The 113,556-nt window shown below is 64.7% G+C and carries 107 protein-coding genes and 1 pseudogene (2 of these 108 cut by a window edge); 55 read left to right on the top strand and 53 right to left on the bottom strand.

Annotated elements, in window-relative coordinates; genetic code table 11:
• The 4 genes from LDH74_RS16975 to LDH74_RS16960 form a co-directional block, all read left to right on the top strand.
• Nucleotides 1–773: the 3' end of an iron ABC transporter permease gene (locus LDH74_RS16975; RefSeq protein WP_226039876.1), read on the top strand. 1,141 nt of this gene lie to the left of the window's left edge; the window shows 773 of its 1,914 coding nt (coding positions 1,142–1,914); its start codon lies beyond the left edge, outside the window; it ends in the stop codon at nt 771–773.
• Nucleotides 770–1,816 (top strand): ABC transporter ATP-binding protein, encoded by a 1,047-nt coding sequence (locus LDH74_RS16970; RefSeq protein ID WP_226039875.1) that lies wholly within the window; start codon nt 770–772, stop codon nt 1,814–1,816. Before LDH74_RS16975 ends, LDH74_RS16970 begins: the two co-directional genes overlap by 4 nt.
• 77 nt (nt 1,817–1,893) lie before the next feature.
• Nucleotides 1,894–2,205, top strand: coding sequence for a carboxypeptidase regulatory-like domain-containing protein (locus LDH74_RS16965; protein ID WP_226039874.1), 312 nt, complete (start codon nt 1,894–1,896; stop codon nt 2,203–2,205).
• 81 nt (nt 2,206–2,286) lie between these two features.
• Nucleotides 2,287–2,478, top strand: coding sequence for a hypothetical protein (locus tag LDH74_RS16960; RefSeq protein WP_226039873.1), 192 nt, complete (start codon nt 2,287–2,289; stop codon nt 2,476–2,478).
• A gap of 6 nt (nt 2,479–2,484) precedes the next feature.
• On the opposite strand, the gene LDH74_RS16955 is transcribed toward LDH74_RS16960, so the two are convergent.
• Together LDH74_RS16955 and LDH74_RS16950 are read right to left on the bottom strand one after the other, a co-directional pair.
• A complete protein-coding gene (locus tag LDH74_RS16955) occupies nt 2,485–4,356 on the bottom strand; it encodes an SLC13 family permease (RefSeq protein ID WP_226042550.1) in 1,872 nt (623 codons plus the stop codon).
• Nucleotides 4,357–4,534: 178 nt separating this feature from the next.
• Nucleotides 4,535–6,910 (bottom strand): ATP-dependent DNA helicase, encoded by a 2,376-nt coding sequence (locus LDH74_RS16950; protein WP_226042549.1) that lies wholly within the window; start codon nt 6,908–6,910, stop codon nt 4,535–4,537.
• A 139-nt stretch (nt 6,911–7,049) separates the two neighbouring features.
• On the opposite strand from LDH74_RS16950, the gene LDH74_RS16945 reads away from it, so the two are divergent.
• A complete protein-coding gene (locus tag LDH74_RS16945) occupies nt 7,050–7,631 on the top strand; it encodes a DUF1684 domain-containing protein (RefSeq protein WP_226039872.1) in 582 nt (193 codons plus the stop codon).
• 386 nt (nt 7,632–8,017) lie between these two features.
• On the opposite strand, the gene LDH74_RS16940 is transcribed toward LDH74_RS16945, so the two are convergent.
• Nucleotides 8,018–8,698 (bottom strand): class I SAM-dependent methyltransferase, encoded by a 681-nt coding sequence (locus LDH74_RS16940; RefSeq protein ID WP_226039871.1) that lies wholly within the window; start codon nt 8,696–8,698, stop codon nt 8,018–8,020.
• 429 nt (nt 8,699–9,127) lie between these two features.
• On the opposite strand from LDH74_RS16940, the gene LDH74_RS16935 reads away from it, so the two are divergent.
• Nucleotides 9,128–9,706, top strand: coding sequence for a hypothetical protein (locus tag LDH74_RS16935; RefSeq protein ID WP_226039870.1), 579 nt, complete (start codon nt 9,128–9,130; stop codon nt 9,704–9,706).
• A gap of 115 nt (nt 9,707–9,821) precedes the next feature.
• On the opposite strand, the gene LDH74_RS16930 is transcribed toward LDH74_RS16935, so the two are convergent.
• The 5 genes from LDH74_RS16930 to LDH74_RS16910 form a co-directional block, all read right to left on the bottom strand.
• On the bottom strand, nt 9,822–10,604 hold the full coding sequence (locus LDH74_RS16930; RefSeq protein ID WP_226039869.1) for a hypothetical protein: 783 nt from the start codon (nt 10,602–10,604) through the stop codon (nt 9,822–9,824).
• On the bottom strand, nt 10,604–10,861 hold the full coding sequence (locus tag LDH74_RS16925) for a hypothetical protein (protein ID WP_226039868.1): 258 nt from the start codon (nt 10,859–10,861) through the stop codon (nt 10,604–10,606). The genes LDH74_RS16930 and LDH74_RS16925 overlap by 1 nt, the downstream gene beginning before the upstream one ends.
• 258 nt (nt 10,862–11,119) lie before the next feature.
• Nucleotides 11,120–12,154 (bottom strand): Zn-ribbon containing protein, encoded by a 1,035-nt coding sequence (locus LDH74_RS16920; protein WP_226039867.1) that lies wholly within the window; start codon nt 12,152–12,154, stop codon nt 11,120–11,122.
• A complete protein-coding gene (locus tag LDH74_RS16915; RefSeq protein ID WP_226039866.1) occupies nt 12,154–12,555 on the bottom strand; it encodes a DUF2073 domain-containing protein in 402 nt (133 codons plus the stop codon). The genes LDH74_RS16920 and LDH74_RS16915 overlap by 1 nt, the downstream gene beginning before the upstream one ends.
• A gap of 5 nt (nt 12,556–12,560) precedes the next feature.
• A complete protein-coding gene (locus LDH74_RS16910) occupies nt 12,561–13,199 on the bottom strand; it encodes an Era-like GTP-binding protein (RefSeq protein WP_226039865.1) in 639 nt (212 codons plus the stop codon).
• A gap of 1,268 nt (nt 13,200–14,467) precedes the next feature.
• Between LDH74_RS16910 and LDH74_RS16905 the strand changes: the two genes are divergently transcribed.
• Nucleotides 14,468–16,300 carry an AAA family ATPase gene (locus tag LDH74_RS16905; protein WP_226039864.1) on the top strand — a complete coding sequence of 611 codons (1,833 nt, stop codon included), beginning with the start codon at nt 14,468–14,470 and terminating at the stop codon, nt 16,298–16,300.
• Nucleotides 16,301–16,625: 325 nt separating this feature from the next.
• Here LDH74_RS16905 and LDH74_RS16900 read toward each other — a convergent pair whose 3' ends face one another.
• Both LDH74_RS16900 and LDH74_RS16895 read right to left on the bottom strand, forming a co-directional pair.
• Nucleotides 16,626–17,588: a S26 family signal peptidase gene (locus LDH74_RS16900; RefSeq protein ID WP_226039863.1), complete on the bottom strand. Its 963-nt coding sequence runs from the start codon at nt 17,586–17,588 to the stop codon at nt 16,626–16,628.
• Between the two features lie 212 nt (nt 17,589–17,800).
• Complete coding sequence (locus LDH74_RS16895) at nt 17,801–18,682, bottom strand: S26 family signal peptidase (RefSeq protein ID WP_226039862.1); 882 nt, start codon at nt 18,680–18,682, stop codon at nt 17,801–17,803.
• A 248-nt stretch (nt 18,683–18,930) separates the two neighbouring features.
• Here LDH74_RS16895 and LDH74_RS16890 point away from each other — a divergent pair, with 248 nt between their 5' ends.
• On the top strand, nt 18,931–20,568 hold the full coding sequence (locus tag LDH74_RS16890; RefSeq protein WP_226039861.1) for a DNA-directed DNA polymerase II small subunit: 1,638 nt from the start codon (nt 18,931–18,933) through the stop codon (nt 20,566–20,568).
• Between the two features lie 597 nt (nt 20,569–21,165).
• Here the strand turns inward: LDH74_RS16890 and LDH74_RS16885 are convergent.
• The gene (locus LDH74_RS16885) at nt 21,166–21,603 is read right to left on the bottom strand and encodes a hypothetical protein (RefSeq protein WP_226039860.1); all 438 of its coding nucleotides are present in this window, start codon (nt 21,601–21,603) and stop codon (nt 21,166–21,168) included.
• Nucleotides 21,604–21,823: 220 nt separating this feature from the next.
• Between LDH74_RS16885 and LDH74_RS16880 the strand changes: the two genes are divergently transcribed.
• The 3 genes from LDH74_RS16880 to LDH74_RS16870 all read left to right on the top strand — a co-directional run bounded on the left by LDH74_RS16880 (nt 21,824) and on the right by LDH74_RS16870 (nt 25,310).
• Nucleotides 21,824–23,002, top strand: coding sequence for an aspartate kinase (locus LDH74_RS16880; RefSeq protein ID WP_226039859.1), 1,179 nt, complete (start codon nt 21,824–21,826; stop codon nt 23,000–23,002).
• A gap of 170 nt (nt 23,003–23,172) precedes the next feature.
• On the top strand, nt 23,173–23,757 hold the full coding sequence (locus tag LDH74_RS16875) for a hypothetical protein (RefSeq protein ID WP_226039858.1): 585 nt from the start codon (nt 23,173–23,175) through the stop codon (nt 23,755–23,757).
• A gap of 173 nt (nt 23,758–23,930) precedes the next feature.
• Nucleotides 23,931–25,310, top strand: coding sequence for a tryptophanase (locus tag LDH74_RS16870; RefSeq protein ID WP_226039857.1), 1,380 nt, complete (start codon nt 23,931–23,933; stop codon nt 25,308–25,310).
• A 30-nt stretch (nt 25,311–25,340) separates the two neighbouring features.
• Here LDH74_RS16870 and LDH74_RS16865 read toward each other — a convergent pair whose 3' ends face one another.
• From LDH74_RS16865 to LDH74_RS16855, 3 genes are all read right to left on the bottom strand, one after another.
• Nucleotides 25,341–25,709 (bottom strand): hypothetical protein, encoded by a 369-nt coding sequence (locus tag LDH74_RS16865; protein WP_226039856.1) that lies wholly within the window; start codon nt 25,707–25,709, stop codon nt 25,341–25,343.
• Between the two features lie 92 nt (nt 25,710–25,801).
• Complete coding sequence (locus LDH74_RS16860) at nt 25,802–26,251, bottom strand: GNAT family N-acetyltransferase (protein ID WP_226039855.1); 450 nt, start codon at nt 26,249–26,251, stop codon at nt 25,802–25,804.
• Between the two features lie 3 nt (nt 26,252–26,254).
• Nucleotides 26,255–26,794 carry a redoxin domain-containing protein gene (locus tag LDH74_RS16855; protein ID WP_226039854.1) on the bottom strand — a complete coding sequence of 180 codons (540 nt, stop codon included), beginning with the start codon at nt 26,792–26,794 and terminating at the stop codon, nt 26,255–26,257.
• A gap of 335 nt (nt 26,795–27,129) precedes the next feature.
• On the opposite strand from LDH74_RS16855, the gene LDH74_RS16850 reads away from it, so the two are divergent.
• Entirely contained in the window at nt 27,130–27,774 is a 645-nt protein-coding gene (locus tag LDH74_RS16850; protein WP_226039853.1) for a helix-turn-helix domain-containing protein, read from the top strand.
• A gap of 46 nt (nt 27,775–27,820) precedes the next feature.
• On the opposite strand, the gene LDH74_RS16845 is transcribed toward LDH74_RS16850, so the two are convergent.
• Both LDH74_RS16845 and LDH74_RS16840 read right to left on the bottom strand, forming a co-directional pair.
• On the bottom strand, nt 27,821–28,177 hold the full coding sequence (locus LDH74_RS16845; RefSeq protein ID WP_226039852.1) for a hypothetical protein: 357 nt from the start codon (nt 28,175–28,177) through the stop codon (nt 27,821–27,823).
• A gap of 26 nt (nt 28,178–28,203) precedes the next feature.
• A complete protein-coding gene (locus LDH74_RS16840; protein ID WP_226039851.1) occupies nt 28,204–29,343 on the bottom strand; it encodes an SRPBCC family protein in 1,140 nt (379 codons plus the stop codon).
• A 256-nt stretch (nt 29,344–29,599) separates the two neighbouring features.
• On the opposite strand from LDH74_RS16840, the gene solA reads away from it, so the two are divergent.
• The 4 genes from solA (at nt 29,600) to LDH74_RS16820 (ending at nt 36,578) form a co-directional block, all read left to right on the top strand.
• On the top strand, nt 29,600–30,745 hold the full coding sequence (gene solA, locus LDH74_RS16835) for an N-methyl-L-tryptophan oxidase (RefSeq protein WP_226039850.1): 1,146 nt from the start codon (nt 29,600–29,602) through the stop codon (nt 30,743–30,745).
• 206 nt (nt 30,746–30,951) lie between these two features.
• Nucleotides 30,952–33,468, top strand: coding sequence for an FAD-dependent oxidoreductase (locus LDH74_RS16830; protein ID WP_226039849.1), 2,517 nt, complete (start codon nt 30,952–30,954; stop codon nt 33,466–33,468).
• 5 nt (nt 33,469–33,473) lie between these two features.
• Nucleotides 33,474–34,709, top strand: coding sequence for a threonine ammonia-lyase (gene ilvA / locus LDH74_RS16825; RefSeq protein ID WP_226039848.1), 1,236 nt, complete (start codon nt 33,474–33,476; stop codon nt 34,707–34,709).
• Between the two features lie 243 nt (nt 34,710–34,952).
• Entirely contained in the window at nt 34,953–36,578 is a 1,626-nt protein-coding gene (locus LDH74_RS16820; protein ID WP_226039847.1) for a BCCT family transporter, read from the top strand.
• 440 nt (nt 36,579–37,018) lie between these two features.
• Here LDH74_RS16820 and glyA read toward each other — a convergent pair whose 3' ends face one another.
• The 3 genes from glyA to LDH74_RS16805 form a co-directional block, all read right to left on the bottom strand.
• A complete protein-coding gene (gene glyA / locus LDH74_RS16815) occupies nt 37,019–38,263 on the bottom strand; it encodes a serine hydroxymethyltransferase (protein ID WP_226039846.1) in 1,245 nt (414 codons plus the stop codon).
• A gap of 125 nt (nt 38,264–38,388) precedes the next feature.
• Nucleotides 38,389–38,640, bottom strand: coding sequence for a ubiquitin-like small modifier protein 2 (locus LDH74_RS16810; protein ID WP_226039845.1), 252 nt, complete (start codon nt 38,638–38,640; stop codon nt 38,389–38,391).
• 63 nt (nt 38,641–38,703) lie between these two features.
• Nucleotides 38,704–39,798 (bottom strand): polymer-forming cytoskeletal protein, encoded by a 1,095-nt coding sequence (locus LDH74_RS16805; RefSeq protein WP_226039844.1) that lies wholly within the window; start codon nt 39,796–39,798, stop codon nt 38,704–38,706.
• 228 nt (nt 39,799–40,026) lie between these two features.
• On the opposite strand from LDH74_RS16805, the gene LDH74_RS16800 reads away from it, so the two are divergent.
• Nucleotides 40,027–41,019 (top strand): replication factor C small subunit, encoded by a 993-nt coding sequence (locus tag LDH74_RS16800; protein WP_226042548.1) that lies wholly within the window; start codon nt 40,027–40,029, stop codon nt 41,017–41,019.
• 562 nt (nt 41,020–41,581) lie between these two features.
• Here the strand turns inward: LDH74_RS16800 and LDH74_RS16795 are convergent.
• The 3 genes from LDH74_RS16795 to LDH74_RS16785 form a co-directional block, all read right to left on the bottom strand.
• Nucleotides 41,582–43,729 carry a GAF domain-containing protein gene (locus tag LDH74_RS16795; protein ID WP_226039843.1) on the bottom strand — a complete coding sequence of 716 codons (2,148 nt, stop codon included), beginning with the start codon at nt 43,727–43,729 and terminating at the stop codon, nt 41,582–41,584.
• Nucleotides 43,730–43,875: 146 nt separating this feature from the next.
• The gene (locus LDH74_RS16790; RefSeq protein WP_226039842.1) at nt 43,876–44,568 is read right to left on the bottom strand and encodes a hypothetical protein; all 693 of its coding nucleotides are present in this window, start codon (nt 44,566–44,568) and stop codon (nt 43,876–43,878) included.
• Nucleotides 44,565–45,221: a hypothetical protein gene (locus LDH74_RS16785; RefSeq protein ID WP_226039841.1), complete on the bottom strand. Its 657-nt coding sequence runs from the start codon at nt 45,219–45,221 to the stop codon at nt 44,565–44,567. Before LDH74_RS16785 ends, LDH74_RS16790 begins: the two co-directional genes overlap by 4 nt.
• Nucleotides 45,222–45,574: 353 nt before the next feature.
• Between LDH74_RS16785 and alaS the strand changes: the two genes are divergently transcribed.
• The 5 genes from alaS to LDH74_RS16755 all read left to right on the top strand — a co-directional run bounded on the left by alaS (nt 45,575) and on the right by LDH74_RS16755 (nt 52,319).
• A complete protein-coding gene (gene alaS, locus LDH74_RS16780; protein WP_226039840.1) occupies nt 45,575–48,352 on the top strand; it encodes an alanine--tRNA ligase in 2,778 nt (925 codons plus the stop codon).
• 575 nt (nt 48,353–48,927) lie between these two features.
• Nucleotides 48,928–49,713 (top strand): alpha/beta hydrolase, encoded by a 786-nt coding sequence (locus LDH74_RS16770; protein ID WP_226039838.1) that lies wholly within the window; start codon nt 48,928–48,930, stop codon nt 49,711–49,713.
• A 124-nt stretch (nt 49,714–49,837) separates the two neighbouring features.
• Nucleotides 49,838–51,091 (top strand): class I adenylate-forming enzyme family protein, encoded by a 1,254-nt coding sequence (locus tag LDH74_RS16765; RefSeq protein ID WP_226039837.1) that lies wholly within the window; start codon nt 49,838–49,840, stop codon nt 51,089–51,091.
• 137 nt (nt 51,092–51,228) lie between these two features.
• On the top strand, nt 51,229–51,975 hold the full coding sequence (locus LDH74_RS16760) for a type 1 glutamine amidotransferase (protein WP_226039836.1): 747 nt from the start codon (nt 51,229–51,231) through the stop codon (nt 51,973–51,975).
• A 65-nt stretch (nt 51,976–52,040) separates the two neighbouring features.
• Nucleotides 52,041–52,319: a hypothetical protein gene (locus tag LDH74_RS16755; protein WP_226039835.1), complete on the top strand. Its 279-nt coding sequence runs from the start codon at nt 52,041–52,043 to the stop codon at nt 52,317–52,319.
• Between the two features lie 96 nt (nt 52,320–52,415).
• Here LDH74_RS16755 and LDH74_RS16750 read toward each other — a convergent pair whose 3' ends face one another.
• A complete protein-coding gene (locus LDH74_RS16750; RefSeq protein ID WP_226039834.1) occupies nt 52,416–54,593 on the bottom strand; it encodes a (Fe-S)-binding protein in 2,178 nt (725 codons plus the stop codon).
• 181 nt (nt 54,594–54,774) lie between these two features.
• Between LDH74_RS16750 and LDH74_RS16745 the strand changes: the two genes are divergently transcribed.
• Both LDH74_RS16745 and LDH74_RS16740 read left to right on the top strand, forming a co-directional pair.
• A complete protein-coding gene (locus LDH74_RS16745; protein ID WP_226039833.1) occupies nt 54,775–55,365 on the top strand; it encodes a conditioned medium-induced protein 4 in 591 nt (196 codons plus the stop codon).
• A 112-nt stretch (nt 55,366–55,477) separates the two neighbouring features.
• The gene (locus tag LDH74_RS16740; protein ID WP_226039832.1) at nt 55,478–56,164 is read left to right on the top strand and encodes a hypothetical protein; all 687 of its coding nucleotides are present in this window, start codon (nt 55,478–55,480) and stop codon (nt 56,162–56,164) included.
• 377 nt (nt 56,165–56,541) lie between these two features.
• On the opposite strand, the gene LDH74_RS16735 is transcribed toward LDH74_RS16740, so the two are convergent.
• The 3 genes from LDH74_RS16735 to LDH74_RS16725 form a co-directional block, all read right to left on the bottom strand.
• Entirely contained in the window at nt 56,542–57,126 is a 585-nt protein-coding gene (locus tag LDH74_RS16735) for an L-threonylcarbamoyladenylate synthase (RefSeq protein ID WP_226039831.1), read from the bottom strand.
• A 61-nt stretch (nt 57,127–57,187) separates the two neighbouring features.
• Nucleotides 57,188–57,703 carry a redoxin domain-containing protein gene (locus LDH74_RS16730; RefSeq protein ID WP_226039830.1) on the bottom strand — a complete coding sequence of 172 codons (516 nt, stop codon included), beginning with the start codon at nt 57,701–57,703 and terminating at the stop codon, nt 57,188–57,190.
• Nucleotides 57,703–58,008 (bottom strand): glutathione S-transferase N-terminal domain-containing protein, encoded by a 306-nt coding sequence (locus tag LDH74_RS16725; protein ID WP_226039829.1) that lies wholly within the window; start codon nt 58,006–58,008, stop codon nt 57,703–57,705. Before LDH74_RS16725 ends, LDH74_RS16730 begins: the two co-directional genes overlap by 1 nt.
• A 112-nt stretch (nt 58,009–58,120) precedes the next feature.
• Between LDH74_RS16725 and LDH74_RS16720 the strand changes: the two genes are divergently transcribed.
• Nucleotides 58,121–59,530: a hemolysin family protein gene (locus tag LDH74_RS16720; protein WP_226039828.1), complete on the top strand. Its 1,410-nt coding sequence runs from the start codon at nt 58,121–58,123 to the stop codon at nt 59,528–59,530.
• A 10-nt stretch (nt 59,531–59,540) separates the two neighbouring features.
• Here the strand turns inward: LDH74_RS16720 and LDH74_RS16715 are convergent, their stop codons facing one another.
• The 3 genes from LDH74_RS16715 to LDH74_RS16705 form a co-directional block, all read right to left on the bottom strand.
• A complete protein-coding gene (locus tag LDH74_RS16715; RefSeq protein WP_226039827.1) occupies nt 59,541–60,269 on the bottom strand; it encodes a hypothetical protein in 729 nt (242 codons plus the stop codon).
• An 88-nt stretch (nt 60,270–60,357) separates the two neighbouring features.
• The gene (locus LDH74_RS16710) at nt 60,358–61,551 is read right to left on the bottom strand and encodes an inorganic phosphate transporter (protein ID WP_226039826.1); all 1,194 of its coding nucleotides are present in this window, start codon (nt 61,549–61,551) and stop codon (nt 60,358–60,360) included.
• 90 nt (nt 61,552–61,641) lie between these two features.
• Nucleotides 61,642–62,364, bottom strand: coding sequence for a DUF5828 family protein (locus LDH74_RS16705; RefSeq protein ID WP_226039825.1), 723 nt, complete (start codon nt 62,362–62,364; stop codon nt 61,642–61,644).
• A 201-nt stretch (nt 62,365–62,565) separates the two neighbouring features.
• On the opposite strand from LDH74_RS16705, the gene upp reads away from it, so the two are divergent.
• Both upp and LDH74_RS16695 read left to right on the top strand, forming a co-directional pair.
• Complete coding sequence (gene upp / locus LDH74_RS16700; protein WP_226039824.1) at nt 62,566–63,243, top strand: uracil phosphoribosyltransferase; 678 nt, start codon at nt 62,566–62,568, stop codon at nt 63,241–63,243.
• An 84-nt stretch (nt 63,244–63,327) separates the two neighbouring features.
• Nucleotides 63,328–63,705 carry a cupin domain-containing protein gene (locus LDH74_RS16695; RefSeq protein ID WP_226039823.1) on the top strand — a complete coding sequence of 126 codons (378 nt, stop codon included), beginning with the start codon at nt 63,328–63,330 and terminating at the stop codon, nt 63,703–63,705.
• Between the two features lie 52 nt (nt 63,706–63,757).
• Here LDH74_RS16695 and LDH74_RS16690 read toward each other — a convergent pair whose 3' ends face one another.
• Entirely contained in the window at nt 63,758–63,958 is a 201-nt protein-coding gene (locus LDH74_RS16690; protein ID WP_226039822.1) for a DUF2892 domain-containing protein, read from the bottom strand.
• 192 nt (nt 63,959–64,150) lie between these two features.
• On the opposite strand from LDH74_RS16690, the gene LDH74_RS16685 reads away from it, so the two are divergent.
• The gene (locus LDH74_RS16685; protein WP_226039821.1) at nt 64,151–64,999 is read left to right on the top strand and encodes a hypothetical protein; all 849 of its coding nucleotides are present in this window, start codon (nt 64,151–64,153) and stop codon (nt 64,997–64,999) included.
• A 65-nt stretch (nt 65,000–65,064) separates the two neighbouring features.
• Here the strand turns inward: LDH74_RS16685 and LDH74_RS16680 are convergent, their stop codons facing one another.
• Nucleotides 65,065–65,682, bottom strand: coding sequence for a YigZ family protein (locus LDH74_RS16680; RefSeq protein WP_226039820.1), 618 nt, complete (start codon nt 65,680–65,682; stop codon nt 65,065–65,067).
• 163 nt (nt 65,683–65,845) lie between these two features.
• Here LDH74_RS16680 and LDH74_RS16675 point away from each other — a divergent pair, with 163 nt between their 5' ends.
• Nucleotides 65,846–66,265: a hypothetical protein gene (locus LDH74_RS16675; RefSeq protein WP_226039819.1), complete on the top strand. Its 420-nt coding sequence runs from the start codon at nt 65,846–65,848 to the stop codon at nt 66,263–66,265.
• 10 nt (nt 66,266–66,275) lie between these two features.
• Here the strand turns inward: LDH74_RS16675 and LDH74_RS16670 are convergent, their stop codons facing one another.
• Entirely contained in the window at nt 66,276–66,779 is a 504-nt protein-coding gene (locus tag LDH74_RS16670) for an amino acid-binding protein (protein WP_226039818.1), read from the bottom strand.
• Between the two features lie 150 nt (nt 66,780–66,929).
• On the opposite strand from LDH74_RS16670, the gene LDH74_RS16665 reads away from it, so the two are divergent.
• A complete protein-coding gene (locus tag LDH74_RS16665) occupies nt 66,930–67,637 on the top strand; it encodes a hypothetical protein (protein WP_226039817.1) in 708 nt (235 codons plus the stop codon).
• A gap of 89 nt (nt 67,638–67,726) precedes the next feature.
• Here the strand turns inward: LDH74_RS16665 and hisB are convergent, their stop codons facing one another.
• Nucleotides 67,727–68,314 carry an imidazoleglycerol-phosphate dehydratase HisB gene (gene hisB, locus LDH74_RS16660; protein ID WP_226039816.1) on the bottom strand — a complete coding sequence of 196 codons (588 nt, stop codon included), beginning with the start codon at nt 68,312–68,314 and terminating at the stop codon, nt 67,727–67,729.
• A gap of 273 nt (nt 68,315–68,587) precedes the next feature.
• Here hisB and LDH74_RS16655 point away from each other — a divergent pair, with 273 nt between their 5' ends.
• Both LDH74_RS16655 and LDH74_RS16650 read left to right on the top strand, forming a co-directional pair.
• Entirely contained in the window at nt 68,588–68,854 is a 267-nt protein-coding gene (locus tag LDH74_RS16655; protein ID WP_226039815.1) for a hypothetical protein, read from the top strand.
• 194 nt (nt 68,855–69,048) lie between these two features.
• Nucleotides 69,049–69,324: pseudogene (locus LDH74_RS16650) on the top strand (potassium transporter TrkG); the annotation flags it as partial.
• 235 nt (nt 69,325–69,559) lie between these two features.
• On the opposite strand, the gene hisA reads toward LDH74_RS16650, so the two are convergent.
• On the bottom strand, nt 69,560–70,306 hold the full coding sequence (gene hisA / locus LDH74_RS16645) for a 1-(5-phosphoribosyl)-5-[(5-phosphoribosylamino)methylideneamino]imidazole-4-carboxamide isomerase (RefSeq protein WP_226039814.1): 747 nt from the start codon (nt 70,304–70,306) through the stop codon (nt 69,560–69,562).
• Between the two features lie 118 nt (nt 70,307–70,424).
• On the opposite strand from hisA, the gene LDH74_RS16640 reads away from it, so the two are divergent.
• From LDH74_RS16640 to LDH74_RS16630, 3 genes are all read left to right on the top strand, one after another.
• Nucleotides 70,425–72,284, top strand: a complete 1,860-nt coding sequence (locus LDH74_RS16640; protein WP_226039813.1) for an SLC13 family permease — start codon at nt 70,425–70,427, stop codon at nt 72,282–72,284.
• A 162-nt stretch (nt 72,285–72,446) separates the two neighbouring features.
• Nucleotides 72,447–73,613, top strand: a complete 1,167-nt coding sequence (locus LDH74_RS16635) for an inorganic phosphate transporter (protein ID WP_226039812.1) — start codon at nt 72,447–72,449, stop codon at nt 73,611–73,613.
• 12 nt (nt 73,614–73,625) lie between these two features.
• The gene (locus LDH74_RS16630) at nt 73,626–74,060 is read left to right on the top strand and encodes a universal stress protein (protein WP_255680991.1); all 435 of its coding nucleotides are present in this window, start codon (nt 73,626–73,628) and stop codon (nt 74,058–74,060) included.
• 20 nt (nt 74,061–74,080) lie between these two features.
• Here the strand turns inward: LDH74_RS16630 and LDH74_RS16625 are convergent, their stop codons facing one another.
• Nucleotides 74,081–74,722 (bottom strand): hypothetical protein, encoded by a 642-nt coding sequence (locus tag LDH74_RS16625; protein ID WP_226039811.1) that lies wholly within the window; start codon nt 74,720–74,722, stop codon nt 74,081–74,083.
• 327 nt (nt 74,723–75,049) lie between these two features.
• On the opposite strand from LDH74_RS16625, the gene LDH74_RS16620 reads away from it, so the two are divergent.
• Complete coding sequence (locus LDH74_RS16620; protein ID WP_226039810.1) at nt 75,050–76,231, top strand: inorganic phosphate transporter; 1,182 nt, start codon at nt 75,050–75,052, stop codon at nt 76,229–76,231.
• A 450-nt stretch (nt 76,232–76,681) separates the two neighbouring features.
• A complete protein-coding gene (fer, locus tag LDH74_RS16615; protein ID WP_226039809.1) occupies nt 76,682–77,071 on the top strand; it encodes a ferredoxin Fer in 390 nt (129 codons plus the stop codon).
• 245 nt (nt 77,072–77,316) lie between these two features.
• Here the strand turns inward: fer and LDH74_RS16610 are convergent, their stop codons facing one another.
• Entirely contained in the window at nt 77,317–77,565 is a 249-nt protein-coding gene (locus LDH74_RS16610; protein ID WP_226039808.1) for a hypothetical protein, read from the bottom strand.
• A 66-nt stretch (nt 77,566–77,631) separates the two neighbouring features.
• Nucleotides 77,632–78,141 (bottom strand): HPP family protein, encoded by a 510-nt coding sequence (locus LDH74_RS16605; RefSeq protein ID WP_226039807.1) that lies wholly within the window; start codon nt 78,139–78,141, stop codon nt 77,632–77,634.
• A gap of 203 nt (nt 78,142–78,344) precedes the next feature.
• Between LDH74_RS16605 and LDH74_RS16600 the strand changes: the two genes are divergently transcribed.
• The 5 genes from LDH74_RS16600 to LDH74_RS16580 all read left to right on the top strand — a co-directional run bounded on the left by LDH74_RS16600 (nt 78,345) and on the right by LDH74_RS16580 (nt 84,002).
• Nucleotides 78,345–79,679, top strand: coding sequence for an ABC transporter substrate-binding protein (locus tag LDH74_RS16600; protein ID WP_226039806.1), 1,335 nt, complete (start codon nt 78,345–78,347; stop codon nt 79,677–79,679).
• Nucleotides 79,680–79,710: 31 nt separating this feature from the next.
• Complete coding sequence (locus LDH74_RS16595) at nt 79,711–80,826, top strand: sugar ABC transporter permease (RefSeq protein ID WP_226039805.1); 1,116 nt, start codon at nt 79,711–79,713, stop codon at nt 80,824–80,826.
• A complete protein-coding gene (locus tag LDH74_RS16590) occupies nt 80,823–81,734 on the top strand; it encodes a carbohydrate ABC transporter permease (RefSeq protein ID WP_226039804.1) in 912 nt (303 codons plus the stop codon). Before LDH74_RS16595 ends, LDH74_RS16590 begins: the two co-directional genes overlap by 4 nt.
• Before the next feature lie 19 nt (nt 81,735–81,753).
• Nucleotides 81,754–82,899, top strand: coding sequence for a sn-glycerol-3-phosphate ABC transporter ATP-binding protein UgpC (gene ugpC, locus LDH74_RS16585; protein ID WP_226039803.1), 1,146 nt, complete (start codon nt 81,754–81,756; stop codon nt 82,897–82,899).
• A gap of 74 nt (nt 82,900–82,973) precedes the next feature.
• Nucleotides 82,974–84,002 carry an A24 family peptidase gene (locus LDH74_RS16580; protein ID WP_226039802.1) on the top strand — a complete coding sequence of 343 codons (1,029 nt, stop codon included), beginning with the start codon at nt 82,974–82,976 and terminating at the stop codon, nt 84,000–84,002.
• Between the two features lie 454 nt (nt 84,003–84,456).
• On the opposite strand, the gene LDH74_RS16575 is transcribed toward LDH74_RS16580, so the two are convergent.
• Together LDH74_RS16575 and LDH74_RS16570 are read right to left on the bottom strand one after the other, a co-directional pair.
• Nucleotides 84,457–84,684: a hypothetical protein gene (locus LDH74_RS16575; protein ID WP_098725081.1), complete on the bottom strand. Its 228-nt coding sequence runs from the start codon at nt 84,682–84,684 to the stop codon at nt 84,457–84,459.
• A gap of 152 nt (nt 84,685–84,836) precedes the next feature.
• Entirely contained in the window at nt 84,837–85,256 is a 420-nt protein-coding gene (locus LDH74_RS16570; RefSeq protein WP_226039801.1) for an HIT family protein, read from the bottom strand.
• Between the two features lie 319 nt (nt 85,257–85,575).
• Here LDH74_RS16570 and LDH74_RS16565 point away from each other — a divergent pair, with 319 nt between their 5' ends.
• The 3 genes from LDH74_RS16565 (at nt 85,576) to LDH74_RS16555 (ending at nt 88,121) form a co-directional block, all read left to right on the top strand.
• The gene (locus tag LDH74_RS16565) at nt 85,576–86,562 is read left to right on the top strand and encodes a CDP-glycerol glycerophosphotransferase family protein (RefSeq protein WP_226039800.1); all 987 of its coding nucleotides are present in this window, start codon (nt 85,576–85,578) and stop codon (nt 86,560–86,562) included.
• Nucleotides 86,550–87,230 (top strand): NTP transferase domain-containing protein, encoded by a 681-nt coding sequence (locus LDH74_RS16560; protein WP_226039799.1) that lies wholly within the window; start codon nt 86,550–86,552, stop codon nt 87,228–87,230. Before LDH74_RS16565 ends, LDH74_RS16560 begins: the two co-directional genes overlap by 13 nt.
• A gap of 189 nt (nt 87,231–87,419) precedes the next feature.
• Nucleotides 87,420–88,121 carry a glycerophosphodiester phosphodiesterase gene (locus LDH74_RS16555; RefSeq protein WP_226039798.1) on the top strand — a complete coding sequence of 234 codons (702 nt, stop codon included), beginning with the start codon at nt 87,420–87,422 and terminating at the stop codon, nt 88,119–88,121.
• A 286-nt stretch (nt 88,122–88,407) separates the two neighbouring features.
• Here the strand turns inward: LDH74_RS16555 and LDH74_RS16550 are convergent, their stop codons facing one another.
• Together LDH74_RS16550 and LDH74_RS16545 are read right to left on the bottom strand one after the other, a co-directional pair.
• The gene (locus LDH74_RS16550; protein ID WP_226039797.1) at nt 88,408–88,686 is read right to left on the bottom strand and encodes a hypothetical protein; all 279 of its coding nucleotides are present in this window, start codon (nt 88,684–88,686) and stop codon (nt 88,408–88,410) included.
• 632 nt (nt 88,687–89,318) lie between these two features.
• A complete protein-coding gene (locus tag LDH74_RS16545) occupies nt 89,319–89,999 on the bottom strand; it encodes a uracil-DNA glycosylase (RefSeq protein WP_226042546.1) in 681 nt (226 codons plus the stop codon).
• 119 nt (nt 90,000–90,118) lie between these two features.
• On the opposite strand from LDH74_RS16545, the gene LDH74_RS16540 reads away from it, so the two are divergent.
• The 4 genes from LDH74_RS16540 (at nt 90,119) to LDH74_RS16525 (ending at nt 96,948) form a co-directional block, all read left to right on the top strand.
• Nucleotides 90,119–90,349: a hypothetical protein gene (locus LDH74_RS16540; RefSeq protein WP_226039796.1), complete on the top strand. Its 231-nt coding sequence runs from the start codon at nt 90,119–90,121 to the stop codon at nt 90,347–90,349.
• A gap of 96 nt (nt 90,350–90,445) precedes the next feature.
• Entirely contained in the window at nt 90,446–93,652 is a 3,207-nt protein-coding gene (gene ileS / locus LDH74_RS16535; protein ID WP_226039795.1) for an isoleucine--tRNA ligase, read from the top strand.
• 111 nt (nt 93,653–93,763) lie between these two features.
• A complete protein-coding gene (locus LDH74_RS16530; protein WP_226039794.1) occupies nt 93,764–95,860 on the top strand; it encodes a CARDB domain-containing protein in 2,097 nt (698 codons plus the stop codon).
• Nucleotides 95,861–95,928: 68 nt separating this feature from the next.
• Complete coding sequence (locus LDH74_RS16525) at nt 95,929–96,948, top strand: HAMP domain-containing sensor histidine kinase (protein ID WP_226039793.1); 1,020 nt, start codon at nt 95,929–95,931, stop codon at nt 96,946–96,948.
• A 200-nt stretch (nt 96,949–97,148) separates the two neighbouring features.
• Here the strand turns inward: LDH74_RS16525 and LDH74_RS16520 are convergent, their stop codons facing one another.
• The 4 genes from LDH74_RS16520 to LDH74_RS16505 all read right to left on the bottom strand — a co-directional run bounded on the left by LDH74_RS16520 (nt 97,149) and on the right by LDH74_RS16505 (nt 100,279).
• Nucleotides 97,149–97,691, bottom strand: coding sequence for a heme NO-binding domain-containing protein (locus LDH74_RS16520; RefSeq protein ID WP_226039792.1), 543 nt, complete (start codon nt 97,689–97,691; stop codon nt 97,149–97,151).
• Nucleotides 97,692–97,795: 104 nt separating this feature from the next.
• On the bottom strand, nt 97,796–98,653 hold the full coding sequence (locus LDH74_RS16515) for a ribose-phosphate diphosphokinase (RefSeq protein ID WP_226039791.1): 858 nt from the start codon (nt 98,651–98,653) through the stop codon (nt 97,796–97,798).
• Nucleotides 98,654–98,755: 102 nt separating this feature from the next.
• Complete coding sequence (locus LDH74_RS16510) at nt 98,756–99,283, bottom strand: hypothetical protein (RefSeq protein WP_226039790.1); 528 nt, start codon at nt 99,281–99,283, stop codon at nt 98,756–98,758.
• A gap of 102 nt (nt 99,284–99,385) precedes the next feature.
• Entirely contained in the window at nt 99,386–100,279 is an 894-nt protein-coding gene (locus LDH74_RS16505) for a hypothetical protein (protein WP_226039789.1), read from the bottom strand.
• A 125-nt stretch (nt 100,280–100,404) separates the two neighbouring features.
• Between LDH74_RS16505 and glmM the strand changes: the two genes are divergently transcribed.
• Complete coding sequence (glmM, locus tag LDH74_RS16500; protein WP_226039788.1) at nt 100,405–101,781, top strand: phosphoglucosamine mutase; 1,377 nt, start codon at nt 100,405–100,407, stop codon at nt 101,779–101,781.
• Between the two features lie 207 nt (nt 101,782–101,988).
• The gene (locus tag LDH74_RS16495; RefSeq protein WP_226039787.1) at nt 101,989–102,855 is read left to right on the top strand and encodes a halocin C8-like domain-containing protein; all 867 of its coding nucleotides are present in this window, start codon (nt 101,989–101,991) and stop codon (nt 102,853–102,855) included.
• A gap of 28 nt (nt 102,856–102,883) precedes the next feature.
• Here LDH74_RS16495 and LDH74_RS16490 read toward each other — a convergent pair whose 3' ends face one another.
• Nucleotides 102,884–103,225: a hypothetical protein gene (locus LDH74_RS16490; protein WP_226039786.1), complete on the bottom strand. Its 342-nt coding sequence runs from the start codon at nt 103,223–103,225 to the stop codon at nt 102,884–102,886.
• Nucleotides 103,226–103,783: 558 nt separating this feature from the next.
• On the opposite strand from LDH74_RS16490, the gene LDH74_RS16480 reads away from it, so the two are divergent.
• Complete coding sequence (locus LDH74_RS16480) at nt 103,784–105,229, top strand: PH domain-containing protein (protein WP_226039784.1); 1,446 nt, start codon at nt 103,784–103,786, stop codon at nt 105,227–105,229.
• An 84-nt stretch (nt 105,230–105,313) separates the two neighbouring features.
• On the opposite strand, the gene LDH74_RS16475 is transcribed toward LDH74_RS16480, so the two are convergent.
• From LDH74_RS16475 to LDH74_RS16465, 3 genes are all read right to left on the bottom strand, one after another.
• The gene (locus LDH74_RS16475) at nt 105,314–106,492 is read right to left on the bottom strand and encodes a hypothetical protein (RefSeq protein ID WP_226039783.1); all 1,179 of its coding nucleotides are present in this window, start codon (nt 106,490–106,492) and stop codon (nt 105,314–105,316) included.
• 1 nt (nt 106,493) lies between these two features.
• The gene (hisI, locus tag LDH74_RS16470) at nt 106,494–106,862 is read right to left on the bottom strand and encodes a phosphoribosyl-AMP cyclohydrolase (protein ID WP_226039782.1); all 369 of its coding nucleotides are present in this window, start codon (nt 106,860–106,862) and stop codon (nt 106,494–106,496) included.
• An 83-nt stretch (nt 106,863–106,945) separates the two neighbouring features.
• Nucleotides 106,946–107,203: a hypothetical protein gene (locus LDH74_RS16465; protein ID WP_226039781.1), complete on the bottom strand. Its 258-nt coding sequence runs from the start codon at nt 107,201–107,203 to the stop codon at nt 106,946–106,948.
• A gap of 75 nt (nt 107,204–107,278) precedes the next feature.
• On the opposite strand from LDH74_RS16465, the gene LDH74_RS26480 reads away from it, so the two are divergent.
• Entirely contained in the window at nt 107,279–107,410 is a 132-nt protein-coding gene (locus LDH74_RS26480) for a hypothetical protein (protein WP_255680792.1), read from the top strand.
• Nucleotides 107,411–107,499: 89 nt separating this feature from the next.
• Here the strand turns inward: LDH74_RS26480 and serA are convergent, their stop codons facing one another.
• A complete protein-coding gene (gene serA, locus LDH74_RS16460; RefSeq protein WP_226039780.1) occupies nt 107,500–109,086 on the bottom strand; it encodes a phosphoglycerate dehydrogenase in 1,587 nt (528 codons plus the stop codon).
• A 185-nt stretch (nt 109,087–109,271) separates the two neighbouring features.
• Nucleotides 109,272–109,970, bottom strand: a complete 699-nt coding sequence (locus LDH74_RS16455) for a hypothetical protein (protein WP_226039779.1) — start codon at nt 109,968–109,970, stop codon at nt 109,272–109,274.
• Nucleotides 109,971–110,091: 121 nt separating this feature from the next.
• Between LDH74_RS16455 and serB the strand changes: the two genes are divergently transcribed.
• Both serB and LDH74_RS16445 read left to right on the top strand, forming a co-directional pair.
• Nucleotides 110,092–110,736 carry a phosphoserine phosphatase SerB gene (gene serB / locus LDH74_RS16450; RefSeq protein ID WP_226039778.1) on the top strand — a complete coding sequence of 215 codons (645 nt, stop codon included), beginning with the start codon at nt 110,092–110,094 and terminating at the stop codon, nt 110,734–110,736.
• 198 nt (nt 110,737–110,934) lie between these two features.
• Entirely contained in the window at nt 110,935–111,312 is a 378-nt protein-coding gene (locus tag LDH74_RS16445) for a hypothetical protein (RefSeq protein ID WP_226039777.1), read from the top strand.
• Between the two features lie 206 nt (nt 111,313–111,518).
• Here the strand turns inward: LDH74_RS16445 and LDH74_RS16440 are convergent, their stop codons facing one another.
• Together LDH74_RS16440 and metX are read right to left on the bottom strand one after the other, a co-directional pair.
• Nucleotides 111,519–112,310 (bottom strand): hypothetical protein, encoded by a 792-nt coding sequence (locus LDH74_RS16440; RefSeq protein WP_226039776.1) that lies wholly within the window; start codon nt 112,308–112,310, stop codon nt 111,519–111,521.
• Nucleotides 112,311–112,443: 133 nt separating this feature from the next.
• Nucleotides 112,444–113,556, bottom strand: partial view of a homoserine O-acetyltransferase gene (gene metX / locus LDH74_RS16435; protein WP_226039775.1) — the 3' portion only. The gene runs 93 nt beyond the window's last position; the window shows 1,113 of its 1,206 coding nt (coding positions 94–1,206); its start codon lies off the right edge, out of view — the gene reads right to left on this strand; the stop codon is at nt 112,444–112,446.

Genomic DNA, 113,556 nt, shown 5'->3' with positions numbered 1-113,556 from the left:
ACGGGCTCATCGCCGTCGTCGTCTTCGTCGGTCCGATGGCGAGCCTCGTCGCGGGGAGCGTTACCGACGGAAGCGGGTTCACGCTGCGTCACTACGCGTTCCTGCTCGAGCGCCAGCTCGAGGGGGCCGACTACCAGACGCTGCCGTGGATCGCGATCCGAAACTCGCTCCTGTTCGGGGTCGCGACGCTGGTCGTCGCCGTGCCGATGGGCGTGGTCGTCTCGGTGGTGACGGTCCGCGCGGGCCGGGGCGGGGCCATCGTCGACACGCTCGCGATGCTTCCCCTGGCGGTCAGCGGCGTCGTTTTCGGAATCGGCCTGCTGCAGGGACTCGTCTTCGGCATCCCGCTGCCCGGCGGCTGGCGATTTCAGGTGACGGGCGCGGTCGCGATCGTCGCCGCCCACGCCGTCGCGGCCTACCCCTTCGTCACGCGCAACGTTTCGCCGCTCCTGTCGAATCTCGATCCGGCGATGATCGAATCCGCTCGAGCGCTCGGAGCCTCCCGATATCGTGCGCTCCGGGACATCGAACTCCCGCTGGTGGCCAGTGGCATCGTCGCCGGTGCCGCCTTCGCCTTCGCCATCTCGATCGGCGAGTTCTCTTCGACGGTGATTTTGGCCAGCGGTAGTCAGACGTACACCATGCCCGTCGCCGTCGAGCGCTATCTCGGCCGTCGCTCCGGTCCCGCAATCGCCATGGGAACGGTGCTGTTGGGCGTCACGGCCGCGAGCTTCGTCGTCGTCGACCGCGTCGGCGGGAGGTTCGAGCGATGACCCGGCTCAGCCTCGAGGACCTATCGAAAGTCTACGGTGCGGACGACACCGGAACGGTCGCGCTCGAGGGCGTGGATCTGACGATCCGCGACGGGGAGTTCTTCACCCTCGTCGGTCCCTCCGGGTGCGGAAAGACGACCACGCTGCGAACGATTGCCGGATTCGAAAAGCCGACCGAGGGAGCCGTCCGCTTCGACGGGCGCGAGATGGCCGGCGTCCCACCCGAGCGTCGGGGCGTCGGGGTCGTCTTCCAGAGCTACGCGCTGTTTCCGCACATGAGCGTCGCCGAGAATATCGGCTACGGCCTCCAGTTTCGTGAGCCGCCGGACGGGCTGTCGGTCGACGAACGCGTCGCCGACCTGCTCGAGTCGGTCGACCTCGAGGGGATGGGCGACCGAAGCCCCGACCAGCTGTCCGGCGGCCAGCAACAGCGGGTGGCGCTGGCTCGAGCGCTCGCGCCGGCTCCGGACCTGCTCGTGCTCGACGAGCCGATGAGCGCGCTCGACGCGCAGCTTCGAGAATCGCTGCGCAGGCAGATCAAACGGATTCAGTCCGCCCTCGAGATCACGACCGTCTACGTCACCCACGATCAGGCGGAGGCGCTGGCGATTTCGGATCGGCTCGCGGTCATGAACGGCGGCCGCGTCGAGCAGGTCGGCCGTCCGCAGGAGATCTATCGCGAGCCCGCGACGCGGTTCGTCGCGGAGTTCGTCGGCGACAACAACGTCTTCGACGGCGAGGTTCGGAGCCGCGAGGGCGAGTACGCGCGGGTCGAAGTCGATGGCGAACGGTTCACGCTGCCCGCGTCCGACGGAACCGATCGGCTCGCCTTCTGCGTGCGGCCGGGTGCGCTCTCACAGTCCGTGGAACGCAATCAGCTGACGGTGAGCGTCGAGACCAGCGAATTTCTCGGCGAAACCGTCCGCGTCAACGGTCGATGGAACGGTGCGCGGATCGTCCTCCGGCTCCCCGCGGTTCCCGAACGGGACGAACTAACGGTCGGATTCGACCCCGACGACGCACACGTCGTCGTTTCGGACTGAAAGTCGTCGTCGGTCGTCTCGACCGCCCCGGAATGCGCAAGTTGCTGTCTTTCACGATAGCCGTGGTACCATCACGCATGAGAGTCACTCGACAGCTCCGGATCGACCTCGAGCGGAGAGAGATAGCGGTCGGGACCGAGATTACGGTCCGCGTGCGCGATAATCGACGACACGCCGTCGAGGGAGCCGTCGTTTCGACCGACACGAAATCGGTGCGGACCGACGAGCGGGGCCTGTGTCGACTGCAGCTCGACTCGCCCGGGTTCTGGAAGCTCACCGCGGCGAAATCGCCGAGCGAGCGCGTGGCGTACAAGCCAGCCTCGTCGCTCGTTCGAGTGGTGCCGAACGCGGCCGCACTCCGTCCGTATCGCCCCACGAGCTATCGGTGACGGCTCCGTGAGCGGTCTCGTCTGCAGAGGGACGGTATCGACTGCCACAGTGTTATCCCGCCTGCGGCCGTACCCGATCCGATGGCAGACTCTAAAGACAGTCGAGACAAGCAGGCCGACGACGAGGAGGAACGCCAGCGCGAGCGGGAACTCGATGAGGCGCTCGAGCGAAACGACGAGGACGAACCGACGGACGAGGACGAAGCCGAAGTGGACGATTCCGAACTAGACGACGAAGAGCCGACCGAGGAAAGCGGCGAAACGGACGAGTAGGGCCCCCTACGTAAGGCCCCAGAAGAACGCAATTCCGAAGACGGTCACGACGGAGAGTAACAACTGAAGCGGTGCGCCGACCCGGACGAAGTCCATGAACTTGTAGCCGCCCGGCCCGTAGACGAAGAGGTTCGTCTGGTACCCGACGGGCGTGAGGAACGCGGTCGAGGCCGCAAACGTCACCGCGAGCACGAACGCGAACGGGTTCGCGCCGATCTGGGTCGCGGTCTCGACGGCCACCGGGAGCATCAACACGACGCTCGCGTTGTTGGAGATAACGCCCGTGATGAGCCCCGTCGCGAGATAGAACACCCACAACACGCCGATGGCCGGGAGGTAGGCACCGGTCGAGGCGACGAGGGTGCCCAGAAGATCCGCCCCGCCGGTCTGCTCCAGAGCGATCCCGAGCGGGATGATCCCGGCCAGCAGGAAGATCACGTCCCACTCGACGGCGTCGTAGATCTCGGTCGGTTTGAGGACTCCCGTCGCGACCATCGCGACGACCCCCGCGAGCGCGGTTACGAGGATCGGCAAGGAAAAGGCGGCGAGCCCCTCGAACGCGCCGACACCGGTCGCGCCAGCGAGGGAAGTACCGACTGACTCCCACGGCATGGCGACGAAGCCGACGACGCCCGCCATAATCGCCGCCGCGTGGGGAATCTTCTCGGTCCGGTAATCGGGTTCCTCGGGTTCGTGTGCGACGATGAAGTCGTCGTTCTGTGACAGTCGATCGATGCTGTCCGGGGCCGCCTGAACCAATAGCGTGTCGCCCACGCGGATCCGGCGCTCGTCCATGTCGCTCCGCACCGTCTCGCCCCGGCTGCGGAAGGCCAACACGGTCGCGTCGTAGCGTTGGCGAAACGTCGAGCTCTCGAGCGATTCGCCGACGAGGAACGAGCCCCGCGGAACGACGATCTCGACGAGGGTCCGGTCGGGGACCGTCTCGGGCTCTAAGTCGTCGGCGGTCTCGGGGCTGCCGGCGAGCGTCAGCGTCCCCCGATCGACGAGTTGCTGAACGGTCGGTCGGTCGGCCCGTAGCCGGAGTAGATCGCCCGGACGGAGCGTCTTCTGACCGATCGGTTCGATAAACTCCTCGTCGTCGCGGACGACCTGCAGGATGTCCGCGTCGAACTCGACGTGGTCGATGGCGTCGGCGACGGTCGTGCCGATCAGGGGCGACTCCTCGTCGACGACGACTTCGGTCAGGTATTCCTCGATGGCGTATTCCTGGACGTAGTCCTCCTCGACGGGGACGCGCTCGGGCAACAGTCGGTGGCCGACGGTGAGGAGATAGATGCTACCGACGAGCAGGACGATAATCCCGAGTTTGGTGAACTCGAACATCGAGAACGGCTGTCCGAGCAGCCGTTCGGAAACGTCGCTCGCGAGGATGTTCGTCGAGGTACCGATGAGCGTGAGCATCCCGCCGAACATCGATGCGTACGACAGCGGAATCAGGAGCTTCGAGGGCGACGTCTTTCCCTTGTGAGCGATGTCGGAGATGACGGGAACGAGGATGGCGACGACCGGCGTGTTGTTAATGAAGCCGGAGATCGGGCCGCTGACGCCGATCGTCGCGAGCAGTTGTTTATTGAGGTCGTCGCCCGCGAACGCGGACATCTTCCGCCCGAGTATCTGGACGACCCCCGTCTGACTGATCCCCGAACTGAGAATGAGCATCGCCAGAACGGTGATCGTCGCCGAGTTCGAAAAGCCCGACGTCCCCTCTTCCGTCGATATTTCGGTGAAGTTCACGACGCCGTCGGCTCCCAGCACCATCAGCAACACCATAATCAGGATGGCGGTCACGTCGACCGGGAGCAGTTCAGTGACGAACAACACGAGCGCGAGACCGATGATCCCGAAGACGACCACCATCTCGGGCGTCACTGTAAGCGAACTCGAGTCGGCAGCCAGCGGGGCGATGCCAGTCTCGAGCGGAAGCAGTCCGGTCACAGTTGACGGTCGCACTTCTCTGACGCTGGCGCTTGAAGGCCCCGATTCGCTGCGAATTTCCTCGAGGCCCCTACTGACGGCCGATCGACTCGATCGCTCGCTACTGCGATGCGAGCCGCGACCGAAATCGCTCGAGGCCGACATCGAGCATGTCGGGGCTGACGGGCTGGAATTCGTCGGTATCGGGCAAATAGGGCCGAACCGAGTCCCAGCTATCGCGGGCGTAGCGCTCGTCGAGCAGGACGCGAACGCCGACGTCATCGGGACTGCGGATGACGCGGCCGATGGCCTGTCTGGCCTTTCGAACTGCGGGAATCGTCAGCGCGTAGGTGAAGCCGTCGCCGAACTCATCGTCGTAGGCCCGGCGGACGGCCTTCGTTCGCGGGCTCGAGGTGTTGACGATCGGAACGCCGCAGACGACCGCCGCGGCGAGGCGGTCACCGCTGTAGTCGACGCCCTCGGTCAGCGTCCCCCGCAGGCTCGTGACGAGCACCTTCCCGTCGCCCGCGAAGAACTCGTCTTTGAGCGACTGCGTGGTCTCGTCGTCGCTCGCGGCGTCGAGCAGGATCGGCTTTTCGACCCGATCCTCAAGGGTGCCGGCGGCCCACTCGGCCTCGGCGTAACTGGGCATCCCGACGAGGACGTTGCCGGAGAGCTGCGCGACCTTCGCGATCGCGTCGGCGTAGGATCGCCGCGTCGGATTGTTTTCTCCCGGACTGCCGCGGTTATCGTATGTGTATTTCGGTGCGGCGACCGCGAAGCTCTCGCGGTTCTCGGCGGGGAAGTGGAGTCCGTACCGCCGCTCGACGACCGGTCGATCTTCCTCGCGCGCGAGGTACTGGAGTCCCGTTACCTCGGTGAAGGCGTCCATCGGTTCGAGGGTCGCGCTCATTAGAATTCCGCCACCGAACATGGCGAGACGGTCGCCGATGGCGTCGCTGGGGACGCAGTTGTGCAGGGCCAGTCGGGCGTTGTAGGCTCGCCGCCACGAGTCCGCAGGCTCGGTATCGTCCCAGGTTCGCTCGAGTTCGATCTCCCGGAAGTAATCGGTGTGGCCCCGTCGATACCACTCGCCGAGGACCCGACCGACGGCGGGTGCGGCACGGGTTCGGTCCTCGTCCTCGGCCTCGTTGAGGATCCGCGCGACGACCGCACCGACGGACTCGGCGCGGACCCAGTCGGCGTCGCCGTACCCCGCGTCCGCCGCCCACTCGCTGAGTTCGTCATCGGCCGGCACGGCCGGATCGCGGAGGGGAATCTCCTCGTCGGGAAGATCGTTCAGATCCGACTGCCAGCCCCGGTGGTTCCGATCGAGATGGGCGGTAACCCGGCGGTCGAGTTCCTCGCGGAGATCCCGGACGAACTCGAGTGTCCGATTGAGTTCCTCGTAAGAGACGTCGCTGTCGTTGAGTTCCGCGCGAACGAGGTCCGCGTCGGCGGTCTTGGAGCCGCCCTCGGCCTGCCTCCCTTCGCGCTCGAACTTGATCGGTTGGATGACTCGCGAGAGTTCGGTTTCGGCGTCCCGGAGCGTGCTGTCGGCGACGCCCTCGCTGACCAGATCGCGGACGCGCGGTTCCAGCATGTGGGCCTCGTCGCAGACGACGTACGTCGACTCGTCGAGTAACGCGCCCGTAAATGAGCCGACGGTTCGGGGGTCGAACGCGTGGTAGTAGTTGCCGATCACGACCTCGACCTCGCCGAGGGCGGCCCCCATCACGGAGTGGGGACAGGTGCCGTGTGTCACCGAGCGGGCGACCAGCTCCTCCGGGGTGACCATCCCGGCGTCGGTGAAGTCGTACGGAACCGCCTCCGCGGCCGATCCGTTCTCCTCGTCGTCCGGCAGATCCTCGAGGTACTGCGCGTAGAACGGGCAGTACTCGGTTTCGGCCCCGACGGGCCCGCCATCGCCGTACTCGGGGAGCGCCGGCGGGTACGACGTCGGCTCGCCCGCGGTCTCGAGGAACGTGTTTTTCGACTGGGTCCCGCTGTCGGCGAGACCGATCTGTTGGCTTCGGGCGCGGGCCGCCAAGTTCCCTGCGGTCGTCTCGCCGCCCTCGCCGGTGAGGTCGCGGGTGCGGTCCCGCAAGGTCTCACACCGGTCGTAGACGTTGCCGTCGTCGAACCCCGCCGCTCTCTCGCGGTTGTACGGACAGACATCGGCCTTCCCGACCAGCGTGAGCCCTGAAATCGGGTCCCAGTCGGCCGGCAGGTTCTCGTTGATCGTCTCGAGGTCGTCCTCGAACTGCCGCAGTTGCTGTTTGACGCTCGTAAGCACGAGCACCCGTTCGTAGTCGGTGTCCGGGTCGCGAACGAGGTCGATCCCCGCCGTGAGCGCGATCATCGTCTTCCCGGTCCCACAGGCCCCTTCGATGACGGAATAGCCGCCATCCCGCCCGGTCTCGATGGCCGTCTCGATACCGTCGACCTGGGGCTCGTAGGGTTGGGGGTGGCCGAACACCGTCCGCCAGTTCGTCATTCTTGCCGTACTCATCGTCGGTCGTCCATAGCGTTGACGGAGTGGATTGGCCGCGCGATGGTATATGAATGTCAGGTGAATAAAAGCGGACGGCCGAGCGGAACGTAACGCCTTCCAGTCCCGACCACCTAGATCGGACATGAGCGACACCGATTCCATCGACGTCGACCGCTGGCGCGACGAACTCGAGTCGAAACGCGCCGAGAAAGACGAGTTCTTCGCCGACCACCCCCAGTCGCCGATTCCGCCGGAGGAACGGGACGAGTTCGACGGGCTCGACTACTTCGATCCGGACCCGATCTACCGCGTGAGCGCGACCGCGACGGTCCACGACGACCCCGAGGTCGTGTTGATGGACACCACCGCGGGCCGCGAGATGCGCTACCACCGAACCGTGACCCTGGAGTTCGAACTCGACCGCGAGGACGACGACCTGGAAGACGGCACGTTCGAACTCGCGGCATACCAGCAGGAGAGTCCGAACGAGGAGCCCCTGTTCGTCCCGTTCCGGGACAAGACGACCGGCCAGCAGACCTACGACGGCGGTCGGTACATGGAACTCGAGTCGGAACGGGACCTGACGACCGGCGACGAGATCGTCGTGGACTTCAACCTCGCGTACTCGCCGTTTTGCGCCTACAGCGAAACGTTCGACTGCCCGCTTCCGCCCGAGGAGAACTGGCTCGAAGTCGCGATTCCGGCGGGCGAGCGGGACGAGTAGCTCGCGCGTCGTCGCGGTCTCTCCCACCCGATCTCTCGGCCCGGTAGTCACGGACAGGGTCGAATTCGGTAGCTCTCGAGGAGTCGATATAGCAGTCAATACGACTTTCAACCCCACTACGGGTACGTTTCGACTCGAGCCACCGGGCGTATTGGGGGCTGTCGCGGAAGAATGGGAATCTCGAGTGGAAATCAGGGGGTTCAGCCGCCGATGCGGGACGGATCCGACGAACGGATGGGGAAGAAGAGAAGGGAGAGGATCCGCGTCGGACAGTTACCCCGCGTCGGATATTCCTATAGTAGCCACTGAAAGTCAATGCACATCTGATCACACGACAGCGTCGTGATCAGTGCGTAATTCGTTTCAGTGGCTACTATATCCGGCGTTCAGGGAGCGACGCCGACGGTCAGCAGCGTCCCGAACTCGCGGTAGCGCTCGACCATGTCCTCACGAGTGTCCCAGTCCTCGAGCGGAAACTCGCTCTCGTCGGGGATCGTGATCTCGCGGTCGGGAATCGTGTCCTGTTCGGCGATGTACAGTCCCGCATCGCGAAACGCCTCGCGGTACTGCTCGCGATCCCAGCGCGTCATCTCGATGGCGATGAACTCCTGCCACTCGTGGGAGTGGACGTTCTCCTCGTAGTAGTTGACGGCACAGTAGACGGTGCCACCGGGTCGGAGGACGCGCGCGATTTCCTCGAGGGTGTGGTGCGGGTCCGCCGCGTAGTAGAACGCCTCCATACTCCAGACGTGGTCGATCGAGTCGTCGGCGAAGGGGAGCGCGTCGAAGTCCCCGACGACGTAGCCGACGTCCTCGTCGTCCGTATAACCGGCCGCGTTGCGGGCCATCTCCGGTGCGCCGTCGAGGCCGTAGACCCGACCGGCGTCTTTGGTGTCTCGGAGCGCTCGGCCGGCGTACCCGCTTCCACAGCCGAGATCGAGAATCGTCTCGCCTGACTCCACGGGCATTCGTGCGAGGGCGTGCTTCGCGGTGTGCCAGTGGCGATCCTCCATCCCCCTGTCTCGACCGCTCGTTGCCCACTCGTCGAACTCCTCGCGGACGCTCATATGCGGCCGATGGGAGACGCACGAATAAACTCGTTCGCATGGCCACTGGTCGTTTACATTGTCGTTCGCATGGCCACCGGTAGTCTCCGGTTGCAGTTCTGACTGCTATAACTCACTTCGTAGTCACTTCGTAGTGCCCGTTTGTTTCGTAGGTAACGCTCGGTTCGCAGTGACTCCCGACAACGCCGGCATCGTTCTCACCGGCACGAGAATCACCGACAGGTTTTTTTAGGTAGACCTAAACTATAGGGTCGAAGGGTCGTCAGTGACCGAAATCCGTGGGCATCCGGATTTCGAGTTCGACGCTCGGTGAGTCGCTCTGTCCCACCTCGCCAGTTTGCGAGACCCTTCCGCCGTTTTCGGACGTATCCCCGCCGTGGAAGATACATCCGCAATCTTAAGGGAGTGCCGAAAGTTGTTCACGTCAATATGGATTATGCGCTCGAAATAGACGGGACACCGGAGACGATCCCGGGCGGGACCGGGGTACTCCTCTTGCATCCGAGTACCGGCGAAACGGATCGCATCGACACCGATTTCCTCAAAACCGACACCGACAACTTCCTCGTCGTCTCCACGCGAACCACCGCCCGCGAGGTCAGACAGAAACTCGAGTACTACGACGTCGACGAGGAATGCGCCGAGATCCTCGACACGCTCAGCATCGAACGCGGCTACTCGCGGCGCTCGAGCGACACCGTCCACTACGTCGCCGCCCCCGACGACGTCGACGGCATCGTCGAACACATCGACGGCTTCCTCGACGATCACGACGGCAAACTCCGCATCAGTTTCGACTCCGTCACCGAACTCGCCTACTACGCCGGCGACGATCAGGCTCTCGAGGCGGTCGAGCGGATCCTCGAACTGCTCGCGGAGCACGACGCGGTCGGCCTCTTCCACCTCTCGGAGGATCCCCACGACGAGGCGCTCGTCGATCAGTTCCGCGGGCTGTTCGACGGCATCATCGACCTCGATGAGGACGGCAGCGTCGACGCCGAGTTCTAAAGGGCGATCGACAACACGCTCCGACGTTTTTTCCGGAGTCGTCCGTTTTCACCGCTGCCGTCCGTTTTCACCGACTCCTCCCCGGGAGTATCCTCGAAACGACGGACGAAAGCGATCAGTCCTCGAGCGAGTCGAACGTCTTCTCGGCCCACTGGATCGCGTACGCCGGCCCGTGATCCAGATAAGCGTCAGTGTCCAGCGCGGCGAAGGGAGCCGGCAGTTCGATCGCGTGCTTGATCGCCGCACACGCGAGTTCGGTCGCGTCCGCGAAGTCGGTATCACCACGGGCGACCGCACGCGACAGCCCCGAAACGCGGTCCTCGAGTCGCGTTCCCGCGTCCTGCCAGGCGTCGGCGAGTTCGGAATGTTCGTCGGGCCAGTCCGCGAAGACCTCGCGAGTCTGCAGACCGACCCAGCCGTCGGACAGCGCCGCGGCGACCTGATAGGTGTCGTTCGGGTCGAGTGGTACGGCTTGATCGAGATCGCGATACGACTCCTCGAAGAAGCCGATGAAGTGCTCGGGGACCTCGAGATCGACCTGGACGAGCGCCTCTGCGATCAGAAAGTCGACAAACGCGTCGGGTGAGCCCTCGACCCGCGGTTTGACGATGACGATCGGCGGCTCGGTCTGACGGGTCCAGGCGACGCTACCGTCGCCCGGCATCCCGATGGTGAGATCCGAACTCGCGTATCGAGCGAGCAGCGTCGGCGCATCGTCAGGAAGCCAGTCAGCCGGATATCTCGCGGGCTCGAGGGCGTCGACGAGCAGGCCGAGGTCCTCTGCGACGGCCGGATTCAGCGTTTCGAAGTCCCGCTCACAGTCGAGGACCCGAACGTCAGGCGCGCACTCCTCGCGGACGGCCTCGACCCGATCCGAGAGTGAACGCGCCTCGAACATCAGGCGAATGCGGTCTGGAAAACGAGCAGGATCGACAGCAGTGCCGATGCGGCGACCGTCGTGAGAACGACCTTGGTTGCGGTGCTCATACTCGAGGCGTCGGTTCCGTCTCGCTTAAATCCATCTGTCTCGGCTCGCTCCCCCTCGCTTCGGACGCTCTCTTTACCGACGGTCGCTTCGAACCCGAATTGGCTCGAGGGAGTCCAGCGACCGATCACCACCGTGCCGACACCTCCTGCTTTTCGTGGAACACCCATCGTTTCTCGTCGAGCCGACGGCTCGACAGAAAATGCTGCGAATTCGCGGGGTGTCCGGAGAATTAGCTATCAGCTGGAAGTCATCGTATCGTTTGAGACCAACAGTTCGAGTGGACACAGATCTGTCGAGAGAATAGCTTTTATCGGAGAATATAATGGTTCTGCAGTAGAAACGATCCGGTGTTATTTCGAGGGGGGTCCGTTGCCGAACGCACGATTTTCGACGACATCGATCAGCGATGTTGGCGTTCGATTCACTCAATCATCGCTGTCGTCGCCCTCGCGCCACGAATCCGGGACGTCGATGACGTACCGACCGTCCTCCTGCAGGGAGATGATGTACTCGTCTCGATTGTAGAGTTCCATCAGGTTGAGTTCGTACTGGCCCGGGCGAACGATCTTGATGCTCTCGAACTGTTCGTTGAGTTCTTCTCGGAGATCTTCGATCGACGGACGATCCCCGCTGGGTTCGCTGACGACGCGGCCGTGTTCCGGCGGAACGTCGTCACGTTCGGTCGGCGGGGCATCAACTGCACCGCCTGTAACAGTGTCTCGCTCGGTCTCGGCCGGATCAAAGCCGTCGGAGTGAGCGGGAAGATCGTCCGAGCGAACGACCTCGCTACGGGCGTCTGCCTGCGCCGAGTTCTCGTCGTCCGCGATCGTCGTGGTTGGACCGACCGGTCGCTCACTCGAGTCCTCGACGTCGACGGACTCCTCGTCCGGCGGCTCGCTCGATGCGCCGGATCGATCCTCGGGTCGCCGCGCCGTCTCCGGCCAGTCGGCGAACTCTCCTTCCGCCGAGGCGTCCGGTTCGGTGGTGTCGGGTCGCCCGCTCGAGGGCCAGGATTTGTCCGACTTCGAGGATGTATCCGAATCACCGGATGGAGACTCCGATGGACTGTCGGGTAGAGATTCCGATGGAGTATCGGGTGAAGAGCGGACGCCCGGAACGGCGTCCGCTCCCGGCGACGACTCCGCGGAGTCCAACGAGTCCGAGGAGCCACCGGGCATCCAATCGCGAACCGTCTCCGCGGCGCGCGTCGTGACGCTGTCGGATTCGGTGGACGAGTCCGCCGTGCCGGGACCGTCGGCCGAATCGGCGACACCGGCGGATTCGACACCGGTGACGGACTCGGCCGATCCAGCGGTGGCGTCCCCGTCGAACGATTCAGCTGCGGCCGCGGTAGTCGGTGCGAACTGAAACTTGTTCCCACCGCAATCGGGACAGCCCGACAGCATCTCCTTGGAGCCGTCATCGAACGTCCGGCCGCAGTTCGTACACTGGTGTGGCATTAGTTACGGGACACGAGCGCGCTGATGAGCGTTTCGTCTTTGTGGAGCGTCTCGATCTGGTTCGCCGGTCCGATCACCGTCAGCTTCGCCTCCGTCTCGTCGCTGCCCATGATCCGGCCGAGCAACGACGAGTCGCGGGTCTCGGACTTGGGATAGGTCTCGATCTCGATCCCGTTGAACTCGTCGGGACTGATCTCGGCCATCGTCACCTCGATGAGTCGGCTCTCCTCGTCGGGCGTCAACCCTTCCTCGAGGATGACGATGTTGCCGTCGTGGACGCCGTCCAAGATCATTCTGATCTTCTCCATCGTCGCCATGCCGTCCATGCGCTCGCCGCTCATCAGGTCGATCTGTACGCCGTCGGCCGGCTCCGAATCGTCTGCGTTGGTTGCTTTCGGCATCGATATCACCCGAAGTACTCCGCGATCTTCCCGTACACTTCGTCCATGTTCTCTCCTTCCTTCGCAGAGAGGGGAACGGTCGTGTGCTGCGGAAAGGCGTCCTCGATCCGCTTGACGCTCGATTCCTCGAGGTCGGTCTTGTTCGCGAAGATGAGCACCGGGAGATCACGGGATTCGACGATGCCGATCAGCATCGTATTGACCTGCGTGATCGGATCCTCCGCACTATCCAGGACGTAGATAACGCCGTCGACGTCCTCGCGGAGCCAGTGCATCGCCTCGGCGACACCCTCCGTCGCTTCGCGGGAGCGACGAATGGCGTCTTCCTCGTTCATCTCGTCGGTGAACTCCTCGTAATCGACCTTCGTCGTCACGCCGGGCGTGTCGACGATATCGATGGTCACCGTCTTCCCGTCCCGTTCGATCTCGACGTTTTCCTTCCGGCGTGCACGACGCGTCTCGTGAGGGACGTGACTCTCCGTACCGACTGCGTCACCGGTCCAGTCACGCGCGATACGGTTTGCGAGCGTCGTTTTGCCGGCGTTGGGCGGACCGTAGATACCGATTCGTTTGGGCTCCTGTTCCGAAAACAGGCGATCCGCAGCCCGAGAGATACTATCTTTGAGTTCTGTGAATAGTCCCATCTGTGGGGGCCTCCAGCACCGCGGGGTGCATCTGCGCGTACTACTGAGCGAACTCACTTAAGACTACGTCAGACGTGTTGACAATTCGATCGAAGGGAGTGTCGGAATCCGAGATGAAACGGAAACTCGAGCCGTGAATAGAGTTGAATCGTTCGAGTTACCGAAGGGACGACGCGATCGCTTCTGAACCGAGAGGAGTAGTGATCCGAAATCTGCGATTCCGATTCGGGATGACGGACCAAACTGGTGAATCTATTGCGGTGAGATACCACACCACAACAAACGATTCGAGCCCCCCACCCCTTCGTTTCGAGTGGAGACGAACGAGGCTACGGCTCGATGATGGTTGGAGTATCCGGTCTAATAACCCCCTTTTTCGACTCGAGATGGATCGTTGAGGGTAGAGACGGTCGAATCGACTAATCAAGAGGGTTCTAGTAACGAAGACCGTAGTCTAGTAGTCTGTACAGCTCTAAGGGAAAAGTCTAGTTAGCCCTAGTAATATAAACAGATAACCTAGTAATATGATACTGTCTGCTAGTACTACGGATACCTTTTCTGTGCTATCCACATAAAGCTTCGCTTGGATACAACTCCGTTTCACCCCCTCCCCTCCTTCTGGCTGTTCCACCCGAAACAAAGGGGTGGGGGGGTCAGCCGGGTCAGTGCGGTGTATGGTATCTACCCACATATCACAGCAATCCCCATCTTCTCGGTATCACACTATTCCAATCATATTTCACACATATCCCCTCTCAGAGTCACCACTTTCTTTCTCACCCTCTCCCAATACGTTACTCTCCACTCTTGCTCGGAAAATCTCGAAGGGAACCGATTGCACCCCCGAACCCCCCTCTTTTCGAGTAGACAATTTTCACCGATTACTCGTCTCCAAAATCACTCGATCTGACGGATATTACTTCTCCAATAGGCGGAAATCTCACGCATACGCAAACAAAATAAAAACTTAGCGATTCGGACTCTCGACGAGCCGTTCGCTCTATCTACTGGACCCACGGAGCCGGTACGTCAGTGATCTCCCCGGACGATTCGCGGCTCGATCGTCTGCGACCGCCGGCGATGTCCCGGCACGGGGCGAGGGGAAAGGAAGAATTTATTAGCGTGGTTTTCCTCTGTTTCGTTTGCATCAACTGGACCCGAACCGTGAAACTGAAACAGTGAATCCTCCCACGGAGGCCATAATACGATGATATTCCTGCTTCCCGGTTCGATACTCCACACGAAATAAGGGGGTTAGTATACGACGAATGTCAGACGACAACTCAGAGATCGACGGGTCAGACGAGGTCGAGATCGACGGAACGAGCGGTTTCTCGACGAATCTCGAGAAGGCGGACCTCGATGACGAGGAGTCGAATCAGGGGCTGTTCGACGATCTTCTCAGCGGCGAACCGATTTTCGAGAACAAGGAAGTCCTCCGTCCGTCCTATACCCCACACGAACTGCCCCACCGGAGCGACCAGATCAACAAGATGGCGACGATCCTCGTCGCCGCACTCAGGGGCGAAACGCCGTCGAACATACTCATCTACGGGAAGACCGGGACCGGCAAAACCGCCAGCGCGAAATTCGTCAGCAAGGAACTCGAGAGCACCTCGCAGAAGTACAGCGTCCCGTGTGACGTCGAGTACATCAACTGCGAGGTCACCGATACGCAGTATCGCGTCCTCGCACAGCTTGCGAACAAGTTCATCGAAAAGAACGAAGAGCGGATCGACGAGCGCGTCGCAGAACTCGAATCGCTGCTCGAGGCCCTCGACGAGTACGACGCCGATCTAGAGGCCCGCGAACGTGAGGCGGCCGAGTCGGCCGAGTCGACCGATCTGGCAGCCGATCAGACGGCGTCCGATCCGTTCGATTTCGTCGCTGACGACCCGCCGGAATCGATTGCTGGCGATTCAGCTGGAGACGATAGTCGATCCGAGTCGGGCGATTCTCCACCCGAAGGGAAGGGGTCTTCGGATCCCGCCGATCGCTCGAGTCCCACCGACGGCACTGGTCTGACGGACGGCGACAGCACCGATCGGGGAGCCGGCGACGATACCGATCGGACAGACGGCAACAGCACCGGCGACGCGTCGGCTGGCGATTCGTCGACGTACCCATCGGACCATCCCCTCGAGTCGACGTCGTTCGAGGACCGCGAGGCGATCGAGGCCGAAATCGACGAACTCGAGGCGGACAAGGAGTCTTTCGAGGAGGTTCCGATGACCGGGTGGCCGACCGACCGGGTCTACAGCGTCTTCTTCGACGCGGTCGACTACGACGAGCGGGTCGTCGTCATCATGCTCGACGAGATCGACAAACTGGTCGAGAAAAGCGGCGACGACACGCTCTACAACCTCTCGCGGATGAACTCCGAACTCGAGAACTCGCGGGTGTCGATCATCGGCATCTCGAACGACCTGAAGTTCACCGATTTCCTCGACCCGCGGGTCAAATCATCGCTGGGCGAGGAGGAAATCGTCTTCCCGCCGTACGACGCGAATCAGCTACGGGATATCCTGGAACACCGTTCCGACGTCGCGTTCCAGGGGGGTGCGCTTTCCGACGACGTCATCCCGCTGTGTGCGGCCTTCGCCGCACAGGAACACGGCGACGCGCGCCGCGCGCTCGACTTGCTTCGAACGGCCGGCGAGCTGGCCGAGCGATCGCAGGCCGAGACGATCGTGGAGGATCACGTCCGGCAGGCCCAGGACAAGATCGAACTCGATCGCGTCGTCGAGGTCGTCCGCACGCTCCCCACACAGAGCAAGCTCGTGCTCTTCTCGATCATCCTGCTCGAGAAAAACGGCGTTCACAGCATCAACACGGGCGAGGTGTTCAACATCTATAAGCGCCTCTGCGAGGAGATCGACGCGGACGTCCTGACCCAGCGTCGGGTGACGGACCTCATCAGCGAACTCGACATGCTCGGCATCGTCAACGCCGTCGTCGTCTCGAAAGGTCGGTACGGCCGGACGAAGGAAATCAGTCTCTCCGTTCCACTCGAAGAGACGGAGGCCGTGTTGCTTTCCGACTCCCGTTTGAGCGATATCGACGACATTCAGCCGTTCGTTCAGGCCCGATTCGAGAACTGAGGGAACTGACGGACGGCTCCGTTCGACACTGTGGCGCTCCCATCCATAGTGAAAGCGATACCGCCGGACGCCGAGTCGATCAGGGCGACACCGTCCGTTTTCAGTGGTGGGCTGATCGTCGACTCGTTCTCGAGCGGGTCCGCCCGCCATCAGGCTCCGTTCGAGCGTCCCGCTCGTCACGCTCTGCTCGCGATGGAGGAAATGGGTCGACAGTGTTTCGCCCCCTCATTTCGACTCGAGAGATCGTTGAAAGCTCAGTGGAGGGAGTTCGAGAAAGAGCGCTTGCGTTCGAGAACGACCGCTCGAAACGGCTTGCGATTGGGGCTCAGGACCGATAGCGGCCCGCAGCCAGTGCGACACCGGCACCGGCGATGCCGGCGACGCCGGCGAGTTCACCTCCTGATCCGAAGCCGGCTGCGTCGGGGCCGCCGGTCGGTATCGTTGGTGACGGCTGTCCGTGCAGCGACGGGCTCGAGGGCGACGCGGGGACGAGCATGCCACCGAGGAGGTTGTCGAACGTGAGTCGGACCCATCCGAGCCACGGGATCCGGTACTGCGCCTTGCCGGTGATCCACTCGGGTTTGACGATGCCGGAATTCGCACCGCCGCCGATCTGGTCGTAGCCGTCGTTGTGATCGCCCTTGGTGACGAAGCCGGCGTGCGGTGCGGGACAGTTGGGGACTTCCTCGCAGGTCGCGTCGCCGACGATTTCCTCGCTAGCTTTCGATTCGACCCAGTGTTCGTCGTCGTCGACCCAGAAGTGTGCCCGATGTATCACCGGCGTCTGGGACGGATCGCCGTTGGGCCGAAAGACGATAACGTCTCCGGGGTTACCGAACTTGTCGTAGCCGGTTCCCTGGGCGCTCCGGCGGGTAACGACGCCGGTTCCCTCGACGGCAGCGTCGCCGCTGAACCGCCCTTCCTCGACGACAAAGATGAGGTCTCCCGTGTGCATGTTCGGCTGCATACTACCGCTCTCGACGGCGACGAGCGGCGGCCAGATACCGCTGACTCCGAACAGGAGGAGGGCGACGACCCCGACGACGGCGACGCTGCTCAGGATATCTCGCGCGATCACGACGTTCTCGTCGTTCGTTTTGAGGAACCAGCGGACGTAGCCGTCGTCCTCGATGGTAACGGCGTCGGAATCGGCAGCAGGCTGTGAATCGGCAGTAGGCTGTGACGGTTCCCGTGATGGCGTCTGGGAACTGTCGGCGCTCGAGGCCGACCGATCACGGTCGTCGTCGCCGGAATCGCCAGGTGGCTTTCCGGAGCTAGGGCCGCTCATCGTCACCCGTTTCACCGGGGCCGGAAATTAACTTTCTGTTCGCGTTACTCGTCGACTGCTATCGACGTTACCTCATCGACTGCCACCGATGTCGCCTCGTCGATTCAGTGACACCGTATTTCATATCGACCACTGTATTCCACATCGCTTGGTCGGCCCCTGATCGACGCAGCGGCCCCATCCGATCTACAGGCGGAGCGGGCCGAGGCGGTTCACGGATTACGCTCTCTAGCGATCGCCCCGTACCAGACGAGTGCGAGCGCGGTTCCAACGCCGGCGACGACCATCGGGCCGCTGCCGACGATCGAGCGTATCGAATCGATCGTCAGTCGAATTCCTCCGACCCACGGAACCCGAACCATCGCTTTGCCGGTGACCCACTCGGCGCTGACGACGGTCGTCTCCGCACCCGATCGTGGCAACTGGTCGTAGGCCGCGTTGGCGTCGCCTTTCGTGACGAACCCGTCGTGTGGAGCCGGACACGACGCGATATCGTTGCAGGTCGCGCCGTTCATGTATGCGGGATCGGCTTTCGTCTCGACCCAGCGCTCACCTCGTTCGACCCGAAACTGGGCGCGATGGATCGTCGGCGTCTGCGTCGAATCGCCGTTCGGAACGAAGATGATAACGTCGCCCGGATTTCCAAATCGTTCGTATCCGGTCTCTCGAGCGCTCTGAGCGGTGACGATTCCCGTTCCCGCAACGGCTCCATCGCCGGCGAATCGCTCCTCGTCGGCGATGAAGACGAGGTCCCCGCGTTCGAGGGCGGGCTCCATACTGCCGCTCTCGACGGCGACCATCGGCGGCCAGGTACCGGTAATTCCGAACAGGAGAACCCCGACGACCGCGATGATCGCGACGATCGTCGCGATGTCCCGAACCGCAGTGCCCGTGCGGTCGTCGGTCTCGAGGAGCCAGCGGAGGACGCCGTCGTCTTCGATCGTGACCGCGTCGTCGCGCTTCGCTCGAGACCGCGACCCGGCCGTCCGCTCTCGGTCACCGGGGTCGGACGGCGGCCCCGTCTCTGGTCCCGAGGGCGGATCGCGACGGCTGAGCCGATCGCGGTTCCTGTCGTCGGCGTCGGGACCGTCCATTGACGACCAGTTTCTCCGAACCCAGTATCAACTTTCCGGCAAGCTTCGGACTGTTTTCACGTGCAGACGTCGGGAGCTGCCGATTCTGGGCTTCGGGAGCTGCCGATTCCGGGAACCGACTGAAACGGCCGGAGTTCGTGAGCTGACGGGAGCGGAACAGGCCCCGACCCGTTTCGCACGGATCGAAAACCGACGCGAGGAATCGGGAATTCGCTATCCTTTTGCCGTCCCTCGGGAATGCGGGGTATGTGCCACTCGAGGCCGCCGCCCGACTCGTTAGCGAACTCACGAGCCGCGGGTACAACGCCGAACGCGAGGCGGTGACGCGGCTCGCGGCGGCCGAGGATCCGAACGCCGCACTCGAGCGCGTCCTCGAGGATGTCCCGGACGATGCGCTCGTCGTCCGTGCCGATCACGTTGAGTCGGTCCTCTCGCGAACCGACACCACCGGTTCGCCTCGAACCAACGGCTCCGATACTGGCGATTCCACTGAGTTGGGAGACGAAAACGCCGGTGGCGAACCGGCGGAACGCACCGCCACTCGAACCGATGCCTCGTCCACCGATTCGCCCCCCTCTGTTTCAACTGGAACCGAAGGGGCATCGGGAGGTAATTCGCCCGATCGATCTCCAGTTGAAACGGAGGGGTCTGCTTCGGCGAACCGTCTCGCCGATCCCGCGATCCGTTCGCTCAAGATCACGGGGGATATGACGGGTGAGAGCACGGGGACCGGCGAGTACAGCGATTTCGTCTCCGTCTTCCGCGACCGCCTCGAGCGGCTCGGATCGAAGTTACGAGGTCGAGTTAACCACCGTCCGGCGACGGCCATTCAGGGAATGCCGGGCGGGAGCGACGCCGCGATGGTCGGCCTGGTCAACGACATCCGATCGACCGCCAGCGGCCACTGGCTGATCGAACTCGAGGACGCGACCGGGACCTTCCCGTGGCTGGTGATGAAGGATCGCGAGTACGTCGATCTCGTCGACGAACTACTCTGCGACGAGGTGTTAGCGATGGAGGGAACGCTGGCGGACGATTCGGGGATCGCGTTCGTCGACTCGATGTACTTCCCGGACGTGCCCCGCACGTACGAGCCCTCGACCGCGGATCGCCACGTCCAGGCGGCGCTGATCAGCGACGTCCACGTCGGCAGTCAGGAGTTCATGGCCGACGCCTGGAACGCCTTCGCCGACTGGCTTCACACCGAGGAGGCCCAGCACGTCGAGTACATGCTGCTCGCGGGCGACATGGTCGAAGGCGTCGGCGTCTACCCCGACCAGGACGAGGAACTCGACATCGTCGATATCTACGAGCAGTACGAGGCGTTCAGCGAGCACCTCAAGAAGGTGCCGGGGGACATCGAGATCGTCATGATCCCTGGCAACCACGACGCGGTCCGGCTCGCGGAGCCCCAGCCCGGGTTCGACGAGGAACTCCGGGAGATCATGTCCGCCCACGACCCACAGATCGTGAGCAACCCGTCGACGGTGACCCTCGAGGGGGTGTCCGTGCTCATGTATCACGGTGTCTCGTTGGACGAGGTAATCGCGGAACTGCCCGAGGACAAGGCCAGCTACGACGACCCGCACAAGGCGATGTACCACCTCCTCAAGAAGCGCCACGTCGCCCCGCAGTTCGGCGGCCACACGAGACTCGCGCCCGAGGAGAAGGACTACCTCATCATGGAGGAGGTCCCCGACATCTTCCACACCGGTCACGTTCACAAACTCGGCTTCGGGAAGTACCACAACGTGCTCGCGATCAACTCCGGCTGCTGGCAGGCCCAGACTGACTTCCAGAAGAGCGTCAACATCGACCCTGACGCCGGTTTCGCACCGATCGTCGATCTCGATACGCTCGACGTGACGGTACAAAAATTCAGTTGAGAGTTCCGGTATCGCGTCACCTCTCGAGGTCCAAATATCGAGCTTCGAGGTGATGTAGGGCTTTTCGTCTCCAATTTCGTGGTTCTGGCCGCGCTCAACTGGCTCTCGGGACTGTGACTGTCTCCTTCTCGAGTAGTGGCTCGAGTTCGGACGTGCAGTACATTTTCTCCGGGCGGATTCTCCGCTGCTCTCTCGAATCACCTGTTCGAGAAGTCGTGTGAATGGAGCAGTGGGTTCCACTTGGAATGAGTGAGAGGAAGTGTCCTGCTATCGTGGCAACAGGGAATCACCACTCCCTCCCCAACCGATTCATTCGCTCACTTCGTTCGCTCTTTCATCCACTGGAAGACGCTTTGTGTCTTCCAAGCAGTCACTCGCTACACTCGTGACGACCTCGCACGATTTCGTGCCGCGGTTCATTGGTATTCACCGCGGCCCAGCGCGCGCCACCGTACGCCGGTTGGCTGGTCTGGAGTGAGACGGGGTTTCCCTATACAGCACGAGTGACTCGGCAGAAGCAAGTGGTATCCGCGCCAAACCGACGGCTACCGATCAGCCCTCGAGGCGCGGGCCACGGCGCAGTTCGTTCGCCGTCGATCAGGGCTCGAGTCGAAACCGTACCGTCGGGGCTCCGTCGAACTGCGGGCCCTGACCGCGTCGCTCGAAGCCGAGCGCTTCGGCGGCGGTCTCGATGGGGGTCGCGTCCCGCGCGGCGAGCACTTCGACGGCCATCGACTCGCGCTCGGCGAAGCGAACCGGTTCGGCCAGCAACTGCTCGCAGGCCTCGCTCGTGCCGTCGAGTTGCGTGACGTGAACGGTGTCTTCGCGCGCGTCGAAACTAATGAAGCCGAGCAGGTCCTCCGGGTCGGAGCCGTCGTACTGCGAGCTCGAGACGTCGGCGTTCGGATCGTGACTCCCGTCCTCGGCGACGCGCACCGTGCGGTCGTGGACGAGATTCCGCATCACGTCCGTGGGGGAGTCCGCGATCGACGCGAGCGCGTCCGCGTCCGCCTCGAGTGCGTCCCGTATGTTCATCGGCGTGTGGTAATGTGGCGCACAACAATAAATCCCGGTCGCGACCGCCTTGTATGACTGGTTCGACGACTGTCAATTTTCGCGCGTCCTCGAGTCGAATCAGCCCCCGTTCGGGGACCGGTAAAAGTGCGTTCGATGGGACACAGTTATCTGCCCGCTCTGGTAACGGATCGAGTATGAGTCACAGTATCGCAAAGCGGTCGGTCTCCGAGGTGGCAGTATGCGCGTCGTAGCGAAGTTCGGCGGGACGAGTCTCGGTAGCGGTGATCGGATCAACCGCGCCGCGGACTCGATCGCTGCGGCCGTCGAGGACGGCCACGAGATCGCCGTCGTCGCCAGCGCGATGGGGTCGACCACCGACGACCTGCTCGACGAGATCACGTTCGAAACCGACGAAGCCGACCGCGCCCAGATCGTCAGTATGGGCGAGCGAACGTCGGTTCGCATGCTCAAAGCCGCGCTGGCGGCCCGGGGAATCGATTCGGTCTTCCTCGAGCCCGGAAGCGACGAGTGGCCGGTCATCACCGACGAGTACGGCGAGGTCAACGTCGAGGAGACCCAGCGGCGCGGCCGCGAGCTCGCGTCGCAACTCGACGAGACGGTGCCGGTCCTGACCGGCTTCCTCGCGGAGGGGCCGGACGGCTCGATTACGACGCTCGGTCGCGGCGGTAGCGACACCTCGGCGGTCATGCTGGGCAAGTACATGGACGCCGACGAGGTCGTGATCGTCACGGACGTCGAGGGCGTCATGACGGGCGACCCCCACGTCGTCGAAGGGGCTCGCAACGTGGGCGAGATTTCCGTCGACGAACTCCGGAACCTCTCGTTCCGCGGGGCCGAGGTCGTCGCACCCTCCGCGCTATCGTACAAGGATGGCACCCTCGACGTGCGCGTCGTCCATTACCAACACGGCGACCTCCTCTCGGGCGGGACGAGCATCGAAGGCGAGTTTAGGAGCCTGGTCGACCTGCGCGAGCGACCGCTGGCCTGCCTGACCGTCGCCGGTCGTGCGATCCGCAACCAGCCCGGCGTCTTCCATCGCCTCTCGGCCGCCCTGCATGAGAGCGACGTCAACATCGACGCCGTCGCGAGCGGGATGGATACGATCACCTTCTACATCGACGAGGAGGAGGCCGAACGCGCCGAGAACATCCTCCACCGGGAGGTCATCGCCAGCGACGAACTCTCGAGCGTCACCGTCGACTCGCCGGTCGCCGTCATCCGAGTGACCGGCGGCGAACTCCCGAATCAGCCGGGAATCATCAGCGAGATCGTCAACCCCCTCGCCGAGGCCCGAATCCACCTCAACGACATCATCACCAGCGCGACCAGCGTCGCCCTGTTCGTCGACTGGGAGGACCGCGAGGAGACCCTCGAGCTGACGCAGAACCTGTTCTAATTCGCTCGAACGCTTTCGGTCCCTCCTCTCGAGGTCACCGTCGTTTTCCTTGCATCCCCGTCGAATCCGATCGGTAGCCACTCGTGAACGTCACTGGTTCGAGGGTATCCGGTCGGTAATACAGGAGTAACGCCATCGTAACGAAGGTGGGAAGCGGTGGAGCGGGAACCATGAGCACCGATTCGACGGCGAGGGAGGTTTTCGAGGAAATCGAGCCCGATCCCGATGCAATCTTGGAGGCGTGTGGCGCGGAGACACCGGCCGAACTCGTCGAAAGCGGCGGGAAGCACGAGACGCAGTCCGACGACGTCGTCGACACGACGGCGACCGAACTGTTCGCCGATCTCGAGGATGTCGAAACGGTTGATTCGAACGCTCAGGATGCCGATAACGGTGTGACAGTTCAGACCGATGGGGACGACGAATCCGCGACGCGAGCGGACCTCGAGTTCGAATTCATCGGCGACTCGGACGTGATCGTGCGGGACGACGGCGCCGTGGTCGACGCGACGGCGGCCGAACTCGGCGCGCTCACCGCGACCGACTCGACTCCCGTTCGGGCGCCCGGCTCCGACGAGGGTGTCGAAACGACCGCGTCTGCGAACGGCGACTCGGCCGATACCGCCTTCGCCTCGTCGGGCACGCTCACCGTCCGCGACGATGGGACCGACGACCTGGAACTCGTCGGCCCCGATCCGACGCCGACGCGGCTCACTGACGATGCCTTCGACAACGCCGAGATCAGCGATCAGTGAGTCGGCGGCGGGGAGGGGCGAGTCCAGCCGCCCCACCCTCATTGTTCCCGCTAGCGATGGTCCCACCGATTCCGCCCATCGATGCGCCGATCCGTCCGGAAGGGACCGTCTCGAGCCGTCGACGGTCACAAGACTCCAACTAGACTGAACACGCGCGGCGGTGTCGAACGACTATGGTCGCCTACAAGTCGAAAGTAGTCGAACGGATCCGCCTCCCCTCGAGAGAACAGCGAGCACGGGCCCTCGAGGAAGCCGGGTACAACGCGTTCAATCTCTCCGCCGACGACGTCTTCGTCGATCTCCTGACCGACAGCGGGACGGGCGCGATGAGCGACGATCAGTGGGCCGCGCTCCTCCGGGGCGACGAAGCGTACGCCGGGTCGGCGAGCTTCGATCGCCTCGAGTCCGCGGTCGCGGACGTGATGGGATTCGAGCGCGTGGTGCCGACTCACCAGGGCCGCGGCGCGGAGAACGTTCTCTACGGCACTCTCCTCTCCGAGGGCGACATCGCGCTCAACAACACCCACTTCGACACGACGCGAGCGCACGTCTCGAACCAGGGTGCCGATCCGGTCGACTGTCCCGTGTCGGGCGCTCACGACCCGGAGACGGACGAGCCGTTCAAGGGGAACTTCTCGCTCGAGGGAGCGCGAGCGGTCGTCGACGAGGTCGGTCCGGAGCGCGTCCCGCTGGTGATCCTGACGATCACGAACAACTCGGCGGCGGGCCAGCCGGTCAGCGTCGAGAACACCCGTCGCGTTCGGGCGTTCGCCGACGAGATCGATGCGACGTTCGTGATCGACGCCTGCCGGTTCGCGGAGAACGCCTACTTCGTGACCCGGCGCGAGGACGAGTTCGCCGACGCGACGGTAGCCGAGGTGGCTCGCGAGCAACTCGGACACGCCGACGCGCTCGTCATGAGCGGGAAGAAAGACGGGCTGGTGAACGTCGGCGGCTTCGTCGCGACCGACGACGAGGCTCTCTTCGAGCGGTGCAAACAGCGCGCGATCCTCTACGAAGGGTTCCCGACGTACGGCGGGATGGCCGGGCGGGACGTCGCCGCGATGGCCGTCGGCCTGCGCGAGGCCGTCGAGGAATCGTACGTCGAAGACCGGGTCGAACAGGTTCGCGAGTTCGGCGCGATGCTCGAAGAGATCGGGCTTCCGGTATACACTCCGACCAGCGGACACGCGGTCTACATCGACGCGGGAGCGACGTTTCCGGAAATCCCGGCCGACGAGTTTCCGGGGCAAGCGCTGGTCTGTGAACTGTATCGAGAAGGCGGGGTTCGAGGGGTCGAACTCGGGAGCTTCGCCTTTCCCGAGACCGACCGGCCGGAACTGGTTCGGCTCGCGGTCCCGCGCCGAACCTACCACCGGGAGCACTTCGATCACGTCGTCGAGACGGCCGAAGCCGTCCTCGAGAAGCGCGACGACGTCTCCGGACTCGAGATCGTTTCCAACCCCGCGGTCCCGGAGCTTCGTCACTTTTCGGCGTCACTCGAGCCGCTATCCGCCGAGCCCGCGACTGCGACTGGCACGAATACCGACTAACTGCAAGAGTGGGATCGATAGCGTGGGTCGCTACAGACTCGAGATCACGCCGCGAGCGCGGTCGCGGAGCGTCGGTTCCGGCTCTGGCTCCGACCGACTACCGAGTCGCTGTTTCGCGAGGGCTTGGAGGCCTCTCGAGGCGGATTCCGACCTCATCGCCTCGGCCGCCCAGTTCGGAAGCTGGGACTCGATTTCCTGCCGTTTCTGCGCTTTCATCGTGCTGAACCGGCGCAGTACCAGTCCGGCACCGAGGAACAGGCCGGCGTCGAGTAGCTCGCGCCGGAACCGCTCCCGATCCTTCCGGACCGCGATCGCTTTCGCGAGCGAGAGTGCACCGATCGCCAGATAGACCTTCGAACTCTTCGATGGATCGCCGCTGAGCATCCGTTGAAGCGCCATGCGGAGGTGGCTACCACGTTCTCTCGGATAAAACTCCGCCGGCAGGCGACGGGTTGCGGCGCGGGGACCGAACGGTCCGGTGCGGACCGTGGTCAGACGCGGTCGGTCGCGACGACGCCGCGGTGGCGCTGGCCGTCGATCGACTCGATCGAAAATCCGAGGCGTTCGTAGAACGGCCGGACGCCGTCGTCGAACTGGGCCGTCAGTCGCCCTTCGCGCTCGAGCGCCCGCTCGATCAGCGCCCGGCCGAGGCCGTGACCACGGTGGCGACGCCGGACGCCGATCGCGCCGACGTGGGCCCCGGACTCGGCGTCGAGGGGTTCGAGAACGGCCGTGCCGAGGATTCGCTCGCTCGCGTCCGGTTCGTCTTCGGGAGCGGTCCCATCGTCATCGGCGCTCGCTGTCCCGCCCCGTCGATCACCTGCGACGAGGACGTCACCGTCGTCAATCCGGCTCTCGACGTCGCCCGGCTCGAGTAACGCGGCGTCGAGGATGCGCCGGACCTCGAGGGCGTCGTCGGGGGTGGCCGTGCGGACGAACATCCGTCAGGATCGTCGGTCGGCGTGGTCCAACAACGCGTCGATTTCCGGTCGATCGAATATCGTCCTGCGGTAGGCCGCGACGATCTCGAGGTCGTCGGCCGCGGGACCTCCCACGTCGAACACGATCGCGGCGGGCATCCGGCCGACGAGGTCGAAGCGGCGGCCGACCGGTCCGAGGCGGACGGGCTGGTCGAGCGTGTCGCCGAGCGTCGCGTCCGGGTCCGCACGGATCGGATAGGGGAGACCGTACCGCTCTTGCCACTCTCGGACGCGCTCGCGGGGCCCCGGGACGACGGAGACGACCGCACAGCCCCGTTCGCGGAACTCGTCGTAGCGGTCGGCGACGGCCCGGACCTGTCGGCGGCACTGCCCGGCGTGGTGATCCCGGTGGAGCAACAGGACGATCGATTCGTAGGCGGGATCCGACCCCTCGGCCGTCGTCGGATCCGCCGGCTCGACCGGGTCTATCAGGTCAGTGAGCGCGAGCGAATCCGGTCCCGGACCGACGTTCGGCAGGGCCACCTCGAGCGCGGGTTCGATCACACGAGACGTAGCGCGCCGGTCGGGAAAGTGGCTGGGCTTTCACCGATCGAGTGGCCGCCGTCGGATACGTCGTCGACTGGCGGTCGGTAGCTGCTCGAGAAACGCGGTTCGGGTCCTCCGGAGACTCCGCCATACACTGGTACCGACTGCAAACTGTTACCAGCTGCAATTCCCGTTCCGCGTGCGAGGGAACGATTAAGTGACGGTGTGTGGTAGCTAATAACAAGATGGGGTGCGAGTACGGCGTTCCTGTCGACAGACGGTCGAAACATATCCGCTCGGGGCGGCGATTCCCGAACCGAACGGCGAGACGACGGTCGTCGATGTGACCACTCATGAGCCTGATCGCAATTCTCGATATCGCACACCCGGATCTCGCGCTGACGCCGACGATCCGCGACTGTCCGGAGGCGTCCATCGAGGTCGTCCCCCACTCCACGACTGATCCGGAGACCGGCCTGTTCTTCTACCTCGTCGAAGGCGCGGACGATACGTTCGAGGACGCACTCGAGCGCGATCACACGGTCGCGGACTGGATGCTCGTCGACGATCACGGCTCGACGCGCGTCTATCGGCTCCAGCACACCGAGGACGCCGCACTCATCTCGCCAATGACGACCGAACTCGGCGGGCTGCTGTTGAAGGCCGAGACCAACGATCGGGGCTGGACCAATCGCCTCCACCTCCCCGATCGGGAAGCGCTCGCGGCGCTCTGGGAACGCTGTGAGGAGACGGACATCTCGTGCGAACTGCACCGGATGTTTCGGCAGGACGAGTGGACCAGCGAGACGGTCCCGGAGTTGACCGACGAACAGCGCGTCGCGCTGGTACGCGCCCACGAGGAGGGCTACTTCGAAGAGCCCCGCGAAACTTCGCTCGAGGAACTCGCCGAACGCCTCGACATCTCTCCGACGGCCGTCGGCGGCCGCATTCGCCGCGGGACCGGGCAACTCGTCGAGACGACGCTCCTCGAGGAGTGACTCGCGAGACGGGACGGAACCGGATGCATCGGACGGAAGGGACGGCTCAGAACGCGGCGAGATGATCGTCGCGGGGCTCGTAGAGCGCACCGGTCATTCGCACCTCGTAGATCTCCTCGAGCGTTTCGCCGACGGAGAACCCCTGCTCACTCATCGCCGCCGCGACGATGCCGATCGGGACGCCGTTCTCGTAGCGCTTCTCCAGGCCGGCGATGACGGTCACGAGGTCGTCACTGGCCGGGGGCTCGAACTCGAGGTCGGCACGCGTGAGGACCACGTCGTGGCCCGTCTGCCGACGGTGTCGGCGGTAGAAGTCGACGGTCTCATTCGCCGAGTCGGGCTCTACGTCGATGTCGCACTCCTCACACGCGACCGCGAACGCGGGCTGTTGGTGGTGGGTCATGAGCGAAGGCGGATAGAGCGGGGCGGTCAGGCCTCGTAGGCCTCCTGTGCGAGGCGGTGGAGCCTGTGGACGGTGTGCTCGTTCGGACCGAGCCGAGCCTGCGCGATCGCGCCCGAATCGAGGCCGCGTTGCTGGCGCTCGACGAGCTCGAAATCCTCCTCCTGGAGCTGCCTGCTCGTCCGGATGAACGTCTCTTCTTCCTCGGTCAGGTCGGGATCCTTGAAGTAGTAGTCCGCGACGAGCTGGAAGCGCCCCTCGTCGATAGGGTCGATGATGTAGGTGCCGTAGCCGTCGGCGGTCCCGTACATGTTGACCGTGAAGTTCGGCCAGAAGTAGTAGAACTTCGCCTCGTGTTCCTCGTGGATGCGCATCTCGTCGTCGACGTCTTCCCCGTGTTTGTAGTGGAGGATCCAGTGGTAGTCGTCGACCTCGAGTTCGGAGTCGAGGAGCTCGAGGTCTTTGACCCAGTCCTGGTGATTGGCCTGGCAGTGGTCGCACTCGGAGTAGTTGCCGCCGAAGACCTTCCAGTTGCACTCGACCTCCGAGACGATGCGTCGGGCGAGCTGATACTCCTCGAGCGGGAGCGACTCGAGTTCGGTCTTCATCGTGCCGGCCTGCTCCGCGAGGCTCATCGGCTCCTCGTCGAAGTTGACGAAGACGAACGGGCCGATGCGATCGGTGTGGACCGACATGAGAGCGCTCTCGTCGGGATCGATCGGGGTGATATCTTCGTCCTCGAGGTCGGGGTTCAGTCGCGCGTCCTCGAAGCTCTTGGGCGTGCTCGCGAGTTCCCCGTCGAGGTCGTACGTCCAGAGGTGGTACGGACACTGGATCCGGTTCGCGTTGCCCGGATCGGTCATCGGCGTCTCCTCGACCATCGCCGACCCGCGATGCGCGCAGACGTTGTAGAACGCCTCGACGTCGCCGTCGTGGGTCCGAACGACGATGATCTCCCGATCGCCGATATTTCGGGTGAAGTGATCCCCCGGCTCCGGAATGCAGTTCGCGTGTCCCGCGTACACCCAGTACCGGCCGAACACGGCCTCCTTCTCCATCTCGTGGACGGCCGGATCGGTGAAGTACCGCGCGGGCAGGGCGTTCGTCTCGTCGGTGATGTCGGGACTGACCGGTTCGACCTCGTCGCGTCCGTTGTTCCACCGGGTCATGTTGTATGCTATCCCATGCCGTATCGTTCAATAAGGCTTGATCGCAGGTAGTTCGCACGTATAAGTGATGCCGGCCGCTGCGCCCGCCGAGGGTCTCGAGTGGCGGTCGACCGTATAGTCGGGACCGAACGGTTGGGCCGAACCGCGATGACGGTCAGCCGACGGTCCCGACGCCGCTCGCTCGCCGACGCTTCAAAAAGGGACGGTGTGAGACGGACTAACAATCAAGGGGTACGTCCTCGAATCGGTCGGCAGTATGCCTCCGACAGGAGACCGATACGACGTCGTCGTGATCGGCGTCGGCGGGATGGGCAGCGCGACGGCCTTCCACCTCGCCGACCGCGGGCTCGACGTGCTGGGACTCGAGCGCTACGACGTGCCCCACACGATGGGGTCGTCACACGGCATCACGCGGATCATCCGTCGCGCGTACTACGAACATCCCTCCTACATCCCGCTCATCGAACGGGCCTACGACCTCTGGGACGACCTCGCGGACGAAACCGGTCGCGAGGTGATTCAGCGGACGGGGTCGATCGACGCCGGCCCGGAGGACAACGTCGTCTTCGAGGGATCGTTGCGCTCCTGCGAGGAACACGATATTCCCCACGAGGTGCTCACGAGCGAGGAGGTTACCGAACGGTTCCCCGGCTATCGACTCCCGGAGGGGTACAAAGCGCTGTACCAGCCCGACGGCGGATTTGTCGTCCCCGAACAGGCGATCGTCGGCCACGTTGAGGCGGCGCAGGCGGCGGGTGCCGAGGTTCGCGCCCGCGAACGGGTCCTCGAGTGGGAGCCGACGCCCGACGGCGGCGTCCGCGTCGAGACCGACCGCGGCACGTACGACGCCGAAAGTATGGTGCTCGCCGCCGGTGCCTGGAATCACAAGTTCGCCGACGCGCTCGAGGGGCTCGCGGTCCCCGAGCGGCAGGTGCTGGGCTGGTTCCAACCCGAGCGACCGTCGACGTTCGAGCCCGAGAACTTCCCCGTCTGGAACCTCGAGGTTCCCGAGGGGCGCTTCTACGGGCTGCCGATCTACGACGTGCCGGGGTTCAAAATCGGCAAGTACCACCACCGCGACGAGCGGGTCGATCCGGACGACTACGATACCGAACCCGGACTCGAGGACGAGCGCCTGCTCCGGGAGGTCACGGCGAACTACTTCCCCGAAGCGGCCGGCCCGACGATGCGGCTCGCGACCTGCATGTTCACGAACTCCCCCGACGAGCACTTCATTCTCGATACGCTTCCCGATCACCCGCAGGTGGCCGTCGGCGCGGGCTTCTCGGGCCACGGCTTCAAGTTCGCCAGCGTCGTCGGCGAGATCCTCGCCGACCTCGCGGTCGACGGCGACACCGACCACCCGATCGATATGTTTCGATTGGATCGGTTCGACGACTAGTTCTCTCGCCGCCCGTTCTCCGATTCGATGGTGAGGGATTCGGCCCGCTCGAGACCGTAGCGACCGCCGATGGGTTCGGACCGCTGTCGGCCGGTATCCGGATGAATTCCGGCGGCTCTGGGTTCTTCTCACCCCGCCGGTTGTTATACGCCACAGATTATCCACCCGGATAGCTATGCTCGACCGTCTGGCAGTACCCATGACACATGAGTACAGGGACCACACTTCCCGCCGACGCGGGAACCGTCGTCGTCGGCGCCGGCTGCGTCGGCTGTAGCGCCGCCTACCACCTCACCCGTCTCGGCCGCGAGGACGTGGTGGTCGTCGATCAGGGGCCGCTGTTCGAGACCGGCGGCTCCACCTCCCACGCCCCCGGACTGGTGTTCCAGACGGGCGGCACCAAGCTGATGACCCGGATGGCGTCGTACACGCGCGAGCTGTACGAGGACCTCGAGAGCTTCCGAACGAGCGGCGGCATCGAGGTCGCGTACACCGAGGACCGGTGGGACTACCTGAAACGAAAGCGCGAACGAGGCCAGGCCTACGGCATCGAGGACGGGGAACTCCTCTCGCCCGCCGAGGTCGCCGACCGCGTCCCGCAGGTCGACGAGTCGGTCATCAACGGCGGCTACTTCGTCCCGACGGACGGCAAGGCCCACGCCGTCGACGCCTCGGCGACGATGGCCGAGTCGGCTCGAGCGGCGGGCGCAGAGTTCTACGGCGAGACGACGGTGACCGATCTCGAGGTCGCGGGCGGCGAGATCCGGGCGGTCGTCACCGACCGCGGGCGCGTCGAGGCCGACGAGGTGCTCCTCGCGACGAACATCTGGGGCCCGCTGTTCGGCGACATGGTCGACGTCGATATTCCGTTGATCCCCTGCGCCCACCAGTACCTCGTCTCCGACGATCTGCCGGAACTCGCGGGGGCGAGCCGCGAGATCGAACAGCCGCTGCTCCGCCACCAGGACCGGTCGCTGTACTTCCGCCAGCACGGCGAACGCTACGGCGTCGGCTCGTACAACCACGAACCGCTGCTGGTCGATCCCGCGGACATCTACGGCCCGGAGCGACTCGAGGATCTCGGCCTCGAGTACCCCTCGCTGCGGGAGTTCACCGCGGAGCACTTCTACGAGAACACCCACCCGGATCACGAGCAGACGGCCTACGACGCGGCGTGCGAACTCGTTCCGTCGCTGCGCGACGCCGAGTTCGAGTCCGGGATCAACGGGATGTTCTGTTTCACTCCCGACGGAATGCCGATCCTCGGCCCGACGGCGGAAATCGACGGGCTCTGGTGGGCGCTCGCGATCTGGGTCACGCAGTCTGGCGGCGCGGGGAGCATCGTCGCCCACTGGATGGAAGACGGCGTCCCCCGCCTCGACGGCGAGCGCGTCGACGCCACGGGGGCGCACGTCTCGCGGTTCCAGCCCCACGCCGGCTCGCGGGAGTACACGCGGGGTCGCGGCGCACAGCAGTACCAGGAGGTCTACCAGCTGATCCACCCGCGCGAACAGCCTCAGGGGCAGCGCGGGCTCCGTCGAAGTCCGTTCTACCAGCGACAGCGGGAACTCGGCGCCGAGTTCTACGACTCGGGCGGCTGGGAGACGCCGCAGTGGTACGAGACGAACGAGTCCCTGCTCGAGGAGTACGACGTGCCCGACAGGCCGGACTGGCTCGAGCGCAACTGGTCGAAAGCACAGGGCGTCGAGCACCAGGCGGTCCGCGACCGCGTCGGGATGGTCGACATGACCACGTACACCGGGATCGAGGTGACCGGCGACGGCGCGACGGTTCTCCTCCAGAGGCTCCTAACGAACGATATCGACGTCTCTCCGGGCCGGATCCGCTACGCGGCGATGTGCAACGAGGATGGCGGGATTCTCGCCGACGTGACGGTCGCTCGATTTGCGGACGACCGGTACGTGGTGTTCACCGGCGGCGGCAACTCCGCGACGCTGCACTCCCGGTGGATCCGCGAGCACGCGCCCGACGACGGCTCCGTCTCGGTGAGGACCCACGACTCGAGCATGTGCGGGATCGGCGTCTTCGGCCCGGAGGCGCGAAACGTCCTGTCGTCGCTCGTCGAGGCCGACCTCTCGAACGACGCGTTCCCGTTCTACACCGCCGAAGAGACCTACTGCGGGAGCGTTCCGGTCACGATGCTCCGGCTCTCCTACGCCGGCGAGCTGGGTTGGGAGCTGTACGCGCCGATGGAGTACGGCGCGCAGCTCTGGGAGCGGATCGAGGACGCCGGCGAGGAGTACGGCATCGTCCCGATGGGTTGGGAGGCCCTCGATTCGACGAGCATGGAGAAGGGGTTCCGGCTGTGGGGAACCGACGTTACTCCCGAGTACAACCCCTACGAGGCGGGGATCGGCTTCGCGGTCGACCTCGAGACCGATTTCGTCGGCAGGGAGGCGCTGCTCGAGGCTCGCGACGGCGGGATCGACCGGAAGATCGCCCCGATCACGCTCGACGAGCCCGGGACGGTCGTCGACGCGGGTCATCCGGTGCTCGATCCCGACAGCGGCGAGGTGCTCGGTGACGTCGCCCGCGCGGACTACGGCTACACGATCGATGCCGGGATCGCGTACGCCTATCTGCCGGCGGCCGACGCCGAGGCGGGCCGCGACGTCGAAATCAGCTACGAGAACGAACGCCACGCCGCGACGGTCCGGGACGAACCGCTGTTCGATCCCGATCGCGAGAAGATGATTCGGTGAACGCCATGGGCCGAAACGACGGGACCGTCGAGTTCGCCGACATCGAAGCGGCCCGCGACCGGCTCGACGACGAGTCGGTCGTCAAGCACACCCCGGTCGAGCGGAGCACGTCGTTGGACGAACTGACCGGCGGCGAGGTCCACCTCAAGATGGAGCACCTCCAGTGGACGGGCTCGTTCAAGACCCGCGGCGCGTACAACAAGATCGCACAGTGCGTCGCCGAGGGCGGACTGGATCGAGTCGTCGCGGCCAGCGCCGGCAACCACGCACAGGGCGTCGCGCTCGCGGCGACGAAACTCGGCGTCGACTCGACGATCGTCATGCCCAGAGGGGCGCCCCAGGCGAAGGTTGACGCCACCCGAAGCTACGGCGCCGACGTCGAACTCGTCGGCGGCGACTTTCGCGAGGCGATGGCGCACGCGAAGGGGCTCGTCGACGACGAGCGGACGGCGTTCGTCCACGCCTACGACGACCCCGCGATCGTCGCCGGGCAGGGGACGCTCGGCCTCGAGATGGCCGACGACCTCCCGTCGGTGGAGACCGTCGTCGTTCCGATCGGCGGCGGGGGCCTCATCTCGGGGATCGCGACGGCTTTCGCCGAGCGCTCGCCGGAGACGCGAATCGTCGGCGTGCAGGCCAGCGGCGCGGCGACCGTTTCCGAGAGTCTCCGGAAGGGAACGCCCGTCGCCCTCGATTCCGTGGACACGATCGCGGACGGCATCGCGACCGGCGGCATCTCGGAGCTGACGCTCTCGCTGATCGACGAGCACGTCGACGAGATCGTCACCGTCACCGACGGCGAGATCGCTCGAGCGGTTCTCCTCTTGCTCGAGCGCGCCAAACAGGTCGTCGAGGGCGCCGGTGCGGCGTCGGTCGCCGCGATCATCAGCGACGAACTCGACGTGCGCGGCGAGACGGTCATGCCGCTGCTGGGCGGCGGCAACCTCGATATGACGATGTTACAGACCGTGCTCGTTCACGCGCTGACAGACCGCGAGCAACTGCTGCGTCTGCGCGTCCGGATCGACGATCGACCCGGCAAGATGGAGGACGTTTCGGGGATCATCGCCGAATACGGTGCTAACATCCAGACCGTCCGCCACGACCGTTCGGCACCCGAACTCGACGTGGGCGAGGCGCATCTCGTCTTCCAGATCCAGACGAGCGGTTCGGGCCAATCGCGGACGATCGTCCGGTCGCTCCGGGATCACGGCTACGAGGTCCGACACGTCAACGCGTGACTATCCCCGGCTCGCCCGCTAACCGGTTCGATCGGCGGTATAAAAGCGACGCCGGTTATTAAGATGAATCTTGATTGAGGAGCTTGGTATTCTTCACCACGGTGCATGAGATCATGGAACGTAATGGCACAAAAGCTGTGCCGGTGCGAAACGAGGGTGCGTTCGTCGAGTCAGCCGTAAGCGAATTCGAGACGAACCGACCGAGCGATCGAGGGACCGGACGCCGGTGGCGTGTGATCCGCGATGAGTGATCGCGAACGGGACGGGGACGGCGCGGTCCGAACGTTCCTCGACGAACTCGATCCCACCGTCTTCGGGATCGGGTTCGTCGTCGCCGTGCTGATCGTCGCGGCGTTTCTCTTCCGCGAGAGCCGAACGCTCGATATCATGGAGGGAACCAACGAGTTCCTCTGGACGAGTTTCGGCTGGGCGTATCTCGTCTCGATGTTCGCCCTCGTGGCGTTCGTGTTGTACCTGATCTTCGGTCCGTGGGGCAACATCAAGCTGGGAGAGGAGGACGAGGATCCCGAGTTCAGCTTCCTCGCGTACTTCGCGATGCTGTACTCCGCGGGAATCGCCGCCGGCATCGTCTTCTGGGGCCCGGCGGAGGCGATCTTCCACTACTCGACGCCCTCGCCCTTCTCGGGGGTCGAAGCGGAGTCGACGGGCGCCGCCGTCAGCGCGCTCCAGTACACGTTCTTCCACTGGGGGCTCTCGGCGTGGTCGGCGTACGTGATCGTCGCGATTCCGATCGCTTACTTCGCCTACCGCCGGGACGCGCCGATGCGCATCTCGACGATCATCGGGCCGATCATCGGCTTCGACAACCTCGACAGCCCCTGGGCGAAGCTCGTGGACATCCTCGCCGTCTTCGCGACCATCGGCGGCATCGCGACGACGCTCGGGCTGGTCGGAAATCAGTTCCTCGTCGGCCTCGAGTACGCCGGCGGCGTCGAGTTCGGCGACGCGGGGACCGTCCTCGTGATCACGGGGCTGACCGTGGCGTTTACCATCTCGGTCGCGCTCGGCGTCGAGCGCGGGATCCGCCGCATCTCGTACTTCAACATGGCGCTGTTCGCCGTCCTGACGGCCGCGGCGTTCATCCTCGGGCCGACGGTGTACATCATGACCGTCGGGACCCAGGCGCTGGGAGCGTACATCAACGAATTCGTCTCGATGAGCTTCTTCATGGGTGCCGGCGAGACCGGCGGGCAGGGTGCCGACTCCAGTTTCGTCGGGGCCTGGACCGTCTTCTACTGGGCGTGGTGGTTCTCCTGGGCGCCGTTCGTCGGGCTGTTCATCGCCCGGATTTCTCGAGGTCGGACCGTCCGACAGGTCGCGGCGACCGGCGTCGTCGCGTCCACGGCCATCACGATCCCCTGGTTCGCGACGATGGGCGGAACGTCCATCTTCATGCAGTCGAACGGGCAGGCCGACATCCTCGGCACGCTCGAGGCCTGGGGGTTCAACGAGGCCGTCGCCGGTTACCCGCTGTTCGAGGCGCTGCCGGCCGGCGAGTTGCTTACGGTGCTCTTCCTGGTGCTGGTGACGACGTTCTTCGTCACGTCGGCGGACTCCTCGACGCTCGCGCTGGGGATGCTCACCACCGGCGGCAAGCAGAAGCCGTCGACGATCAACCGCGTCATCTGGGGCGGCCTCATGGGCTCGCTGGCCTCGCTGTTGATGGTCGCCGGCGGCACCTCGGCGCTCCAACAGGCCGCGATCATCGCCGGCGGCCCCTTCGCGATCATCACCCTGATCGCCGTCGGCGTCATGATCTGGGTCTTCGGCAGCCGTCGGGCGGTCTTCTTGCGCGAAGAGGACCGTTCCACCGCCCCGACCGGGTCGGCGGCCTCCGACGACGACTGAGGTGGTGGACGCGTCGGGAGGCGATACTATCGGACTGCGACCGTTTTTCTCGCTTCGCTTCGGATGGTCGTGAGCCGCTCGAGCGATTTACGATCCGAGAATACCGCTGTGATTTCCGCTGTCGTTTCCGGCGAGTGGTCAGTACAGGACAAGGAGTTACCGCTGCGGTCGGATCGCAATCGTAGCACCCGCGAACGAGCGAAGCGAGTGAGCGGCCTTTTTAGCGTAGATTTTTGCGCCGAGCGGTGAGCGAGCGCTGCGAGCGAACCCGAGGCGGAAAAAGGTACTTCTGCATCTGTAGTGTGCGGCTGATTCGCCGCAACTCGAGTGGAAGCAATCCACAGGACGCACTGGATGCTCCATATCGGCGGTTCAGGATCGACACCCTCCCGCAGTCTTCCGGAACCGGTCGCTCGAGTCGACCGCGGTCGCCGTGCCAGTTACCCGTACACGGGGAACGATTCGCAGAGGTCGTCGACCGACTCGGAGACTCGCTCGAGCGTCGCGTCGTCGTCGGGCGCGTCGAGCACGTCGGCGATGTGGTGGGCGACCGTCTCGATTTCCGCGGGGCCGAACCCGCGGGTCGTCAGCGCGGGCGTGCCGATCCGGATCCCGCTGGTGACGAACGGTGACCGGGTCTCCCCCGGAACGGTGTTCTTGTTGAGGACGATGCCGACGTCCGACAGCGCCGCTTCGGCGTCGTCGCCGGTGAGGTCGGGATGCGAATCCCGCAGGTCGACGAGCACGAGGTGTTTGTCGGTGCCGCCGGAGACCAGCGACAGCCCCCGGTCGCGGAGGACGGCCGCGAGCGCCGACGCGTTTTCGACGGTCCGGGAGGCGTACTCCTCGAACTCGGGCTCGAGGGCTTCCCCGAAGCCGACGGCCTTGCCCGCAACGTTGTGCACGAGCGGCCCGCCCTGACTCCCCGGGAAGACCGCGCTGTCGACGTCGTCGGCGTACGCCTCGTCGCACATGATGATCCCGCCGCGGCCGGCTCGGATGGTCTTGTGCGTGCTCCCGGTGACGAAGTCGGCGTGCTCGATCGGACTCGAGTGAACCCCGGCCGCGACGAGCCCGGTGATGTGGGCGATATCGGCGAGGTGGTACGCGTCGACGGCGTCGGCGATCTCGCCGATGCGCACCCAGTCGAACTCGCGCGGGTACGCCGAGGAGCCGCTGACGATCATCGCCGGGTCGACCGCGCGAGCCCGCTCGGCGAGCGCGTCGTAGTCGATGTACCCCGTCTCCGGGTCGACTTCGTACTGTTCGACCTCGTAGAGCTGCCCGGAGAAGTTGACGTGGTGGCCGTGGCTGAGGTGCCCGCCGTGGGTGAGATCCAGCGAGAGGATCGTCTCGCCCGGCTCGAGGGCGGCGAAGTAGACGCCCATGTTCGCCTGGGTCCCCGAGTGCGGCTGGACGTTGACGTGGTCGGCACCCCACAGCGCCTTCGCCCGCTCGATGGCCGTTCGCTCGACCTCGTCGACGTGCTCGCAGCCGCCGTAGTAGCGCGCGCCGGGGTACCCCTCCGCGTACTTGTTGGTCAGGACGGTTCCCTGCGCGGCGAGAACGGCTTCGGACGCGTGGTTCTCCGAGGCGATCATTCCCAGCGTCGCCTCCTGGCGTTCGCGCTCGCGTTCGACCGCGTCGGCGATCGTCGGATCGGCTTCTTTGAGATGGTCCGACATACCACATTGATCGGGAAATCCGTCCAAGTATCTTGATCGCAGGTGATCGACCCGTTCAAGAGTAGTCGTCGGGTCTCGAGTTCGAGATTATCGCGACGCTTGAGCAGTCGTGAGCGTCACTTGTGTTACCCGCCCTTAATGAGCCGTAACACCGTCACGTGGGCGCTCTCGACCGGTTGATCCTCGGGGACCGGGCGACCGTCGACGAGGACGCTCACCTCGTGGGGACTCAGGTCGATCGCGCGGAGCAGGTCCGCGTAGGTCGGCGTCGCGTCGGGACCACCAGCGGCGTCAGCGTCGGCATCCGCAGCTCCTGTCACCGCCTCGAGTTCGAGTTCGTAGGTGTCCTCGCCCTTGACGTCGACGGTGACGTGCATACGCCGCGTTACGGGGCGGCGACCTTGAGCGCGTCGCTCCGCGCGCTGGTGAGCTCCGCACCGTCAGTCCGTCGTCGGTTCGTTCGGGCCCGAGCCGACCCGCTGCTCTCGCTCTCGCGCGTGCCGTCGATTGCTGAACAGCGCGCGAGCGATCGCGCCCACACCGAGCAGGAGGACGACCAGCCCGATCACCTCACCGACGACGGGGATGGGCAGCTGAGAGAGGAGGGCACCGGCGAGCAAGCCGACGACGAGCGCGAGCCAGCGGTTGCCGAGGCCGACCAGCGAGAGGAACCAGGCGGCCACGGCGAAGCGGCCGTAGATGATACCGATCCAGAGCAGCAGGGCGAACACGAGCCCGCCGACCAGCGACAGCGGGATGCCGACGACGGTGATCGCGAGCGCGATCAGGAGAACGGGGATTCCCACGAGCACACCCAGTCCGACCAGTCCGGAGCGGAGGGGACCAGTCGCGACGCGATCGGCGACGGTATCGGAGAACCGCGGGAACAACCCGAGCAGTATGGCACCGAGCAGTAGATTCACCGCGAAGGCGTAGGCGGTGAACAGCCACGACGCGAACGGCTGAATCGTCGGCGCGACGTCGACCCCGAGCGAGGAGTCCTCCCGAATCTCGCCCGCGACCGCGTCGGTGTTCCCCTCGAGGTCACCGTCGTAGCGCAGATCGCCCGCGATCGAGGCGCTTTCGCCCAGCCGGATCGTCTCGGCTCCGATTTCGGCGTCGCTCTCGAGCGTGCCGTCGATCGTCGCGCTCCCGACCCCGGCCGTGACGGTGCCGCCGACGGTTCCGCTCTCGGTGACCGTGAAACTCCCCGCGCCGACCTCGACGTCGCCGTCGACGGTTCCGGCGATGGTTACGCTCCCGCCGGCGGCCTCGAGGTCGCCGTTGACCTGGCCCGTCTCCTCGATTCGAACGTCGCCCCCGACGGCGCTGACGTCGCCGGTGACGGTGCCGCGGACGACGACGCTTCCGCCGAAGGCCTCGAGGCTATCGACCGTTTCGCCTTCCTCGACGACGATCGTTCCGCCGGTTCGGGCGTCGGACTGGGCCGCGACCGTGGCCGGGACGGTGCCACAGACGACGAGGACGACCAGCATCGCAACGACGAGTTGCGACCGGTTCTTCTTCCCTCTCATGGGTCTCTCTTCCACGAGCGGGTAGAAAAACGTGTTACGCTGATGTCAAGAACCGTGTCGGTTTCGAATCCGGCCGTGGTCGGCGGTCTCGTGGTCGCGTCGGCGCGATCGAGTGGGTCGCCTGGCCCCGAGCGAGTCGCCGCGTTTCGTCTCCCGTCGGCGGATACCGTCATCTGCCTCGAGAACGTCCTTCGGGCGTTTTATCTTCGGGCCACCCGTTCGACCGGTATGAGCGAGGCCGACGCCGAGGCGGCGGAGCCCACCCCCGGCAAGACCGAAGTCTGGATCGAAAAGTATCGTCCGGAGCGACTCGACGACATCAAGGGCCACGTGGACATCGTTCCGCGACTCAAAAATTACGTCGAGCAGGACGATCTCCCCCACCTTCTTTTCGCAGGTCCCGCCGGAACAGGAAAGACGACAGCGGCGAAGAGCATCGCCCGCGAGGTCTACGATGACGACTGGCGGGAGAACTTCCTCGAGCTCAACGCCTCAGACCAGCGCGGGATCGACGTCGTCCGCGACCGGATCAAGGACTTCGCGCGCTCGTCGTTCGGCGGCTACTCACACCGCATCATCTTCCTCGACGAGGCCGACGCCCTGACCTCCGACGCCCAGTCCGCGCTGCGCCGGACGATGGAGCAGTTCTCGAACAACACGCGCTTCATCCTCTCGTGTAACTACTCGAGCCAGATCATCGACCCGATCCAGTCGCGGTGTGCGGTCTTCCGGTTCACCGAACTCTCGGCGAACGCCATCGAGGCGCAGGTGCGAGAGATCGCCGCGAACGAGGATATCGACGTCACGGACGACGGCGTCGACGCGCTGGTCTACGCGGCCGACGGCGACATGCGGAAGGCGATTAACGCCTTGCAGGCCGCCGCAGTGATGGGCGAAACCGTCGACGAGGAGACCGTCTTCGCGATCACCGCGACGGCCCGCCCCGAGGAGGTCGAGGCGATGGTCGACCACGCTATCGGCGGCGACTTCACCGCCGCCCGCGCCGCCCTCGAGGACCTGCTGACCGAGCGCGGGCTCGCCGGCGGCGACGTCATCGATCAGCTCCATCGCTCCGCCTGGGAGTTCGACATTCCGGAGCGGGCGACGGTCCGCCTGCTCGAGCGTCTGGGCGAGGTCGACTACCGGATCACCGAAGGCGCGAACGAGCGGCTGCAACTCGAGGCGATGCTGGCGTCGCTGGCCCTCGAGAACGAGGCCTGAGACGGGCCGCTGGGGCTGTGTGGCCGGCACGTCCGTCTGGCGGGTTTCGGGTGTGCCGGAACTGACGGAGAGTAGTCCGTGTGAGCGTGGTGTCTCTCTCGAGGTCCGTTTGCGAATCGACCGGACAGTGAGTGATGTCGCTGGGGCCGATGGGGTGTCGTGGTGGTTTCGGGTGTGCCAGCGGGCGGAACGTACTATCTGCTCGGTGAGTTGTGTGAATGGAACAGTTGGGTACTGATGAGAATTGGATGGGACAAGGCATCCTGCTATCGTGGCAACAGGGAATCGCCACGCCCTCCCCAGCCGATTTCTACTCACGGCGGCTCCGCCGCCGTTCGTATGGTTCGCGGAACCTCCGGTTCCGCGCTAACGCTCGCACCTCACGGCGCTCACTCATCCCTCGCGCAGTGTCATCGACCGCCCTCACTCTCGTTCGGTCGGCCGACAGCGCGCGCCACCGCACACCGGATGGTCGATCTGGAGTGAGATATAGTTCTTCCGTAACGAACGGCTGAGTTACACCAGTTCGAGCCGTGTACCGCTGGTCGAACCCCGAACGGGTTCACTCTCCCTCCACGTCGGCCGGTTCGACCCCGCGAAACGAGACGGTGAGGCGACCGTTCGCTTCGGCGACGCCGACGTCCCAGCCGTGGGCGTCGGCGATCCGTTCGACGGTGCCGAGCCCGAAGCCGGTCCCGTCCGCCGCGGCCACCCGGTCGGAGACGGGATCCGCCTCGAGATCGGCATCCGTCTCTGCGGCGGCCGAGTCGCGGCGAGCGACGGCGAAGCCGTCGTCGGTCGCGCGGACGGTGACGATCGGCTCTTTCTCGGTCGCCTCGCCGACGACGGCCACCAGCAGGGATTCGAGTAGCTCCCGCAAACGAGCCTTGTCGGCCTCGAGGACGCGATTATTCGCCGCTCGCGTGACGAGCCGCGCGTCGCCGGTGTCGACGGCGACCCAGGCCCGCCGCGCCACGTCGTGGACGGCGACGGGTTCGGTCTCGACGAGCACGTCGTCCTGTCGGGCGATCGCGACCAGCCGATCGACGCGTTCCCGCAATCGCTCCTGTGCGTCGTCGACTGCCGCGAAGTGCTCCCGGTCGCCGGTTTCCTCGGCGATCTCGAGGTAGCCGCGGGCGACGTTCAGCGGCGGTCGTACGTCGTCGTCGATCAGGGCTGCGATCGTCTCGAGACGCGCTTCGGCGGCGGCCAGTTCACGTTCGCGACGGCTGTGCTCGGTGACGTCGCTGTAGACGATCAATCCCTCGGGGTTGTGGTCGAGGTCCTCGTTTCCCTCGGTGGCCGCGTCTCCGTGTCCGTCCCCGTCGGCGTTCGGGGCGAGGGGGACCAGCGTGAGCAGGAACTCACGAACGCCGTCGACGGTCTCGCGCCGGCTGCCGAGCTGGCACCGCTCGCCCGCCCGCAGCGACTCGAGGAGCGTCGCCCGTCGCCGCTCGAGACCCGGTGGAACGGTCGACTCGTCGACGGGGTCGCCGACGATCGTTTCGGGGTCGGTGCCGAACACGTCGGCGAAAGTGTCGTTTACCGTCCGGACGACGGGCTCTCCGTCGACGATCTCGTACCGGACGGCCGGCTCCGGAACGTTCGCGAAGAGCGTTCGATAGCGGTCGCGTTCGGCCGCCAGCTCGTCGCCTTTGGCTGCGAGTTGGTCGCGCTCGGTCCGCAGTCGGTCTCGTTCCCGACGCAAGCGCTCTCGCGCCGTGGCGTCGGTCGCGTCGGCGTCGAGCCGTTCGAGAACCGACGTGGCGATCCGGCCCCACGCCGCCAGGGCGTCGCAGTCGAGCTCGGCGAACGCGGCCGGTGCGTCGGCGGCCACGTGCACGATTCCGACGTCGCCGATCGGAACGCAGTACAGCGACTCCACCCCCTCGAGCGGGGTCGGCAGCCGATCATCGGTCGTGAGGTCGTCGATCCGAAGCGGCTCGCCCGTTCGGAGGACATCCCCGAGCGGTCCCGCACGCGACAGCGACTCGAGCGCGTCGGCCGAGATTCCCGGCGCGGTCGTCCGTGGGACGAGGTCCCCGAAGCGGACCGTCGACAGCCAGCAGTACTCGTACTCGAGCGCGTCGACCGCGATTTCGACGAGCAATTCGAAGAGCCGATCCCGGTCGCGACAGGCGACCAGTTCGGGGATCGACTCGAGGAGTACGTCGGCCGGTCGAGGGCTCGGTGGGGCGGGTACACCGGCCATCGCGATCACGTCGTCGTCGGGTTCGGATTCGGCGTCGGATTCGGATTCGGGGTCGGCGTCCGATCCGACGTCGATCTCGCGCTTATCGGCGTTTCCGGTGGTTCCGACACCGCCACAGACCCACTCGATTTCGTCCGCGAGGTGGGAAACGGCGTCGTCAGTATCGCGGCGGACGTAGCCATCGATGCCGTCGGTCGACCGGGCGGCTGCGGGCGCGTAGGACGCCTCGGAAAAGAGGATCACGGGCGCGGAGTCACAGGCCTCGACCACTTCGAGCAGGTTCGATCCCGCCGCGGTCGTCGGCGTCTCGGCGAAGACGACGCAGTCGGACTCCGGCGACCAGGTGCGAACCCGGTCCACTCCGGTCACGGCGCGGACCGACCGTTTCGGGCCGGACTCGAGCCGCTCGAGTGCAACGGCACCGTCGCTGGCGGCCGTCTCCGAGGCGGCCACGTAGAGCACGGTTCGCGGGCGGGGGTTTGCTGGCGGATTCGCCATGCCGTCGCCGTTCAATTGTCTGTGTGGCGTGACTGTCCCGTCCGATAAAACTCTGTTGTGCGTATCGAACACTGAGTTGCGGGCGGGAGTTGACGAACGCCGTTCGCGGATTCGATCTGCTGCCGGTCCGGGACGCCCGTCGTCTGCTACGACTCTCGGGCACTTCGGTCGGTACGGGCGTGCCACGCCGATCGAGCACAGTCCAGCCAGTAGCTCCCGAGGACGGCGGCAGTCACGAGCCAGACGGGGCCCATCGGCGCGTACCACTCGAGCACGTAGGACGGGGCGGTGCCGACGAACCGGCCGACGCCGACGGCGGCGACGATCGCGATCGCGGTGACGAACAACAACCGATCCTCGTCGATGTCAGCCCGCCAGAATCGAACGGACCCAACCTGCCGAACGTCGGCGGAGAGGAGTGCGAGTGCAGCTGCACTCGCGCCGACCGTCAATGCGACCGCGAGATCGAGATCGAGCACGTACCTCCCGGCCACGGCGTCGCCGATGGCGACCGGGACGAGGGGGAGACAGAACGACAGCAGTGGCCCGCCGTTCCAGGCAGCGTAGCACAACGGCGCGAGCAGAATCGTCGCCGTCACCAGCGCGATGACGAGCAGGCTGAGCGTATCCAGCCCCAACGTCAGCGGAGTGCGAAGGGCGTCGCCGATCGGCACCCCCGTTCCGACGTAGCTGGCGAGAAACATCGCGATGAGTCCCAGTAGATAGTCCCCCGCGAACGCCGTCCGTCGCGGCTCGAGACCGAGCAGGGGGTGCCCGAGGGCAGCACTAACGGCCGCCCGTACCTCGAGCGATCGGTGGTCGTCCGTCTCGGTACTCATGGGTCCTCCGCGATGACCGTCGCGAACCCGTCGTGATCGGGTTCCTTCGCGTTCGCCAGATCGATCGCATCGGGGGAGACCCGCCAGCCGGCTCCGTCGAAGATCGCTTCGATCGTGTCTCGGCCCCGCTGGTAGGAGGGGACCCCGTGTGTCGGCCGAGCGGCGGAATCCTCGTGGGCCTGCATCGAGACGACACCTTCGAACGACCAGCACCGGACGTGGCGGCGACCGTTGACGCCGTAGTAGGACTGGGCGGCCGTGGCCTGCTGGCGCACGTACGACTCGGTCTCCCGATTCCAGGCGAACCGCGTGTATTCCTCGGGGCTACGTATCCACCCTTCGGTGTCGAGGACGGACATGACGGTCTCGAGGCCGCGCTCGCCGTCGGCTTCGGGGAGCACGACGACGTTGAACGGAGCGGTCGCGCGGAACCCGTCGCTCGTCGGCTCGTAGTGGTAGCGACCGATCGGTGCGTCGTCTTCGTCGGTGATCGGTTCGTCGATCCAGTCGGCGACCGCTGCGGGGGGCTCGGCGGCCTCGACCGTTCCCGTCGGATCCGTCGCGTCGGGCGGCGACGGGAGGAGGGTAATACCGGCGACCGTTCCGACGGCGGACAGGCCGGCTTTCCGAAGGAGGGCCCGTCTGGTCGCCATCGTCAGTATTCCCCCTCGTTTGCGAATCCGTGTGTGTTACCGGGGTGATTTGGGCCCGCCCGATCCGTCCCATCGGATCGCGTCGCCCGAACACCCCTTCGAGTACGCTCGAGATTCGCCATTACCGATACGTTTCACTAGTGGATACTTATCAATTACTTATCTGAACTGCGGATGATATTGTGAGTACAGTGGTTTAACAAACGCTGCAGGAGTATCGCTGGACGGCTCGATTACGGCGGTGCTGCGGGGGTTCCGGTTCGCACGAAGACCGGTCGCCGCTGTCGCGACTGATCGCGTCGTGACACCGGTTGCGGAACTGTTTTACGCGCTGCAGGGCCAATAGACGCGTAATGAGCGAACTGGCGGACGAATATCGCCTCGAGTACTTCGAGGAGGAAGGGTTCGAGCGCAAGGAGTGTCCGGAGTGTGGCGCTCACTTCTGGACGCGCGACGAGAGCAGGGTGACCTGCGGTGAGCCGCCCTGCGAGGAGTACGGCTTCATCGACAACTCGGGATTCGACGAGTCGTACGATCTGTCGGAGATGCGCGAGGCCTTTCTCTCCTTCTTCGAGGCCAACGAGCACGAGCGAATCGGTCCCTACCCGGTCGCGGCGAACCGCTGGCGCGACGACGTCCTGTTGACACAGGCGTCGATCTACGACTTCCAGCCGCTGGTGACGAGCGGCGAGACGCCGCCGCCGGCGAATCCCCTCTGCGTCTCCCAGCCCTGTATCCGGATGCAGGACATCGACAACGTCGGCAAGACGGGACGGCACACGATGGCCTTCGAGATGATGGCCCACCACGCGTTTAACACGCGCGAGGACGTCGCGGAGGACGAGTACGCCTACCACGGCGAGGTCTACTGGAAGGACAAGACCGTCGAGCTCTGCGACGGCTTCTTCGACTCGATGGGGGTTGATCTCGAGGAGGTCATCTACATCGAGGACCCGTGGGTCGGCGGCGGCAATGCCGGGCCGGCTATCGAAGTCATCTACCGCGGCGTCGAACTCGCCACGCTGGTCTTCATGTCCATGGAGCAAGACCCCGACGGCGAGTACGAGATGAAAGACGGGAACCGCTACAGCCCGATGGACACCTACATCGTCGACACCGGCTACGGGCTCGAGCGCTGGACCTGGGTGTCTCAGGGCACGCCGACGGTCTACGAGGCGGTCTACCCCGACATGATCGCGTTCCTCAAAGAAAACGCAGGCATCGAGCACACCGACGAGCAGGAGGAACTGATCCACCGCACGGCCAAGCTTGCGGGCCACATGGATATCGACGAGGCCGAGGATATGGAGACCGCCCGCAGCGAGATCGCCGCCGAACTCGGCGTCGACGCCGCGGAACTCGAGGAACTCATGGAGCCCCTCGAGGACATCTACGCGATCGCCGACCACTGCCGCACGCTGGCGTACATGCTGGGCGACGGCATCGTTCCCTCGAACGTCGGCACCGGCTACCTCGCGCGGATGGTGCTCCGGCGAACCAAACGGCTCTGTGACACGGTCGGCGTCGACGCGCCGCTGGACGAACTCGTCGACATGCAGGCCGAGCGCCTCGCATACGAGAACCGCGACACGATACGGGACATCGTTCGCACCGAGGTCGAAAAGTACCGCGAGACGCTCGAGCGGGGCGGTCGCCGGGTCGAGACGCTCGCCGAGGAGTACGCCAAGAAGAGCGAGCCGATCCCGATCGAGGAACTGATCGAACTCTACGACTCCCACGGGATCCAGCCGGACATGGTCGCGGAGATCGCCGAGGAAACGGGCGCAGACGTCGATATTCCGGACGACTTCTACAGTCTCGTCGCGAAGCGCCACGACACGCCCGAAGCGGTCGCGGCCGCCGAGGAGGGCGAAAACGAGCGCTTCGAGGACCTCCCCGCGACGGAGAAACTCTACTACGACGACCAGGACCGTACCCAGTTCGAGGCGGTCGTCCTGGACGTCTTCGAGCGCGAGGAGGGGTACGACGTCGTCCTCGATCAGACGATGTTCTACCCCGAGGGCGGCGGTCAGCCCGCGGACACGGGAACGCTTTCGACCGACGACACTACCGTCGAGATCGAGGACGTCCAGATCGTCGACGGCGTCATCCTCCACCGGGCCGACGAGGACCCCGGGAAGGGCGAACTGGTCAACGGCCAGGTCGACGGTGAGCGTCGCCGACAGCTCATGCGACACCACACCGCGACCCACATCGTCATCCACGCCGCACGGCAGGTCCTCGGCGAGCACATCCGACAGGCCGGGGCCCAGAAGGGCGTCGAGAGCTCGCGGATCGACGTTCGCCACTACGACCGGATCGATCGCGAGACCGTCAAACGGATCGAGAACCTCGCCAACGAGATCGTGATGGACAACACCGCGGTCTCCCAGGAGTGGCCAGATCGCCACGACGCGGAGGCCGAGTACGGCTTCGACCTCTACCAGGGCGGTATCCCGCCGGGCGAGCAGATTCGGCTGATCCACGTCGACGAGGACACCCAGGCCTGCGGTGGCACGCACGTCGCCCGGACCGGCGACATCGGGACGATCAAGATCCTCAACACCGAGCGCGTCCAAGACGGCGTCGAGCGAATCACCTTCGCGGCCGGCGAGGCCGCCATCGCGGCGACCCAGAGAAAAGAGGACGCGCTCTACGAGGCCGCCGAGATCCTCGACGTCTCTCCCGCGGACGTGCCCGAGACCGCCGAACGGTTCTTCGAGGAGTGGAAGGGACGGGGTAAGCAGATCGAGGACCTGAAAGAACAGCTCGCCGAAGCCCGGGCCGGCGGCGGTGGCGGCGGCGAGGAAGTCGATGTCGGCGACGCGACGGCCGTCGTCGACCGGATCGACGCCGACATGGACGAACTGCGCGCGACCGCGACTGCCATCGCCGAGGAAGGCAAGCTCGCGGTGCTCGGCAGCGGCGAGAGCGGTGCCCAGTTCGTCGTCGCCGTGCCGGACGGCGTCGGCGTCAACGCGGGCGAGGTCGTCGGCGAACTCGCCGGCCGAGTCGGCGGCGGCGGCGGCGGCCCGCCGGACTTCGCACAGGGCGGCGGTCCCAACGTCGAGGCGTTAGACGACGCGCTCGAGGACGCGCCGGACGTGTTGCGGCAGGTCCTGAACGCCTGACGGCACAGTCTTCTGTTTACTGTTTCCTCGTTCTATAGAATTTCCATAGATTCATTATATTCTATTTTTATAGTAGCCTCAAATGGGCGAGTGCGATCTATCAGACTGTTCCGGTGATTCCAGTCTGCAAAATTCGTGCTCGTACTGCGGATACAGCTACTGTTCGACGCACCGGCTGCCGGAACAGTACAACTGTCTGTCACTCTCTAACGCGAATACGCTCGGTCCCGATTTTCGAGATGTCTCTAATACGTCAACGGCAAAAACGACGGCAGAACACTACCGGGATGAAAACGCCGGAACGGACGAACGGACACGATGTAAGCAGTGCTCTAACTATACGGCGGCTGAGCACGATCTCTGTCTTCGGTGCCGCCGAAAAGAGCAAACGATGTCCTCGAAAAGTCCAGACGTCCAGATCGACGGATCTCTCGAGAAGAGTTCTGAAGCCGATACGAATAACTCTCCCCGAGAGAACGAAGGCGGGCTGTTATCGAAATTGAAGTCGATTTTCCGCCGCGAATAACGAACTTAGAATCGAAACCATCGCCTTCCTTCGCGCGTTTGGGCCACCTATGCCCACCGCATCGAACGGCTCCGTCTCGCTCCACTACGACTTCGCGGGCGACGGGGACTCCGTCGTCTTCATCCCCGAGGCCGGCCTCGGCGGCTGGCTCTGGGGCTGGCAACACGCCGCCGTCGCCGGCCCTCACGAGGCCGTCGTCTGGGACCTCCGGGGGACGGGTCGCTCCGACCGACCCGACGGCCCCTACGCCCTCGAGACGCTCGTCGCCGACCTCGAGGCGGTACTATCCGACTGCGAGATCCGCAACGCGCACCTCGTCGGCTGCGGGCTCGGCGGTGCGATCGCGCTCGAGGCGGCCCGGACTTCGAGTCGCGTGGCGACGCTGACGCTCTTTGGAACCGCGCCTCGAGGGGCGGAGTTCGACCTCGAGCCGCTCTTCGCGCCGCCGGACGATCGGGATGCGCTTCGCCAATCGCTCGAGGCGGGACTCTCCGCGGACTTCCTCGAGACCCAGCCCGACGTGCTGGAGGGAATCGCGGACTGGCGAGCGGACGGCGACGCCGACCGCGAGGGGTGGGACGCCCAGGTCGCGGCGCTCGAGCGCTTCGACGCGACGGAGTGGCTGGTCGAGGTGACCCAGCCGACGCGGGTGATTCACGGCGGTGCGGACGGACTGGTTTCGCCCGCCGCTGGGCGGGACCTCGCTCGAGGACTTCCCCGCGGGGAGTTTCTGGAACTCGAGGGGGCCGGCCATCTGGCCTTCGTCGAGCGCTCGCGGACGGTCAACGATCTGTTGCTCGGCTTTCTCGAGGCGCAGACGGACGAGTCCGAGTAACTCGGTCGGACGGCGGGGGGACTCGAGCGAAGCGCGAACCGTCTGTTCGGTGCGCCAGCTCGAGCGTCGGCCGTCTTCCGGTTCCGTGCTTGCGCCTGACCCCCTGTCTACTACGTGCTCGAGCGTGGGAGCATCCGTCGTGACCCTCTCGCTGGCTCGCCGGGCCGAGCACTTCCCGGAGCGGACGGCGGTCGTCGACATCTCCGAGCAGCGACTCTACGCGCCCGCGGAGACGATTCACGAGGATCGCGTTTCCTACGGCGAGCTATCGACTATCGCGATGCGGACGGCCGAGCGTCTCTCGACCCTGGACGTCGGCCCCGGGGACACCGTCTGTCTCCTCACGCGAAACCGGGTCGCCGCGCTCGCGCTGTTTTTCGCCTGTCGGCGTCTCGGTGCGACGTTCGCGCCGATTTCCCACCTGTTGACGCCGGCCTCCGTCGAGCGCCCGTTCGACGTCCTCGAGCCCGATCTGGTCGTCTCGGAGGCGGCCCAGCGCGATCTGGTGCGGTCGATCCCGTTCGATCAGGCGGTGACGCTCGAGGAACTGTCCGAAACCGAGCGCGACGGTGTCGATGCTGACGAGCGACCGTCGATGGAAAACCCGCTGCTCGCCCTCCACGGTGAGACGGGGCGTCCGGTCGCCGGCTACTCGCTCGATTCCATCGAGCACAACTGCACCACCGGCGTCGCGGCCTGGGGACTCGCTGCGAACGACGTCGTCCCACTCACCGCACCGCTGTCGACTCCGGCCGGCCTCGTTCGCGTCGCGCTGTCGGTGCTGTACGCCGGCGGCACGCTCCTGCTCGATCGAGCGTTCGACCCCGGCGACGCCGTGACCGCGATCGAACAGGAGGGAGCAACGCTGTTGCCGGGTCGGGAACCCGTCCTCCGCGACCTCGCGGCCGAATCCGGCTTCGAAGACGCCGTCGGATCGCTCGAGCGAGCGATCTGCGAGGCTCCGGTCGGTGACGACGTGGTCGGGTCCTACCGGGACCGCGGCGTGCCGGTCGCTCGGGTTTACGGCCGCCTCGAGTGTCCGACCGCGCTGAGTCGGGGGTTCGCGGACGATTCGGCCGGTGCCGACGACGAATCCGGTGTCGGTCGACCAGTACCGGACTGCCGTGCCCGATTGGTCGACGGCGACGGCGCGGTTCTCGAGGGTGCGGCCGACGGGACCCTTCAGCTCTCGGGGGCGATGGTCGCCGATGGCTACGTCGACGCTGCCGGAACCAACGACGAGAACCGGGACGAACCCGCCGAAACCGAGCGCCGAGAGGACGACGAGAGCGGTGACCGCGGTCGGTTTACGGACGGCTGGTTCGATTCCGGCGAGCGATTCCGGCGCGACGCGTCCGGGAGCTATTACCTGCAGTGAGATGCCGTCCATCGATCGCGCACGATTTCCGTTTCCTCGCCTCGGACTCGAGCCCGGGACAAGCGAGCCATCAGCAGTCGCGGCAACGTCGGCACTGGGCGGAACACCTATTCCCGTCGAGTTGCCACTAGTGCCCAATGAGTCAGCTCCGAATCGCCGTTCTGAACGCGGCCCATCAGGACGAGAACACGACGCGGAACTTTCGGCGCGAACTCGACGCCTCCCTGGCGGAGTTCGACGCCACCGACGGTACGGTACCGGACGATTTCGACTACGACGGAGCCGTCGTAACCGGCTCTCGAGCGTCGGTGTACTGGGACGACGAGTGGATGGCACCCGTCAAAGAGTGGGTGGGCGAGGCGATCGATCGCGGAGTCCCCTTCCTCGGCGTCTGTTGGGGTCACCAGCTGCTGGCCGACGTTCTCGGCGGCACCGTCGCGGACATGGGCGTCTACGAGGTCGGCTATAGCGAGATCGAGCAGGTCGCGGATGCGGAGTCGCGGCTGTTCGACGGCATCGACGAGACGTTTACCGCCTTCACCAGCCACTCCGACGAGGTCGCCGAGCTCCCGCCCGGTGCCGACCCCCTCGCCGAAAACGAGTACTCCAACCACGGCTTCCGCGCGGACCGGGTCTTCGGCGTTCAGTTCCATCCCGAGTACGATATGAAGACCGCCCGCGAACTCGTCCACCGGAAGGAGCTTTCCGACGAGCGCCTCGAGTCGATCCTCGGCGAAATCACGGATGCGAACTATCAGCGGTCCTGCGAAGCGAAGCTCGTCTTCGACAACTTCCTCGAGTTCGTTCGTGAGATGAAGGCGGACGGGGTTGCTGTCGAGAGGGACGGACAGCACGAGACAGCACGTGCAGGTCGTTCCGATTAACTCTCGGAAGTAGCAAGCTCTACCCGGAGGAATATTTTTCTCAGTGGAACTCTCTACTAGCGGGTATGAGCGCGTCGATTAAGGTCACGGACACGTCGAAATCTCGTCTCGAGGAGCTACAGGCGGAAATTCGTCTGGAAACGGGACGGAACGTGACGCAACAGGAACTCCTCGATCGAATTATCGCGAGCACCTACGAGTCGAAAGATGAGCTGGTCGACTCGTTTCGCGACAATTTCGAACCGCTGTCGGATGACGAAATAGAAGAGTGGTTATCAGGAAGCTCCGACTGGGGGGTCGAAACGACCGAGAACGAGATCGACGAGGTTCTCTGCGGCGAATGAGCCTTCTCATCGACACCGGCGTATTCGTCGCGGTACAGCGAATTGATCCGACGACGGTACGAACCAGTTAGTTCGGAGAAAACGGTGACGAGCTAATCAGTCCGCAGCCACTTCGACCTGCGCTTCGTCCGCCTTTCCGATCGCCTCGACGATGAGTTCGGCGACATCGACGACTTCGATGTCGTCCTCGTAACCGCCGGTCTTGCGGCCGTCCTCGTACATCGTCATGCACATCGGGCAGGCGACGACGAACTTCTCGACGCCGCTGCCGGCGTCGGTGTCCTCGAGCGCTTCCCGGATCCGTTCCTCGCTGGGTTTGGGCTCCTCTTCGAAGTCCATCCAGAGGCCGCCACCGCCGCCGCCACAGCAGAAGGAATTGCTGCGGTTGCGGGGCATCTCGTCGAGTTCACAGCCCGTCGCTTTGATCAGTTCACGCGGAGCCTCGTACTCGTCGTTGTATCGGCCGAGGTGACACGGGTCGTGGTAGGTGACCGTGTAGTCGAGCTCGGTACCGCTGAGGTCGAGTTTGCCGTCCGCGACGAGTTCCTCGACGGCTTGCGTCCAGTGATAGACCTCGATCTCGCCGTCCTCGTTCCACTGCTCGTCGTACTCGAAGGGCATCATCGGATCGTCCGAGAACTCGTCGAAGTTGACCTCGGGATACTCGTTTTTGAACGTGTTGTAGGAGTGGGGGTCCGTACAGACGATTTTGTCGAACTCACAGTCCTCCCAGGTCTCGACGTGGTGGCCGGCCAGTTCGACGTAGAGCAACTCTTCGCCGACGCGGCGGATGTCGTTGCCGTCGAACTTCTCGTCGTCGAAGAGGATGCCGAAGCTGACGTCCGCTTCCTTGAGGATGGTCGCGAGCGAGCGGGCGACCTGCTTGTTGCGCTCGTCGTAGCTCGGGAAGTCGCCGACGTACCAGAGGTAGTCGACTTCCTCCTCGCGGGCGTCCGTGACGTCGAACTCGAGTTCGTCCGCCCAGTCGCCCCGGTTGCGCGGCGAGTCGCCGAACGTGTTGCCGTTTTGCATGACGTTCTGGAAGACGTCCTGCATGCTTGGGGCGACGTCGCCCTGGTCAGTCATCTGGCGGTTGAGCCGGGTGAAGCTCTTGAGGTGCTCGATCTCGACGGGGCAGGCGTCCATGCAGGCCATACAGGCCATGCAGGACTCCATGGTTTCCGCGTTGATCACGCTCGTTCCGCCGTCGGCGATGATGGGTTGTTCCTCGCCGCCGGCGTCGAGGTCCTCCCGATAGGACTTCAGGTCGAGAATGACGTTGCGCGGATCGAGCGGGCGGTCGGAGGCCTTCGCCGGACAGACGGAGGAACAGCGGCCGCACTTGGTACAGGCGTCCTGGTCCAGAATCTCTTTCCAGGTGAAGTCGTCGATGGATTCCGCGTTGGTCGCGTCGAGATCCGAGGGGACGTTCGGAAGGCGCTGACCGGCCTTCTCGTCGCGCGTGACGACGTTCGCGAACGAGGAGAGCATGTGGAACGGCTTGGCGTAGGGGATCCACGCGATGAAGAAGAAGGCGATCAGCGAGTGGGTCCACCACGCGAGCCAGTGGAGGTTCTCGACGTTCAGGCCGGCCCCGTTGAGCCCCGCCTGCTCGGCTCCCAGCGTGGCGAGGCCGATCCCGTTGAAGCCGAGTGCCAGCCCGTAGCCGACGAAGCTGACGATCTCGTGGTCGGGAATGCCGGCGCTGTAAATCCGAAGCCCCTCGAGGAGGAAGCCGCCGACGCCGAGCGCGAATAGCGTCCAGATGAAGATGTCGTCCTCGGTGGAGGTGTGGCGGTCCCAGAGGCGGTGGTTACGGACCCAGTAGCGTCGGTACATGGCCATTCCGATTCCGACGACGAACAGCAGACCCATCGCGTCGACGATGAACGAGTAGGCGAGATAGAAGTCGCCCTCCCAGAACGTCATGTGGAGGATCTTCTGGAAGGCGTACTGATCGACCATGATGATCAGGGTCGCGATGAACAGCGTCAGGAACCCCCACATGATAAACGAGTGCATCAGTCCGCCGTAGAGGTCCCTGTTGAACTGCTTCTCGTTCGAGAGGACGATCTTGGCGCTGCTGACGATTCGATCCGACAGATCGTCCAGTCGGGCGAACGAATCGTCGTCCCCCTCGGCGTAGCGGCTGAACCGCTGGTAGACGCCGTAGGTGAGGACGGCGATGGCGGTAAACGCAAGGAGATAAAACACCGCGTACTCGACGCTGGTGATCCCCCAGTACGTCTCCCTCGTTTGTGCGATGGTGTTCATGTCCATTGACGGGCAGGGCTGTAACTTAATTCTTGCCCCACGGACCGGAAGACAACCCCGCTGCCGTCTTGCGAAAATTTTCACCCTATTTCAAGTTTATAATTGTCGTCCGTGTTCGATTCAACGGCCCAACGTGATCTGGCAACAGGCTTAAATAGACTCCCGTCTGGAGTGTCCACCCATGAACGATAAAACCGAGGAACTCCGGGATATCTTCACCGACGTCACCGACGGCGAGGAAACCGTCACCGAATCGCAGGAGAACACCCGCGGTTCGCTCGAGCGAGACGAGCGATCGGACGAGGAGCGCCTCGAGAGCGTCGTCCAGCAGATGCGCGAGCGCTACGAGTTCGAAACGTCGCTCTCGGACGACGAGTTGATCACGATCGCCAGAGCCTTCTACGACGACCGGAGCGACGACGACGTCGCCGACGAGCTGGGGGTCGACGCGGACGAGGTCTTCGAGGCGCGACTATCGCTGCACCTCATCGGAGAGAACGACGCCGACGAGGTCGACCTCGCGGCGATCCGCGACCGCGAGGAGGACGACGCGACGCTGGCCGACGAGTACGACGTGAGCGAGGCCCGGATCCGGCGGTACCGCCGCGTCGCTCGAGCGGAAGACCAGTCCCGCGCGGCGAACGATCGCTACCGCGACGAGTTCGATAGCGTCCTCGCCGACGCCGATCTCTCCGAGCGCATGGCCTCCGATCTCCGCGAGGACGGCCTCGAGGACGCGACGGAGGGGATGGAGACCGAAGTCGAGTTCTGACAACGTCGAGTGCTGAAACCGTCGATGAAACCGGCCGGCGTGAGCGAAGCGAACGCTCGGTCGGTCGACATCCGGACGAGACTTTTTACGAGAAGGAGCGGCCAGACGGAGCGTGACGCGCACGCCCATCTCGTTCAGCGATCTGCGGACCGCCGCCTACTGCCCGCGGAAGTGCTACTATCAGCGGATGCTGCCGGACGAGGACCGCGAGCCGCCGCCCGACGTCGAGGCGATTCGAGCGCTCGCCACTCGGTACGACGAGTTACTCGAGGCCTCGCCGGGAGCCCTTTCGGAGGAACCGATCGCCGTCCCGTCCGTTCGCTACCGCGATCGGCTGGCGGCGACCCGGGAGCGACTCGAGGGGAAGGATCACTGGGAGCGCCTCAGTGAGCCCGTCGATCGGGCGGTGTTCGCGACCGGTCGGCACTGCCGGGGCATCGTCCACAAGGTGCTGGCGGACCCGCTCGAGCCGGCATTGATCTCGTCGGGGGAACCGCCCGAAACCGGCGTCTGGAAGTCCCAGTCGGTCCACGCCGTCGCGGCCGCGAAGGCGCTGGCCTGGGAGCAGCAGGTGTCGGTGGAGCGGGCCTGGCTCGAGTATCCGGCCTACGGCGTGATTCGTGCGATCGATCTGACGACGCGACGGAAGGCGCAGTATCGGAGCGCGTTGCGGGCGGTTCGCGAGTTGGACGGTCCGCCCGGGCGAACGAACAACCGCTCGAAGTGCGAGTCCTGCGAGTTTGCGACAGAGTGTGGGGTCAAGACGCGGACGTTGCGGTCGCTTCTCGGTTTTGGCTAGGTGCGATTTCGGACAGCGACGTAGTGTAATTTCAAACGACGAAGCCGACTTGAATCGAACCATTCGATAGGCGCGTAAATAGAACGCTTCGCTCGAGGATGATTGAGAGGAAAAGAGGGTATCCTGCTATCGTGGCAACGGGGAATCGCCACGCCCTCCCCAGCCGATTCGCTCACTCACAGACGTTCGTTCGCTCATCCCTCGCGCAATATCGTCGGCTGGCCTCACTGGCTCACGGTTCCCTGCGGTCACCGCTCGCGTTTCGAGGCGCTCACTGTGTTCGCGCCTCGCGACGCTCGGCCAGTCGACAGCGCGCGCCACCGCATGACGGTTGATCAGACTGAGCGATACAGGGATCTCCGTATTACTTCAAACCGTTACGAATCCTCGAGCCACGCGTCGATCTCGTCGGCCTGCGCACCCCGGCGGTGAATCGTCTCGCTCGAGACGTCGACGACGGTGCTCTCGGTGCCAGCGGTTTCGCCCCCGTCGAGGACGACCGCTGCGGCCTCCCGGATCTCGGGATCGAGATCCGCGAGTGTCCGGGCGCTCGCCCGGCCGCTGACGTTCGCACTCGTCGCGGTGATCGGCGTCTCGGCCCGCTCGCAGAGTCGGAGCGCGAGGTCGTGATCCGGCACGCGGACGCCGACGCGGTCGCGGCCCGCCGTGAGTTCGTCCGGGACGGCCTCGCGTCGCCGACAGAGGACCGTCACGGGGCCGGGGAGAAACGTCGCCATGAACCGCCGCTCCCGGTCGGTCGCACGGACGTACCGGAGCGCCGACGGGACCGACGGGACCGCAAAGGAGAGCGGCTTCGACCGATCGCGCCCCTTCGCGTCGAAGACCCGCTCGACGGCGTCGGGCTCGAGCGCGTCCGCGGCGAGGCCGTAGACCGTCTCGGTCGGATAGACGACGAGTCCCCCCGAATCGATCGCGTCGGCCGCGCGGTCCAGTTCGCTCATTCGGTTCGAAATCGGCGGATGTCGGGCAAAAAGCTGTCGGGACTCGCGGGCGAGACGGTCGCTACTCGAGGCCGAGTTCCGCCTCGAGGTCGTCGTAGTCGGGGAACTCGGGCCAGTCGGTGGCGACCCACGCGCCCTCGACGGTGCGGTCCGCGTTGAGGGCGAAGAAGGCGACTCGCGGTTCGCTGACGCCGGTCATGCCGTCGAGGTCGTGGTCGACGCCGTACGACGCCGCGACCTCGTTCCCGGGGTCGCTGAAGAACGCGTACGGGTAGTCGTTGTCCTCGAGGAAGCGTTTGACACCGTAGGGGGTCGATGTCGTGACGCCGACGACCCGGCCCGCGCGTTCGTCCCAGTCGCGTTCCGCGAGTTCGTCCCAGACGTACTTCGCGACGAAGGAACCGGTCATCGGCGTGAAGACGAGGATCGTCCGACCGTCGGTTTCGCCGACCAGGTCCGATAGCGTGCGGTCCTCCCAGAACTCGTCGGTGACGAGCGGCCGAGTGAAGTCGGGGGCCGTCTCGTCCGGTTCAGGGTGGTCCGTCGAGCCGAGTTCGACGACCTCGAAATCGGGCATCAGTCGTCACCTCCCGCGCTCGTCGCGGCCGCGTCGGGGCGGTCGCCCTCGCCGTAGGTCGACTCGAGGTAGTCGACGATGTTGGCGCTTTCAGCCATCGTGATGCCCGTATTCTCGTCGACGACGACGGGGACGGTTCGGACGCCGGCGACGCGTTTGACGACGTTCCGCTCCGAGTGCATCGGTTCGACGAACCGCGATCGGTACGAGAGGTCGTACTCGTTCAACAGCCGGGTGACTCGCTCGCAGTACGGACAGCCCTGGAGCCGGTAGAACGTGATCGGTGGTTCGGCGGTCTCACTCATAGACGAATGTAGGGGAAAGGGCCGGGTAAACGTGTCGTCGCCGGCGGCGATATCCGTCCCCGATCGTAAAATGGGAAACGGTTAACCGATCCGGCTATAAGCCTGTACATCAATGGCGTTGTCTCCGCCCCTCGAGGTCGTGTTCGCTGTCTACGAGATCCCACTGGTCGGTCTCGAGATCGACCAGTCGATGGTGACGATCCTCGGCGCGCTCGCCCTCGTCGTCCTCGTCGGTCTCTCCGCGTTCTTCTCGTCGTCCGAAATCGCGCTGTTCTCGATCCCGAAACACCGCGTCGAGGGGATGGCCGAAGACGGCATCCCCGGCGCAGCGCGCGTGAAGGCGCTGAAGGAAGATCCCCACCGGCTGCTCGTGACGATCCTCGTCGGGAACAACATCGTCAACATCGCGATGTCGTCGATCGCAACGGCCATCCTTGGGCTGTATTTCGGCGGGCTGGCGGCCGTTACGGCCGCGACGCTCGGGATCACCGCTATTGTCTTGCTGTTCGGCGAGAGCGCGCCCAAGTCCTACGCCGTCGAGAACACCGAATCGTGGTCGATTCGCGTCGCCAGACCGCTGAAACTTGCCGAGCGGTTGATGCTCCCCCTCGTCGTCCTCTTCGACTACCTCACCCGGCAGCTCAACCGCCTCACCGGTTCGACGACGGGAGCGATCGAGACGCCGTACGTCACCCGCGACGAGATCCAGGAGATGATCGAGTCAGGCGAGCGCGAGGGTGTCCTCGAAGAGGAAGAACACGAGATGCTCCAGCGGATATTCCGCTTTAACAACACGATCGTCAAGGAGGTGATGACCCCGCGGCTGGATATGACGGCCGTTCCGAAAAATGCCGAAATCGACGAGACCATCGAAACCTGCATCCAGAGCGGTCACGCCCGCGTCCCGGTCTACGAGGGAAGTCTCGATAACGTTCAGGGCGTCGTCCACATCCGCGATCTCGTCCGCGATCTCAACTACGGCGAGTCGGCGAACGACGAACTCGAGCTCGCGGATCTCATCCAGCCGACGCTGCACGTCCCCGAGTCGAAGAACGTCGACGAGTTGCTAACCGAGATGCGCGAAAACCGGATGCACATGGCGATTGTGATCGACGAGTTCGGGACTACCGAGGGGCTGGTGACGATGGAGGACATGATCGAGGAGATCATCGGCGAGATCCTCGAGGGCGGCGAGGAACAGCCGATCGAGGAGATCGACGACGACACCGTCCTCGTCCGGGGCGAGGTCAATATCGAGGACGTCAACGAGTCCCTCGAGATCGATCTCCCCGAGGGCCAGGAGTTCGAGACCATCGCCGGCTTCATCTTCAATCGTGCGGGCCGGCTCGTCGAGGAGGGCGAGGAGATCACCTACGACGGCGTCCGCATCACGGTCGAGTCCGTCGAGAACACCCGCATCATGAAAGCCCGTCTCAAGAAACTCGAGATCACGGACGCGGAACCCGAACCGGAGGAGGAGGTGGGGGAGCCCCCGCTCGAAATCGACGAAAGCGACGAGTGATCGGGATCGGTCAGCGCTGTGCGTCGACGATCGCTGCGATGTCACGTGAGATCGCGGGCGGGACGACGAGTCGTCTCGGGCCCTGGACGTACTGGCCGTCCGGCTGGGCGTAGCTGAGCGTCACCACGGCACTGTCGCCGATCGACCGGATCGAAACGTCTTCTATCACGGCGAGATCGATCGCCTGGTCCGGTTCGTAGAGGTAGATCGTGCGGTCCTCGCGGTCGAGCGCGCCGACCGACTGGAGGAACGAGGCGAACACGAGCGCGAAGAGGGCGATCGGAATCAGTAGCGCGGCCGCTCCGGTAAAGGGACCGGCACCGACGGCCAGTAGCTCGTTCTGCGAGACGTACCGACCGACCGCCATCAGCGCGCCGATGACTGCACCCATCACGACCGCACCGACGGCGGCGTCCATCGCTCGATCCAGTTTCGTTCCCGACGGGACGTCGACGGGGAGCGGTCGGGTGAGCCGCTCGAGATGCCGTTCGGTGTCGTCCGTGGCAGCGAGGGTGAGGACCGTGGCGGCCAGCGCGGCGATGAGGGCGATGACGACGGCACCGCCGCCGATCTCGCCGGCAACCCTGTACAGCCGCCAGCTGACGACGGTGCCGATCGCGGCGAAGAAGGTGCCGACGCCGAAGGTCCACAGGAGCCGAACGGTTCGCGAGGTGCTCGCGTCGCGTCGCCACTGGGTCGTCTCGGGACTTCCGGTGACGTCGACGGCGTCCTCGTCCATACTCGCACTCGCGACCCGTCGTGTAAAGACTGTTCGATGTTGCTCGACTCGTCCGGTCTGCTGTAGAAATGACTTCAAGGAGTCCGTCTCAGAGCAAGACCGCAGCGATAGCGACGTAGGCGACGTAGGAGACGGCGATCGCGCCGGCGAGCGAACCGATCCACGCGAGTACGGTAAAGCCCATTTTGCGGGGGCTGACGCCGCCGCCAGCGCCGGCCGCGGCGTAGCCGCTCCCGATGATCGCGCTGACGATGATCTCGTTGAACGAGACCGGGATACCGTAGAGGACCGCGGCCTGCGCGATGATAAAGGAGGGGATGAGCGCGGCGATCGAGCGTCGCGGCCCGAGCGAGGAGTAGTCCTGCGAGATCGCCTTGATCATTCGCGGTGCGCCGGTCCACGATCCGACCAGGAGCCCGAAGCCGCCGCCGACGAGCATCGCGATCAGCGGGAGCTCGAGTTCGTCCGAGAGGGGGATCAGCGGCCCGATCGCCAGCCCGACCTGACTGCCGCCGGCGGAGAACGCGACGAGTCCGCCGAGGATGAGCAGGAAGTGTCGCTCGCCGCGTTCGGTCCCGTTGTTGAGATCCAGCGCGATTGCCCCCGCCCAGACCGCCGCGATGATGAGCGTCGCAGCCGCGGTCCCGGCGATCGCCGGTCCGGGGAGCGAACCGCCCGCGACCTGCGCGATCGACGCCCCGCCGGCTCCCGGCGAGCCGAGGATCGCGAACTCGATGTTGGCGACGATCGCGCCGACGACGGCGGCCAGCACGATGATGAGGTACTCTTCAGCGACCGCTTCGGCGCGGAGGGCCCGAGCGACCGCGTAGGCGATACCACCGCCGACGAACGGCGTCAGCACCCACAGCGTGGCGATCTCGGTGTACTTCGCCCACGCGGGGTCGCCGCCCATGGCGAGCCCGGTCCCGATGACCGCCCCCGTGACGGTAAACGCCGTCGCTATCGGATACCCCGTGAAGATCCCGATCGCCACCAGGCCGGCCGCGATCAGCAGAGCGATCGTGGCGGCGAGCGACGACAGCGTCACGCCGCCGATCAGTCCGGTCCCGACCGCCTCGGAGACGTTCGCGCCCTGCAGGACTGCACCGGCGAAACCGAGCAATCCGACGAGAAAACCGGCTCGCATCACCGAAATCGCGTTCGCGCCGACGGCCGGCGCGAACGGCGTCGAGCCGCTCGAGCCGGCACCGATCGCCCAGGCCATAAAGAGACTCGCAACTGCGGCCACGGCGAAGGTGCCGAACGTGGCGATATCGACCATCTACTCGGCTCCTTTTGGGTGCCCCTACAAGTGTGTGCCGACTGTCGGTCGACAGTGACGGCCGCCAGCAGCGCACAGCGGTCGGCTCGCTCAGTTCGTCGTCGACCGCGAGTTGTCGTCCTGTTCCGGTGGCGGCTCCGCGCCTTCGATGGCCTCGGCGGCGTCGGTGTCCTTCTCGACTTCGACGTGCCAGCGGTCGACCTCGTCTTCGTACTCGGCGAGGCGGTCGGAGACCTCGTCTTTCAGGTCGTCGTCGTTGACGTTGACCTCGAAGACGAACTGCTCGCCGTTGCCGCCGTTGCGCGTCGACTGCTGGACGTTGGCGCTGACGAGTTCGTTGTCGAAGTAGTAGGGCGCGAGCTGGGTCATCACGTTCTGGTAGACCGTGTCCTCGACCCGGCGCAGGGCCTTGCGGCTCGCGGAGTCGGCCGCCCGCGCGACGTAATCGATCGACTCCTTCCAGTTGTCCATCGCGGCCCCGGCGTCGTCCTCCTCGAGCTGTTCGTACGACTCCGAGAGTTTCTCGCCGGCGGTCTTGATGTCTTCGTCCGGCTCTTTGCCGGCTTTTTCGCCTTTGCCCTCCTCGACGCTGGCCTGATCGGCGGTCTTTTCACTGACGTCGGAATCGAGGGTTTCGTGGGCCTTGGGGCGCCACTCGTCCCACTCGTCGAACGCGGTGGCGTAACGCGCGTCGGCGTCTCGATCCGGATCGTGGACGCCGGCGTCTCGAAGCGCGCGCGTGATCCGCTCGCCGTGTTCGACGATGTCGCCCCAGTCACCGCGAACTTTGAACCCCGAGATGCTCTCTTCCATTCGGCTGGCCGACTGATAGCGTGCGGACAGGTATAAACTTCTCTGCCGTCACCCGCCTGTCCCGATGGAACCGATCGATCGGTTTGCATTTGAACTGTGGTAACGCCCCTCTCATATTCGAGCGGTGTCTCGAGACGGCACACTGGTCCCCGACTGTGGCTGATCGATACTGTGAACTACCCGGCGAGTGGCTGTTGGGATATGACGATCGAAGACCGGGATAACGCCCACCTTATCACGCACGCACTGGCGAAGGACACCCTCTCGCGCATTCGCGACGTCGAGACCGAGCAGGTCAGCTTCCGCAAGGGGCTGGTCAAACTCGGTCGAATTTGTGGGTACGAGATCATCGACGGCCGGATGGAGACCGAGTACGTCGAGATCGAGACGCCCCTCGAGCAGACGATGGGCGAGCGCGTCCGCGGCCTCGACGACGTCGTGATCATCAACGTCTTGCGCGCCGCGACGCCGTTCGTCGAGGGACTGCTGAAGGCCTTCCCGCGAGCGCGACAGGGGGTCATCAGCGCGAGTCGGGACGAGGAAGCCGGCCGCGCCGAGGACGGTTCCTTCCCCATTACGGTCGACTACGTCAAACTGCCCGAGATCCACGAGGAGGACACGGTCATCATCGCCGACCCGATGCTCGCAACGGGGAGTACGATGTGTACCGTCCTCGAACACATCGTCGATAACGCGATCCGACCGGAGAACCTGATCGTCCTCTCGGCCGTGTCGGCACCGGAGGGGCTCCTTCGCGTCAACGAGGAGTTCGACGAGGCCGACCTGCTGACGGTGTCGATCGACGACCGCCTCGACGAGGACGGGTTCATCGTCCCCGGCCTCGGCGACGCCGGCGACCGCGCGTTCCGAACGACCTGAGCGTCCGTCGATCGACCCTTCCCGAGCGGCCGCGCGTTCGACGAGCGCCGACGGACTTTTGCGGATCGGTCCGAATCGAACCGCATGGACTACAGCGTCGTCGATCCGGACGATCTCGAGCGCGTCGACGAGCGTCCCTGCGACCTCCGCCGACTGAGCGATGCGGCCGGGATGGACGCCGTCGCGATCAACCGATTCGACGCGGAGCCGGGCGAACAGTTACCGCTGGCCTACCACTATCACGAAACGCAGGAAGAAGCGTTCGTCGTCCTCTCGGGCACGCTCCACGTCGAGACGCCCGAGGGCGAACTCGAGGTCCCTGCGGGATCGATGTTCGCGGCCGAACCCGAGGCACCGCATCGGGCCTACAATCCCGAAGACGCCGACAGTTCGGTCTCGGTCGTCGCGATCGGTGCGCCGCCGGTCGACGGCGACGCCGTACCGTACGACCCCGACGAGTAAGCGGGTCGCAAGCGCACGGTCTCGAGCGGCTCGCGGCGTCGCTGTACCACCGTTACTCGGTTCCGCAGGTGTCGATCCCGAGCAGCGCGTTCACCGGACAGCGCCGGATGACGGCAGTCGCGAGGAGGTCGCTCCCGGCGATGAACGCCAGCGCGCCGAGCGTCCGAGTTCGGTTTCGGTAGCCGACCACGAGGAGTATCGCTGCGAGGATACCGCGGCCGAGGCGGTCGAACCCGCCCACGTTTCTCTCCATGTTTCACCGGAGGAGCGAGACGCGGATATCGATGACCCTTGCAACCCCTCCGTTTCCGGTCGAACCCCGCTGCAGTCTACGGAATATCCCGTCGCTCGATCCAGACGAACCGATCATCGAACGGACGGTCACGACAGTACTATCCGCGGCGATAACCATACCATTTTAACACGAACCGACATAGGGTCGCTCATGACTGACAACCGGCACACCGGAACGGCGAAACCGGCGTTTCGATTCGCGTTCGCCGGCTACGTCGGTCCGCTCGTCGGTGGCCTCGCCGCGATCGCCGTGACTCTCACGGAGTCGACTCGAATCGCCGTCCTCGGAACGGCCGCGGTCGGTCTCCTCGTCGGTGCGCTCGTGGGTATCGTCCTCGCGAGGCGGTACCGCGAACTCCCGACACATCTCGGTCGAAGCTGGCTTCGACGGGTTTCACTCCCCTTCTCGGCGACACCGTTCGGCGTCGCCGTCGGCGCTGCGCTACTCGGCTGGCTCGAGTTTCGCCTCGTCGTCGCGGCGCTTGGCGTCGCCGTGGCGGTCACCGGCTACGTCGTCATGCGGCTGGCGGAGAGCTGCTACGTCGATTCGATCACCGACGACGAGCCCGCTGCGACGTGGCAGTGGGAGCCGCCGGGGACCCCGAAACTTGACGCGGTCGTCCTCGCCGTGTGGCTGTTACTGGGCGCGGCCAACGCGACCACCGGTGACTGGCTGTCGTCGATCGTGTGGACGGGGCTCGCGATCTTCTGGGTAGTCACCAGCCTCGCCGAAGGGCGGTGGCGGGTCGGATCGCTGGGTGAGTCACCTGCAATCCACGTCCACGATGCCGGTCTCGTCAAGCGACGACCGTACACCCGCTCGCTCGTGCGCTGGTCCGACATCTCGCACGTTCGACTGCGCGAGGACGAACTCGTCCTCGATCGGGGCCTCTTCGACGTGCGCTTCGAACGCGACCAACTCGCCGACCTCGAGGCCGCACGGACGGAGATCGAACGCCACCGACAGTCCCTCCGGAACGGGGCACCTGGAACGTCGTAACAGAGTATCAAACGCCGTAACAGGGTCTCGAACGGCCGCTATCGATGGCTGTTTCGCCTGTACGGTCACTCGAGGTCGGCTCGGCCGCTCGTCGCGCTCCGAACCCGATCCCGAAGCGCGCCGCCCTCGGCGAGCGGGACCCGAACGTCGAAACTGACCTCGGCCTCGTAGTCGGCCTCGAACTCGTAGCCCTCGCTCTCGAGGATCGAGCGAACGGTCCCCGAGTCGTCGTACGCGACGGTGATCGCCAGCTGCTCGTGCGGTCGTTCTTCGACGACCTCTGCCGCCTCGACTGCTTCCTTCACCGCGCGGGAGTACGCCCGGACGAGGCCGCCGACGCCCAGGTTCGTCCCGCCGTAGTAGCGGGTCACCACGACCGCACAGTTCTCGAGCTCCTGTTGCGTGAGGACGTTCAGTGCTGGTTTACCGGCCGAACCCGAGGGTTCGCCGTCGTCGCTCGAGTACTCCCGGAGAAAGTGGCCGTCGGTCCCGTCGTCGCCGTCTCGAACGCGATAGGCGGGCACGTTGTGGGTCGCGTCGGCGTATTCCTCTTCGACGGCGTCAATGAACGCTTCGGCGGCCGGGACGGAGTCGACCGGTCGGACGTGGCCGATGAATTCCGACCCCTGCACGACGAACTCGGCGGTGGCGGCGGCCGCGACGGTTCGGTACGCGCTGCTCACGATCGGCCACCCCCTCGCTGTTGGGCCCCGACGCTGCTCATGGCGGCGATTCGTCGGCCGATGGAAAGAGACCGTCGGTCCCCCGCGCGCCGCGAGCGTCGCCGTCCCGTTGGGTTCGCCCGGACCCCAGACGCTATTATTCTCGGGTGCTATGTGTGCACACATGAACGGCGACACAATCGATTCCGAGCTCGCGGACGAAATTCACAGCGTCTGTCGGACGACGGTCGGGGACGAGCTGCGGAGTATCACCTACTTCACCGAGGACGATGTCGAACAACTGTATCTCCGCTCGGACCTCGAGCAGACCGCCGATCTGGTCGGTTTCGCCGACCACGAGCGGCTGGGATTTCACTCGCAGTCGGCCTACCGGAACACGCAACTCGGCGAGTACGAGGCGACGATCCGCATGTTCGAGAACGGCTTTCTCTCGCGCGTGATCCGCGGCCCCCACGGCGTCTGGGTGACGACCGACGACATGTCGATCGAGCGCTTCGAGGAACTGACGAGCGCGCTCGCGTCGGTGCTCGACGAGTTCGCAGACGCCGTCGCCGCGGCCCCTCCAGACGACGCTGGCGATTGAATCGCGCGGATTACTGGAGTTCGATCTTTCGGACGAACTCGAGGTCGCGGATCTCGGTGATCACCTCGCCCGGGAGCGTTTCGTCGGTGATCAGGTAGAGTCTAGGCTCGTCGGTGAACTCGGGGTCCTCGCTGATGGTCTGGCGGATCGAGATGCCGTTGTCCGCGAGCGTTCCCGTGACCTGGGCGACGATCCCCTCCTGTTCAGCATTGTCGACGGCGACCGACAGCACCGTCAGATCCAACACCGGCGCGAGGTCCATCAGGCTCGGCACCTGCGAGATGTTCTGGAAGATGCGCCGGAGTTCGGGATCCTCGAGGATGACGTCGGTCGTCGAGTCGACGACCCGTCGGTCGACGCCGATCTCGCGAGCGATCCCCGTGTTCGGAATCTCGATGCCGCCAGAGACGACTCTCCCGTCGTCGTTGACGGAGAAGCCCCGCTCGAGCAGCAGGCGGATCACGGCCTGCTGACTCGGCGATCCCTCGAACTTCTCCATGATCTCGTCGAACATTCGTTGCCGGGTGTACGCACGCGTCAATATAATGCCCGGTGATCGGTTTCGCACTCTGTCAGCGGTTCGTCTCGAGCGCGGAGAGCAATACGCTCGCGTGACTGTTCGTCTGACGGATGATTTTTTACGTTCTCCGTGATTGCCGACAGTATGCGCGCACTCCGGAACTGTGACTTCTGTGCCGACGACGCCGTCGGCGCGTTCGAAATCGTCCCGCCCGAACTCGAGCCGACGGAGGCCGAACAGCGCCGCGTCGTCTGCTGTTCCGACTGCAGCGAGCGACTCGAGACGCTGCTCGAACCGCTGCTCGCCCGCGCCGGGGCCGAGACGGCTGTCGAGGCCGCCGATGGGGCCGCCGACGCCCTCGAGACGACCGACGACGAGTCGACTGTAGACGGTTCGAATCTCGCCGCCGGAGACGATCCGAACAGCACCGAAACCGAGCCGAACACCGCCGCGACTCGCGACGAGGGGATCACGTTCGAGCGCGACGAGCGTCCGACCGGCACCGAAACGGTGGATGAGGGCGAGACACCGGATGAGGGCGAGACACCGGATGACGGCGAGACGGCGAACGCGTCCGGTACCGCGACCGAAGGCGACGCCGACGAGCGATCGGAGTCGGCCGTCGGATCCAGCGACGAGGACTCGCCGTCCGCGTCGGCCCGCCCACCTGCGACCTACCGAAAGGTCATCCGGCTCCTTCGGAACCGCGAGTTTCCCATGACGCGAAGCGCCGTCGAGGAGCTCGCCGCGGGTGCCTACGACCTCGAGCGCCACGAGGTCGAAGCGGTCGTCGATCACGCCGTCGAGAACGGCGAGTTCGTCGAAGAGCAGGGGACACTGCGCCGTCCGTAGCAGACCGGATACGGTCGTCCGGTATCGACTCGAGGCACCGCTCTCTTTTTCTCCCAAATACGTGCAATCGCTACAGCGGTAGTCGACGACTAGAGCGTTCCCTTCGTGCTGGGCGCTCCCTCTCGTCGGTCGTCGATCCGCGTCGCGTCGTCGAGCGCTCGGGTCAGCGCCTTGAACAGCGCCTCGACCTCGTGGTGGGCGTTCTCGCCGGTGACCTCGAGGTGAAGCGTCACTCCGGCGTTCATCGCCAGCGATTCGCCGAAGTGGCGGGCCATGTCGCTGGTGAACCCGCCGATCGACTCTTGAGAGAAGGTCCCATCGAAGTAAAACCGCGGTCGACCGCTCACGTCGACGACGGCCCCCGCGACCGCCTCGTCCAGCGGCACCCGCCGGTCGGCGTACCGGACGATCCCCGATCGATCGCCCAGCGCCTCGTCGAACGCCTCGCCGAGGACGATCGCCACGTCCTCGACCGTGTGGTGGTCGTCGATCTCGAGGTCGCCGTCGCACTCGACCTCGAGGTCGAACAGGCCGTGCTTGGCGAACGACGTCAGCATGTGGTCGAAGAAACCGATGCCGGTGTCGATCGCGGCCGTCCCGGTCCCGTCGACCGTGAGCGTACACTCGATCGAGGTCTCGGCCGTCTCGCGCGTACGGGTCGCCGTTCGCTCGCTCATGACGAACTCATGCCGCCCACGGTACAAGGAAATTCCGCTCGTCTCCTCGCGGGCTCCAGCCGCCGATCGGAGCGCAAAACGATCCAATTCGAAGACAATTCCGGGAAAATGCATCAGATCGGATAGTAAAACGTCTAACGGTCTCTGAAAGCGTCTAAAAACGATAGTACGATTACAGTACGCCGGTAAAACGGGCCGAAACGGCGACAATATTCGTGCCGTTATATGATCAAGGGAGTGAATGTCGTATTCAAGAAGAGGTGTCCCGTCTCGATGTCCAACTCCTCCCCCGTCACGAACGAATCGCTCGCTCCGTCGAACCCTGAGCCGGAGCCCCAGCACGACCGAAGCCGAATACTCCGATCGGTCAAAGGCCCCGCCCAGTTCCTCTCGTTCTGGGTTGCTATCGCGCTCCCCTTCGTCCATCTCCCCCTCCTCGCACAGGGACTCGGCGATCCGGCGGTAACGCTGACGTTCGTCGTCCTGCTGGCGGCCAACGTCTTCGCGCTCTACCTGGGGCACGGCTACAAGCAGTACTGATCGCTCGGTTCGCGGCCGGCAATCGCATCTCATCCGTTTCGATTCCGCTCCGTCCCGTCAGCACCGTTCCGAACTGTTATCCCTCCCGTTACCTACGTGATTGGTACTAGATGTCGCTGCGCGTCGATTGGCGCTCGAGCTGTAGTCTCACTGGAACCATCCTGAAGTGGCTCGCCGTTGCGTGAGGCGGACCGCTCGTGCTCGCGCTCGTGATCTTCTTCCTGCTGACGGTCGTCATCGTCGTCGACGCCGCCCGAATCGGCACCCCCGTCGACGAGTTCGACGCCCTCGGTGCGGCCGCCTCGATCTTCCTCAACATCGGGCCCGCGTTCGGCGTCGCCGGCCCGTTCGACAACTATCTCGCCTTCTCGCCGCTTACTCGCGCCGTGATGATCGTCATGATGTGGATCGGCCGCATCGAAATGATCCCGGTTCTGGTCCTCCTGACGCCGGAATTCTGGCGTTCCTAAACCAAACTTTTGCGCTGCGTGCGGTCGCAGAGCGACCGCACTCGGCAAAACTTTGATGAAAAACACTCCTCCCTCCGTTCTGTTCACTGCGTTCACTTCACATCGGTCGTCGGTCCGCTCGCTCCCTTCGGTCGCTCGCGGTGAATGTTGGAAAAACGCCTGCCCTTCCCCGGGTCACACGGCTCTCGCGTTGCTCGAGCCGTGCTCCCGGCCACTGAAAACGGGCTAAGTGTGACTACTCCTCGGCGTCGACCGCCGCCTGTGCATCCTCGAGCGTGAAATTCCCTTCGTACAGCGCGCTGCCGACGACGACGGCCGCCGCACCGGCCCCCTCGAGCGCTCGGACGTCCTCGAGCGTCGCGACACCGCCGCTTGCGATGACGGGGATGTCGGTCGCGTCGACCAGTTCGCGGACGGGATCGGTCGCGACCCCCTCGAGTTGCCCCTCGACGTCGACGTTCGTAAAGAGGATCGCGGCGGCTCCGAGGTCGTCGTACCGCTGTGCGGCCTCGACGGGCGAAATTCCCGCGCCTTCGGTCCACCCTTCGACGACGACCTCGCCGTCCTTCGCGTCGAGACTGACGACCACGCTGTCGGGGTGGGATTCGCTGATTTCGGCCACGATATCGGGGTTCTCGACCGCTGCAGTGCCGAGAATGACGCGGTCGACGCCGCGCTCGAGCAAGTCGATCGCGCCCTCAGCGGTGCGGATCCCGCCGCCCAACTGGGTCGGGACGTCGACGGCGTCGATCACGGCGTCGATAGCGTCCGCATTACGTCGCTCGCCTTCGAACGCGCCGTCGAGGTCGACGAGGTGCAGCGTCCTCGCGCCGGCGTCGATCCACCGCCGGGCCGCCTCGACGGGATCACCGTAGGTCTTCTCCGTTCCCCGTTCCCCCTGGACCAGCTGGACGACTTCGCCGTCCTGAATATCGACCGCCGGAATCACCTCGAACTCGCCACTCGCGTCGTCGCTGTTCATACTCGAGTGCGCGAGGTCGGCGCGAGTAAAGGCGACGGTTTCGTCGAACGACCATCGCTACGACACTGTTTCTCTTTCCAACAGAATTATTACATGTGTGGTCGGTGTGCCTCGTCTCATGCCGTTGTCGGCGTGCGATTTCCTCGCACAGGCGACTGTGCCCCGATCCGACGTGACGACCGACATGCTCGTCGTGTTCGGCGTCGTCGTCTTCGCGCTCGTCCTCTTTCTCACCGAGCGCCTGCCGATCGACGTGACCGCGATCTTGCTGATCGTGGTGTTAGTCGTGCTCGAGCCCTGGACCGGCATCGATCCCGAGACCGGCATCTCGGGCTTTGCGAACGAGGCGACGATCACCGTGCTGGCCATGCTGATCCTGAGCGGCGGCATCAGCCGGACCGGAATCGTTCAGGAACTGGGACGGCGGATGGCTGCGTTCGCGGGCGAAAGCACTCGAAAGCAGGTGTTCGCGACCGTTGCCGCCACCGCCCCTGTTTCCGGCTTTCTGAACAATACGCCGGTCGTCGCGCTCCTGGTGCCGGTCGTTACCGATGTCGCGAACAGGGGGAACACGTCGCCGTCGAAGCTACTGATCCCACTCTCGTACGCCTCGCAGTTGGGCGGCATGCTCACGCTCATCGGTACCTCGACCAACATTCTCGCAAGCGATATCAGCGCCCGCCTCGGTTCCGAGTACCCCGAACTCCACCGGTTTTCGATGTTCGAGTTCACGCAACTTGGCGCAATCGTCGTCATCGTCGGCTCGCTGTACCTGATCTTCATCGGTCACTATCTCTTACCCGAGCGAGTCCCGCCGCGGACCGACTACCTCGAGGAGTACGCGGTCGGGGACTACGTCGTCGACGTCGCGATCGTTCCGGGCTCCCCGCTCGCGGGCGGGACGGTCCGCGACGCGACCGCAGCGTTCGGGCCCGATATCGACGTGGTACAGGTCGTCCGCGACGAGGAGCGGTCGATCGCGCCGCGCCAGGGGACACCCCTCGAGGAGGGCGATGTCCTCGTCGTCCGGACCGACCGCGACGCGATTACAGCCCTCGAGGACGCCACCGGTGTCGAACCGGTCGGCTGCTCGGACGGAGCCACGGACACCATGACAGCGGCCGACGGCGTACTCACGGAACTGGTCGTCTCGCTCGATTCGCAACTCGTGGGCGAGCACCTCGATCTCGAGTGGTTCCGTGAGGAGTTCGACGCCGCCGTGCTCGGGTTGCGGAGTCGCGGCGAACTCGTCGGCGAGCGCATCGTCGGCAAGCGTCTCGCCGTCGGCGATACGCTGCTCGTTCAGGCACCGCCGGACGCGCTCGACCGGCTCGCCCGCGGGGACGACGTCATCGTCGCCCGCGAACCGCCCCGACCTGACTACCGCACGGAGAAAGCGCCGATCGCCGTCGCCATCATGCTCGGCGTCGTCGTCGTCGCCGCCCTCGAGTTCTACCCGATCCTGATCTCCGCGCTCGCGGGCGTCGTCGCGATGGTCGTCACGGGCGTGCTCGAGCCAAACGAGCTCTACGACGCCGTCGAGTGGGATATCATCTTTCTGCTGGCGGGCGTGATCCCGCTGGGGATCGCTCTCGAGGACAGCGGCGGAGCGGCGCTGCTCGCGTTCGCGGTAGTCGAGGCCGCGGGACCGCTTCCCGAAATCGTGGTCCTCTGGCTGTTCTACCTGCTCACGGCGCTGCTGACCAACATTATCAGCAACAACGCCAGTGTCGTTCTTCTGATTCCCGTCGCGGCAGCGGCAGCCGCAGGAATCGGCGCGAACCCGTTCGCGTTCGTGCTCGCGGTGACCTTCGCCGCGAGCACCGCGTTTCTGGGCCCGATCGGCTACCAGACGAATCTGTTCGTCTACGGCCCCGGCGGCTACCGCTTCGGTGACTACGCCCGGATCGGCGCGCCGCTGCAGGTGGTGTTGTCGATCGTGACCGTCCTCGGAATCGCGGTCTTCTGGGGGGTGTGAGTGGGTCCGCCGACCGTCGTGACGCGAGCCGTCAGTCGAACTATCGGCCGAGGCGTTCGCGCCGATAGTCGCGCGAGGGTGTCGCCGGGTTGCAGTATCGCGGCGCTCTTGCTGCGATCAGTTTCAGTACTTCTTTCAGGAGCATCCTTTTACTACCGCTGGATGGTCGAAACCGTTCTACTGGTGGGAATCGTCGCCTCGATTTTCGTCGGATTCAATATCGGCGGCTCGTCGACCGGGATCGCGTGGGGGCCCGCTGTGGGTGCCGGTCTCCTCAGCAAGGCGTCCGCGGCCGGACTGATGACCTTCTTCGTCTTTCTCGGCGGCTGGACCGTCGGCAGAAACGTGATGGACACGCTCAGCGGCGACATCATCGCGATCGAAATCTCGCTCGCGGCGGGCGTCGCCGTTCTCTTCTTCATCGGACTGGGGATTCTTATCGCGAACATCTTCGGCGTCCCCGTCCCGACGTCGATGACGACCGTCGGGGCGATCGCGGGACTGGGGCTGGCCACGGGAACGCTCGACTTCGAGACGATCGGTTGGATCATCTCGTGGTGGATCGTCACGCCGATCCTCGCCCTCTGGATCGGCGCGTTCGTCGGCCGGTACATCTACCCGGAACTCAATCGACGGTTCGAGATCTCGGCGACCGAGGGGTCGTTGCTCACCGTCGACCGGACCGGATCGCTTCCGTCGATCGGCCTCGGTCCGAACACGACCGGTCAGGAACTCGTCGGGACGATAGTCGTCCTCGTTATCGGCTGTTACATGGCGTTCAGCGCCGGTGCGAGCAACGTCCCGAACGCAGTTGCGCCACTGGTCAGCAGCGGCGCGCTCGGGGCCGATAACGCGATTATCATCGCAACCGTCGCGATCGGGCTGGGCGGCTTTACTATCGCCCGCCGGACGATGGAGTCCGTCGGCAGCGAACTCAGCGATATCCCGTTACTCGCGGCTCTCGTCGTCATGATCACCGCCTCGACGATTACGACCCTGCTCTCGGCGGCCGGGATTCCGATCAGCCTCGTGATGGCGTCGGTGATGACGATCGTCGGACTGGGCTGGGGGCGAGCCACCCGTCCCGTCACGGCTCGAGACGCCGTTCGCGGTCAGGTCGACGCGGAGATGTCGATGGGTGCACTGAAGGCGGAGCCAGAGGCCCCGGTCACGCGGATCGGCGAGGAAGAGTCCGAGGAGGTCCTGAATGCGGGCGATCTGTTCAACCCGCGGGCCATCATGAAGTACGTCTCGATGTGGATCATCGGCCCGTCGATGTCGACGATTCTCGCCTACGGCTTCTTCGTCGCAGTTCCATTCGTCGGGTAACTCCTCGGGATTATTCTCTCTGTCGTCGTCGGTCGCGTTCTCGTTCCGCTGAACGGTTCGGAGATGAGCGAACGTGCACTCGAGTACACCCTCGAGGCCTACCCGGACGCCGATATAACCGTCCTGACCGTCGTAGGCGAACCATCGTTGATGTGGGGCGAGGCAGTCGGCTTCGCGCTCGCCGACGATCTCGAGGACGAAGCGCAGGAACTCGCACAGCCGGTCTTCGATCACGCGCGAACTCCGGCGGACACCAACGGTCTCGCGGACCTCGAGACCATTGTCGAACTCGGCCATCCGGTTCGTACGATCATCAACCGCGCTGACGACTATGAGACGGTCGTGATCGGGACATACGGTGGAACCGTTTCGGAACGACTGTTCGTCGGGGACGTCGCGGAAACGGTCGTTCGTCGGTCACCGGTTCCAGTCGTGGTCGTTCGGTGAACGGGATAGTTCGGAACCGCTCAGTTCTCGGTACGGTCGCCCCGGTCACCGTCGTCCGATTCCTCGAGCAGTTCTTCGACTTCGTCCTCTCGAGGCCGACGGTCGACGCGTTCGTCGACGGACTCGACCTTGGCCTGTACCTCCTCGAGTTGGTCGCCGACCGTTTCTTCGACCGTCTCCTCGACGGTTTCACCGACCGTCTCATCGACTGTTTCTTTGACCGTTTCGTCGACCGTTTCTTTGACGGTTTCACCGACCGTTTCTTCAACCGTTTCTTCGACGGTTTCACTCACCGTTTTTTCGACGGTTTCACCGACTGTCTGATCCACCGTCTCTTCGACGGTCTCACTGACGGTTTGCTCGACGGTGTCGCCGACTGTCTTATCGACCGTTTCTTCGACCTGTTTCTCGACGGTGTCGCCGACCGTTTCCTCGACCGACCGCTCGACCGACTTCTCGACGGTTTCCTGGACGGTCGACGTCATCCAGTCGGGATCGAACCGGGCCATCTTCCAGACGACGTGGAGGACGTACGAGGAGAAGACCCCCAGCCCGAACGTCAACCCGACCCGAATATCGAGCGTCGCGATGAGGACGACCGCGAGCAGAATCAACCCGCCGTACGCGAAGTCGATGATCGCGTCGATGCGCGCCGGTCTCATAGCCGACCAACTGTCGCAACCCCATCGATCGACGTGCTCTCCGATCGCGAGGACTGTCGTCCGTTCTTCGGATCGCCGCCCGACTGCACTGAGTACGCGTGTGATAACATGATATTATAGGACAGGGTCCGATTCGGGAAGTCCTTTTGGATCGCGGTCGAGACGAACCACCATTATCGTCGTCGGCGTTTTCGCTCCGATTGCTTCGGCTCGAGCAGGCACGAGTAGCGTATCGTCAACTCTCGATCGAGTGGGGACTAACTGGTAGCTCGCCGACACTGCCACAAATAAGCGCGTTTTTAGGGTCGGATCGCATGACTACCGAACGTGCCGGAAGTACTGCTGATCGTCGGGATTCTCGTCGCCGTCTTTGTCGGGTTCAACATCGGCGGCTCGACGACCGGGCCCGCGTTCGGGCCGGCCGTCGGCGCGAACGTGATCACGAAGGTGATGGCCGCCGGACTGATGTCGGTATTCTTCTTCGTCGGGGCCTATACCATCGGTCCGCAGGTCGTCGATACGCTCGGCAACGACCTCGTCACCGACACGTCGATCTTCACGATGCGATCGAACGTCGCCGTGCTCTTCTTCATCGGCGGCGCGCTGTTCGTCGGCAACTACGCCGGCGTCCCCGCCTCGACGTCGATGACCGCGGTCGGCGCGATCGCCGCCCTGGGAATGGCGACCGGTGAACTCGACCTCGAGGTGCTGGGCGAGATCGTCATCTGGTGGGTCGTGGCCCCGATCACCGGCTTCTGGGTCGCGGGCGTCGTCGGGCGGTACTTCTACCCCCGAATCAACGCCTGGGTCGCCATCGAAGGGAATGAAGAGGGACGACCGATGGTCACGATCGACCGCTCGGGGCTCGCCCCACGGCTCCAGTTCGGCGCTGACGCCACCCGCCGGGAAATCACGGGTGCGATGGTCGTCGTCGGAATCGGTTGTCTGATGGGCTTCGCATCGGGAACGAGCAACATCGCCAACGCGATCGCGCCGATCTACGGTACCGGCGACGTCGCTATGGTGCCGCTGATCCTGATCGGTTCGGCGGCGGTCGCGGTCGGCTGCTTTACCATCGCCCGCCGCACCCTCGACACGCTCGGTAACGATATTACGCACCTCCCGCTGACGGCGGCGATCGTCGTCGCCGTGATCAGTTCGGGAATCGTCGTGGGACTCTCGTCGATCGGCATCCCCGCGAGCTTCGTCGTCATCGCGACGATGAGTATCGTCGGGCTGGGCTGGGGACGAGCCACCCGAACGACGACCCTGTCGGGAGTCAGAGCCGGCGAGGAAACGCGCGTCTCGGTCGGTGCGCTGACCGCCGAGGAGGAGGGCGAACGCTCCCCCCAGATCGGCGAGGAAGAGCCCGAGGACATCCCGCAGGCGTCGGATCTGTTCGACCCCTCGACGACCGCTCGCGTGATCCTCATGCAGAACGTCGTCCCAGCGATTTCGACGATCGGCGCCTATCTCACCTTCCGGTTCATCCCGATATTCGGGTTTTGAGGGCCTAGAACCCAGTAGTCGATCGCTGACGAACCGGTACCCCGTCTCCGTCGCACCGTGCCATTCGTCGTTCCGTTCCGACTCGTGACAGTAATCGTCGGATTGGGCTGTTGACCTGCGATCAGCTGTGCAATGACTTTCAGTGGCTACTATAGCCGAACCGCGACGAAGCGTGAGCCGGTAGACTGCCACGACCGGGTAGCGGTGGCCTCGAGTGACTCCTCGCGGGTCCACGGACCGGTGTCAGGACGAGTGACGCCGCTTTCGAATCCGGCAACAAACGCGCCGCTCGGGGGAACACGTTCGGACATTTCTTTTTTCTCTCCCGTTCGATCACTGGTCTTGTATAGAATCACCGCATTCTTTCCTTCGAATTGGTCAATTCTGACTCAAAGACAATTTAGGACTGAACAGCAAGCTATACCAATGCGGCCCTCGAACCGCAGAGTGATGCCCACGGTAGAATACCTCAATTACGAAGTACTGGACGACCAGGGCTGGGACATGGACGACGACGACCTCTTCGACGAGGCCAGCGACGCCGGCCTCGACGAGGAGGATTACGGCACGCTCGACGTCGCCGAGGGCGAATACATCCTCGAGGCGGCCGAGGCGCAGGGCTACGACTGGCCGTTCTCGTGCCGAGCCGGTGCCTGTGCGAACTGTGCGGCGATCGTCTTCGACGGCGAGATCAACATGGACATGCAGCAGATCCTCTCCGACGAGGAGGTCGAGGAGAAGGACGTCCGCCTGACTTGTATCGGCTCGGCCGAAACCGATGAAGTCAAAATTGTTTACAACGCCAAACACCTCGACTACCTGCAGAACCGCGTCATTTAAGCTGAACGGGCCACGCTGTGGCCACACCACCGACGTTTTTTCCGGTGCTCGAGCCCACCCGTAGTCGCTGCTCTCGTCGCTCGGAGCCAGCCGCGAGGGCTGATAGCCGATTTTACGGGCCGATGCGCTGTCCCCCGACGCAGTTCCGCACGCCGTCGCGACGACGAATACCGCGGCGATCAGGGTGCCCATGACGGGCAGTGCCAGTCTCGATTCGTTCTGTCCCCGCGTTCGCCCGCGCTCTTTCAGTTCGGTACGTGTTCGCAGTATTCGTCTACGTTGTCCACCCGTAGCAGGTCGGTGTTTTGATCCATCCAGACGCTACTCACGTACGGCCGTATTCCCGGCGCACAGAGACCCAATCGGCAGGCGTCCCGATCGCGGCAAACGACCGTGATGTTGCTCGTTCGCGTCGCGTGTTGCAGCGCGTATCCGACGATCGGGCCGACGACGAGGCCGATCGCCCCGCCGACTGGCCAGCGGTCAGCGCACATACTCGCAAATACCTGTCGCTGATATTTGTTCGTCTCCGCCGACTTTCGACGGGACCGCCGCGGTCACTACCCGAGCGGACCGTAGTAACCGAACGGTCGCCCGTGCATGACGAGCTTGTGCGCGGCGACGAGGACGACGACGGCGAACACGATGAGCGCGCCATCGATGATCGAGGAGAGGAGCCCAAGCGAGACGATCAGCGTCGTCGCACAGGCGGGCGGATGGACCGTCTCGGTCGCCAGCATCCCACCCGAGGTGAGCACGACGGCGACCACACCGCTAGCGACGAATCGGAGCTGTGCGGTCGCGAGCGCCGGTGCGGACGTGGTTACGCTCACGCCGAGATCGGGTGCGATCGCGTGATACGCGAGTAGTCCGGCCACGACGCCGATACAGTGCCCGCCGATCACCCGTCGAGGCGCGGTGACCTCCCCTTCTCGAATCGTCGCTAACAGGAATGCGGAGGGCCCAAGACTCGGAAAAATAAACGCCTGTCCGGTTACCCAGGCTAGCAGCCCTGGGACTGCGAGCAGAACGCCGACGTACAGGGTCGAAAACGCCGCGCCCTCTCTCATGACCGTCGTCTTGTTAGCACGAACGGACAGGCCTTCACGTTTCGTCGGTGTCGCTTCGAGCCGTCCGCCGCTTCATTTCCGATGCAGCCAAGCGTCTCTCGTTCCGGCTCGATCTTTCTGCCAATGCTTTACTCAAATACGAATTAATAACACTAACCTTTATTATAGACGACCTGCAATGGTTGTTCGTACTAGACTTCACTATGTCAATCGAAAGGGAAACCAACGAACCGACGCTGCGGCGGCGTCACGTTCTCGGCGCGATGGGTGCTGCAGGCGGGCTGGCGCTGGCCGGCTGCCTCGGTGGCGGTGGATCGAACGCTGACTCGCTCGACGAGGTGCTCGACGACGACCTCGAGGAGAGCGAGTACGAGACGCTCGAGATCGCCCACTGGTGGACCGCGGGCGGCGAAGCCGACGCGATCAATGCCCTCGTGTCGGGATTCGAGTCGGAACATCCCGACATCGACTACGAGCTACAGGAGTCGCCCGGTGGCGGCGGCAGCGCACTCGAGACGGACATTCGCAGTCGGATGGTCGACAACGATCCGCCGAGCACGTTCCAGACCTGGCCCGGGCAGACGCTGACGACGTACACCGACGAAGACCTCCTGTTCGATATCGGCGAACACGTCTGGGAGAGCGACATGCGGGACGCCTACCTCCCGGGTCCAGAGGAGCAATCCCAGATCGACGGGACGTACTACGCGGTCCCGATCAACATCCACCGGCTCAACAACGTGTTCTACAACGTGTCGGTGCTCGAGGATGCGGGCGTCGATCCGGCCTCTCTCGAGAGTCCAGGTGACTTCCTCGACGCGCTCGCAACCGTCGACGACGCCGGATACACCGGTTTCGCCCAGTCGACGAGCACGTTCATGATGGTCCAGCTGTGGGCGATGACGTTGCTGGCCGAGGGCGGTGCGGAGACGTACGACTCGGTAATCAATGGCGACGTCTCGGGGAACGAGGAGACCGTCCGCAGCTCGCTCGAGCGGGTCGTCGAGTTCTCGGAGTACTTCCCCGGGGACGCGAGTTCCGTCTCGTGGGACGAGGCAAACGGCGACGTCATCGCCGGCGACGCGGCGTTCCACCACAACGGCGACTGGGCCGCCGGCCAGTACCTCGGTGAGGACGGGTTCGACTTCGAGAACGACTGGGACTACATCCCGTTCCCGGGAACGGCAGGGATGTACGCCCTGAACATGGACTCCTTCGTTTTCCCGAAGAACAATCCGTCCCCGAATGCGACGCTCGCGTTCCTCCAGTACGTGGCGACGCCGGACGCACAGCGGCGGTTCAACCAGAACAAGGGATCGATTCCGCCGCGGGACGACGTCGACACCGAGGAGTACACCGACTTCCACCAGCGCCAGATCGAGCAGTTCCAGTCCGCCGACGAACAGCCGCCGTCGATGGCACACGGGCTGGCACTGTCGCCGGGCAAGCAGTCGGGCGTCGAGAGCGTCATGACGGCGATGGCCGAAAACTGGGACGCCGACGAGGCCTACGACGGCATCGTCGACAAACTCGAGTAAAGATGGCCCACCGACACGCTGTTTCAGACACATGATCGAGCGGCTCGTACAGCGCCTCCGGCAGTCGGCCGACTCAGGGACGGACTCGTCTCGAGCCCCGCGGTCCTCGTCGGGGCGTCGCGCTGACGGCGGTGAGCGGTCCGAGGATGGATCGCGATCCTCGTCGGAGCTCCGCTCCGACGGCGGGGTCAACGCCAGCGAGTCCAGTGTCAACCGATCGGACGAGTCCGATCCCGGGCAGTCGGGATCGCTGCTTGAGGCCCTTCGTCGGAACAAGTTCGTGCGGTCGCTCCCGTTCTGGCTCCCCGGATTCGCCCTCGTGGCCGCGTTCGTCTACGGCGCGATCGGGTGGAACTTCCTGATCTCGCTGACCGACTGGGAGGGGCTGGGCGAGCCGGACTACACGACCATCTCGCTGGATACGTACCTCCAGCTCCTCCAGGATCCCGCGTTCCGCAACGCGACATGGAACACGTTCGTGTTGATGGTGTCGTTTACCGTCATCGCGCTCGGCGTCGGGCTCTTCCTGGCGATCCTGATGGACCGAGAGATTCGCTTTGGCAACGGCTTTCGGACGATCTACCTGTTGCCGATGAGCCTCTCGTTCGTCGTCACCGCTATCTTCTGGAAGTGGATGTACAACGCCTCGGACGGCGTGATCAACGTGGCGCTCCAGACGGTCGGGCTCGGTGCGATCGCCCCCGACTGGCTCGGGGACCCCCGATTTAAGCTCTGGGCGGTCGTCATCGCGCTCATCTGGCAGTTCAGCGGCTACTGCATGATCGTCTACCTGTCGGCGCTGCGAGCCATCCCCGACGACCACTACGAGGCGGCCCGCGTCGACGGTGCGACGACCCTGCGGCTCTACCGGCGCGTAATTATCCCGCAACTCCGCGCGGCGACGATGGGCGCGACGGTCGTGCTCATGGTCTTCGCGCTGAAAGCGTTCGACTTCATCTACGTGATCTACGGCGGCAGCCAGCCGGGTCCCTCGGCCGACATCCTCGGTATCATGATGTACCGCGAGGCGTTCTCCGGGAACCCGGAGTGGGCGTACGGATCCGCGGTGGCGATGGTGCTGTTCGTGCTGGCGCTCGCCGTGATCGCCCCCTACGCGTTCGCACAGTATCGACGAGGTGACCTATGAGTAACGCGCAATCGGGATCGACCCAGGAGACGACCGAATCGCGGTTCGAACAGCTCGGCTACCGGCGTGTCGGCCTCTACGCAGTGCTCGCCGCCGTCGCCGTTCTCTTCCTCGTTCCCCTGGTCAGCGGGCTGATGACCTCGATCAAGGGCGGGAACGCGTTCGCGACGACCCTCCCCTTCGTCCCGCCGTCGCCTGCCGTCGCGACGCTCGAGCCGTGGTCGACCGCGTTCTCGCGGCTCGGCCGTTCGATGGTAAACAGCGCGCTCGTCGCCATTCCAGCGACGATCCTTTCGGCGCTGTTCGGGAGCATGATGGCGTTCGGACTCACGAAGATCGACTGGCGCGGTCAGCTCGTCGTCGTTACCCTGCTGCTCGCGGCGGTCTTCATCCCCTATCAGGCGGTTCTCGTGCCGCTGCGACAGGGCTGGTCGATGGTCGGACTCGAGGCCACGCTCGTGCTGATTCCAGTCGTCGGCGACGCGCTGGCGGAGCGAACCGGCCTCTTCGAGCTGATCGTCACCCACACGGCCTACGGGATCCCGATCTGTACGATCCTCTTTCGGTCGTACTACCAGAAGCTCAACGACGAGATTCTCGAGGCGGCGCGACTCGACGGCGCACCGGAGCGACGGGTCTACCGTCGCATCGTCCTGCCGCTGTCGGTGCCGATGTTCGCGGTGACGCTGATCTATCAGTTCACCCAGATCTGGAACGACTTCCTGATCGCGCTCGTCCTCTTGAACTCGCCGGAGAACTTCGTGGTGACGATGGAGCTGAACGCGCTCGCGGGATCGATGCAGAGCATGTACAACGTCCAGATGGCCGGCGCGTTCATCGCGGCGCTGCCGACGCTGCTCGTCTACATCGCGTTCGGTGAACAGTTCGCGAAAGGTGCAACCGTATGAGCTACGAGAAATACGACAGATGACAGGAGTAACGATCGACGGCGTAACGAAGACGTTTCAGGACAGCAACGGCGAAATCGTCGCCGTCGACGACGTAACGATCGAGATCGAGGACGGGGAGTTCCTCGTCCTCGTCGGCCCCTCGGGCTGTGGCAAGTCGACGACCCTGCGGATGGTCGCCGGCCTCGAGACGGTCACGGACGGCTCGATCAAACTCGACGGACAACCGATCGAACACCGCCAGCCCAAAGACCGGAACGTGGCGATGGTGTTCCAGTCCTACGCGCTGTATCCCCACATGACCGTGCGGGAGAACATGCGCTTCGGACTCGAGGAGTCGACCGACCTCGGCGACGACGCGATCGACAGCCGCGTCGAGGAGAGCGCGGAGATGATGGGAATCGGGGATCTGCTCGACCGGAAACCGAGCGAGCTCTCCGGCGGGCAACAACAGCGCGTCGCGCTCGGTCGAGCGATCGTCCGCGATCCCGAGGTCTTCCTGATGGACGAACCGCTGTCGAACCTCGACGCCAAACTGCGCTCGCAGATGCGGACCGAACTCCAGCGGATTCAGCAGGAACTCGGCGTGACGACCGTCTACGTCACGCACGACCAGACCGAGGCGATGACGATGTCCGATCGCATCGCCGTCCTCAACGACGGGCAGCTGATGCAGGTCGGGACGCCCTTGGAGTGTTACCACCGACCGGCCAACCGCTTCGTCGCCGACTTCATCGGCGAACCCTCGATGAACTTCATCGACGTCGAGCGACGGGGGGATGCGCTCGTGACGACCGACGAGAGTATCTCCTACCCGATCTCGGCGGACGTGGCGTCGAATCTCGGCGACGCGACGGAGCTCGTCCTCGGGATCCGTCCCGAAGACATCGAAGTCGGAGACGTGACGGCGGCCGACGCCCACACCCTGTCGGCGACGATCGACGTGGTCGAACCGACGGGCGATGACAACGTCGTCTACCTTGACCTGGCCGCCACCGGCATTTCCCTCGTCGCGACCGTCGACGGGATGCGCCGACTCGAGAGCGGCGAGACGGTACCGATCAGCGTCCCCGAAGACGCGATCCACGTCTTCGATCGCGCGACCGGCGACGCGCTGCACAACCGCCGCCTCGAAACGGCCGACGCGGGACACCCGGTCCAGTAGCCGCGCTTCCGGTCCCGACTCGAGTTCTCCGCCCAGCCGAAAACGTAACGATTCTCCGCTCGAGAGTGACAGCCGTGACAGTCTCTGGCGTCTCGGCGGCGAGTCCGGACTTCCTTCGACTCGTCGCCGTCCCCGTCTTCGCCTGGACCGCCTACCGCGACATCGAGACCAGACGCGTCTCGAGTGCCGTCTGGATCCCCCTTTCCCTGCTGGGCACTGCGCTGTTGATCTGGGACGGCTGGCTCGCCTGGAGCGCCGGCGGGGACGCGTGGACCTACGAGTTTCTGATTCCGACGGCGATCAGCCTGGGACTGGTCGTTCCGATCGCCTACCTGTTCTGGTGGTTCGGCGGCTTCGGCGGGGCCGACGCGAAAGCGCTGCTCGTGTTAGCCGTCCTCTTTCCGACCTTCCCCGAGTACGCGCTGGGATCGTGGACGTTCCCGATCGCCGAGACGACCGCCATCGGAACGTTCTCGTTTACGATCCTGACCAATGCCGTTCTGGTTGGGATCGCGCTCCCGATCGCGCTGGCGATCCGAAACGCCGTCGCGGGTCGGATCGCGCCGGTCATGTTCGTCGGCTGGCCGGTCTCCTGGGACCGGATTCCGGAGACCCACGGCCGCCTGCTCGAGACGCCGTCGGGGCTCTCTCGAGGCGGCCTCGACCTCGACGCGCTCCGGATGTATCTCCGCTGGCGGGGGCTCTCGCTGGCCGACCTGCGCGAGGATCCCGAGCGGTACCGCGATCCGGCGACGCTGCCCGCCGAGCCGAACCCGCCGACCGACGGCGCGGTGACTGCGACCGGACAGCCACGCAGCGACGGTGGGACGCTCGAGTCGGACGCCGACGACGCGGTCCCTGAAACTGTCGCGGAATCGGACGCGCCCGAGTACGACGACCCGTGGGGTGCCGACGCCTTCCTCGAGGACATCGACGGCTCGGCCTACGGAACGACACCGGAGACGCTGCGAGACGGTCTCGAGGTGCTCGCGACGGAAGAGACGGTCTGGATCTCGCCGGGAACGCCGTTTCTCGTCCCGGTGTTCGTCGGGCTGGTGATCGCGCTGGTCTACGGGGACCTGCTGCTGGGAACGTTGTTCTGATCGTCACTGGGGTCGTCCGTTCTGTATTCGAACCTCCCTCCATAACTCACAGTAGATAGAGGGAAGCTGTGGTTCACTCCAGGTCGGCCAGCCGGTGTGCGGTGGCGCGCGCTGGCGGCCGGCCGAGTGCTAGCGAGGACGGCCGACGATATTGCGCGTGGTCGTCGCGAGCAGAGCGAGTGACGGCTTGGAAGTCGCGGAGCGTCTTCCAGTGGATGAGCGAGCGACCGAAGGGAGTGAGTGTTAGCGCGAAACCGGAGGTTTCGCGAACCATGCGAACGGGCGCTACGCGCCGCGACCGTCGAGGCGGTTTCACCGCCTCGCAGCGCCCGTGAGCAGAAATCGGCTGGGGAGGGCGTGGCGATTCCCTGTTGCCACGACAGCAGGACACTCCGTTCACCGTGTTCCCATCAGAACCCACTGCTCCATTCACGTACTCAGTATCACGAACCGGCTACAGCGTCCGTTCGTACAGCGGCACGACGACGGTCCAGAAGAGGACGAACGCGACGCCGACGCCGATCAGCGCCAGCCACGGATCGCCCCTGCCGGTCGGCACGCCACTCGAGAGGAGGACGAACGTTCCCGCGAACAGCAGGCAACAGACGAGGACGCTGCCCAGTTCGAGGGCCGTGGCGACCGGGTGAGCGCGGAACTGGGCGACGATGCCGGCGATGGTCATACGCGAGGCTCACGCGCGGAGAGTAAAAACGTCACGGCACCGTCGAGACCGCGCCGTTCACCGATCGAATCGTACGGACTGCCGTCCGTCATTTCCGGAGCAACCGCGAACCGTCCTGCGGTTGCTCCGGGAAATCGTTACAGCGGACCGTCTCAGGCTCGAGACTCGATCTCGTCGGCGATGTCGTCGAGTTCGTCGTCCTCGAGATCGGCTGGTCCGCCGAACATGGCGTGAATAGGGCCGCCACCGTCGCCCTCGAAGCGCGGGACGATGTGGCAGTGAACGTGGGGAACCTCCTGTCCGGCTTCCTCGCCGTTGTTGAACGCGACGGTGGTCGCGTCGGCGTCGACACTCTCCTCGACGGCGGGGACCATGCGGTGGATGGTCGCGTAGAGATCCGTCGCGACGTCTTCGGGAACGTCGTTCAGCCGCTCGTACTCGTCTTTGGGGATTACTAGCGTGTGCCCCGGTGCCAGCGGGTTGGCGTCGAGGAAGGCGATCGTCGTCTCGTCCTCGTACACGATTCGCGCGGGAATTTCTCCCTCCACGATCTGACTGAAGATCGTACTCATGCTCGAGTGTGTGTTGGCCCGTTGTAAGAAGCTTACTCGCCGTAGTGCGTCTCAGCCGACTGGTGGCTTTCCGATTGGAGCGCCGCGAACTCGAGAGTCCCGTCGCGTGAACGACCGTCACTTCCATTGGGAATTGTACTCTTATCTGGAGATAGTATTGAACAAATAAGTGCATTCTGCCGACCAGTACTGCAAACGTTATCGGACTTGCCGGCGTAGTTTTGCTATTGGTTAGTCTGACCGATGCGGTTCAGCGAGCCATCGGATCGCACCGACCGGACGACGGCGCCCACGGGCGCGCTCTTCGGTGATTCAGAGCATGGTAGCAGTACTGTACGCGATCGAGCGGCCGTTCATGCGAAAGACGTTCGAAGCGATCGACCGTCACGTGGACCTCGAGTCCGCGTTCGTCCCGGTCCGAGCGGACGCGCGGGGCTGTAGCGACCGCATCGACGAGATCGAAGTGCGCGACCCCGACGCGGTCGACGAAAACGTTCGGGCGATCGATCCCGGCGTCGTCGTCTACAACCACCGCTTTGGCATCGAGCGGTTCACGTTCTACGAGGAGTACCCGCTCGTTCACGTCCGCCACGGCGCGTCGATCGGTCGCGGCGAGATCGAGGTCACGACGGAGACGATCCTCGAGCACGTCGCCGCCGCGCTCGCGCCCGGGGAACGCTGGGCGCGGGCGTACCGGGCCGCTGCACCGCCGCACGTTCGGGTCGCCGTCGTCGGGATCCCGGAAGCCGACGCGCTGGTCGGTGCGCCGCCACCCCGCGAGCGCCGGGTGCTGTACGCGCCGACCAACTATCTGGTCGGCCGGGGCGCGTACGCGAACACCGCCCGCTCGGTCGTCGAGTGCTTCGCCGACACGGAGTACGAACTGCTCTTTCGACCCCACCCGACCGACAGACGGGACGGACCGGGACTAGTCGTCACTCGAGCGTGCCGGGATCGGATCGCCGAGATTCCGAACGTCGTCTTCGATACGGCGACGACGCCCACCGAGAGCATGCGTCGATCGGACGTGCTCGTCTCGGATTACTCCGGCTCGATCGCCGAGTGGCTCCACACCGGCCGACCGCTCGTGCAACTGACGGACATCGACGCACCGGATCGCGACGTTCCCGAAATCGGCGTCACCGCGGACGCGATCGACTTCGCGCTCGTCGACGAGTTGTACCGCAACGGCGAGCCCGACGCTGCGAAGCGCCGGCGGGCCTCGTGGCTCGAGTGTCTCGGCATTCCGATGGACGGACGGGCCGGCGAGCGCGCCGCCGGGGAGGTGTGCCGATGCGTGGCGTGATCCTCGCGGCCGGCCGCGGCCGGCGGATGGGGAAGTACACCGCCGACGTCCCGAAGGCCTTCCTCGAGTTCGACGGCCGGACGCTGTACGACCGACAGCGCGCTCTGCTCGAGCGACACGCGGACGGAACGAGCGTGGTGCTCGGGTATCGCCACGAGGCCGTCCTCGACGGGTACGATCCCGACGATCCGATCGTCCTCGGCGGGTGGGACCGCTACGAGAACGCCGCATCCTTGCTCCTGGCTCTCAGACGTATCGACGACGATCTGCTGGTCATAAACGGCGACGTGCTCGTCGACGAGCGCGAGATCGGGCGGCTCGTGGGTGCGTTCGACGCCCTCGACGGCCGTCTCAATCTCGTCGGCTGTATTCCGGGGCTACAGGACGCGGAGACGGCGATCCGCTGGGACGACTCGGGACGCGTCACGGCCTACGGTCTCATCGAGGGTCATCAGCACGCCGGGTTCGGGATCGTGAGCGGCGACCACCGGGCGGCGGCGATCCGAATCCTGCGAGAGCGGCTCCACGACTGGTATCCCTGCGTCTACCCGCGGACGCCGACCCGTCCGCTGCTGATCCCGGCCGACCGACACCTCGAGATCAATCGACCGTGCGACCTCGAGCGGGCTCGTACGTGGCTCGCATCCGAACGGATTCAGTGCGCGTGACCGACGACCGAACGACGCGGGAAAGTCGCGGCGAAGCAGTGTCGACGTTGGACCGCGACGGGCGGCGTGTCCCTGTCGAGACGTGTCCGCCACCCTCTCATTCTGATTTCGAGCACATTCTGTCCGATTGAACGATTATCGGAGGAAAAGCAAAGTATTGATAATCGCTGGCTGATCGAAACCCGATAGATGGAGATCATCGGCCATCGTGGCTGTGCAGACCAGAATCCGGAGAACACCCTCCTCGCGATCCGCGAAGCCGCCCGACGACTGCCCGCAGTCGAGATCGATGTTCGACGCTGCGAGTCGGGCGAACTGGTGGTGTTTCACGACGCCACCCTCGAGCGCGTCACCGGCACGGACGGACGCGTCTCGGAGACGGCGTGGGCCACCCTCCGCGAATTAACGGTCCTCGACTCCGGCGAATCGATTCCGCGCCTCGAGACGGTGCTGCAGGCCGTCCCGGACGGGACGACCGTCCAACTCGAGTTGAAAGAGCGCGGCGTCGCCGCGGACGCGATGCAACTCGCGATGGCGGCCGGCACGGACGTCCGCGTCACGTCGTTCCTCCCCGAGGCGCTCGCGGAAGTCGAAGCGAGCTGTCTGGACGTTCCGAACGGCCTCCTCTTCGGGGACGAACCGGACGCCAATCTCTCGCGGGCCGTCGACCTCGCGTGTACGCACGTGTTCCCCCACTACGACCTCTGCGTCGACACCGACGTCGTCTCCGCCGCGCGAGAGCGCGGGCTCGACGTCATCGCCTGGAAGGCGGCGCGAACCGTCGACGACGTGCGCGCCCTGTCCGAGGCCGGCGTCGACGGCGTCACCGCGGATCGGTGGGACGTCGCCCCGCCCTCGCTCGAGGTGGCCGCCGAATCGCGGCAGTTGTAGCGACGCGCCGCCTAACGAGCAGTTCGTGTGACACTCGATTTGACACGCCCGAATCGTGTCTATCCGTCGACGCCACTTCTACAGCGTTCGTCGAGCGTCTCGCCGATCGCCGGTTTGGCACAGCGGCGGAAGCGCCGTCGGGCTGCGGTCTTCGAGGGGTTCGATGCGCTCGAGTACTATCGCTACGCCGCCCCCGACACCGCCGAGAGCACTCTCGCCAGGAAAGCCAGAGTCTGTGACACTGGTTCGGCGGGAATCGACTTCGCGCCGCCACGCAGTCACGGTGTCACGAGAAGTCCGCGACGGCCACGTCGAAGCCGCGATCTTCGAACTCGCGAACCATCCCCTCCAGGTGTTTCGCGCCCACGACGACGCAGACGTTTCGGTAGCCGTGTTCGGTCACGTCCTCGACCGTCCGGGCCACCATGTCCTCGTTCCGTCGCTCGAGAGTTTGCAGGAGAACGAGTCCGTGGGTGGCCAGTCCGACGACGACGATAGCGGTCGGAACGGGCCCCGTTACGATCAGGAGTAGCAGTCCTCCCCAGCCGAGGACGGGGGAAAGCATCCTTTCGAACGTCGATTGTCGTCGAAATATCGCGACCATGCTCGCTGTGATAAGCAGGAGTAGCACAGCGGTACGCCCGGTAGCGATCGGTGCGAAGAACGCGGACACTCCGATTCCGATCCAGGAGAGTACTGTCCAGAGAAGCGAGAGTTGAGGGACGAGTAGTACAGGGTGGGTGTCCGTTCGGCTGTACGGTGTCGACGTCTCCGCCGCGAAGTCCGTGACGGCGGACACTTCGACGGCGCACTGCCGTCCAGATCGAATCGCGTAGATCGGTCCGTAGAGCATCTGTGACACGCACATCCCGATTATGTAGAGTGGATGGTGGATCACAGCGAGGACGTATTGCAGCAGCGTCGGTCTCTCGGTCGGTAACTCGAGGTAATACGAACCTATCGGCGTGTTCGTAGACAGTGTCGTTACTGAACGCTTCACGGCGTCATACGAACGAAGGTGCGTTTCACCCTGAAGATAAACGGTACAGGGAGAGTCACACTGGGAGGAACGTGTCATCGTAATATGGTAAACAAACCGAACTAATAATTAAATGGTGTCTTTTGGACTGCGCCAGTTGCGACCGCGAGAGGACCGTGACCGCCGGCTATCGGTTAATACCGATATCCACGACATCATCACTCACACAGCTTGTCGAGTCGCTTGCCGATCGCCTCGAGGTACTCCTCGGGCTCGTAGCCCAGCCGGCCGATCCAGACGTCCTGATAGGAGGGATGCAGGATCGGCAGGAGCCACACGTCGAGTCGCTCGCACCGCACCGGCTCGAGCACGCTATCGATAAATCCCTCGAGCTCCCGATCTTCGGACGCCAGCACCGTTTTCGTCGCGTGCTTTCCCGTCGCGAGCACGACCGTCGGATCGATCTCCTCGAGTTCGGTCAGGAGATGAGTCCGGCAGTTCGCGCGCTCCTCGGGGGTGGGTTCGCGATTGCTCGTCAGCTCCTCGCTCGCTGGAAAGCACTTCACCGCGTTCGTGTAGTAGGCGTCGTCGCCGTAGCCGATCTCGTCGATCATCCGACGGATGCGTCGGCCGGAGTGTCTCGAGGTGTAGGCCTTACCGGTCCAGTTGCCGCCCCGCCAGCGGTCGGCGTCGGGGTTGCCGTATCCCGGCGCTTCGCCGACGACGACCACGTCGGCCTCGAGATCGCCGGTTCCCCACGAGATGCACTCGCGGGAGTCGGCGAGGGCCGGACAGCGGGTGCAGTCGGGCTCGAGGACGGTACGATCGCTCGGATAGGCCGGGGCTTCTGCGGTCGCCGAATCGGGCTCGGCGTCGGTATCGGGATCGGTCGCGGGCACGCTCGAGGATACGTCCGAGACGGTATATGCGAGTCGATCCGCGCCGTCCCGATGTCGACCGGGTCGCGTCGCGCGCGAGGGGACAGATTTACCTTGAGCGGGTGGGTAGAAGCGTGCTAATGACATCGATCGGTCCGGAACTACTCGCGGAATCACTCGTACTGATCGTCTACACGCTCGTCGCCGGCGTGTTGACGGTCGGCGGCGTCCTCGTCGAACAGGCGAGCCTCCAGCACCTCGGGGCCGGCGAGGCGATGATCGCGGCGTGGCTGGCCGTTCTCGGCGGCGTCATGCTCTACGCGGGCGTCTACGGACTGGGTTACAAGAAGGTCCTCTCACAGTACGTTTGAGCGGCCGCGACCGCGACTGATTCTCTCGAGGTGCCGGCGACGCGAGCGACCTGCAATATCGATTCCTCTTTACTACCGGAGGCGATTAGGTCGGGTATGAGCAGGTTCGACGAGGTCGACGACCAGTACGACCCACACGAACTCGAGCAGCGGGTCTTCGAGTACTGGGACGACGTCGACGCCTACGAGCGGACGGTCGAGCACCGAGCGGACGGTGAGTCCTATTTCTTCGTCGACGGCCCGCCGTACACGTCGGGATCGGCGCACATGGGAACGACCTGGAACAAGTCGCTAAAGGACGTCTACATCCGATTTTTGCGGATGCAGGGGTACGACGTCACCGATCGCCCCGGCTACGACATGCACGGGCTCCCCATCGAGACCCGCGTCGAGGAGCGACTGGGCTTCGAGAACAAGCAGGACATCGAGGAGTTCGGCGAGGAGAACTTCATTCAGGAGTGCAAGGACTACGCCGACGAACAGCTCGAGGGACTCCAATCCGACTTTCAGGACTTCGGCGTCTGGATGGACTGGGACGATCCCTACCGAACGGTCGAGCCGGAGTACATGGAGGCTGCCTGGTGGGGCTTCTCGAACGCCGCCGACCGCGGCCTCGTCGAGAAAGGACATCGCTCCATCTCGCAGTGTCCGCGCTGTGAGACCGCCATCGCGAACAACGAGGTCGAGTACGAGGACGTCGAGGATCCCTCGATCTACGTCAAATTCGACCTCGAGGACCGAGAGGGCTCGCTCGTTATCTGGACGACGACCCCGTGGACGATCCCGGCGAACACCTTCGTCGCGGTCGACGAAGACGGCGATTACGTCGGCGTTCGTGCGGAGAGAGACGGCGAGGAGGAACTGCTCTATCTCGCCGAGGCGAAACACGAGGAGGTCCTGCGGGAGGGCCGCTACGACGACTACGAGGTGGAGGCGGAAGTCACCGGTGAGGAACTGCTCGGCTGGACCTACGAGCATCCGCTCAGCGAGGAGGTGCCCGAGCATCCGGACCACGAGGGTGCGCTCGAGGTCTACGCGGCCGACTACGTCGACACCGACGGCGACGGCACGGGGCTGGTTCACTCCGCCCCCGGACACGGTGAGGTGGACTTCGAACGGGGTCGCGAACTCGGCTTCCCGATCTTCTGTCCGGTCGGCGGCGACGGCGTTTACACCGCGGAAGCGGGCAAATACGAGGGGCAGTTCGTCAAGGACGCCGACGACGAGATCACGGCCGACCTCGAGGACGAGGGCGCACTCCTCGCCTCCGGCACCGTCCACCACAGTTACGGCCACTGCTGGCGCTGTGACACGGGGATCCTCCAGATCGTCACCGACCAGTGGTTCATCACGATCACGGACATCAAAGACGACCTCCTCGAGAATATAGAGGACAGCGAGTGGCACCCCGAGTGGGCTCGCGACAACCGCTTCCGCGACTTCGTCGAGGAGGCCCCCGACTGGAACGTCTCCCGACAGCGTTACTGGGGCATTCCGCTGCCGATCTGGACTCCAGAAGGTCGGGACGACGACGAAGACCGGATCGTCATCAGCGACCGCGAGGAACTCGCCGAGCGCGTCGACCAGGACGTCGACCCCGAAGATGTCGACCTCCACAAGGACACCGTGGACGACCTGACGATCACCGACGGGGACACCACCTACACGCGCGTTCCCGACGTGTTCGACGTCTGGCTCGACTCCTCCGTCGCGTCGTGGGGAACGCTGAACTACCCCTCGGACGACAGCCGATTCGACGAGCTCTGGCCCGCCGACCTCATCCTCGAGGCCCACGACCAGACTCGAGGCTGGTTCTGGTCCCAGCTCGGGATGGGCACCGCCGCGCTCGGCGAGATCCCCTACACGGAGGTGCTGATGCACGGCCACGCGCTCATGCCCGACGGCCGCGCGATGAGCAAGTCCAAGGACATCCTGGTCGATCCCCACGAGGCGATCGATCGCCACGGCCGGGACACCATGCGGCTGTTCCTGCTGTCGAACAACCCCCAGGGCGAGGACATGCGATTCGACTGGGACGGGATGCAGACGATGGAGAACCACCTCCGGACGCTGTGGAACGTCTTCCGGTTCCCGCTGCCGTACATGCGCTTGGACGAATTTGATCCGCAGGAGACGACGCTGGACGAGGTCGACGAAGATCTCGAGTTGATCGACGAGTGGGTGCTCGCCCGACTGCAGACCACGAAGGCCGAGATGACCGATCACCTCGAGGAGTTCCGCCAGGACAGGGCGGTCGACGCGCTCCTCGAGTTCGTCGTCGAGGACGTCTCGCGCTTTTACGTGCAGGCGGTCCGCGAGCGCATGTGGGCCGAGGAGGACAGCGGTTCGAAGACCGCGGCCTACGCGACGATCTATCGGGTGCTCCGGGAGAGCGTCGCCCTGCTCGCGCCGTACGCGCCCTTCATCAGCGAGGAGATTTACGGGACGCTCACCGGCGACGACGGCCACCCGACGGTCCACATGGAGGACTGGCCCGCAGTCGAGGAGTACTGGGCCGACGAACAGCTCGAGACCGATGTTGCCCTCCTCCGCGCGATCGAGGAGGCCGGCGCGAACGCCCGCCAGCAGGCCGGCCGCAAGCTTCGCTGGCCGGTTCCGCGCGTCGTCGTCGCCGCCGACGATCAGCGGGTCGTCGACGCCGTCGAGCGCCACACCGAACTGCTCGAGGATCGGCTCAACGCCCGCGAGATCGAACTCGTCTCGCCGGACGACCGCTGGGGCGAACTGAACTACAGCGCCGAGGCCGACATGAGTAAACTCGGGCCCGAATTCGGCGACCGCGCCGGGCGGGTCATGAACGCGCTCAACGAGGCCCGCATCGACGAACCGAGCCTCGAGGCCATCGAAGAGGCCGTCGCGGACGTGCTGGAAGCGGACGAGGAGATCACCGACGAGATGGTTTCGTTCGTCACGCAGACGCCCGACGGCGTCGCCGGCACCGCCTTCGGTACCGACGGCGACGACCGCGGCGTCGCCTACGTCGACGCCTCGCTGACCGACGATATCGAGAGCGAGGGCTACGCCCGCGAGGTCATCCGCCGGGTGCAGGAGATGCGCAAGGATCTCGATCTCGACGTGGAAGAGCGGATCGCGCTGGATCTCGAGATCGACGACGACCGCGTCGCGGACCTCGTCGCGGACCACGAGGACCTGATCAGCGAGGAGGTTCGCGCGGACGAGCGCCGCGCGGTCGAGGACGGCCACCGCAAGGAGTGGGATGTGGAAGGCGTGACGATGGAAATCGCGATCGAGCCGCTGGCGGCTGCGGAAGCGTCGGACTAGCCGGTCACGAGGCTGCCGTTCATAGGATCGCTCTGATCGGGCTTGCTTCTTTAGAAAGTGACAGTAACGCTGCCATAAAAGTCTTGAGCGCTGACTGACCAGCAACGGGTAGTGAAATCTCGGCTCGCCGTCGTCGTGTTGGTCGTCTTACTCGTCGGAAGTCTTCCGGCCGGTGTCGGTGCGCTCGAGCCCGTGGGGGCGGCCGATTCGGCGTCGACCGCCGACTTCGGGTCGGGAAGCGCGCCTGGCGAGTCGCTCGCGTCCGTTGGAACGAGTACCGAATCGGTGGCGGCGACGAGCGGCTCCGGCGATGTACTCCACCGGACGACGGTTCTCCGGCACCGGCCGGCGGACTCCGATCGCTTCGAGGCGACGTTGACCCTCCGCGTGCCGGATCCCGTCACGGAACTCGAGATCACGCTCCAGCCGGAAGCGATCGTCGAGTCGACGACGGGGTTCGAACGGACGGGCGAGCGGACATACGAGTGGACCGAGTCGACCGACGAGCCGACGATCCGGTACACGATGCCGGCCGATCGGACAGGGGACGAGGGAACCGTCGGCTCGTCGAGCGACGGCTACACGTTCGTCGACACCGGTGACTGGGGCGTGGTTCAGGTGCCCGACGTTTCGATCCGGTACAGTCGGACCGATCCGGTCGGCATCGAAAAGTCGGTTCGCGTCGACGGGCCGGGAGCGACCGGCGGCGACATCGCGTTCTTCGGTGCGGTTCGAGAGCACCGGCGGACCGTCGACGGGGAGACGTTCAGGCTGGTCGTTCCCGAGGCCGCGACCCTCCGGGAGTCGCCCAAGGCGATCCTGTCGGCGCTGGCGGAGGCCAGCGGCCGACTCGATGTCGGGATGCGTAGCGACGAGGTATTCATCGTCGCGGTCCCGAACGACGTCGACTGGGGGCCACCGGGGCTCAAGTACGGCCGATCGGACGCGTGGGTCGTCGCCGACCAACGTCTCGATACGCCGAACCCGGTCTGGTTCCACGAGTACGTTCACGTTCGCCAGCGCTTCTCCAACTCGAACGACGACACCGCCGCCGAAGCGAAGTGGCTGGTCGAGGCCCAGGCCGACTACTACGCGGGTCTGATCGCCCTCGAGACCGGGCGCACCGACTTCGGGGACTTTAGCGACCTCCTCGAGCGAGGGGAGCGATCACGGTACGCCGACGGGGTACTGGTCGACCGATCGACCTGGGACGACCCGGACACCGACTACACGAGGGGAGCGCTCGTCTACGGCGAGATAGACCGCCGACTGCGGCTCGCGACCGACGGTGATCGCACGCTCGAGGACGTCTTCCGCGCGCTGAACGCCCGGGAGGGGGAGATCACCGAGGCGGACTTCCTCCGCCTGCTCGAAGAGTACGGCGGAACGGACGTTCGGGCCATGGCCGAGCGGTACACCCGGACCGAAGCGACCCCTGAAATGTGGAGTCGGAGCCAGCACGGAGCGGCCTTCGACCAGCCGGTTGCGGTCTTCGAGTACGGGCTGGGAACCGACTCGATCGAAGTGGGTGAGCGGGAGTGGCCGCGCTGGAACTCGTCGACGATCGGTGCGACCGGCGGCGAGAACGGCGACGTGATCGCAGTTCCGGTCGGTGAATCCGTGTCGATCCCGGTCACGGTCGATAACGTCGGCGATCGCGACGGGACCTACGATGCGACCCTGCAGGTTGACGGCCGAGTGGTCGACCACGAGCAGGGGACGCTCGCGCCCGGCGAGGGGACGAGCCACCGTCTCTCGTGGACGCCGTCGAAGCCCGGCGAGTACACGGTTCGCGTCGGCTCCGAGCGGCTGACCGCCGTCGTCCGGTCGGCGACGAGCGTGACCGTCTCCGACCTCCGGCTCTCGTCCGAGACGATCGACCCCGGCGAGTCGGTGACGGCGACCGCAACGGTCGAATCCGCCGACGACCGACCGGCGGCGGCCGTCATCGCGTTCCGGACCGCCGAGGGCGTCGTCGCCGAGCGGTGGGTGGCGCTCCGACCCGGCGAGTCGACAACGGTCGAGGCGGCCCTCCAGTTCGACGAGAACGGGCGATACGAGATCGGCGTCGGCGAGCAAACCGTCACCGTTCGCGTCGGCGGCGGGCCGGCCGCGGCGCTCGAGAAGGTCCCCGGCTTCGGCGTCCCGGCGGCCCTCGTCGCCCTCGTGATGGCCGTTTCCGGGGCGTTGCTGGCCCGTCGATGCTGACCGCAAGCGTGGCCAGCGACCGGTTCCGCGTGCGAAGTCTAATATGGACTGACTGGCATCCGTTGTGTATGACCACACCTGATGATCTCGCGCTCCGCGCTATCGACGAACTCGATTCGGAAGTAGCGATCGTCGATTCCGACGGTGTGATCGTGTACACGAACGCAGCGTGGCAAGCGTTCGGCACGGACGGCGGATTTACCGACGATTCCACGATGGTCGGAACGAGTTACCTCGATGCCTGCGAGCCGAGTCGCGACGACGATGCGTATGCCGAGCAGGCGTACGAGGGACTGAAATCCCTCCTCGACGGTCGAAACGAGCGGTTCCAGCTGGAATATCCCTGCCCGACGACTGACGACTCGTTATCGTGGTTCCTGCTCTGGGCGACGACGTTCGAGCGTGACGGGGAACTGTACGTCCTCGTGGAACACTTCGAGATCTCCGATCGAAAACGGACCGAACGAGAACTCGAGAGGCGCAACGAGCGTCTCTCGACGGTATCGAACGTTCTCTCACACGACCTCCGAAACCCGCTGGCGCTCGCGCTCGGTTACACGGAGGAACTCATGGAGGATCCGTCACCGGAACAGGCCGCGCAGGTTCGCTCTGCGCTCAATCGGATGACGGCTATCATCGATGACGCGGTGACACTCTCGAAACAGGAACTCGACGACATCGAAATCGTCGATCTCCACGGCGTCGTTGACGACGTCTGGGGCGTCATCGAGACCAAGAACGCGACCGTCGAACGCGGCGAGACGCTCGCCTTCGAGGCTGATCGGAGTATTCTCTCGAGTATCTTACAAAATCTCTTTCGCAACGCGATCGAACACGGCGGCGACGAGGTTACCATCGGCGTGGGCTCCCTCGAGGATCGGCGCGGCTTCTACGTCGAAGACGACGGGCCCGGGGTTCCGGCACCGTTACGCGAAACGATCTTCGAAGCCGGCTACTCGTCGCGTTCGACCGACGGGAACAGCGGACTCGGGCTATCCATCGTCGAGAACGCAGTCGCCGTCCACGACTGGGAGCTCTCCGTGACGGAGTCCGCGTCACACGGTGCTCGGTTCGAGATCGAGCTATAGTCCCCAGCACTGTTCACACCGATCGCACAGCCGACGTGCGATCCGCCGTGTACTGAGAGGGAGTATCGGAGACGTTCAGAGCGTTGGAAGACAGGACTGAGAGACACGATCGGGTCGAGAATCACGAAACACCCGGTTGGCGACGATACTCCCTGTGACCGGTCGCACCTATCGGTACCGAGCGACTCCACGCGGGACGGTTACGCCTCGAGGTCGACGCGGAACTGGCACGCGTCGGCACCGTCGTCGGCGCAGGCCGTTTCCGCGACGGTCGCGTCGGCGTCGAACGCGGCGACGATTCCGTCGAGGATCCCGTGGGCGAGGCCGCAGTATCGCGTGTCGCGGCCCGGCTCGTACGTGACGACCGCAGCGTCGGATTCGCGGTGACAGGAGAGTGCAGGCAGCACGGTTCCCTCGGTGGCAGCGTCGACGTCGTCGATGACCGCCTCGAGCGAGTCGAGCAGTTCTGGTAGGTCCCAGTCGCGACGGAAGTGAGCGCTGAACGTCGACAGCAGTTCCGGTGCGAGGGTTCGGCCGAAGTCGCGTTCGATCGCGTGCCTGTCCTGGGTGGCCATCGTCGACAGTGTCTCGAGGATGGCGTCGATCTCGCCGTCGTCGTAGTGGGTGACGGGCAGGTACAGCTTCGGCTCGAGGTCGGAGCGGTCGACGATCGTGCCCCACGTGTCGTCGTCGGTCCGGGCGACGACGTACTCTTTGAGGGTTTTGTGGACGATTCCGTGCATCGAGTCGATGTCGTTCGATATCCGCGGCGTCTCGTGTGGCCGAGCAAGTCTCGTGCCACGCGCTAACAACTAGGTGACTGGACGGGGACTACTTAATCGTTTGCTTACAGGTGTCTTGCGAGGGTCGGTGCGACGGAGACGGTGCTGACCCCGCGCTCGATGGTGTCGGTGCCGTAGATCGCCTCGACGCCGGCCCGCGAGAGCTTCGTGACGGCGTTACGGGCCAGCAGCGGGTGGACACAGGTGACGAACACGCGCCCCACGTTTCGCTGCTGCAGGACGCTGACGGCCTCGCTCATCGTGGACCCCGTCGCGATGATATCGTCGACGACGACGACGTCGCGGCCGGCTACGTCGACGTCGTTCGGGGATATCTCGACGTCGGTACCGGAGTGGCGGGTCTTCTCGAAGTAATCGATCTCACCTGCGCCGGCGGCGTCCCGGACCGTCTCGGCGAGATCGATCGCGCCGGCGTCTGGGGAGAGAAAGATCGGCTCCGCGAGGTCGTCGGGTAGCGGCTCGGCCAGTCGGCCCGCCGCGTCGACGGCCGTCGCCGCCGGTTCGAAGAACTCGCAGACGGCCGCCTCGTGGGGGTTGACGGTGAGCACGCGGTCCGCACCGGTCGAAATCGAACGGGCGACCGCCCGCGCGGAAACCGGATGACCTGCCTCGAAGGCCTCGTCCTGTCGAGCGTAGCCCATGTACGGCAGCACGGTGACGATCTCCTCGACGCCCGCCTCGCGAGCGGCGTCCTGTAACTGGAGCACCTCGAGGTGGGCGTCGCTCGAGACGGTCGAGGCGACGATCACCGCTCGGTCCGGATCAGCGTCGGCCAGTTCCGGGACGGCCGCGAGCAGTTCGCCGTCGGGAAAGCGGTCGTATTCGACGGCGGCGAGCGGTTCCTCGAGTTCTCGAGCGAGCGCCGCGGCGAGAGCCTGCGACGCCGATCCGCTGACGATCATAGTCGGTGGGACAGGCCGGGGGGTAAACCAGTTTTCGTTCTCGGACCGAGAGTCGACTCGCACCGTCCGCGAAAAACGCGTCGTCGCGATCCGATTGCTCGCTCACGCCTCGGCGTCGTCAACCGTCGCATCGCCGTCGCCGCACGCGCCGCCGTCGGTATCGCTCAGAATCTTCAGTTCGCCGTTTCGGGTGACCAGCGCGAAGACGTTGATGCAGTCCGGATCGTTCCACTTCGCCGGCGTGACCTGGATCGGTTCCCCCCCGTCGAGCCGGAACATGATGTTGAACGCACCCGGTTCGGTCGACCAGTTCCGCTCGAGCTCCGCGCCGCTGTCGGCCGCGAGTTCGTGGGTCGACCAGTGTTCGGGATCGCCGCCGAACTCGACGATGACGTCGACCGTATGCGATTCGTCGTTCAGATTCTCGACGGAGATTTTCCCGAGGAGCGTGCCGTTCGTCGCATCGGTCGGTTCGTTCTCGGGCGCGGTGGGTTCGTTTCCGTCCCCGTTTCCGCTCCCGTCACCGTTCCCGTTCCCTGCGTCGTCGTCGCTGCCCGTGCAGCCGGCGACCGCACCCGTGAGTGCGGTGCCGGTCACGGCCAGTAGTCGTCGGCGTGGTAGTTCGCTCATGTATTCACAGAGAATAATCCCGTATAGTTAAACGTCCGTCAGACATCGCGCCCGACCGGCTGTCTCAGACGTGCACTCACCGACATCGTCGGGACGCCAATTTCACTTTCGTCGAGGGATCGCAATCCCCGTCACGTCCTTGACACCGAGCGTTCGCGTCCGCCACTCCCCGTCGCTCGCCGCGAGGAAGGCCCCCTGCTCCGTCACGGCGTAGGTCGTCTCACCGTAGCCGAAGCCGATCACGGAATCGGTCGACCGAGCGGATTCGCGCCACGCGTCGTCGTTGGGCGCGTACTCGTAAATCGTCTCGTCCGTGACCGCGTGCGCGCGAACGAGCTGGCCCGGCTCCGAGCGCGGATCGGCTCCGACGGCGTTGAACGCCCCCTCGAGGACCGCCATCCAGCCGTTGCCGAGCTTGTAGAGTCCGTCCGCGGTGGCGGCGAGCGGGACGCCGGCCGCCGATATGTCGCGCACGTCGGTCAGTCCGGCGTGGTCGAGTCCGCCGTCCTGAACGCGGTAGACGCCGTCCGCCGTCCCGACGAGATCACCGTCGATCGCTCGCACCGGCGCGACGGTCTCGTCCGCGAGCGCGGTCCACTCGCTCGAGTCCGCGGCTCGACACGCGACGCGACCGTCCGGATCGGCCGCGAGGAGGTCACCGTCATCGTCGTAGCTGACGGCGACCGCCGGGCCGAACCCCGTCCCGACGAACGTCTCCTCCTCGGCCGCGACCGACGCGTCGCCGTCGTCACCGCCGCTGTGATCCGTTCCGGCTCCGTCCTCGAGGGCGAGTACTCGGACGTCCTCGTCGGTCGCGATGGCGACCGCGTCCCGGCTCGCCGTCACGTCTCGAGCCGAACAGCGTTCACAGAGACCGAATTCGCCGACGGTGTCGCCGGCGACGCGCACGCGAACGATACCCATTGCACTCGCGACGTACGCGGTGACTGCCCCTCCGCGGTCGCCGTAGACGCGCTTTTCCTCGATCGAATCCATACGGGAACGTCACGGGGACGGGCCGAAAACGTTCCGTCCCGCGCTGCCGCGAGGGACGACGGCGGCCGCCGCATCGGAATCCGTTTGCGGAATCCCTTTGGGGGGTCCGGTTAGAGTATCACGTGATGCAAGTCTTCGGATCGAGTGGGACGCGGGGCGTCGCCAACGAGGAGTTGACGCCCGCGTTCGTCCTGCGCGTCGCGAAAGCGGCGGGGACGACCTGGGGCGGCGGTCGCGGTGGGGACCGGGTTGCCATCGCTCGCGACACCCGTCACACGGGGCGGATGCTGGCCGACGCGGCCGCCAGCGGACTGGCGAGTACGGGGACCGATGTCGACCGCCTCGGGATCGTCCCCACGCCGGGGGCACAGGCCTACGCCGAACGCGAAGGGATACCGGTCATGGTAATCACGGCCTCGCACAACCCGCCGCCGTACAACGGCGTCAAACTCGTCGGGAGCGACGGCGTCGAACTCTCGATCTCGGCCCTCGAGACGATCGAGGAGACGCTTCTCGCGGAGTCGTTTACTGTCGCCTCCTGGGACGAGACGGGACGCGTCCGCGAGATCGACGGCGTGTGCCGGGAGTACGTCGACGGATTGCTCGCGGCGTCCGATCGGGAGTCGATCGCCGACGCCGATCTCACCGTCGCGCTCGATCCGGGCCACGGCGCGGGCGCGCTCACCAGCCCCGAGTTCTTCCGGGAACTGGGCTGTCGCGTGGTCACCGTCAACGCCCAGCCCGACGGTCACTTCCCGGGTCGCGACCCCGAACCGGTTCCGGACAACCTCGCGGACCTCGGCCGCCTCGTCCGGGCGACCGACGCCGACGTCGGCATCGCCCACGACGGCGACGCCGACCGCGCGATCTTCTTCGACGAGAACGGCGACTACGTCGAGGGTGACGCCACGCTCGCCGCGCTTGCCGCCGCCGAACTCGAGGTCGGCGACACCACCGTCTCCGCGGTCAACGTCTCCCAGCGACTCGTCGACGTGGTCACCGAGGTCGGGGCCGAACTCGAGTTGACCCCCATCGGCTCGACCAACATCATCACTCGCATCGAGGAACTCGAGGCCAACGGCGAGCGGGTGCCGATCGCCGGCGAGGGTAACGGCGGGATCTTCTTCCCCGAATACCGGCTCTCTCGGGACGGGGCGTTCACTGCAGCGCGCTTCCTCGAGTTAGTCGCCGAGCGCCCGGTCAGCGAGATCGTCGCCCCCTACGACGGCTACGTAAACGTGCGTCGGAACGTCGAGTACGAGTCGACGGCCGAGCGCGACGCGATGCTCGACGCGGCGGCTAACCACGCTCAGGCGTCCGATGCGGCGCTCAACACCCGCGACGGCTACCGGCTGGATCACGGCGACGCATGGGTGCTCGCCCGCCCCTCCGGGACCGAACCGCTCGTCCGGATCTACGCCGAAGCCCGCGACAGTGACCGCGCCGAGGAACTCGTCGACGACATGTACGAGGCGCTGGCCGACGCGAAGGCCGACGCGTAACTTGATTCTGCCGATCACTCGCCATCCCTCGAAGCCGTACTATTTTATCGGCGTCGCTGCGGTAATCTGTCAGCCGTTGCCGCTTCTCCCACATCAATCAAGGTTCGATAATCGAGACCACGTAATAAAAATATTCTCCTCAGTATTATATTTTGAGAAAATAGGAATAATTCAATAATTGATAAAGTGAATGACTATCTGCAGACAATGACTGAAGATCCGAACAATAACAGGTTCAGCCGGCGTCGATTGCTCAGGAACGCTGCCGCGGCAAGTGCGGCTTCCGTAACGCTCGGTTCCATGTCGAACACCGTCGCTGCAGAGGACGACACACCCGATTTCGAGATCGTGAGCAGAACTGAGATTTCGGAATCCGAGGCGCGAAAAGAACTCAGTTACGTACTGGACTCGTCAGCAGCCAAGAACATCGATAACGCGATGCGAACGGAGTCGAACGTTGAGGCTGCCGGCCAGTTTGGGATCGCGTTCGAGACGGACGATCCGGAAATAAACAAGACAGACCCAGTGATCATCTTCAGCGGGTACCAGTCCAACCGCCCCCAACAGGGGTCCGCCGGAATACTATTCTCTATCGTCGTCGATACGACTCCGGACGCGGAAACGAGTACGAGAGAGCCGATGATGGCGTTTGGACGGACGGTCGAACCGCTGACTACAGGCCAGGGAGTCTCTGTGGCTTCGAACTCGACGGGCAGACTCGAACAGAAGACGTTCACCGCCGATCAACAGGGATCCGCGTCGGTTATACAGCAAGAACCCATTCAGAAGCCGGCCAGCACCACCTCAACGGATATTAACGGGGGTGTATCCGCACAGGATTGGCAAGACGCGCTCGGCTGTGGCGGATGTACGGCGATCGTCGGGACTCTCTGTGAAGGCGCTACCGGCTCGGTTTCCCGCTATGCATGTCTCCAAGCGTGCGCTCCCTTCCTCGGAAGCGTTTGGGGGTACGGTGCTTGCGGTGCGGCCTGCTTCGTGATCGTCGACGCGATCAATAATTACGGATGTGCTGTCGGTGCCGGCACGATCTGTGCCGGAATGGGTCTCTGTTGAGGCGAACCGGAGACGCCCCCCGACTGGTTCATTTTTGAACGTCCCGAACTTGGACTCCCAGTAATCCACTCCCAACGAGTCCGAGATATAGGAAATTCGTGAACATCTCGTTGCCTCTCCAAGCCAGATAACAACCATACGCACCGCCGATCACTAAGAGGACGGACGCTATCGCGGGAGCCGTTTGATCCCTGTATCGGAGCCCTTCGTTCGCTCCGTATGCCATTATTGCGATCTGGATGACGCCCTGAAGCGAGGTTTCCGCCGCTTCAGAACCAGCAACCAATGACAGAACGACAAGTATCAGTATACCGGTTCCGAATCCAACTTTCAGGGCCGTCTTCCACATTCTGTCTTCCGTATCAACCATAACCACAAGATATATTCCTTCGCCTCAGATAATAAAACATGGGAAAGGAAATTACGTATAGAACGACGATCAGGGACGAGGAAACTCGACGACATCGTGCTCGTGCCATCAGTTCCAAACAGACTATGATCCGGTTGAACCGACGAATACTCTACGTCTGGACGATTTATGTGCTTTTACTCGCTATCGCTGCTTGGGGAGCACTGTACGTTCTGTGGTCGGGTTTCGATCCCGTTTCGACGACCGGAACTACCGCCATCGTACTCTTCTCCGGTAGCGGCCTCATCTACAGCTGGTTTCGATATCGGTCGTGGGACGTAGCGATTCGAGACGAGGAACTGCTCCTCCAACGTGGTGTTCTCCGGAAGAAAAAGACGTTCGTGCCCTATAAACAGATTCAACACATTGATGTCGAAGCACGACCGCTCGAGCGGTTGTTCGGACTCTCACGGCTCGTTATTCACACTGCCGGCTCACCGCACTCGAGTCTGGTCGTTCCTGGGCTCACTGCAAGCGACGCGAGTGCACTCAAAGGCAGTTGCCAAGGGGGTTCGGACGATGGCCGGTAACTCGAGACTTCATATCGCTTCTATCGTCTGCCGTGCCATCGATGATATGAAGGGATCGATAATCGTGGTTACTGGCGGTATGTTCGTGTATCAGGGCGGAGTTCGGAATCTCCGCTATCTCTTGCCGTTTTTGGTACTGTACTTCCTTGTGGTCACACTTTGGGAAGCACTCCACTGGTCCCGGTTCACGTATACTGTCAAAGAGACTGGCGATATCACTGTCAGTTCCGGCGTGCTTCGTCGTCGTCACCGGACGGTCCCGTTCGATCAAATCGAGTGTGTACGGCTTTTAGAATCCCCTGCCAGCCGATTGTTTGGTGTTACCGGGCTCTATTGTGAAACGGCAGGAGCGAACGACGAAAGTGAGGTCGAACTCCGATATATCTCTCCGGCTACGGCAACCCGACTCCGGAAAACGCTCGAATCGGGCCGCCTCGACCGACGAGATAATATCCATTCGGCTGAGAAGCAATTGTACAGCCTCTCATTTCGCCAAGTAATCGGATACAGCTTGCTACAGAGCCATTACGCAGTAGTGATACTTGCCGTTGGAACCGTCATCTCAGTTGCACTCCTTCCCGTCGAGACTTCGGCTTCGGTCACCGCTCTCGTCGTCGCGTCCGTCCGATCGACCCTCCCATTCGGAGCCGGACTGTCACAGTGGGGGATACTGGTCCTTCTCGCGGTCAGTGTGGGATGGGCCGTCGGTGTCGTCCGGTCGGCCGTCCGAATGTATGGCTTCCAGTTATTCCGCGACGGAGGGACGCTCTATAGACGTCACGGACTCATTAGTCGAGTCGAGGACGAGATTCCTATCGCAAACGTGCAGATCGTCCGGCGTAGTGACAATCCAATTCTTCGAATACTCGGCTGGGCCGAACTCGACGTGCAGACTGCAGGCGGAAGCGACATGATGCCGTTTAACTCGAGGACGACGCTCGTTCCGCTGGCACGACGGGAGGATATCGACGAAATAGCGAGTCAGGTCGTCTCAGTCGACTTTGACGGGAGGGAGAAGACACCAATACGCGCACGCCGGCGGTATTTCGTTCGGTATCTTCTGTTCGTCTTGCTAGCCGTCGCGGTGTCGGTTCTCGGCCGTCGCGTCGTTCCGGCGATTACAGCAATTCCGCTCTCCGTGTCTCTCCTCCCGGTGGCGCTCGTCCCGGTTGCGGCCCACGTTCGGTGGGCCAGTATTTCGTATACATTCGGGGCGGATCACCTCTATATCCGCAGCGGATTCTGGCGACGGCGGGAATACGTTCTTCGCTACGAGAACATTCAACAGCACACCATCTCGCAGTCTTTCTTTCAGCGTCGTCACCGTCTTTCGACGCTACGGGTCGAAACCGCCGCATTTCCGCTGGCTATCGGTGCTACCGTTCCTGATATTGACGCCGAGACGGCAATGGAGTTCAATGATCGGCAAAAGTAGGCTCTGTAATCGGCAGCTGTCTTTCGTGTAACTTCGCCCTGTGCCAACGACGCCTCGAACCTTCACGCCGAATGGGGAGTGTCGTCACAGAGCATCGTCGACCTCGAGTGCGTCCCGAAGCCGCTCTCGTTCGGCCCGTCGCTCCTCGAGTTCGTCCGCGACGCGACCGTCGGTCAGCCGCTCGCGTTCGGCGGGGTCGAGCCGGGCGACGGCCTGCGCCGCGGTCTGGAGGCGGTCGTAGTCGGTGTCGGTCGTGAGGAGACGGATCTCGCGAAGGCTCGCGACCACGTCTTCGTCGGCGACGCGAGCGACGAAGGGCCGGTACTCTCGGACGCGTCGACGCAGCGTGCCGGCCGACTCCGGCGGCCAGTCGACCGTCAGCGGCTCGGCGTCGATGCCGTCGAGGTACGTCTGCTGGGTCGCCACGTTGCGCTTGAGTTCGTCCGCGCTGTCGACGTAGTGGGAGAGCTTCGATCGGGAGTAGTCGGCGTACTCGAGCAACTCGGGAATGGTGTACTCACCGGCCTGATTCCCGCGGACGTACTCCAGCAGGTCGTCGGGCGGCTGCTCGTAGTTCACGAACGGATACCACGCGCTCCGCTCGAGCAGGTCGAACACCTCGCGCGCGCTGACCGCGAGTCGGTACTCCTGTACGGCCTCGCGGACGGCCTCGTTGTAGCGCTCGATCGGCTCCCGGAGCCGATCGACCGGCGCGTCGAGATCGGCGGTCGCGAGCTCGAGCAGCCGCTCGCGCTCGGTGATTTCGTCGTCGAGCGCTCGTGAGCGCTTGTTGGCTGCCTTGCGCGCCTCCGCGACCTCCTCGCGGGCGGCCTCGCGTTTGTCGAGCAGGTCGGCGTACTCGGCGGCCGGCTCGAGGGCCTCGCGAGCGCGCTCGAAATCCGACTCGCTGAGCCGGCGCTTGTCGATCGCTTCGAGGGAGTCCTCGAAGGCCTCGTACGCGACGAGGTCGTCGGAGAGACTCGAGACGAGCCCGTCGAACTTCCCCTCGAGTTCGATGTAGGCCTGGAAGTTCTCCTTGCCGGTCCCGGTCGCGCGGTCGACGTAGTCGTCCAGTAGTTTCGTCGCGTCGCGGTAGGCCGTTGCGACCTCCTCGACGGTTTCCTCTCCATGGTCGGCGATGCGGCCCTCGACCGTCTCGAGGCGATTTCGTGCGGCTGCGAGGGACTCGAGCGGGGTTGGTTCCTCGTCGCTCCCTGCTGTGACGCTCGAGCTGGCATCGGAGGGCGGAGCGCGTTCGCTCATCCTATTCGTACACGGCGTCGGGATCGAACACTTGCTCGCCGACGTTCTCCCCGTCGATCGTCCGGTAGAAACACGACCGATGGCCGGTGTGACACGCGCCGCCCTCCTGATCGACCAGATAGAGGAGCGTGTCGGCGTCGCAGTCGACACGGACTTCTGCGACATCCTGCACGTGGCCACTCGTCGCACCCTTCTCCCAGAGTTCCTCGCGGCTCCGGGAGTAGTAGTGTGCGCGGCCGGTCTCGCGGGTCCGCTCGAGGGCCTCCGGTGAGACGTACGCGAGCATGAGCACCTCGCCGGAGTCGGCGTCCTGTGCCACGGCGGGGACGAGTCCGTCCTCGCCGAAGTCGACCGAAACGTCGTCGTCCATACTCGGAATATCGTTCGTCCGAGCGATAGGTCTTTTGCCGCGAGCGGTTCTCGGACGGCGACGAAAAATCGACCGAATCGCTGCTACCGACCGTTCCAGCTCCAGCGGCCGACGACGACCAGCGCGACCGCGGACAGCAGCAAGCCGAGCGTGATGGCGACCGTCGACGCCGCCGCGATGAGTCCCGGGGCCAGCATCAGCCCGACCACCAGTAGTAGCAATCCGAAGATCGAGACGAGAGAGAGTCCGATCCCCTCGCGAATCCCCCACCTCGTCTCCGCGGCGTCCTCGAGGGCACTGTCGGTCGGCTGCTGTGCTGTACCGCGGTGCGATGCTGTCATAGTGGTTCCCTCCTCCTAAAAGGAGGCTCTCGACGGGCATAAAGCGCGCTCACGAACGGACGGACTGTCCGATCGATGGGTGGGTTCGCGGCCGTCGTTGCGTTCGCCGACGAACGGGACGTAACGCTTCTCGTCGGTGGTGACGACGATTTCGACGATCTCCCGCTCGAGGTGTCGTGTAAGCGGTTCCGTAATCACGGCGTGTGAGTCGGACCGTCGAGACGAGGACACCCGATCGATCGAATCGAGATGAAAACGAGCGCCGTGTCCGTACCGATTCGTCCGTTCGAGACCGCTCAGCTCTGGCCGTTCAGCGTGATGTCGCTGACGCCGATGACTCGATCGTCTTCCTCGAGTTCCGCCTTCGCTTCCGCGGGAACGTCGCTGTCGACGTTGTAGACGGTCAGCGCTTCGCCGCCGATGGTCTCGCGGGCGTTGAACATGCCGGCGATGTTGACGCCGTGTTTGCCCATCACGGAGCCGATGAGGCCGATGACGCCGGGCTCGTCGGTGTTTCGCGTGATGACCATCCGGCCGTGGGGGATGGCGTCGACGCGGTAGCCGTCGATGCGGACGATGCGCGGGTCGTCGCCGGCGAAGAGCGTCCCGTCGACGGAAACCTCGTCGTCGTCGTTGCTGACGGTCACGGAGATCAGGCTCTGGAAGTCCTCGGCCTGTCGCGTCTTGGACTCGGTGACGTCGACGCCGCGGTCCTCGGCGATCTGGGGCGCGTTGACCGCGTTGACCTGCCACTCGAGGGGTTCGAAGACGCCCTTGAGCGCGCTCGCGGTGACGAACTCGACGTCCTCGTCGGCGATGTCGCCCTCGTAGACGACTTCCACGTTCTCGATGCGGCCCTCGAGCAACTGTGCCGCGACCTTGCCGGCGGTTTCGGCGAGCTCGATGTAGGGTTCGACGCGGGGGAACGCGCTCTCGTCGATCGACGGCGCGTTCAGCGCGTTCGCGACCGGTTCGCCGATCAGCGCGGCGTTGACCTGCGCGGCCGTCGAGGTGGCGACGTTCTCCTGGGCGGCCTCCGTCGAGGCCCCGAGGTGGGGCGTGACGATGATGTCGTCGTGCTCGAGCAGCGGCGAGTCCGCCGGTAGGGGCTCCTCGGCGAAGACGTCGATCGCCGCGCCGGCGAGGGTGCCGTCCTCGACTTTCGCCGCGAGGGCGTCCTCGTCGACGACGCCGCCGCGGGCGCAGTTGACGAGGTAGCCGTCGCCGAGTTGATCGAGTTCGGGCTCGCTGATCAGTCCCTCAGTCTCCGGTGTCAGCGGGGTGTGGACGGTCAGCACGTCGGCTCGCTCGAGGCACGGATCGAACTCGACGAGTTCGGCCCCGATGCGCTCGGCGCGCTCCTCGCTGATGTAGGGGTCGTAGGCGACGATGTCCATCCCCAGCGAGTCGAGCTTCTTGGCGACCTCCTGGCCGACGCGGCCGAGGCCGACGACGCCGAGGGTCTTGCTGTCGAGTTCGGTGCCGAGATAGTCGCTTTTCGCCCACTCGCCGTTTTTCAGGCGGATGTGGGCCTGCGGGATCGAGCGAGCGCTCGCGAACGTCATCGCGACGGTGTGTTCGGCGGCCGCGCGAACGTTCCCCTCGGGGGCGTTGGCGACGATGACGCCGTTGTCCGTCGCGGCGTCGATGTCGATGTTGTCGACGCCGATGCCGGCCCGGCCGACGATGGCGAGTTCCTCGGCGGCTTCGAGGACTTCCTCGGTGACCTCGGTCCCGGAGCGGACGATCAGTCCGTTCGCGTCCGAGACCGCCTCGAGGAGGTCGTCGCCCTCGAGTTCGTAGCCCGTTTCGACGTCGTGGCCGGCATCTCTGAGTACGTCCAGACCCGCGTCTGCGATCGGATCCGTGACGAGAACCTTCATGCGCGAGACAACCGCGTGGAGAACGTAAACCCTTCCGTTGTCGCGAGGGGTGGCAAAAATTGTCTCCAGTAGGTGCGTGTCGGCGGGTGGGGGACCGTATCGCGCGAGGTCCCTCGAACCCGTGACGATCGTCGAGAGGCCGACCGACTACGGTGAGTAGCGTCCCCTCGACTCGAGCCCCCGGCTCACCGTCGGGCCGTTAGCAGCTGCGGGAGGGCGGCTACGCCAGCGCCGATCGCGGCGAAAACGAGCGCAGTGCCGCCGATCGCGACGATTGCGCCGAAGTCGGCTGCGGCGGAGATCGTCGTCGTCTCCCGGGCGGCGTCCGATCCCTGTTCGGGCGTCCACCGGGCGATCAGGGAGAGACTCCCCGTCAGGACGACGTAGCTCGCGACCAGCGAGCCGAGCGCGAGCCCGGCGTCTCGACGGCTCTCGAGGCGGACGTATCGGACGAGGAGATAGCCGGCGACCGCCAGAACGACCGCCGGAACGATCCCCGTAACGTACGGGGTGAGTCCCAGCGTGAGGGTAGCGAACCCCTCCATCGGTTCGCCGTCCTGCAGGATCGTCACGCCGTGGTTCGCCAGCGACGTCATACTCGCTGCGACCCAATCGCTCGGTCCGGTATCGCCTTGCGAATACCCGCCCGTCGCACTGAAAGCGGAGACGAGCTGATAGAACGCGGCGAACATCACTCCGAACGCGCTCACGCCCGCGACGATTCCGCCTTTCCAGGGGGCGACGACTGCCACCGGCCGACCGTCGTCGTCGGCGCCGGCCTCGCTTTGCTCGTCATCCCCCGTTCGTTCGTCCCGCTCAGCGGCGCCACGCTCGGTCTCGAGCTCCGGCCCCGTCTCGTACTCGAACCGTCGATCGGACGACATGTGGTCGCCAACGGAGGCGGACCGATAATACGTTTCGATTAGTTGACGAACGGAACCGGTCCGCGATCCGACCGGCTGGAAACCTGAACTGGTTTATCCGGGGACCGACAACCGGGGCACAATGACAGTCGTCGCTTTCGACTTCGACGGGACGCTTTCCGACTCCGAGATGACCGTCCTGCTGGGCGACCGCCGCGGCGTCGCCGCCGACATGGACGAGATTACCGAGCGCGCGATGAACAATGAAATCGAATACGCCGAGAGTCTGCGCAAGCGCGCGGCTCTGCTCGAGGGGCTCCCCCGGGCCGAGGCCGACGCGGCCTTCGACGAGGTCGTCCTCCGCGAGGGGGCTGCCGACCTCATCGAGGAACTGAACGCGGCCGGCGTCACGACCGCCATCCTCACGGGCGGGTTCGAACGCGGCGTCGCGGCTGCCCTCGAGCGCGAGGGCGTCTCCGTCGATCACATCGTCTCGAACCGGCTCCCGATGGAGGGAGACGAGCTCACCGGTGCGGTCGAAGGCCCGCTGATCGAGGGCACCAAGGACGACGCCCTCGCGGCCCTCGCCGACGACGTCGGCGTCGACCTCGCGGATACCGTCGCGGTCGGCGACGGTGCCAACGATCTGCCGATGCTCGAGGTCGCCGGGCTGGCGATCGGGTTCGAACCCAAACCGGCGGTCGAACCCAACTGTGACGTCGTCGTCACGTCGATGGCCGAGGCCCGCGAGACGCTGCTCGAAGAGAATGTCCTCACCGAGCGCTGATCCGTCGGGAACGCTTCTGATTTCGTCCGCGTAATAGCTCGTTGCGGTCCTGCGACGCCGGATCGTGTTGCGGATTCCGGCGTTTTTCGTCCTCCTGATTTCGGTTTCGACACTCCGTCAGTACTCGGTGAGTGTCCGTGTTAACTGCCGATTTCCGGACCGAGGGAGTTTTAACTCACACCCGAGTAAGTAATCGTGATGATGTGGCAAGACCTCGTATTCATGCTCGGAAGCGGCCTCTCGATTATCTTCCTCGCGCCGACGCTACGCGACTCGAGCGCGCGGGTTCCGCTCGGCACGAGCCTCCCGTCGATGGGGATCGGATTCGTGTATAGTACGACGTTTTTCACGCTCGGGATGACCTTCTCCGCGTTGGGCGCGCTCGCAGCCGGTTCGATGTGGTCGTTGATCGCCCTGTTCCGTTCACCGCAGGGCGTCTCGATGAAACTGCTCGCCCGCGAAAACCTCGCGCTGTTCGTCTCCGATCTGCAGTACTGGATCGACCGCCGACGCTCCGACCGCACGACCGCGGACCAGTACGTCTCGTTCGATCACGGCCACGAGCAGCAGTACTAGTACTCGATAGCACGCATCTGGAACCGCTGCTTTCCTCGTGTCCCCGTCCGCCGTACTCGCGCAACTCGCCGTCGTCCGTCGACCGATTCGACAGTAGTGACTCGAGCGCAACACGTCTGGGCACGGTAACCCTCCTGGAAAAAGAATACAGTAGCGTACTGAACTATCCCTACTCTCGGGTAGCTCGATCGGTGACTGCGGTCTAGTTACTGGACTTTCGCCATCACGGTCTCGAGGGCGTCACGCGGCTGGGTGAGCAGGCCGCCGACGGCGCCGAGGATCGCCGGAACGATGATGCCGGCGTAGAGGACTGCATCGGTCATCGACGGACCGAACTCGACATCGGTGCTGACCGTATCTTGCGCGTCATTAAGGTAATCTCCGTACGCGAGCCCCTGAACGCCGGCGTCCTCGGTACCGATGAGAGTCGCGACAGTGGGCACTTCGGAGTACGTTTGCGTCATCACGAGTGCGACGATAGCGGCGAACGCGAGATAAGGGACGGCGACGGTGACGCCCGCTTTTGCGGCGTCGCCGGCGTCGTCCGCGTCAGTATATTTGGCGACGGCGTAGCCGGCGGCAACTATTCCACCAATCGTCGCGAGAAACAGGACCAGCGTCGACATGCTGAACGCACTGGTCGCGAACGCAGCACCGTGGTTCGGAGCGTTCCCGAGTACCGCGGCTTCGCCGTCAGCCTCGAATCCGGTCCCGAACACGCTGAGGTAGCTCCACCCAGCGGCCTTCCAGGAGGCAACCATTTCGGTGACGACCACCGATGCATCGCCACCCGCTCCGACGGATGCAGCGATAGGGGACGTTTGCGCCGTCGAAATCGCCGTTAGAAGCAGGTGCGTCAGATACGTGGCGACCACGGCGATAGCCCCGAACACCGCCCCCTCTTTGATCGGTAGATCGTTCCCGTCGTCCCGCGGTACGTGTTGTTGTTGTTCCGCCGATTCCTCGGTTTCGTAATCCAGTTGCTTCCCGTCTGACATCACTAACACATCAGACAGAGAGGTATTATACTTTACGACACTGTTTATACAACATGATATTCAGGGTATCGAGAACGTACTCGAGGCGCTCTTTCGAGCGGAAATTTCCGATCGTATCGGCAATCGGACTATATCACTTCGAAAACAGACTCGTGTGAACCGGGGCGAAGTCGCTGGTCTCGTCGGCCGCCGGTGCCGTATCGGTGATCGCACGGCCCTCGAGTCCGGCCTCGAGCAGGTCCGAGAGCGGCGGGCCGACGGTTTCGGGTTCGACGAGGAACGCGTCGTGGCCGTGGTCGGACTCGATCACGTGGTGGGCGACGTCGACGCTCGCGTCGCGACAGGCCTCGGCCAGCGCTTCGGCCTGTTCGACGGTGAAGTGCCAGTCGCCGGTAAACGACAGCACGAGGAGTTCCCCCTCGAAGGCCGCCAGCGCGTCGGCGTCGGACTCGTACCCCGCCGAGAGGTCGAAGTCGTCCATCGCGCGGGTCATGTAGAGGTAGCTATTGGCGTCGAACCGATCGGTGAACTTGTCGGCCTGGTAGTCCAGATAGGACTCGACCTCCCGGTAGGGGAAGAAGGCAGCCGCGGGGTCCGGCGGGTCCCCGCGGACCGCTTCCCGACCCGCCGAGCGGCGGCCGAACTTTCGGCCCATCGAGGCCTTCGAGAGATACATGATGTGGCCGATCTGGCGCGCTCGAGCGAGGCCGTCCTCGGGCTCGGGGCCGCCGTAGTAGTGGCCGCCGTTCCAGTTGGGATCGGACGTGATCGCCCGACGAGCGACGGTATCGAGCGCGAGACACTGCGGGTCGAGCCGGGCGGCGGTCGCGACCGCGCCGGCTCGCTCGACGTCGTCGGGGAACCGGCGGAGCCAGTCGAGGACGTTCATCCCGCCGACGCTGCCGCCGACGACGGCGTGAAGCCGGCCGACGCCGAGGGTGTCGAGCAGCTCGCGCTGGGCGCGGGTCCAGTCGCCGACCGTGACCGGCGGGAAGTCGGTGCCGTATGGTTCGCCCGTCTCCGGATTTTCGCTGGCGGGGCCGGTCGTCCCGTAACACGAGCCGGGAGCGTTCACACAGATCACGTAGTATTCGCTCGTGTCGATCGCCTTTCCGGGACCGACGACGTCGCCCCACCAGGCTCGGGCCTGCCCCGCCGTCTCGCCGCCCGCGTCCGGTCGACGGGCGACGTGGGCGCTGCCGGTCAGCGCGTGACAGACCAACACTGCGTTGTCGCCGGTGAAATC

Source organism: Natrinema sp. DC36 (genome assembly GCF_020405225.1).
Lineage (GTDB): Archaea > Halobacteriota > Halobacteria > Halobacteriales > Natrialbaceae > Natrinema.
Note: the sequence above shows the minus strand (reverse complement) of the source record. Positions and strands in the feature narration are given on the sequence as shown.

Coding starts and splice junctions, on each gene's coding strand:
- LDH74_RS16970 (WP_226039875.1), top strand. CDS start 770: ATGACCCGGCTCAGCCTCGAGGACCTATCGAAAGTCTACGGTGCGGAC.
- LDH74_RS16965 (WP_226039874.1), top strand. CDS start 1,894: ATGAGAGTCACTCGACAGCTCCGGATCGACCTCGAGCGGAGAGAGATA.
- LDH74_RS16960 (WP_226039873.1), top strand. CDS start 2,287: ATGGCAGACTCTAAAGACAGTCGAGACAAGCAGGCCGACGACGAGGAG.
- LDH74_RS16955 (WP_226042550.1), bottom strand. CDS start 4,356: ATGGTGGTCGTCTTCGGGATCATCGGTCTCGCGCTCGTGTTGTTCGTC.
- LDH74_RS16950 (WP_226042549.1), bottom strand. CDS start 6,910: ATGACGAACTGGCGGACGGTGTTCGGCCACCCCCAACCCTACGAGCCC.
- LDH74_RS16945 (WP_226039872.1), top strand. CDS start 7,050: ATGAGCGACACCGATTCCATCGACGTCGACCGCTGGCGCGACGAACTC.
- LDH74_RS16940 (WP_226039871.1), bottom strand. CDS start 8,698: ATGAGCGTCCGCGAGGAGTTCGACGAGTGGGCAACGAGCGGTCGAGAC.
- LDH74_RS16935 (WP_226039870.1), top strand. CDS start 9,128: ATGGATTATGCGCTCGAAATAGACGGGACACCGGAGACGATCCCGGGC.
- LDH74_RS16930 (WP_226039869.1), bottom strand. CDS start 10,604: ATGTTCGAGGCGCGTTCACTCTCGGATCGGGTCGAGGCCGTCCGCGAG.
- LDH74_RS16925 (WP_226039868.1), bottom strand. CDS start 10,861: ATGGGTGTTCCACGAAAAGCAGGAGGTGTCGGCACGGTGGTGATCGGT.
- LDH74_RS16920 (WP_226039867.1), bottom strand. CDS start 12,154: ATGCCACACCAGTGTACGAACTGCGGCCGGACGTTCGATGACGGCTCC.
- LDH74_RS16915 (WP_226039866.1), bottom strand. CDS start 12,555: ATGCCGAAAGCAACCAACGCAGACGATTCGGAGCCGGCCGACGGCGTA.
- LDH74_RS16910 (WP_226039865.1), bottom strand. CDS start 13,199: ATGGGACTATTCACAGAACTCAAAGATAGTATCTCTCGGGCTGCGGAT.
- LDH74_RS16905 (WP_226039864.1), top strand. CDS start 14,468: ATGTCAGACGACAACTCAGAGATCGACGGGTCAGACGAGGTCGAGATC.
- LDH74_RS16900 (WP_226039863.1), bottom strand. CDS start 17,588: ATGAGCGGCCCTAGCTCCGGAAAGCCACCTGGCGATTCCGGCGACGAC.
- LDH74_RS16895 (WP_226039862.1), bottom strand. CDS start 18,682: ATGGACGGTCCCGACGCCGACGACAGGAACCGCGATCGGCTCAGCCGT.
- LDH74_RS16885 (WP_226039860.1), bottom strand. CDS start 21,603: ATGAACATACGGGACGCACTCGAGGCGGACGCGGACGCGCTCGCGTCG.
- LDH74_RS16880 (WP_226039859.1), top strand. CDS start 21,824: ATGCGCGTCGTAGCGAAGTTCGGCGGGACGAGTCTCGGTAGCGGTGAT.
- LDH74_RS16875 (WP_226039858.1), top strand. CDS start 23,173: ATGAGCACCGATTCGACGGCGAGGGAGGTTTTCGAGGAAATCGAGCCC.
- LDH74_RS16870 (WP_226039857.1), top strand. CDS start 23,931: ATGGTCGCCTACAAGTCGAAAGTAGTCGAACGGATCCGCCTCCCCTCG.
- LDH74_RS16865 (WP_226039856.1), bottom strand. CDS start 25,709: ATGGCGCTTCAACGGATGCTCAGCGGCGATCCATCGAAGAGTTCGAAG.
- LDH74_RS16860 (WP_226039855.1), bottom strand. CDS start 26,251: ATGTTCGTCCGCACGGCCACCCCCGACGACGCCCTCGAGGTCCGGCGC.
- LDH74_RS16850 (WP_226039853.1), top strand. CDS start 27,130: ATGAGCCTGATCGCAATTCTCGATATCGCACACCCGGATCTCGCGCTG.
- LDH74_RS16845 (WP_226039852.1), bottom strand. CDS start 28,177: ATGACCCACCACCAACAGCCCGCGTTCGCGGTCGCGTGTGAGGAGTGC.
- LDH74_RS16840 (WP_226039851.1), bottom strand. CDS start 29,343: ATGACCCGGTGGAACAACGGACGCGACGAGGTCGAACCGGTCAGTCCC.
- solA (WP_226039850.1), top strand. CDS start 29,600: ATGCCTCCGACAGGAGACCGATACGACGTCGTCGTGATCGGCGTCGGC.
- LDH74_RS16830 (WP_226039849.1), top strand. CDS start 30,952: ATGAGTACAGGGACCACACTTCCCGCCGACGCGGGAACCGTCGTCGTC.
- ilvA (WP_226039848.1), top strand. CDS start 33,474: ATGGGCCGAAACGACGGGACCGTCGAGTTCGCCGACATCGAAGCGGCC.
- LDH74_RS16820 (WP_226039847.1), top strand. CDS start 34,953: ATGAGTGATCGCGAACGGGACGGGGACGGCGCGGTCCGAACGTTCCTC.
- glyA (WP_226039846.1), bottom strand. CDS start 38,263: ATGTCGGACCATCTCAAAGAAGCCGATCCGACGATCGCCGACGCGGTC.
- LDH74_RS16810 (WP_226039845.1), bottom strand. CDS start 38,640: ATGCACGTCACCGTCGACGTCAAGGGCGAGGACACCTACGAACTCGAA.
- LDH74_RS16805 (WP_226039844.1), bottom strand. CDS start 39,798: ATGAGAGGGAAGAAGAACCGGTCGCAACTCGTCGTTGCGATGCTGGTC.
- LDH74_RS16800 (WP_226042548.1), top strand. CDS start 40,027: ATGAGCGAGGCCGACGCCGAGGCGGCGGAGCCCACCCCCGGCAAGACC.
- LDH74_RS16795 (WP_226039843.1), bottom strand. CDS start 43,729: ATGGCGAATCCGCCAGCAAACCCCCGCCCGCGAACCGTGCTCTACGTG.
- LDH74_RS16790 (WP_226039842.1), bottom strand. CDS start 44,568: ATGAGTACCGAGACGGACGACCACCGATCGCTCGAGGTACGGGCGGCC.
- LDH74_RS16785 (WP_226039841.1), bottom strand. CDS start 45,221: ATGGCGACCAGACGGGCCCTCCTTCGGAAAGCCGGCCTGTCCGCCGTC.
- alaS (WP_226039840.1), top strand. CDS start 45,575: ATGAGCGAACTGGCGGACGAATATCGCCTCGAGTACTTCGAGGAGGAA.
- LDH74_RS16770 (WP_226039838.1), top strand. CDS start 48,928: ATGCCCACCGCATCGAACGGCTCCGTCTCGCTCCACTACGACTTCGCG.
- LDH74_RS16760 (WP_226039836.1), top strand. CDS start 51,229: ATGAGTCAGCTCCGAATCGCCGTTCTGAACGCGGCCCATCAGGACGAG.
- LDH74_RS16755 (WP_226039835.1), top strand. CDS start 52,041: ATGAGCGCGTCGATTAAGGTCACGGACACGTCGAAATCTCGTCTCGAG.
- LDH74_RS16750 (WP_226039834.1), bottom strand. CDS start 54,593: ATGAACACCATCGCACAAACGAGGGAGACGTACTGGGGGATCACCAGC.
- LDH74_RS16745 (WP_226039833.1), top strand. CDS start 54,775: ATGAACGATAAAACCGAGGAACTCCGGGATATCTTCACCGACGTCACC.
- LDH74_RS16735 (WP_226039831.1), bottom strand. CDS start 57,126: ATGAGCGAACTGGACCGCGCGGCCGACGCGATCGATTCGGGGGGACTC.
- LDH74_RS16730 (WP_226039830.1), bottom strand. CDS start 57,703: ATGCCCGATTTCGAGGTCGTCGAACTCGGCTCGACGGACCACCCTGAA.
- LDH74_RS16725 (WP_226039829.1), bottom strand. CDS start 58,008: ATGAGTGAGACCGCCGAACCACCGATCACGTTCTACCGGCTCCAGGGC.
- LDH74_RS16720 (WP_226039828.1), top strand. CDS start 58,121: ATGGCGTTGTCTCCGCCCCTCGAGGTCGTGTTCGCTGTCTACGAGATC.
- LDH74_RS16715 (WP_226039827.1), bottom strand. CDS start 60,269: ATGGACGAGGACGCCGTCGACGTCACCGGAAGTCCCGAGACGACCCAG.
- LDH74_RS16710 (WP_226039826.1), bottom strand. CDS start 61,551: ATGGTCGATATCGCCACGTTCGGCACCTTCGCCGTGGCCGCAGTTGCG.
- LDH74_RS16705 (WP_226039825.1), bottom strand. CDS start 62,364: ATGGAAGAGAGCATCTCGGGGTTCAAAGTTCGCGGTGACTGGGGCGAC.
- upp (WP_226039824.1), top strand. CDS start 62,566: ATGACGATCGAAGACCGGGATAACGCCCACCTTATCACGCACGCACTG.
- LDH74_RS16695 (WP_226039823.1), top strand. CDS start 63,328: ATGGACTACAGCGTCGTCGATCCGGACGATCTCGAGCGCGTCGACGAG.
- LDH74_RS16690 (WP_226039822.1), bottom strand. CDS start 63,958: ATGGAGAGAAACGTGGGCGGGTTCGACCGCCTCGGCCGCGGTATCCTC.
- LDH74_RS16685 (WP_226039821.1), top strand. CDS start 64,151: ATGACTGACAACCGGCACACCGGAACGGCGAAACCGGCGTTTCGATTC.
- LDH74_RS16675 (WP_226039819.1), top strand. CDS start 65,846: ATGAACGGCGACACAATCGATTCCGAGCTCGCGGACGAAATTCACAGC.
- LDH74_RS16670 (WP_226039818.1), bottom strand. CDS start 66,779: ATGTTCGACGAGATCATGGAGAAGTTCGAGGGATCGCCGAGTCAGCAG.
- LDH74_RS16665 (WP_226039817.1), top strand. CDS start 66,930: ATGCGCGCACTCCGGAACTGTGACTTCTGTGCCGACGACGCCGTCGGC.
- hisB (WP_226039816.1), bottom strand. CDS start 68,314: ATGAGCGAGCGAACGGCGACCCGTACGCGCGAGACGGCCGAGACCTCG.
- LDH74_RS16655 (WP_226039815.1), top strand. CDS start 68,588: ATGTCCAACTCCTCCCCCGTCACGAACGAATCGCTCGCTCCGTCGAAC.
- hisA (WP_226039814.1), bottom strand. CDS start 70,306: ATGAACAGCGACGACGCGAGTGGCGAGTTCGAGGTGATTCCGGCGGTC.
- LDH74_RS16640 (WP_226039813.1), top strand. CDS start 70,425: ATGCCGTTGTCGGCGTGCGATTTCCTCGCACAGGCGACTGTGCCCCGA.
- LDH74_RS16635 (WP_226039812.1), top strand. CDS start 72,447: ATGGTCGAAACCGTTCTACTGGTGGGAATCGTCGCCTCGATTTTCGTC.
- LDH74_RS16625 (WP_226039811.1), bottom strand. CDS start 74,722: ATGAGACCGGCGCGCATCGACGCGATCATCGACTTCGCGTACGGCGGG.
- fer (WP_226039809.1), top strand. CDS start 76,682: ATGCCCACGGTAGAATACCTCAATTACGAAGTACTGGACGACCAGGGC.
- LDH74_RS16610 (WP_226039808.1), bottom strand. CDS start 77,565: ATGTGCGCTGACCGCTGGCCAGTCGGCGGGGCGATCGGCCTCGTCGTC.
- LDH74_RS16605 (WP_226039807.1), bottom strand. CDS start 78,141: ATGAGAGAGGGCGCGGCGTTTTCGACCCTGTACGTCGGCGTTCTGCTC.
- LDH74_RS16600 (WP_226039806.1), top strand. CDS start 78,345: ATGTCAATCGAAAGGGAAACCAACGAACCGACGCTGCGGCGGCGTCAC.
- LDH74_RS16595 (WP_226039805.1), top strand. CDS start 79,711: ATGATCGAGCGGCTCGTACAGCGCCTCCGGCAGTCGGCCGACTCAGGG.
- LDH74_RS16590 (WP_226039804.1), top strand. CDS start 80,823: ATGAGTAACGCGCAATCGGGATCGACCCAGGAGACGACCGAATCGCGG.
- ugpC (WP_226039803.1), top strand. CDS start 81,754: ATGACAGGAGTAACGATCGACGGCGTAACGAAGACGTTTCAGGACAGC.
- LDH74_RS16575 (WP_098725081.1), bottom strand. CDS start 84,684: ATGACCATCGCCGGCATCGTCGCCCAGTTCCGCGCTCACCCGGTCGCC.
- LDH74_RS16570 (WP_226039801.1), bottom strand. CDS start 85,256: ATGAGTACGATCTTCAGTCAGATCGTGGAGGGAGAAATTCCCGCGCGA.
- LDH74_RS16565 (WP_226039800.1), top strand. CDS start 85,576: ATGGTAGCAGTACTGTACGCGATCGAGCGGCCGTTCATGCGAAAGACG.
- LDH74_RS16560 (WP_226039799.1), top strand. CDS start 86,550: ATGCGTGGCGTGATCCTCGCGGCCGGCCGCGGCCGGCGGATGGGGAAG.
- LDH74_RS16555 (WP_226039798.1), top strand. CDS start 87,420: ATGGAGATCATCGGCCATCGTGGCTGTGCAGACCAGAATCCGGAGAAC.
- LDH74_RS16550 (WP_226039797.1), bottom strand. CDS start 88,686: ATGCTTTCCCCCGTCCTCGGCTGGGGAGGACTGCTACTCCTGATCGTA.
- LDH74_RS16540 (WP_226039796.1), top strand. CDS start 90,119: ATGACATCGATCGGTCCGGAACTACTCGCGGAATCACTCGTACTGATC.
- ileS (WP_226039795.1), top strand. CDS start 90,446: ATGAGCAGGTTCGACGAGGTCGACGACCAGTACGACCCACACGAACTC.
- LDH74_RS16525 (WP_226039793.1), top strand. CDS start 95,929: ATGACCACACCTGATGATCTCGCGCTCCGCGCTATCGACGAACTCGAT.
- LDH74_RS16520 (WP_226039792.1), bottom strand. CDS start 97,691: ATGCACGGAATCGTCCACAAAACCCTCAAAGAGTACGTCGTCGCCCGG.
- LDH74_RS16515 (WP_226039791.1), bottom strand. CDS start 98,653: ATGATCGTCAGCGGATCGGCGTCGCAGGCTCTCGCCGCGGCGCTCGCT.
- LDH74_RS16510 (WP_226039790.1), bottom strand. CDS start 99,283: ATGAGCGAACTACCACGCCGACGACTACTGGCCGTGACCGGCACCGCA.
- LDH74_RS16505 (WP_226039789.1), bottom strand. CDS start 100,279: ATGGATTCGATCGAGGAAAAGCGCGTCTACGGCGACCGCGGAGGGGCA.
- glmM (WP_226039788.1), top strand. CDS start 100,405: ATGCAAGTCTTCGGATCGAGTGGGACGCGGGGCGTCGCCAACGAGGAG.
- LDH74_RS16495 (WP_226039787.1), top strand. CDS start 101,989: ATGACTGAAGATCCGAACAATAACAGGTTCAGCCGGCGTCGATTGCTC.
- LDH74_RS16490 (WP_226039786.1), bottom strand. CDS start 103,225: ATGGTTGATACGGAAGACAGAATGTGGAAGACGGCCCTGAAAGTTGGA.
- LDH74_RS16480 (WP_226039784.1), top strand. CDS start 103,784: ATGGCCGGTAACTCGAGACTTCATATCGCTTCTATCGTCTGCCGTGCC.
- LDH74_RS16475 (WP_226039783.1), bottom strand. CDS start 106,492: ATGAGCGAACGCGCTCCGCCCTCCGATGCCAGCTCGAGCGTCACAGCA.
- hisI (WP_226039782.1), bottom strand. CDS start 106,862: ATGGACGACGACGTTTCGGTCGACTTCGGCGAGGACGGACTCGTCCCC.
- LDH74_RS16465 (WP_226039781.1), bottom strand. CDS start 107,203: ATGACAGCATCGCACCGCGGTACAGCACAGCAGCCGACCGACAGTGCC.
- LDH74_RS26480 (WP_255680792.1), top strand. CDS start 107,279: ATGGGTGGGTTCGCGGCCGTCGTTGCGTTCGCCGACGAACGGGACGTA.
- serA (WP_226039780.1), bottom strand. CDS start 109,086: ATGAAGGTTCTCGTCACGGATCCGATCGCAGACGCGGGTCTGGACGTA.
- LDH74_RS16455 (WP_226039779.1), bottom strand. CDS start 109,970: ATGTCGTCCGATCGACGGTTCGAGTACGAGACGGGGCCGGAGCTCGAG.
- serB (WP_226039778.1), top strand. CDS start 110,092: ATGACAGTCGTCGCTTTCGACTTCGACGGGACGCTTTCCGACTCCGAG.
- LDH74_RS16445 (WP_226039777.1), top strand. CDS start 110,935: ATGATGTGGCAAGACCTCGTATTCATGCTCGGAAGCGGCCTCTCGATT.
- LDH74_RS16440 (WP_226039776.1), bottom strand. CDS start 112,310: ATGTCAGACGGGAAGCAACTGGATTACGAAACCGAGGAATCGGCGGAA.